The following is a 115,343-nucleotide window of genomic DNA, read 5'->3' as shown; positions in this document are numbered from 1 at the left end:
ACCTGCACCTTGTAGCTGCCCTGCGTAAAAGTCTTGCCCAGGCCGCGGCAGGAAAGCACGGCAGAATCGGCGGAAGCGCCATTGGAGGCAGGTTTGTTCAGATCGGTCATGGTCGTAGTCAGTGGTTTATTCATAGCGCAGGGCTTCCGCAGGTTTGACGCGGGCAGCCCACCAGCTTGGGTACAGGGTCGCCAAAAAGGCGAGGATCACGGCCAGCACGCCGATCTTGGTGACGTCGGGCCAGCGCAGGTCGGACGGCACGGTGCTGATGAAATAGATGTCCTTGGAGAGGAACTGCACCCCCAGCAGATGCTCGATGAAGGGCACGATGACGTCGATGTTCATGGCCACCAGCACGCCGCCGCCCACGCCCAGAATCGTGCCCAGGATGCCCACCAGCGCGCCCTGGATCATGAAGATCTTCATGATGGAACGGGGAGAAGCGCCCAGGGTGCGCAGAATCGCGATATCGGCCTGCTTGTCCGTCACCGTCATCACCAGGGTCGAGACCAGGTTGAAGGCGGCCACCGCGATGATCAGGGTCAGGATGATGAACATCATGCGCTTTTCCGTCTGCACGGCAGCGAACCAGTTGGCATTGAGCTTGGACCAGTCGCGCAGCCACAGGTCGCCCGGCATGGTTTTTTTCAGTTCCGCCGCCACTTGCGGCGCCTGGTTCATGTCGGCCAGGCGCAAACGCAGGCCGGACGGGCCATCGAGGCGAAGCAGGCGCTGGCCGTCTTCGATATTGATGAAGGCCAGACCGGCGTCGAATTCATTGTGGCCCGCCTGGAAGATGCCGCTGACGGTAAAGCTGCGCATGCGCGGCAGCACGCCGGCCGGCGTGACCTGGCCTTGCGCCAGCATCAGCGTCACTTTTTCGCCGAGGTTGACGCGCAGGGCGCGCGCCAGCTCGATGCCCAGCACGATATTGAAGGTGCCAGGCTGCAGGGCCTTGAAGCTGCCCATGCGCGTCTGGCCGGCCACGTCGGAAACGTTCGGCTCTTCCTCGGGCAGCACGCCACGCACGATGGCGGGACGCAGCGCATCGTCGCGCAGCAGCATGCCCTGCGTTTCCACGAACGGCGCGGCGCCCTTCACGGCCGGGTTTTTTTTTTAAAAGCTTGCGCCGCTTCCGCGCGCCAGTCCGGCATGCTGCCGCTATTATCGAACACTTCCACGTGGGCCAGCACGGACAGCATGCGGTCCGTCACTTCCTTCTGGAAACCGTTCATCACGGACAGCACGACGATCAGCGCCGCCACGCCCAGGCCGATGCCTGCCATGGAAATGAGGGAGATGAAGGAGATAAAACTGTTACGGCCACTGCGCTTGCCGGCCCGCGTGTAGCGCAGGCCGACCAGCCATTCGAAGGGCAGATTCTTGAAAATACTCATTGTTCAGGCGGTCTTTATCGTTTCTTGATGTGTTATTCGTAGCGCAATGCCTCGGCCGGCTTGACACGCGCGGCGCGCCAGCTCGGGTAGATGGTCGCCACCAGCGCCAGGCCAAAGGCGATCAGGCCGATCTGCGCCACGTCCAGCCAATGCACGTCGGACGGCACGGCGCTGATCTGGTAGATTTCCTTCGAGATGAAGTGCAGGCCGAAGATGCCTTCGATGAAGGGCACGATGACGCCCACGTTCAGCGCCAGCACGACGCCGCCGAGCACGCCCAAAGCACTCCCCAGCAGGCCCACCAGCGCGCCCTGGATCATGAAAATCTTCATGATGGAGAACGGCGAGGCGCCCAGGGTGCGCAGAATGGCGATGTCGGCCTGCTTGTCGGTGACCGACATCACCAGGGTCGAGACGAGGTTGAACGCGGCCACGGCAATGATCATGCTGAGGATGATGAACATCATGTTCTTCTGGCTTTGCACCAGCGCATACCAGCTGGCACTGGCGCGCGACCAGTCGCGCATCCACAGCTGGCCCGGCATCGAAGCTTTCAGTTCGCGCGCCACCTGCGGCGCCTGGTTCATGTCGTGCAGGCGCAAGCGCAGGCCGGACGGGCCATCGAGCTGCAGCAGCTGCTCGGCGTCCTGCATGTTCACGAAGGCCAGGCTGCCATCGAGTTCATTGTGACCGGCCTCGAAGATGCCGGCGACTTTGAGCGCGCGCATGCGCGGCATGACGATGCCATTGGCCGGGTCGCCCGCCCTTGGCTCACGTTCCAGCATCAGGGTGACGTTCTGCCCCACTTTCACATCGAGGGCCTTGGCCAGGTCGATGCCCAGCACGATGTTATAGGAACCTGGCGTGAGATCCTTGAAACTGCCCTGCTTCATCTGGGAGGCCACGCTGGAGACGGTGGCTTCCTGCTGCGGCAGCACGCCGCGCACGACGGACGGGCGCATGGTTTCGTCGTTCAGCAGCATGCCCTGGGTTTCCACGAACGGCGACACGGCTTTCACTTGCGGGTTGGCGTAGGCGGCGCGCTCCTGCGCCTGCCAGTTCGGCATGGAGCCGCTGGTATCGAACACCTCGACATGGGCCAGCACCGACATCAGGCGGTCCGTGACTTCCTTCTGGAAGCCGTTCATGACGGACAGGACGACGATCAGGGCGGCCACGCCCAGGCCGATGCCGGCCACGGAAATGAGGGAGATGAAGGAAATGAAGCTGTTGCGGCCACTGCGTTTCCCGGCGCGCGTATAGCGCACGCCGACCTGCCACTCGAAGGGAAATTGTTTGATGATGCTCATGCGCTCCCGCGACAACGATGATATGCGAGCGCGCAGTGTGCCACACAATGGGCATTTCATGCATCAAGTCTGCGTGAAACAGCGCACGCCGGCCCTATTTTGCCTCCTGCGCCAGGCCGAACACGGCCAGCAGCTGCCCCGCCAGCGCATATTGGCGCATCTGCGCCAGGGTCAGACGGTGCAGCTGGTCGATGCGCCGCTGCTGCACCGTGAAATAGCTGTCGCGCGTCTGGATGACCTGCTGCAGGTTGCGCCGTCCCGCCTCGTACTGGATGGTGCCGCCGCGCACGACGAAGGCCAACTTCCTTTCCTGCTCGTCGAGCAGGGCCAGGGTGCGCTGCGCATTGGCGATGCGCGGCAGCATGCTGGCCAGGTCGGCGCGCGTGCCCTGCTCGGCGCGCGCCACGTCCGCATCGGCCGCCTGGGCGCGGCTGATGCTCTCGTCGCGCTGCGCCAGGCTGCCGCCGCCGAGCGGGAATTCCCAGCTCACGCCCACCGACCAGCCCCGCTGCTGGATGGTCGAGGGCGGCGGCGTGGTCTTGTTATTGAGCAGATGGCTGACGTTCAGATCCACTTTCGGCGCCAGGGTGGCCGCCACGCCGCGCACGCGCAGCTGGGCCGCCGCTGCCCGCTCGCGCGCGGCGCGCAACTGCGCCTGCTGCGTATCGGCGTTTTCCAGGGCCTGCGCCGGCAGCGGCGCAAAGGCGAAATCGGCAAACTGCGCCACCGGCTCGAAGGCCAGCGCCTCGAGCTTGATGCGCGCCGCCTGCTGGTCCGTCAGCAAGCCGTCGTGCACCAGTTCCGCGTCCAGCTGCGAACTTTGCGCCAGTTCGCGGTCCACTTCCGACGATTTGCCCAGTTCCGCCTGGCGCGTCACCTGCCGCACCAGCTGCGTCACGTCGCGCAGGCGTTCCTGCGATTGCATCAGGCTGCGTTCCAGGCGCTGCATGTCGAAATACGCTTCGGCCAGTTTTTCCGCGCTTTCCGCGCGTGCCCGCTCCACGTCGAAGGCGGCGCCCGCCATTTCGCGCTCGGCCGCATCGAGTTCGGCGCGGTCGGCGCCGCCGTTGTACACATTCCAGCGCATGCTCGCTTCCACCTGGTGCGTGCGCCGTTCCACGTCCAGCGCGCCATCGAGGTCATTGCTGCGCCCCCGCGTCGCCTGCAGCGCCGCAGTCGGGAACAGCCGCGAGCGGGCCTGCTTGTAGCGCGCTTCGGTGGTGGCCAGCGCCGCCTGCGCCGCGATCACCTGCGGGTCGCGCGGCACGGCGCGCGCCAGCAAGGCGGGCAAGCCGCGCGTGGACTGCGCCTGGAAAGTGGCCGGCGGCGCCGGTTGGGCCACCGCGTTTGCGCAGGCGAATGCCATGCAAAGTAAAAACGCACGCATCACCGCTCCTGCAGGGAAGACTGCAAGCCGCGCAGCACGGGCTTGAACACATATTGCAGCACCGAGCGGCGCCCCGTCAGGATGCCCACGTCGACGGGCATGCCAGGCGTAATCGGCAGCACCTTGCCGTGCGCCGTCAACTGGCTGCGGTCGGTACTCAGCTGCACCTCGAAATACGGCTCGTTGCGTTCATCGGGAATCGCATCGGCGCCCACGCGCACCACCTGCGCCTGCATGCGTCCATAGGTGGTGGCGTCATACGCCAGCACATTGGCCGAAGCGCGCTGCCCCACGTGGATAAAACCGATGTCCGACGGTTTCACGCGCACGGAAATCAGCATTTCCGAATCGGCGGGCACGATTTCCAGGATAGGTTTGCCCGGCTGCGCCACGCCGCCGACCGTCGCCACCAGCACGCGGTTGACGACACCGTCGACGGGCGCCGTCACATCGCGCCTGCTCACCTGGTCCTGCTGGCCTTTCACGGTGCTGGCCAGGGCTCCCGCCTTGGTTTCATATTCGCTGCGCTGGGCGCCCCACTGGCCGCGCATGCGCGCTTCCACTTCGCCGGCCTGCGCCTGCGCCTCGGCCAGGGTGGCTGCCAGGCGCGGCACGGAAGCGCGCAGGCTGTCGAGTTCCGTGCGCTGCTGCTGCACGCGCTGCTGCGCATTCAGGTAGTCGCCGCGCGAACCGGCGCCCTCCTTGAACAGGCGTTCCTCGATCGACAGGCTTTCCAGCGCGATCTTCAAGCCCGTATCGAGTTGCGCGATGCGGCTGTGCGCCTCGGCCAGCTCGCCGCGCCGCCGCGTCACGCCTTCGCGCGCGGCCGCCGTGGCCGACGCGAACTCGCGCTGGCCATCGCGCCACAACTGCGTTTCCTTGGCGATCAGCTCGGGCGCCTCTTTCTGCCATTCCGGCGCAAACCGTGGAGTACCACCGGACAGCAGCGCATCGAGGCGCGCCCTGCCCGCCAGCGCGGCCAGGCGATTCTGCACGCTGGCGCCCAGGTTGGCCTCGTACTGGGCCGTGTCAAGGCGCAGCAGCAAGTCGCCGCGGCGCACGCGCTGGCCCGGCTTCACCAGCATTTCGCGCACGATGCCCCCCTCCAGGCTTTGCACTTCCTGCAGGTGCGACGGCGGCGTGATGGCGCCGCGTCCATTCACGGACACGTCGAGCTGGGCGAAGGTGGCCCAGGCCAGCACCAGCACCAGCAATACGGCGATCAGCGCCAGCATGCGCATGACGATGCGCTGCGGTTCGCGTTCCGGGTCCGGGTGGGCCGCCGGCAGCGGACGGGCGTTCAGGGCGCTCATGCCGTGGCTCCCTGTTCCACCGCAGGCTTGGCTGCCTGGCTATTGAGCACGCGCATGACCTCATCGCGCGGGCCGTCGGCCACGATGCGCCCCTTGTCGAAGACGATCAGCCGGTCCACCAGCGCCAGCATGGCCATGCGGTGCGTGACGAGCACGATGGTCGTATCCTTTAAGGTACGCAGGCGGGCGATCAGGCGCTGCTCGGTGGCCGGGTCGAACATGCTGCTCGGCTCATCGAGCAGCAGCATGGGCGGTTTCACGAGCAAGGCGCGGGCCATGGCCACGGCTTGGCGCTGGCCGCCGGACAGGCGTTCGCCCCGTTCGCCCACTTCCGTCGCCACGCCGTTGGGCAGCTGGGTGATGATGTCGTCGAGGCAGGCCAGTCGGATGGCATCGAGCAGGGCAGCATCGTCGGGCTGGCTGCGTCCCAGTTCGATGTTTTCGCGCAGGGTGCCGTGGAACAGGGTCACGTCCTGCGGCACGTAGCCGATCTGGCGGCGCAGGCTCAAAGGCTCCAGCTGGGTGCTGGACAGGTCGTCGAACAGTACGCTGCCGCTTTGCGGACCGTACTGGTTCAGCAGCAAGCGCAGCAGGGTGCTCTTGCCGGAACCGAGCTTGCCGATCACGCCGACCCGTTCGCCGGGACGGATGTGCAGGTTCAGTTTATCCAGCAGCGGCGGCGAATTCGGGTAGGCAAAGCCCACGTCGCGGAACTCGATGCGCCCGGACAGCGGGGGCGCCTGCAGGCTGGCCACGTCGTCATCGGTCGGCGCTTCCATGATCTTGTTCAGCGCGTGATAGGACAGCTTGGTCTGTTCCCAGCGGATGATCAGGCCCGCGATCTGGCTCACGGGCGCCAGGGCGCGTCCCGTCAGCATGCTCACGGCGATGATCTGGCCCAGGGTCAGCAGGTGTTCGCCCATCAGCAAGGCGCCCGTGGCCACCACGGCCACGCCGGACAGGGCCAGCACGGCCGTGTTGATGTAGTTGACGCGACTGACGATTTCGCGCGTCTCGACGCTGTTGGCGGCGATGGCCACCGTCAGGCTTTCCCATTTGCGCCGGCTCCACGCTTCGGCGCCCAGCGCCTTGATGGTGTCGAGGCCATTCATGGTTTCAAACAGGTGTGCCGTGCGCTGCGCGCTTTCCTGCATCGAGGCGGCCACGTGGCGCGCCAGGGCGGCGCGCGAGGCAAAGGCCACCAGCAGCAGGATCGGGATGACGGCCAGCGGCACGAGCACCAGCCAGCCGCCGACAAAGGCGATGACCAGCAGGAACAGCAGCAAAAACGGCAAGTCGCCCAGGGTCGTCAGGGTGGTCGAGGCAAAGAATTCGCGCACGGATTCGAAATCGCGCACGGTATTGGCCAAAGTCCCCCCGGAAGCGGGACGGCTGGCCGCGCGCAGGCGCAGACACTGGGCGAAGATGTTCGACGACAGCGCCACGTCCATGCGGCGCGACGCCGTTTCCACCAGTTCGCCGCGCAGCAGGCGCAGAGCCAGTTCGAAGCCCGTCAGCACCACCACGGCAATGGTCAGCACCCACAGGCTGGACGTGGCATTGTTCGGGATCACGCGGTCGTACACGGCCATCGCATAGAATGGCACCAGCGCGCCGATGACGTTCAGCACCAGCGTGCCCAGCAGGGCCCAGCGAAATACCCAGCGGTTGCGGTTGAAGACATCCCAGAACCAGCGTCCCGCCACGGGCATGCTGTAGAGCAAGCTGCGCTGGTCGAAGAACATCACGGGCCGCACGGCCACCCAGCGCCCGGCGGGCACTTCCAGGGCCAGCGCGGCCGCATCGAGCCAGGAGGTGCCGGCGATGCCGGGCACGTGGCATTCATATTTACCATCTGCAATGCTCAGCACCACCAGCGCCTGCCCTTCCCCATTGAGCAGCAAGGCCGGCATTTCCGTCGGACGGCGCGGCTTGTCCATGGGCAGCGCGGTGCCGGCCAGGCTGGCATGGCTGAGCGCCTGGTCGAGAAAATCGGCGGCGGCCGGGTCGCCATGCGCGGTCACGCTGGCGCGCAGGCGCTCGGCCTGCACGCCGGTGCCAAGAAGGCAGGCCAGGAAGACGATGGCGTCGGCAAGCGTGTCAGCGCAGGCGGTGGATGGGGAAGCGTCGACGGCGGCGTGCGCGGCAGAAGGTGGCGTCATGATGAGCTCAAATCCGATCTCAGACAGGTGCAATGAACAGTGAGGAACTATTGTCAAGGTCGCGCAGTGGTGGTTTGCAGAAACATTGTGCCATAGTAATAACAGCTATTCAGAATGATGTTATGAAAAAATAAAAACTGCGGTGCGTCTTGACGGACGCACCGCAGCAGAAACTACCAAGTCAATACCACTGCTGCCGGTTTATACTGCGCCAGCCTTGCGACGGCGCGCCATGAAGCCCAGCAGGCCCAGGCCTGCGACCAGCATGGCCCAGGTTTGCGCTTCCGGCACCGGCGACACGCTGAGCAAGGTTTGCGAAGCCGGGTTGACGCTCGTCAAGCTCGTGTAGCTGTACAGGTTCTGGATGGCGCCATTGCCCGTGGCCACGCCCAGCATGGCGTTGGCCTGGCTGACGACGGCATTGCTCAGGTTTTTGAAGCGCAGGTCGCCCGTCAGCAGGTTCGTGTTGTCGTTATTCAATTCCCACAGGGCCAGCTGGAAGGCGGCGGCGCTGTTGGCGCTGGTCGACACATTCGCGATGGACGAGGCGTAATACCCTTCATACAGGCGCTTGACGGAATCGCTGGCGGCAAAGGCGCCGCTGCTGTAGCTGTTCGAACTATTGCTCACTGCGACATGGGGATCGAGGCAAAACGCCAGGAAAGTGTTGCTGTCGTATTTGACTTCCCACAAGGTCGGCGAGATGGCGTTGCCCGAGCCGAAGGCGCCGCCGGCAGCCGTAAACAGGCTGACGCTGTGCGAATCGACGACTTGCAGGTTGGAGGCGGCCAGGGCGCTGCCGCTGGCGAGGGCGAACGTGGCTGCGGCGATGGCGCCGCGAACGAGCAGGTGCATGGATTGTTTCATGGTGGTTTCCCTATTTCTGTTATGTAAGATGTAAGTGTGGAAAGCGCCGGCGCCCCGTGACGGGTGCGCCGGTGCGGCATTGCCGGGCAGGATTACGGCCCGGCAAGGGACATCAGGCAGCCATTTCCTGGGGCTGGGCATTCGCATGGGCCATGGCGCGGCGCAAGGCTTCGGCCATCTCGCACTGGGCCTGGGCTTCGGCGGCCGGAGCCGCCGGGGCGGCAGCGACCGTGTTGACCGTGCCGTCCTGGCCCAGCACCACGTCGAGCGTGCTGTCGTCGCGCAGCAGGTCGGCCATGCTCGGCAAGGTGATGCCGGCCTTGGCCGCATCCTTGGCGTCGACGTTGAAATACACGTCCGTCATGTCGACCGTCTTGCCGTCGGCCAGGGTGGCGCTGCTGCGCTCGAGGTGCAGATTACTGTTGGCGTCGAGGAACGGCAGTTCCGTGTAGCTCACCGTCAGGCTGGCCACGCCGGCGTCGTGCAGCGACATCAGCTCGCCATCGTCCGTCACGCCATTGCTGTTGGCGTCGCGCCAGATGCGCAATTCGGCAAACTTGTCATCGTGCGCATCGACCACGCCGTCGCCGTTCGAGTCATAGCTGGACAGCTTGGCAAAGCCCGTGCCCTTCTCGTTGCCGCCGAACAGTTCCGAGATATTGTCGATCTTGCCATTGCCATTGCTGTCGATGGCCAGCAAGCCGTCCTGGGCCGAGACCCAGCCCGTCTGGATGGCGCTGCCCGTGCCCAGCAAGTCGAAGCTGCCGTGGAAGTCGGCGCGGGCGATCGTGTGCACGCCGTCACCGTTGAGGTCGATGACGATGGGCGTGATGGCCGCATCCCAGCTCATGTCGTTCTGGCCCGATGCCAGCTTCAGGATGTCCGTGTAGACCACGTTGGCCAGGGTGCCGTTGCTGTTGACGTCGGAATCGATGTTGTCATTGCTGCCCACGTTCTTCACGCCCCAGCGCCAGCTGTCCATGGCGTAGCCGGCGTGGTACACGCCCGACTTGTCGAACTTGAGCGAATAGCTGCCCGGATCGAGGTTGCTGAACAGATAGTTGCCGCTGGCATTCGTGTAGGTGGTGGCCAGCAAAGCGCCGCTGCCGGAGTACAACTGCACCTTGATGTTGGCGATGCCTGCCTCGTTGTAGTCCTGCACGCCATCATGGTCGGCGTCGCGCCATACCTTGTCGCCCAGGCTGGCCTTGCGGTAGATGCCCGCATCCCAGCTCATGTCGTTCTGGCCGGCGGCCAGGTTGATCAGGCCGGAACGCCCCGTGCTCGTATCGACGTCGGAATCGGCCGTGTCGCTGCCCACATTGGCCTTGGTGTAATAGAAACCCGATGGACGGACGACTTCCACCTTGTAGCCGCCGGCGACCAGCTTGTCGAACAGATAATTGCCACTGGCATTCGTCGTTGTCGTGGCGATGATCTGGTTACTGGCATTGAGCAGGTTGACCTTCACGCCCGCCACGCCCAGTTCGCCCGCATCCTGCACGCCGTTGTAGTTATTGTCTTCCCACACGCGGTCGCCGATGCTGCCGGTGACAGGCGCGCATTTGACCAGGCCGGCATCCCACTCCAGCTGGACGTCGCCCGATTTCAGCGCGATCCAGGTAGTCGTAAGGCCGGTGGCCGGATTGACATCCGAATCGGTGGCGTAGCCGCCCACATCCGCCTTGGTGAAGGTATAGCCGGCCGGTGGCACGAAGCCCAGATAGTAATTGCCGGGGACCAGATTGCTGAACAGGTAGTTGCCACTGGCATCCGTGGTGGCGCTGGCCACCACGGCACCCGAGGCGTTGTACAGATTGACTTTCACGCCGCCGACACCCGCTTCGCCCGCATCCTGCGTGCCGTTGCCGTTGGCGTCAAACCACACGCGGTCGCCAATGGCAGCCGTTTTGTACAAGCCCGCATCCAGATCCTTGTAGTTCTGGCCGGCGGCAACCGTCACCAGGCCGCTCTGGCCTGCGGCATTGATGTCGCTGTCGAGCGCATCATTGCCGCCCGCGTCCTTGACCGTGGTCAAATAGCCTGGCGGCGCGACGACGGCGATCGAATACGTACCCGGATCGACATTGAAGTTGTAATAGCCGGTGGCGTCCGTCAAGGTCGAGCCGATCACGCTGCCGGCCGCGTTTTTCAGCTGCACCGTGACGCCGCCGATGCCGGCTTCGCCCGCATCCTGCACGCCGTTCAAGTTGGCATCATGCCAGACGCGGTCGCCCAGGGAGGCCGGCAGCGCAACGATGCCCGCATCCAGGCTATGGTTGCTGTCACCGGAAGCAAGCAGCACTTGCGCCGTCTTGCCATCGATGGCGCTGGCATCGGAATCGCGCTGGTCGTCGCCGCCCTGGTCCTGGCCCGTAAAAGCGTAGCCGGCTGGCAAGGTGGTTTTATCGAACTGCACGCTGTAGGCGCCCGGCTTCAGATTCGTGAACAAATAGTTGCCATTCGCATCCGTGACGAGCGGGCTGCCGACGGCGTTGCCCGACGCATCGAGCAAGGTTACTTTCACACCTGCGGCGCCCGCTTCACCCGCATCCTGCACGCCATTCTTGTTGGTATCGAACCAGACCCGGTCGCCCAGCTCGGCCGTGCGGTACAGGCCCGCATCGAGGGTCAGGTTGGTCTCGCCCGGCGCCAGGGTGACGGGCGCCATCTTGCCGCTGGCATCGATATTGCTGTCCTTGCCCGTATCGCCGCCCTGGTTCGCTGCCGTCGGCACATAGCCGGCGGGCGCCACCACGGTCACCGAATAGGTGCCCGGATTGACGTCGAAGTGGTAGCCGCCGGTCGCGTCCGTCGTGGTGGAGGCCACCACATTGCCGGCCGTATCCTTGAGTTGCACGACTACATTGGCGATGCCGGCCTCGCCCGCGTCCTGCACGCCGTTGGCATTCTTGTCTTCCCACACGAAATCGCCCAGGTGGGCCATCGGCACCTTGAAGGTCAGGTAATGGGGCGCCAGGCTCAGGTCTTGCGCATTGCAGCCTTCCGTGCCGCCATCATCGCGCACCTTGAAACCGAGGTCGAAGTCGCCGGCGACGGTCTGGCTCGGCACGAAGACCAGGTGGCCCGCGCGGATATCGTCGATGGAAATTTCCGTGCCCACCGCGACGGCCACGCCATTCAGCAAGACCTGGCCCGCCGTGGTGGTATTGGTGATGACGACGGACTTGAAGCCGTTGTTCTCGACGTCGTCGTGGAAGCCGAAATCGCTTTCGCTCAGCACGACGCTGGCGCCGTCGACCAGGGTGAAGGTCTTGTCGGCCGCATCGGGCGCGTCATTGACGGGATCGATGATGACTTGCAGGCTCAGCTGGACGATGTCGCCATTGCCCTTGTCGATCGTTACCTGGATGGTCGAGAAGCTGCCGTTGTAGTTGGCGGCCCAGTCGCCGGGGCGCACGTACACGGTGTCCGCGTCGAGCATGCCGAACAGCGGCGTGTTCTCCGTCGATTCCGTATCGTCCGGCAACAAAACCGTAAAATTCTTGATATTCAGTTCGCCTTGCACCGAGTAGCCGGCCTGGATCAGCAGGTCGCGGATATCGAAATTCTTGTTGATGTCTTCGCAGACGTGGACCGTGGTCGACAGATTGTACGTAGTCATGCGGCCTCCTGACGGCATGCCACGGCGGCGGCAGGAGCGGAAATACGGGCGGCCAGGGCGCAATCAGCCTGGCCGCGCAAAGCGGCGAATGTATACATAGGTGGGCTTCCAAGAAAGAACTTGTTTAAAAAATGAAGCCGGCAGATCTTGTATACAGTTTCGAGGGACACAGGAGCCAGACGACGCAACCACGCAGCAGGGGGTGATTGTATTTCTGATATTTAAGTTGTCGCAATTATATCCAATATATTTTCAAAAGCAAATTAATTTCCATCAACGCAAATAAAATTTTTATAATTTTTGTGCATTTCCAGCGCCGCCGCTGCTGCCGGAACAAGCCTGAAAATACATACGCCTTCTCGGCCCGCACCACAATCGCCTACAATCTCGGGATGAATCAACTTACCCTCGTCTTGCCCTTCGCCTTGCCCAATGCCGAACTGGCTGCCGACCTGCTCAAGGTCTTGCAGGCGCCCGCGCTGGCGGCGCTGCTGTCGCGCACCTCCGATTGCAATTTAGAAACCTTTGACAATGCCAACCGCCTGCTGCCGCACGAAGCGTGGCTGGCGCATGCCTTGGCCCTGTCGCCCGCGCCCAATGGCGAGGCGGCGCAAGCGGCCTTTGCGGCCCAGGCCATGCGCGGCTACGGCCTCGTGCCGGAACCGGGCGCGCGCTACTTCCTGCTGCATCCGGCCCACCTGGCCATCGCCCGCAGCCATATCAGCCTGGAAGACTTGCGCCAGCTCAAGCTAAGCGAGGCCGATGGCCGCACCTTGTTCGACACGGCGCGCCCGTATTTCGACGAAATCGGCCAGCCCCTGTCATACGGCGACGCGGGCACCTGGTTCATGCGCGCCGATGGCTGGACCGATTTGCAGTGCGCCACGCCGGATGCCGCCACCACGCAAGACCTGTCCGTGTGGATGCCGGAAGGCGAGCATGCGCGCGCGGCGCGCCGCCTGCAGAATGAAGTGCAGATGCTGTGGCATGAACATCCCGTCAACGCGACGCGCGAAGAACGGGGCTTGAAAGCCATCAACTCGTTCTGGATCTGGGGCGGCAGCCTGGCTGCACCTGCGCGCTGCGCGGCCAGCCTGCATACGAAGGACGCGCCGGGCTGGCTGGCCGCGCTGGCGGAACCGGCGCAGCGCGATGCCAGTCCAAACAGTGTGCTGGCAAGCCAACAGGACGCGATTGTCGTGCTGGGCGGATTGACCGAAGCGGCGCAGGCGCAGGAATGGGGCATGTGGCTGCAGCAGTTGCAAGCGCTGGAAACAGACTGGTTCGCACCCCTGCTGGCGGCCCTCAAGGATGGCCGCCTGGGCCAGCTGCGCCTGCTGCTGAGCCACCGCGACGCCTGGCTAGCCTGTACCACCAGCAAGCATGCGCAGCGCAAATTCTGGCGCGCGATTACCCTGAACAAGTTGAAAGCATCATGACCCGTACCCGCATCGCCACCCGTCCCTGCCCTTACCGCGAATCCGAATTGCTGCGCCAGGGTGGCATCCACCCCGTGCTGGCCCGCTTGTACGCGTCGCGCGGCCTGTCCGACGCGAAAGAACTGTCGATTGAGGCAAAGGACTTGATACCGCCGTCCGGCTTGCTGCACATCGGCGCGGCCGGCGTCTTCCTGGCCGACGCAATTGCTGCCAAGAAACGCATGGTCATCGTGGCCGATTACGATTGCGACGGCGCCACCGCCTGCGCCGTCGCCATCCGCGGCTTGCGCGCCATGGGCGCCAACGTCGATTTCATCGTGCCCAACCGTTTTGAATACGGCTATGGCCTGACGCCGGAAATCGTCGAGCTCACTGCCCGCGAAAAGTCGCCCGACATTATCATCACCGTCGACAACGGCATCGCCAGCATCGACGGCGTGGCCGAGGCGAACCGGCGCGGCATCCAGGTGGTCGTCACCGACCACCATTTGCCGGCCGACATCCTGCCCGATGCGGCCGTCATCGTCAACCCGAACCAGCCCGCCTGCGGTTTTCCGTCGAAACACCTGGCCGGCGTGGGCGTCGTGTTCTACGTGCTGCTGGCCCTGCGCGCCGAAATGCGCCGGCGCGGCATCTTCGATGCGCAAACGCAACCCAAGCTCGACAACCTGCTCGACCTGGTGGCGCTGGGCACGGTGGCCGACGTGGTGCGCCTCGATACGAACAACCGCATCCTCGTCGCGCAAGGTCTCAAACGCATGCGCAAGGGCAATATGCACGCGGGCGTGGCGGCGCTCTTTCGCGTGGCGGGCCGCGAAGCGCGCAGCGCCACGCCGTTCGACCTCGGTTTTGCCCTGGGACCGCGCCTGAATGCGGCCGGCCGCCTGCAGGACATGTCCCTGGGCATCGAATGCCTGGTCACGGACGACGAAGGCCGCGCCTGGGCGCTGGCCCAGCAACTCAACGACATCAACCTGAAACGCCGTGAAATCGAGGCGGAAATGCAGGATACGGCCCTGCTGCACCTCGATGCTTTCGAACCGGCCAACAGCAGCACCATCAGCGTCTTCGACGAATCCTGGCACCAGGGCGTGATCGGCATCGTCGCCTCGCGCCTGAAGGAAAAATTCTATCGCCCGACCATCACGTTTGCACCCGGCGCGGACGGCTGGATCAAGGGTTCGGGCCGCTCGATCCCCGGCTTCCACTTGCGCGACGCGCTCGACCTCGTGTCGAAACGGGCGCCCAGCCTGATCGACAAGTTCGGCGGCCACGCCATGGCGGCTGGACTCACCATCCGCGCCGACGCCTTCGACGCCTTTTCCCAGGCCTTCGAAGCCGTCGGCCAGGCCTGGCTCAGCCAGCAACAGCTGGAGCGGGTCGTGGAAACGGACGGCCCGCTGGAAGACGCCTACTACACGACGGCCTTCATCGAACTGATGGATGGCCAGGTGTGGGGCCAGGGCTTCGCCCCGCCCGTCTTTTGCGATGAATTCCGCGTCGTCAGCCAACGCATCTTGAAAGAGCGCCATTTGAAACTGCTGCTGGAAAAGAACGGCGTGCGTTTTGATGCCATCTGGTTCGGGCATACGGACGCACTGGGCGAACGCACGCGGGTCGCGTTCAGGCTCGATGCGAATGAATACAATGGCACGACCAAAGTACAACTTATGGTGGAGCACGCCGAGCCTGTCTGATGGCACCGGCCCAAACCTACTGCGCGTCGCGCTTTGCGGCCGGCGATGCTCACCGTACTGGAAGTACGGTTGCGCTTCTCGGCCACAAATCACCGCCGCTCGCTACGGTTTGGTCAGGTGCCGTGAGGTTTGTGGCCTTATTGCTGTATCTCAAACTTCTGTGGAACAAAGTGATATCAAATCACGGCGATAACCGACACATGCCTTCCCCATCGGAAAGCTATCCAGCCCCATGTTGACCGGCCTGAACCACCTCACCCTGTCCGTGCGCGACCTGGCGCGCAGCATCGTCTTTTACCGCAACACCTTGGGTCTGCGCCTGCATGCGCGCTGGGACAGGGGCGCGTATCTGTCGGCCGGGGATTTGTGGCTGTGCCTGTCGCTGGATGGACAGGATACGGCCGCGCTGGCCAGCCCGGCCTATACGCACTACGCGTTTTCCATCGAGCCCACCGACTTCGCTCCGTTTGCCGCCCGCCTGCGCGCCGCCGGCGTGCCCGAATGGCAGCAAAACCGCAGCGCCGGCGAATCCCTGTATTTTCTCGACCCGGACGGCCACCGGCTGGAAGCCCATGCTGGCAACCTTGCGCAGCGGCTGGCGGCCTGCCGCGCAGCGCCGTATCAGGGCATGGTGTTCGAGGATTGAGAGCGGCAAGATCGTATATTCATTAAATTTGTTAAATTCATTATTGCGCAAAAAAATCAAGCACCGTGATTGCAAAAAAACACCGTCACGCCTCGATACACCCGTGATAATCTTGCTTTTAAGACTTAATCAGGCTGACAAGATTCCATCGATCCATAGGCAAATTTGCCACATTTTATTGCATAAATAAAAATATTGATTTAAAATAGTTAACATTTATTTGGCAAATTCACTAAAATCGATGACGCATCAGGAAATTCCCAATGATGCATGATCAGTTTTGAGGGCAAACCCGTCGAAAGGCGGGGACGCAAAGCCACCGGCCTACCGCGCGCAAGCGCCACGGCAGCGGGGCTGCCAATGCAGGGCCGGGACCGCCAGCGCGCAGCGCCAGCCTGGAAGCATTGTCGAGATGTGGCCCTCGCCCAACTCGGAGAGTTTCGCCATGAAAAAAAACATTCCCCCGCATCACCGTCACGGGCGCCTGCTGCTGGGCGCCACAGCCGCCCTGCTGCTGGCCGCTTGCGGTCCCGGCCAGGAAACATCGACACCGCCTGCCGCCATCGCCACGGCCGCGACACAGTTCACTGTCGAGGTGCCAGTCATCCCTCCCGCCGTCGGCGCGCTGGTGGTGCAACCGATGTTCCATGCGGCCCCGGCCCTGCTCGATGCGCCTGACGGGCGCGACAGCGCCAACAGCAGCGGCTCGGCCCACTGGCGGCCGCACTTGCAAAACGTGCCCGGCGCCATGCGGGAAATGACCACGCGCCGCCTGACGGCGCAAAAAATCGCCGCCTCGGAACAGGCGGCACAGGATATAGCCCCCTTGCTGGACGGCGGCGGCGCGAGCGACATCGCCGCGCCCATGGCCGGCAGCAGCGTGGTGGCGACCTATTCTCCCGCGCAAATCCGCGCCGCCTACGACTTGCCCGCCCTGCCGGCGGCCGGCACGGCGCTGACGCCAGCCCAGGCGGCCCAGCTGGGCGCGGGACAGACGATCTACATCGTCGACGCCATGCACAACCCGAACGCGGCGGCCGAACTGGCCATCTTCAACCAGAAATTCGGTTTGCCCGGCTGCACCACCAAGGCTATCGCCACGAATGCCACCCTGCCCCTGCCGCCCGCCCCGGCCAGCGGCTGTGAATTTTCTGTTGTCTACAACACGCCATCGAGCACCATGACGGCCACTGCGCCCGCCTATAACTCGGGCTGGGCCATGGAAATCGCGCTCGACGTGCAGTGGGCGCATGCCACGGCGCCGCTGGCGCGCATCGTGCTGATCGAGGCGCCCGACGCCTCCATCAACAGCCTGCTGGGCGCCGTGCGCCTGGCCAACCAGATGGGGCCTGGCGTCGTGTCGATGAGCTTTGGCGCCGCCGAAGGCAACTGGACAGCTTCCGTCGACAGCGCCTTCACGGGCAAGAACATGAGCTACCTGGCCGCCACGGGCGATTCGGGCAGCGGCGTGTCCTGGCCATCCGTGTCGTCCAACGTGCTGGCCGTGGGCGGCACCACGCTCAGCTACAGCGGCAGCGGCGTGCGCAGCGAAACGGCCTGGTCCGGCACGGGCGGCGGCATCAGCGCCTATACGGCACTGCCCACCTACCAGACGGCCAGCGTGCCCGGCCTGACCAACTTGCTGCGCCGCAACGTGGCCGACGTGGCCTTCAATGCCGACCCCGCCACGGGCCAGTACACGGCCGTGATGACACCCGGCAGCAGCACCGCCAGCTGGCTCAGCATCGGCGGCACCAGCCTGTCCACGCCGCAATGGGCCGGCCTGGTCGCCATCGCCAACGCCAGCCGCGCGCTGCAAGCGAAGACGGCGCTCGGCTTGCCGCACAGCATCTTGTACGGCCAGATCGCCAGCGTGCCCGGCACCTTCGCCAGCAGCTTTGCCGACATCACGCGCGGCAGGAACGGCACGTGCAGCGTGTGCACGGCCAGGGTCGGCTATGACCCGCTGGGCGGCCTGGGCACGCCGAACGTGAAAAGCCTGCTGGCCGGCCTGTCGGGCATGCAGACGGCACCGTCCGCGCCCGTGGTGGCGCCGGCCAGCATCAGCGGCGCGGCCGGCAAGCCGCTGTCGTTCACCGTCTCGGCCAGCGCAGCCAATCCCCTCAGCTACACCATGCTGGGCGCGCCGGCCGGCATGAGCATCGCCGCCACGGGCGTGGTCAGCTGGGCCGCCCCCGTCGCGGGCACGTATGCCGTGACCATGGTGGCCAGGGATACCGTCAGCGGCCTCAGTGGCCAGGGCGTGTACAGCATCGTCATTACCCCCGTCGCGCCGCCCGTCGTGGGCGCCGGCGCCATCACGGGCAAGGTTGGCACGGCCCTGGCGTTCAATGTCAGCGTCTCCGCCCCCAATCCCGTCAGCTACACGCTGGGCGGCGCGCCGGCCGGCATGACCATCAGCAGCGCCGGACTGGTGAGCTGGGCCGCGCCCGTGGCCGGTACCTACGCCGTCACCGTGACCGCCACGGACAGCAAGACTGGCCTGAGCGGCAAAGGCATCTATACGGTGGCCATCGCCGCCCCGCTGCCCCCCGTCGTGACCGTGGCCAGCGTGAGCGGCAAGCCGGGCGTGGCCCTGTCGTTCGCCGCCACGACGGTGGCACCCAACCCCGTCACCTACAGCCTGTCGGGCGCGCCATCCGGCATGGCCATCAGCACCGCCGGCGTCGTCAGCTGGGCCAGCCCCGTGCTGGGCAGCTACAGCGTGACCATCATCGCCAAAGATACCAGGACGGGCTTGACGGGCCAGGCCGTGGCCGCAGTGAAAATCGCCGCCGCAGGTCCCACGATCAGCGCCGCCGCCATGACGGGCGTGGCCGGCAAGGCCATGAGCGGCAGCATCGTGCTGACGGCGCCGGGCGCGAACGCCCTGTGGATCTCCATCCTCGGTGCGCCGCTGGGCATGCAGTTTTCCATGAGCGGCATGACCATCACGGCCCGCTGGCCCCTGCCGGTGACCGGCAGCTATATGCTGAAGGTCGTGGCGCTGGACAGTAACGGCTTGACGGCGCAGCTCAACGTCCCCATCACCGTCACGGCAAAATAAGCGAACGCGGCCCGCCAACGGGGCGCACCGGGACACCTGTCCTGGCGCGCCCCGTTTTGCATGCGCGCGGCCGTTGCAGAAAATCCGGAAAAGGAGTATAAATAGTCCACATACAGAGTTTTAACGAAGGACATGCCATGAATCTCGCCTACGCCTACCCGAAAAGCCGCTTCGAGCCGGCCGTGCTCGTCGACCTGAATGCCAAAGCCGAGCGCGAGCGATTGTCGCAGGCGGCATTGAAGGGTTTTTTCAAGCTGACCGCCGCCTGGAAACTGCGCGACGACGATGCACGCGAATTGCTGGGCGGCCTGTCCAGCAGCGCCTATTACGAGTGGAAGAAGCAGCCGGACCGCGTACTGGAAGTGGACCGCATCACGCGCATTTCCTACTTGTTGGGCATCTACAAGGCCTTGCACATCCTGTATGGCGACAAGCTGGCCGACGAATGGGTGAGTTTGCCCAACAAGAATCCCGTGTTTGGCGGCCGCACACCCCTGTCGCAGATGCTGGCCGGCGGCTTGCTGGCCATGCAGACGGTGCGCAAGCTGCTCGATGCGCGCCGCGGAGGGTTGTAATGGTGGCGACCGTCCCGCATGCACAGCTGCCGCCGCTGGCCGCCTTGCGCCAGATCGACACTTGCCGTTTGATCCCCTCGCGCTTCGCCGACATGGAAGACTCCGTGCTGGCGCCCCTGGCCGAGGACGACGAGCACCTGCGCGAGCTGTTCGAGCTCGATAATGCGACCAACGCGCGCCTGGTGGCCGAGTACGGCGGCGCGCCAGGAATTGGCGTGGACGAGCTGGTTTTTGGCGTGCCGCACTTTCGCATCATCAACGCCGCCTACACCTATGCCCGGCCGGAAGGGGCGCGTTTCAACGATGGCGAACGGGGCGCCTGGTATTGTGCCTTCGACATGAAAACGGCGCTGGCCGAGATCATTTTCCACAAGACCGTGGAATACCAGGAAATCGACTATTTCGACGACAGCGTCAATTACCAGTCGCTGCTGGCCGATTTTTCCGCCAGCTTCCACGACTTGCGCGGCCAGGAGCGCTATGCGGCCTGCCTCGATCCGGCCAGCTACATCGCTTCGCAAGACCTGGCCGCCATCCTGCTCGAGGCCGGTTCCATGGGCGTCATCTTCCCCAGCACCCGGCTGGCGGGCGGCACCAACCTGGCCTGCTTCCGCCCTGCCCTCGTGGGCAATGTTCGCAAAGGCGCCGCCTATCGGTTAACATGGCGGGGTACGCCGACGCCGCAGGTGGAAGCCTTGTAAGGCAACGCAAGCGCGCAACGGCCCCCGACTCACCGCAACCTGATATTTCGCATGCAAACCAATCCTGAAAAAGACACCGAACTGCGCCTCAAAGTGAACAGCGAAACGGCCCGCCTGGCCTGGAGCGAGCTGGAAAAGCACTTCGCCCAGGGCAACGTCGTCTGGGTCGCCAATGAGCTGGACCTGGTCGAAGTGGCCGTGCGCATCTCGCACGACGACAAGGCCACCATCACGCAATGGATGGCCGATGGCAAGGTCGCCAAGGTGTCGGACCAGCAGGCGCTGGACTGGCAGGCCGCCGACGCCGCGCTATGGGCCGTTGTCGTCAGCCCCTTCATTCTGGTGCAGCAGGAAAAGCCGACCAGACATTGATGCTTGCACGCTGCGCTCGGGCATCGGGCGCAGCGTGATAAGTTTGATAATGCGCCAGCCCGTGTCAGTGCCCGCCGCCCAGGTAAGCGGCAATCACCTTCGGATCGTTCTTCAGGCTTTCCGCCGGCCCATGCACGGAAATGCTGCCGTTTTCCAGCACGTAGCCGTAATCGGCCACGTTCAGCGCGGCGGCTGCGAATTGCTCGACAAGCAGCATGGTCACGCCTTCCGCCTTCAATCGCGTGATGATGCGGAAGACTTCTTCCACCAGAATCGGCGCCAGGCCCATCGACGGCTCGTCCAGCAGGATCACTTCCGGATTCAGCATCACGGCGCGGGCCATGGCCAGCATCTGCTGTTCGCCACCCGACAAGGTGCCGGCCAGCTGGTCGCGCCGCTCCTTCAGGCGGGGGAACAGTTCCAGCGCCTTGTCCAGGTCGCCCTTGATGTCGCCTTTCGGGCGCGAGCGCGTAAAGCGGGGGAAAGCGCCCAGCAGCAGGTTGTCCGTCACCGACATGGAAGCGAACACGCGCCGGCCTTCCGGCGAATGGGCCAGTCCGGCACGGGCGATGCGGTGCGAATCGAGGCCCGTGACATCCTTGCCGCCCAGGGTGACGGTGCCGGATTTCGGTTTCAGCATGCCGGAAATGGCGCGCATGGTGGTGGTCTTGCCGGCCCCGTTCGAGCCGATCAGGGTCACCAGCTTGCCCTTCGGGACGTCGAGCGAAATGCCGTGCAGGACTTCGACTTTGCCGTAGGCGGCGTGCAGATTGTTAATGGTCAGCATGGTCTTCCTCTCAGTGCGCCGCTGGCGCCAGGGTTTCGGCGCTGCCGCCCAAATAGGCTTCGATCACTTTCGGATCGCTCTGGACAAGCGCGGGCGCGCCTTCGGCGATCTTCTGGCCGAAGTCCAGCACCGTCACCACGTCCGACAGGGCCATCACCACGTCCATGTGGTGCTCGATCAGGATGATGGTGATGCCGTGCTCGCGGATCTTGCGGATGATGGCCATCAGCTCCTTGATGTCGGGCGCCGTCAGGCCCGCCGCCGGCTCGTCGAGCAGCAGCAGACGCGGGTTGAGGCCCAGCGCACGGCCAATTTCCAGCAGCCGCTGCTTGCCATACGGCAGATTGCGCGCCTCTTCGTTGGCCAGGTCCGCCAAACCCACGAACTCGAGGATGCTGGCGGCCCGCTCGCGCGCGGCCGTCTCTTCGCGCTTGTAGCGGGGCGTATGCAGCATCACGTCCAGCACGTTCGATTTGAAGGTGTTGTGCAAGCCCACCAGCACGTTCTCGGTGGCCGTCATCTCGCCGAACAGCTGCACGTTCTGGAAGGTGCGCGCCACGCCGCCCAGGGCGATCTCGGACGGCGTACGGCCGGAGATCACGGCGCCGGCAAATTCCACCCTGCCCGCCGTCGGCTTGTAGATCCCCGTCAGCACATTCATCATCGTGCTCTTGCCCGAGCCGTTCGGCCCGATCAAGCCGTGCACGGAACCTTGCGTGACGTTCAAGTCCACCTGGTTCAGGGCTTTCAGGCCGCCGAACTGCATCAGGGCCTGGTCCACGCGCAGCAGGGTCGCGCCCTGTTGGCCGCCCTGGGCGTGGTCAAACGGCGCCACGCCGTGCGAAGCGACGGCTTGCACATGGCGCCGGCCCTTGCCGATAAAGCTCATCAGGAAGCCGACGATGCCGTCCTGCAGGTAGTACACGACAAATAAGGTCATCAGGCCGAAGATGGTCAAACGCCAGTCGACCATGTTTTCCAGCTTGTACGAATACGCAGCCAGGCCGATGGTGGCCACCAGGGGTACGAGCACGCCGCGCACGGTGGAACGCTTTTTCGCCAGCATGAAGGCGGAACCGATCACGCCCAGCACGGCGGCGGCCACGGCGATCTTGCGGAACAGTTCGATGTCCGACAGCAGGCTGGGCAGCATGACGACGATCAGGGCGCCGATCAGCGCGCCCGAACGCGTCTTGCGCCCGCCCATGATGACGGCCAGCAGGAACAATATCGTCAGCTCGAAGTTGTAGGTATTGGGCGAGATGTATTCTTCCGAATACGCGTACAGGCTGCCGGCCAGGCCCGCGAAACCGGCGCTGATGACGAAGGCATATACCTTGTAGCGGTACACGGAGACGCCCATGCAGTCCGAGGCGATGGGACTGTCGCGCAAGGCTTCGAACGCGCGGCCCAGGTTTGATTTCAGGATGCGGTGCACCACCACCAGCGAGATCACCAGCAGCGCGGCGACCATGTAGTAGTACTCCACTTCCGTCAGTTTGTGGCCGAACAGGACGGGCTTGTGGATCTTGATGCCCATCGGCCCTTCCGTCAGGAAGCTCATTTCATTGATCAGGATTTGCACGATGGTGCCGAAGGCCAGGGTCACCATGGCCAGGTAGGGTCCCGTCACGCGCAGGGCCGGCAAGGCCAGGATGGCGCCAAACACGGCCGCGCCAAGGATGCTGGCGGGGATGGCCAGCCAGAACGACACGCCCAGTTTGAACACCAGCACGCCCGTGACGTACGAACCGATGCCGAACAGGCCCGCATGGCCCAGCGACACCTGCCCCGTGTAGCCAACGACGATATCGAGGCCGAACAGCAGGATGGCGTAGATCAGGATGGTCTCGGCCAGGTGAATATAGTAGGGATTCGGGATGACGATGGGGAATAGCGCGAGCACGGCCAGGCCCGCCGCGCTCAATGCCAGCATGGTGATTTTCTTGTTCATGTCGTCCTCAGACTTTCTTGATCGCGGCTTTGCCGAACAGGCCGGACGGCTTGATGGCCAGTACCAGCAGCAGGAGCAGCAGGCCGGGCACTTCCTTGTAGCCGGTGGAGATGTAATAGCCGGTGGTGGTCTCGGCGATGCCCAGTATCAGCCCGCCGACGATGGCGCCCACGCCCGACGTCAAGCCGCCGATGATGGCCACGGCAAAGGCTTTCAAGCCCAGCGACGCGCCCATGGTGGCCCCCGTCAGTGTCAGCGGCGCCACCAGCACGCCGGCAAAGGCGGCCGTGGCCGACGACAGCGCGTAGGAAAACGTGATGACCATGCCCGTGTTGATGCCCATCAGGCCGGCCGCGTCGCGGTCGTTGGCCGTCGCCACGACGGCCTTGCCGTAGATCGATTTGCGGTTGAACACTTCGACGGCCAGCATGATCGCCAGCGCGCCGACGATGACGGCCACCTGCATCTGCTGCACGTTGGCGCCAAACACCTGGAACGGCGCGGCCGACAGCGGCGACGGGAACATCAGGTCATCCTTGCCCCAGATATTTTCCGCCACGTTCTTGAAGATGATGGCCAGCGCGATGGTCGACATGATCCAGCCGAATTCGGACTTGATCTTGATGGCGGGCCGCACGCCTATCCATTCGACAAACACGCCCTGCAAGGCGCCGAAGACGATGACGATGGGGATCATCAACAGATAGCTCATGTAAGGGCCGCCGTGGATGGTGCCCACCAGGGAGAGGCCCACGAGCGCGCCCAGCATCAGGGATTCGCCCTGGCCGAAATTGAGGGTGCCGGAAGTGGCAAAGGTCAGCTGGTAGCCGAAGGCGATGACGGCATAGATCATGCCCAGCGCGATGCCGCTGAAGACGAGCTGCAGGAAGATTTCCATGGTATTCCCCGGAAGACGAAAGATGAAAAAATGGCCAGTCCTGATTCCTCAAGGCTGGCCACTGCGCGGCGAATGTCTGCCAGGCTTATTTCGCGAGGACGACTTTGCCGTCCTTGACTTCACCGAAGACTGTCAGGTCGGCCGTGATCGCCTCATGGTTGGTTTTGCTGAACGGCTTGTTGTAGGTGGTGACGGCGCCTTCCACTTTTTCATTCAGGTTTTCCAGCGCGGCGCGTACTTTCGGACCATCCGTGCCGCCTGCCTGCTTGAAGGCCGCGGCCAGCAGGTAGATGGAATCGTAGCCTTGCGCGGCCGAGACAGCCGACGGCATGCGTCCGCCCGATGGCTTGTAGGCGGCCACGTAAGCGTCGATGAAGGCCTTGCGCTTCGGCGTGCTGGCATCCTGGATGAAGGTTTGCGGCATGCGCGTGCCATTGCCGTTCTTGCCCGCGTTGTCGATGAAGTTACCCATGGCCAGGGTCCAGCTGCCGATCAGCGGCACTTTCCAGCCCAGTTTTTCCATGCCATTGGCGATCTGCGCCAGTTCCGGACCGATGCCGTAGGTCAGCACGACTTCCGCGCCCGCCTGCTTGGCTTTCAGCAGCTGGGCCGTCATGTCGACGTCCTTGATGTTGTATTTTTCCACAACGACGGGCTTGATACCCTTCTTGTCGAGTGCCTTTTCCAGGTCTTCGCGGCCCAGCTGGCCATAATTGGTGGAGTCGGCCAGGATCGCCACTTTCTTGAACTTGCGGTTCTCGACCGCCTCATGCACGATCATGCCGGACTGGATGGTGTCATTGGCCGCATTGCGGAAAATGTAGTTTTCCGGCTGGTCGGCGAACTGTTTGGTGACGATGGAGCCCGTCGCCACATTGTTCATGACGGGAATTTTCGCTTCCTGGTAGAAGCGCTGCGAAGCCAGGGCCACGCCCGTGTTGATGTAGCCGACGGTGGCGGCGACCTTTTCCTTGTTGATGAGCTCCTGCGCGATCTGCACGCCGCGTTCGTTCTTCGCTTCGTCATCGCGCTCGATCAGCAGCAGGGAACGGCCCAGTACACCGCCCTTGGCATTGATTTCGGCAACAGCCAGCTTGACGCCGTCGCGCATCGACACGCCCATCGGCGCGGAACCGCCCGTAAACGGACCGGACACACCGATCTTGATGGGGTCGGCTGCGACTGCCGCCTGCGAGAAACCCAAAACCAAACTTGCCACGAGCAATTTCTGTTTCAAATTCATTGTCATCTCCTCTGATACAACGTTTTTAATGCCACTTATTTTTATAGTCGTACGCTGGATAACCGCCCCATCGATAAATCATTGTAGGTGAGTAAACATGCACCAGCAACAACTACATATGACGCGTCGCAACATGCGGAAAAGCCGCAATTGCAGGCCTGTTGTCAGTCTTTTGTAAGGAAAATATGACGCAAATTGGCGCACCTTGCGCCATCGGGCAACAGTCCTGTGGCAAAACGCGACAGGCAAGCAGACGAGCCCGGCGATTCCTCTGGACGCTGATCTGGCGCAATACTGCTACGCCTCAGAATGCTAACGTCGGCCATGCCAGCGCGTGCGCGCCGGTCCAATCAGCCACTGCTACCGCATGGAGGCCATATGCCGCGCCCGTCGAACTCATTCATTTCCCCCCCGCTACTTGGCATCATCGCCAGCCTGCTGCTGGGCGGCTGCGCCACCGACCTGGCGCCCGTGCGCACCTTCGCCGAACAGACGCAAAAGATGTCGCTGCACTTCGAACCCATGCTGGCGGGCGGCGTCCACAGCTGCATGGACAAGGCCATGCGCAAGCGCCTGATCCTGGCAGAACGTTTCGATGCGCAAGCCAGCGAACAGGCGGCGCGCGCCGATTGCGCCGCCGTCGCACAAGCCACAGCGTCGGTCGCCAGCCTGAACGACCTCCTGCTGCGCTATGCCCACACCCTGGCGGCGCTGGCCGATGACAAGCTGCCCGTCTACCAGGAAGAGCTTGGCGGACTCGGCGATGCGCTGGGCGGCCTGGAGCAGCCGGGCGGCGGCGCGCCCCTGCTCGATGCGGAAAAGCTGTCGAAAGTCGTCAAATTGAGCCAGCACCTGAGCCGCCTGGCCACGCAGCGCCTGCAGAAATCGGCCTTGCGCGAATTGCTCGACGAGCAGGAGGCCGTCGATATCGTCAGCAATGCGCTCAAGGAATATGCCCAGCGCAGCTACCGCGCAAGCTTGCAGGATGAATTGCGCGACCTGGCCCTGCTGCGCGGCGCCGTCGATAACGCCGCGCCGCGCGAACCGCTGGCCGCCAACTACATTCGCACGCGCTTGCATCTGGAAGGCCGGCAATTGCAGGAACGGGAAAAGATCGTCGCCGCGTATGTCGCCGCCGTCGACGCGCTGCAAGCCAGCGTGGCCGCGCTGCGGGCCAATCTCGACCGCCTGCAGGCGCCCGAACTGGAACGGCAGCTGGCGCAGTTTTCACGCGACGTCGAAGCGCTGCAGCGGCAAGCGGCGTTCTATGCCCCCGCCCGCTGGTAAGCGGCGCGCACACAGGAGTATCCCATGGCCCAACTGACCGAACTGACGAAAGACCAAAGCTACGCCATCGCCGACAGCCTGGCGCAAGCGTCAAGCCTGGTACTGGAATTGCGCATCCGCGAACGCGAGGCACTGGCGCCGGACGAGCGGGCGCTGCTGGAACAATATGAAAACCACCTGGACCAGATGGTGGCCTTGTTTCGCGCGTATGGCATTTATCTGACGGCCGAAGGCGCGGAGCAGGCGCGCGGCGATATCGAGGGTGCCATCGCCAAGGGCAAGTCACAGCTCAAGCGCATCGCCGACGTAAAGGCCGCCATAGTCGCCGCGGCCAGGCTGGTCGACCTGGGCGCAGCCATCCTGTCGCGCGACCCGTTCGCCATCGGCGAGGCGGCGGCCAGTCTGCGGGCCAAGCCGAAGAAGGAAGAAACGGCCGGGCAGACTGCCTGAGTCCGCCGGCCAGTGCCGCGCTTAATCGACGCTGAGCACACCCTGGTCCGAACTCAGATGCGTGGCTGCGCCATCTGCCGCTTCGGCCAGGCTCCAGGCGTAGCCGCCGGCTGCCGGCGCAGACGTCAACGCGTAATGCACGCCCGGCTTCAGTCCTGTCGCCAGGATGGCGCCGCCGGCCAGCGGGGAGACCCAGTCCAGGCGGGCCGCGGGAGCCACTTCGCGGTTGAACAAGGCGTGCAACTGTCCGCCCAGCAGCAGGGCCTCCGTGTTGACCGCCGCGGGCAGGCGCGTCGCGCTCGGCGCAGCGCCCGGCCCCGTGCCGCCATCATTGTCGGCAACGGCCAGCACATGCAGGAAGTACTCGGGCGCGTTCAGGGCAGGCGCCGCAGGAGCCGCCACTTCCAGACGCCAGGCGCCGACATCGCTGGTCAACGATTGCTGTTTGCTGACCAGCGGCGTCTGATTGCGCCACAGGTAACTGCCATCAGCCTGGCGCCGGCGCACGGTGAAACGGCAATCGGCGCCGTTGCCGGCAACCTCGCCAGTGTCGAGATTGGTCTGCGCGCAGCCATTTCCCCCTTCCTGCGCGCCACCCACCTTGCGCACGCTGGCATCGAGCGGCAGGATCGTCTGCGCCGTCAGCATGCCGCCGCCATTGCGAATGGTAACGATGCGCTCCTGGCCTGCGCTGTAGCCCAGCTGGTACTGGCCATTGCCCAGCGCCGTCAGGCCCGGTGCAGCGGATACGGGATCATTTGCCATATGCAGCAGGAAGGTGGCCGGCAAGGCCTGCTTGCTGCGCACGCTATCGAAGACGACAGTGACCGGCTTGCCCCAGAACGATGGCGAGCGCAAGAACAGCACATTGCGCACAAAACCGTTGGCCATATCAAGCTTGCTGGAAGCATAGGCCTTGCTTGCGTTGCCGCTGGTGTAAGTGTACTGCGGCGTATTTTCGTAGCGGATAATGCCGTCGAGCGCATTGGGGCCCGCAGGGCTGATTTCCTCGATCGTCGGATAGCCCTGTCTCGGCGCATAGAACCATTGACCGCCGTCATTGCTGAATTCTCTATCGGCGCGCGTAAAACGCTCGTTCTTGTCGAATATCAGCAGCGTATTATGGGCAATGCTGCGCGTGTAGTAATTCCACCAGTGGCTGCTGCCATATTCTTCATACAAACCGGTGTCGAGCAGCAGCGGAGCCTTGTAATTGAGCGAGAAACTGTTCTGGTCGAAGTGCTGGTGATTTTCCGCAATAAAGGACGTCGATTTGAATTCCAGTAACGTGGCATTCGCATAGTCCCAGGTATCGCGCATCAGCACCTGGCCCGACGTCCTGAAATGGCGCGACAATTCCAGCGATTCCAGGGGCGCTGCAGGCAGTGGAACGGGCCACAACAGCCGTTCCAGTATCAAGGCATCGTGCGAGCTGCGCGATGCCACGACATGCTCGCGATAAAACTTCCCGGCCACGCCATCGGCCGTATCCGTGACCGCGCCCAGCGCCAGCTGTCCTATCAGTGTGCTGCCGAGCGGCGTCGTGAAATTATCGCCGCTGGCGGGAAAGCTTCCGTCATGGCGCAAGCCGTAGATGTACGGATAAATCAGCCTGGCTTGCCAGTCGGCCTGCAACAGGGGCGCCGTCCCCGTGCTTTCCAGCGCGCTGCGCCACAGGAGCAGGCGCTCGGGGATGCTCGATACGCCATAGGCAAAGCCCATATGGTGGCCGCCATCGACTGAAATCAGGGCGCGTGCCGCAAGAAAGCCCTTTTCATAGTGCGCATATGACGTTTCGATCATCGGCAACACTTCCGGATGCTCGTCAACGATGGCCAGCAAGCCAACAGTGACATTGTTGACGGCGCTGAACGGGTGGCCGCTGATATAGAAATTGGCGATGGAAGGCTTTGATTCGCTGCGGTCCCACTGTTCATACACGGGCTTTTTCTTGCAATCAAAACTGGTGCTGGTGATATACAACTGCTGATAGCCGCACATCGAGACAAACAGATTCTCGTACCCCTTGCCCGTATCCGCGGCTATCGTTTCCTTGATTCTCTGCGCCGTCAGGTCGCGGTAGGTGCCAAAGCCCACGGCATCGGGAACGGCGCGGGCGCCCGTTTCGGCAAACAGCCAGTCGTACAGAATGCCCATGGCCCCCACCCGTCCGCCCATCGACCACTCGCCGCCGGCAACGGGCGCTGTCACCAGCAGCTTGTCGAGATAATTCAGGGCGCCGTCCAGATACTTCGCATTGCCCGTCAGGCGGTATGCCATGGCCAGCATCTGCGCACTTTCATAAATCGTGCCGCGGCTGCCGGTGGCCACGTTGCACAGGTCAGGCACGCCGCCGGCAGGGGGAAGCAGCGGGCAAGCCTGAATCGTGGCCACCCGGCCATTGACACGCTCCATGAAGCTGTACCAGGCCTTGTTGAGCGAGGCATCCATCGCCGGTGCCTGCCACAATTCCTGACCGCCGCCATCGAGCAAGCGGAAATTGCGCATGGTTTCGTTGCGCCGCATGCCTATCCTGCTTATCTGTCCATCCGCCTGCCATTCCATCGGTGGCGTGGCGCCGGTGCCGTCGACCGTTCTCCAGCCCGTGGGTACGACAACGCCATTGACTCTCAGGTCAATTTTATGGGTCTGGCTATTCCATGACAATTGGATGCTCGACCAGACATCGGGTTTTAAATCGATCCTGGCGACAGACAGGTACTGGGCCAGTCCATTGGCCTGGAAACCGACCTGGAAACCGATGCTTTCCCCCACCGCACCGGCCGGGCTATCGTAGGAATCAACGTGACGGATAAAGAAGCCATTGCGGCTCGAATTGAATTCGCCAAAAATCGACTGGTTGACGCTATCGAGAGTATCCTTGCGCCTGGCGAACAGCTCCAGGCTGATGCTGCCGCCTGCCGCGGGAAATGAGGCTGGCAGATTCGGTAATTGCGGTTTCAGCGCATCGAAGCTGGCCTGATTAAGGAATAAGCGTGGATGGCCCTGCTTAATGGGAGCGGGCAATTGCGCCATCGCGGAAGTGGCCAGCAGGCAAAAAGCGCCCAGCATGGCATGCGCCATTTTCCTGGGCAAGAACGGCACACCGCTTCGGCGGTGCTTAAACATTGTTTTCTGTTGGCGTATCATTTGACTGTGCACACGGGCTCCCGGAACTACCAAGTTAATAAAAAAACCATATGGCAAATATTGCCATACAATTTTTCAAAAAAACCAATAAGTACCGTCAAATGACAAACTATTGAAAGAAAATATAAGGAATAGCAATTATCACAAAGAATTAATGTTTCTGATCAAAAACAAATAATTCCTTCAATACATTCACCCCCCGGGTAGCCAGCGATGCTCTCAGGGCTCGGGCGCGCGGTGCCCCATCGCGTGCGTCGCCATCTTCAGGTACAAGTTCGCCTGCTCCTCGTTGTGCGCATAACCCATGCGGCCCTCCGCCAGGGCGACGGACTTCTGCTGCAGCGCTTCCGGGTATGCGAGGTCGCAGGCAGCGTCGAGCCAGTAGCGCGCCCTGGCTTCGTCGCTGTCCTGCAGCAGGTTCGCCACGATGAACATGGCCGGCGCCACGCCGCGTTGCGCGGCCAGTTCCAGCCAGCGCAGCGCGGCGGCACTGTCTTGCGGGCCGCCCATGCCGTTCTTCAGCATCAAGCCCAGGTAGTACGCGGCAGGCCCGCTGCCCTGCCCCGCGTCCTGTTCGAACAGGACGCGCGCCTGGGGCTGGGTCGCCTCGCCCGCGCGCATCAAGACCTTGGCCTGGGCCGTGGCATCGGGCGCCGCGGCTGCCACGGGGGACGCCAGCGCGGCGGCCAGCAGCAAGTTTGCCAGCATCATTTCGACAAATCGAGCTGGTACAGCGCAAAGCCCTTGCCCGCACCATCATCAGGCTTCAGCTGCGTGACGTTATCGATGCCCGCCGCTTTCGCCAGCTCGATCACGTTCGGCGCCGAATGGAAGACCACCGGGCCTTGCGTGGCAACCTTGGCAAAGCGCCAGCTGCGCGCCGAGCCGTTTTTCGCGCGCGTCAGGTTTTTCTGCTGCGTGACGTAGGCGATCAGCAGTTCGCGGTTGTTGTCGGGCGAGGCCACCACCGTCTTGCTGCCATCGAGGCCAGGGAAATTGCCGCCACCGCTGGCGCGGTAGTTATTCGTCGCAATCAAAAATTCCTGGCCTGCGTCCACCGGCTTGCCCTGGTACGTCAGGCCCTGGATGCGCTGGCCCGGCGGCTGCGTGACGTCGATCTGGTAGCGCACGTCAGCGCTGGTGATGGCGTCGAAGTTGTAGCTCGGATGGGCCGTATTGACCAGTTCCTGCGCTTCCAGCTTGTTCGGATCGATGGTGTTGAAGCGCTGCGCCGACTGTTCCAGCCAGGCTTTCAGCTCCGCGCCATTCATCTTCACGCCGTACAGCGCGTTCGGATACAAATACAGGTCGGCCGCGTTGTTCAGCGCCACATTGCCCGCCTTGACGTCCGTGTAGTCGGACACGCCGGCCGAGCCGCTCTTGAACGGGGACGACATCGACAGCACCGGCAGGTTGGCATACTGCGGCAAGTTCGCCTTGACGTAGGCGGCCAGATAACCCGCCTGCGCCTGGTTCACCACTTCGATGGCGCTGACGTCGCCCACGTCGGCAAAATACGTCGACATGCGGAAGTCCGTGGCGCCGACGGGCGTCTGCACGTAGGCGATCGTCGCTGCGTGTTCTTCCGCCACCAGCCTGGCGATGGCCGGGTCAGGCTGGACGTAGCTCTTGTCCGCGTTCTGGATGCCGCGCGCTTCCACCGTGGTGGCGCTCTTGTCGACGACCCACTGCTTGCCGTCGTGGCGCAGGCGCAAACCGATCACGCCCAGGTGCTTGCCCCACAAATTGGCCATCACGGTGGGCACGCCATTGACCAGGCCCTTGACCTTGTCGACGCCGGGCAGATTGAACTGCGGCACCGTGCTGGCCGCGTTCGGGAACAGCTGGTGCGAGTGGCCGATCAGCATGGCGTCCACGCCCGGCACTTGCGACAGGTAGTAATTGCCGTTTTCCATGGTGGGAAAATACGGGCTGTCATCGAGGCCGCCGTGCGAGATCGCCACCACCAGCTCGGCGCCCTTGGCGCGCATCTCGGGAATGAATTTTTCCGCCGTCTCGCGCACGCCCTGCGTGTAGACGCGCCCTTCGAGCCAGCGCTTGTCCCAGGCCATGATGGTGGGTGGCGCAAAGCTGATGATGCCGACCTTCACGCTGCTCGTGATTGGCTGCCCATCGGGGCCGGTGGCCGTGATCTGCTTGGCGATGATGTGGTACGGCGCAAACAGGGGCTTGCCCGTCTTGACGCTGTAGACGTTGGCCAGCACTTGCGGGAACGCGGGACCGGCGCAGCGCGGCTTGCCGGCGTCGACACTGTCGACGTCGAATTGGCTGCCCGTCACCTGGCTCAGGAACGCCAGGCCGTAGTTGAATTCGTGGTTGCCGATGCCGCCGCCATCGACCTTCAGCAGATTCATGGCCTTGTAGATGGCCAGGGTCTGGTCGCAGGCCAGCGGTTTGACCAATGCCTGGTAGTCGGCCAGGGCCGTGCCCTGGATGGTGTCGCCGTTGTCGAGCAAAAGGTTGTTCGGATACTGCGCGCGCGCCTGCGCGATCAGCGCCGCCGTGCGTTCCAGGCCGATCGACGGTTCCGCCTGCAGCTTGTAGTAATCATAACTGAGCACATTCGCGTGCAAGTCCGTCGTCTCCAGCAGGGCCAGGGTGGCGCTGCTGCCGGCCGGCGCGGCGGCCGGCGGCTGGGCGGGTCCGTGGGCGGCGGGCGGCAAGGCGCCACAGCCGGCCAGCAGCAGCGGTAACAGGGCGAGACGGGGAGATTGAAGCATGATGTATTCCTGTGGAAAGACAATATCGCCAGCATCATACGCAGCACGGTAGCCATCATCAAGGCAAAAATATTGTCGCAAATACAGCAAAATCGTCATTTTATTGCCCCGTGCGGCATCGATTCGGCGCCGCCGGCATCAGAAACCGGCCGCGCTCGCGTATAATTCAAGGTTTGATTTCACCATAGAAGACCAGAACATTATGGAAGCCGAACGCATCAATATCATCTCCGCCCTGCTCAACGACCTGACGGTCCGCGAAGCCGAACTTCGGAGGTATCTTTGACTTCACTGTCAAGTCGGAGAAACTAGAGCAAGTCAACGAAGAACTGGAAGACCCCACGGTCTGGAACGATCCCAAGCGCGCCCAGGACCTCGGTAAAGAGAAGAAGGCGCTGGAAGCCATCGTCTTCACCCTGGCCAAGGCCGATGCCGACCTGCGCGACACCCGCGACCTGTTCGACATGGCCCGCGAAGAAGGCGACGACGACACGCTCGAAGCGATCGAGCAGGACGTGCAGGAAATCCGCAAGGTCATCGAAAGCATGGAATTCCGCCGGATGTTCAACAATCCGATGGACCCGAACAACTGCTTCATCGACATCCAGGCCGGCGCCGGCGGCACGGAAGCCCAGGACTGGGCCTCGATGCTGCTGCGCCAGTACCTGCGCTATTGCGAACGCAAGGGCTTCAAGGTCGAAATCCTGGAGCAGTCCGACGGCGAGGTAGCCGGCATCAAGACGGCCACCCTGAAGGTCGAGGGCGATCATGCCTACGGCTTCCTGCGCACGGAAACGGGCGTGCACCGCCTGGTGCGCAAGTCGCCATTCGACTCGGCCAACGGCCGCCACACCTCGTTTACGTCGCTGTTCGTGTATCCGGAAGTCGACGATTCGATCGAGATCGACGTCAACCCGGCCGATATCCGCGTCGATACCTACCGCGCGTCGGGCGCCGGTGGTCAGCACATTAATAAAACCGACTCCGCCGTCCGCATGACCCATGCTCCGACCGGCATCGTGGTGCAGTGTCAGAACGACCGTTCGCAGCACCGCAACCGCGCCGAAGCGATGGAAATGCTGAAAGCGAAACTGTACGAGCATGAACTGCGCAAGCGCATGAGCGAGCAGCAAAAGCTGGAAGATTCGAAAACGGACGTGGGCTGGGGTCACCAGATCCGCTCCTACGTGCTGGACCAGTCCCGCATCAAGGACTTGCGCACCGGTTTCGAGACGGGTAATACCAAGGGCGTGCTCGATGGCGACATCGACGAGTTCATTTCCGCCTCGCTCAAGCAAGGCGTATAAGGATGAACGCATCCGCTCCGGCGCAGCGCGCCTTCCTGTTCGACATGGATGGCACGATCGTCGACAACATGGCCTTCCACACGACATCGTGGCTGGCGTTCTTTGAACGCCACGGCCATGCGCTGGACGCGGACGCCTTTTTCCGCGACACGGCAGGACGGCAGGGACACGAAATCATCGCCAAGTACCTGGGCGAGGAAGCCGACCACGTCACCCTGCTGGCTGAAAAGGAAGTCGTCTACCGCGAACTGTATGGCCCGCACCTGGCCACGGTGCTTGGCTTCGACCGGCTGATCGCCAGCGCGCGCCAGGCTGGCGTGGGACTGGTGGTGGGCACGGCCGCGCCGAACGAGAACATCGCGTTCACGCTCGACGGCCTGGACCTGCGCCACCGCTTCGACGCCATCGTCGGCGCCGCCGACGTGGAACGGGGCAAGCCGCACCCGGACGTTTTCCTGAAAGGCGCGCTGCTGGCCGGCGCGCTGCCTGAGAACTGCATCGTCTTCGAAGACGCGCCCCTGGGCGTGGAAGCGGCGCGCCGTGCCGGCATGCGGGTCGTGGTGCTCACCACCACCCTGCCGGCCGAAGCGTTTGCCGCCTTTGACAACGTCATTGCCATCGTGCCGGATTTCTCCTCGCTCGACGTCGACGCACTGTTTGCCAGCGTGGCGCCAGCGCTGGCACCACATCATCAATAATCACCAACGAAGAACACCATGACTACGGATATCCAAGAACAAGCCGCCGCCCCCGATGAAAACAAGATCATCGCCGAGCGCCGCGTCAAGCTGGCAGCACTGCGCGAACAAGGCGTCGCCTTCCCGAACGATTTCCGCCCCGAGCACAAGGCGGCAGATCTGCATGCGCAATACGGCAGCAAGACGCGCGAAGAGCTGGAAGCCGAACCTGTCACCGTGGTGCTGGCCGGCCGCATGATGCTCAAGCGCGAAGCGGGCAAGAAAGCCGCTTTCGCCACCCTGCAGGACGCCTCCGGCCCGAAAGCCGACGGCCGCATCCAGATCTACGCCACGCTGGATCTCACCGGCGAAGCGGCCATGGCCGCCCTGCACCACTATGACCTGGGCGATATCCTGGGCGTGACGGGCACGCTGTTCAAGACCAAGACGGACGAACTGACCATCAAGGTCACGGAACTGCGTTTGATCACCAAGTCGCTGCGCCCGCTGCCGGACAAATTCCACGGCCTGGCCGACCAGGAAACGAAGTACCGCCAGCGCTACGTCGACCTGATCATGAACGAAGAGACGCGCCGCACCTTCAAGGCGCGTACCGCCGCCATCTCGTCGATCCGCCGCTTCATGGAAAAGAACGAGTTCATGGAAGTGGAAACGCCGATGCTGCACACGATCCCGGGCGGCGCGGCGGCAAAGCCGTTCATCACGCACCACAATGCGCTGGACATGCAGATGTTCCTGCGCATCGCACCCGAGCTGTACCTGAAGCGCCTGGTCGTGGGCGGCTTCGACCGCGTGTTCGAGATCAACCGCAACTTCCGCAACGAAGGCGTGTCGATCCGTCACAACCCTGAATTCACGATGATGGAATTCTACGCGGCCTACACCGACTACAAATGGCTGATGGACTTCACGGAAGCCGTCATCCGCCAGGCAGCCATCGACGCGCACGGCACCGCCACCCTGACCTACGGCGGCCGCGAGCTGGACCTGGCCAAGCCGTTCCACCGCCTGACCATCGTCGAAGCGATCAACAAGTATGCTCCAGGCTACACCGCCGAGCAGTTGAACGATGCGGAATTCATCAAGGAAGAGCTGAAGAAATTCGGTGTCAAGCCGTTCGCCACGGCCGGCCTGGGCGCGCTGCAACTGGCACTGTTCGAAGAAACGGCTGAAGCGCAGCTGTGGGAACCGACCTACATCATCGACTACCCGGTCGAAGTGTCGCCACTGGCGCGCGCTTCCGACACGGTGGCCGGCATCACCGAGCGCTTCGAGCTGTTCATGGTCGGCCGCGAAATCGCCAACGGCTTCTCCGAGTTGAACGACGCGGAAGACCAGTCGGCCCGCTTCCTGGCGCAAGTGGCCGCCAAGGACGCCGGCGATGAAGAGGCGATGTTCTATGACGCCGACTACATCCGCGCGCTGGAATACGGCATGCCGCCAGCCGGCGGCTGCGGCATCGGCATCGACCGCCTGATGATGATCATCACGGATTCGCCGAACATCCGCGACGTCCTGCTGTTCCCGCACCTCCGCCGCGAAGAGTGATGAACACCTGAAAAATCTACTGCGCGTCGCGATTTGCGGCCTGCGATGCTCACTGTGCTATAGCACAGTTGCGCTTCTTAGCCGCAACTCCCATCCGCTCGCTACGATTTTTCAGGCGTTCGATGCTTCAAAGCAAAAAAAAGCCGCCTGGTCTTGCGATCAGGCGGCTTTTTTATTTGTGCGGCCGGCCGTCAGCCGGCCAGGGTCACGCGCTGGTGGCTGCGGCTGGCCTGCTGCGCCGCCAATGCCGTGGCCAGCGCGCGCATGCCGTCGTCGCCGGTGGCGGCAGGCTGCCCTTCGCCGCGCATGGCGCGCTGGAAGGCGCGCACCGAGCGCACGTACAGGTTTTCATGCTCAACGGGGATGTCGACGCTGCCGCCGTCGCGCGTCAGGGTAATGCTGCCGACGGGGCGCTGCGTCATCACGCCGGCGGCGAAGATGGTGCCCTTGCTGCCGATGATTTCCACGCCGGACAGCGAATGCGGCGCGTTGAACGCGTCGTGCACCTGCACCAGGGTGCCGTTGTCGAACTCGATGACGGCCATCAGGCCCTCTTCCAGCCCGGCCACCGTCATGCCGCCGCTGGTGGCGCAGGCCGTCACATGGCGCGGCTCCGAGTCCAGCAGGAAGCGCAGGGTGTCGACGTCGTGCACGAACATGTCGAGCGTGACGCCGCCCGACTCCGGCGCGTCCAGGCGCCAGCCGCGCAGGTGCTGCGGCAGGTTGTTCGCGTGCAGCACGCGGCAATACAGGGGCTGGCCGATCTCGCCCGCGCGTATCAGCTCGCGCACCTTGCCGTGGCTGGCGGCGTTGCGCAGGTGGTGGTTAATCCCCAGCACCACGCCCGCTTCAACGCAGCCGTCGACCATGCGGCGGGCGTCGTCCAGGTTCAGCGCCAGCGGCTTCTCGCACAGCACGTGCTTGCCGGCGCGCGCCGCCTGCAAGGTTTGCGCCATGTGCAACTCGTTGGTGGTGCTGATGTACACGGCGTCCGCGCCCGGATGGGCCAGTGCCGCATCCAGGTCCGTGTAGCTGGCACCGATGCCGAACTGCGCGGCAAAGGCGGCGCCGCGTGCGGCGTCCCTGCTGACCACGGCCAGCACTTCGGCATCGCCCTGCTGGCGGATCGCGTCGACCATCCATTCGCGCGCCACGGTGCTGGCGCCGACCAGTATCCATCCGATTTTCTTCATTAGATTCTCCCGTTAAAAAGTGTGGCGCAGGCCGAGGTTCCAGGCCTGGTTGCCGGTGCCGTTGTCAGTGGCGTTGCCCACCACATAGGCGGCGCCGTTGCGGTTGTCGATATGCGCGTAGGCGGCATACAAGGTGCTGCGCTTCGACAGCGCATAGGTGTAGCCGATGCCGACCTGGGAAGCGTCGCCGTTGGCGGCGCGCCGGTCGTCGCGCCGCACGTACGAGAACAGGACGCGGTGCGGGCCAAAAGGCACGGTGGCGCCCAGCATCAGGTCCGCGCTGTCGACCGTGGTGGCGGCGCCCGCCGTGCTCTTGCTGACGGCGACGGCGCCATGCGCCTTGACCACGCCGAAGTCCCAGGTGGCGCCAAGCACCGTGTTGCGCGCCCTGCCCGCCACCAGCGCGTTTGACAGGGTGTTGGCATCCTGGTGCGCCAGGCGCAGATACAGCGGCCCGCTGGCATAGGTGGCCGCCGCGCCCGTGTAGCGCCTGGCAGAAGCGTCGCCGGGCACTTCGCCGAAGCCGTACGCCAGTTCGCCGGAAAGCCCGCCGCGCACGGGCGAGCTGTAGGTGATGCTGTTGTCGACCCGGCTGATATAGCCGGCCGTGAAGACGTTGCTCATCCTGCCTGCAAAACCCAGGTAGAACGGGTCCAGCGCTCCCAGGCTGCTGTCGATGAAGGTGTACTGGCGGCCCAGCCGCAGCGTGCCCGCCGCGCCACCCAGGCCGACGAAGGCCTGGCGCCCGAACAGCAGGCCGCCCTGGGCCGAAGCGCCCGTGTCGGCCAGAATGCCCGCATCCATCGTAAACAGCGCCGTCATGCCGCCGCCCAGGTCTTCGCTGCCCTTGAAACCGAGCCGCGAGCCATTGGCGATGCCGCTCGTCACCTTGAGCACCCTTCCCCCGGGGCCGCCGCTCTCGGACACCACGCCCATGTCCATGATGCCGTACACGGCCACGTTCGACTGCGCGCAACACAGGCCGCTGCCGGCGCCAATGATCATTGCCCCTACTACCTTCTTCTTCATGTCTTGCCCTGTCTATCTTCTTGTGAAAACTGTTCCTAGCCCACCAGGTGGCGCGGACGCTCGCCGCGCAAGCCTGCCAGCAGGTTGTCCACGGCCTGCTGCGCCATGGCGTAGCGCGTTTCGTGCGTGGCCGAGCCGATGTGCGGCAGCGCCACCACGTTGGCCATGCCCGGCAGCGGATTGTCCGGCGCCAGCGGTTCGCGCTCGAACACGTCGAGACCGGCGCCGTGGATGGTGCCCTGCTGCAGCGCCTTGATCAGCGCCGCCTCGTCGACGATGCGCCCGCGCGAACCGTTGATGAAGATGGCGCCGGGGCGCATCAGCGCGAACTCGCGCCTGCCCATCATGCGTTCCGTCTGCGCCGTCAGCGGCAGCACCACGCAGACGAAATCGGAGCCGGCCAGCAAGTCGTCGAGCGCCACCTGGCGCGCGCCCAGCGCTGCCTCCACCTCGGGCACCGCTTCGCCGTTCACGTACAGCACCTGCATGCCGAAGCCCAGCGCGGCGCGGCGTGCGACGGCGCGGCCGATGCGGCCCATGCCCAGCATGCCGATGGTCTTGCCATGCACGTTGACGCCGTACTGGCTTTCGCCCACGCTGCGCGTCCAGCGTCCGGCCTTGACGAATTCGGCCAGTTCGACGACGCGCCGCGCGCTGGCGAGGATCAGCGCGAAGATCGTGTCTGCCGTCGTTTCCGTCAGCACGTCGGGCGTATTGGCCAGCAAGATGCCCCGTTCGCGCAGGTAATCCACGTCGAACTGGTCGACGCCCACGGAAATGGTGGAAATGATGCGCAGCTCTTCCGCCGGGTCCAGCAGTTCGCGGTCCAGGCGCACGCTGGCGCCCAGCAAGCCGTGCGCGCCGCGGATGGCGGCCGCGAACGCGGCGCGGTTGCCCGCATCGATCGCCTCAAAATACGTCACCTCGCATTCGGCGCGCAGGCGCGCCAGCAGCGGCTCGGCCAGCTTTTTATACACAATCACATGTTTTTTCACGAGTTTTCCCCTGTTCGGTTCAAGATGGGACCAGCGCGTCGAGCTGGGCGCGGGTCGGCAAGCCTTCCATGTCGCCGGCCACCTGGATGGCGAAGGCGCCGACCCGGTTGCCGCGCCTGACCGCCTGCGCCAGCGGCAAGCCTTCCAGCAAGGCGCTGACCAGGCCGGCCGCGAAGCCGTCGCCGGCGCCCACCGTGTCGACCACGTTGGCCACGCGCTCGCCCGGCACCATGCCGCTGTCGCCATCGGCCGTGCGGTAATAGGCACCCTCGGCGCCCAGCTTGATGACCACCAGCCGCGTGCCCTGCTGCAGATAAAAGCCGGCGACGTCGTGCGGCAGGTCGTGGCCGGTGAGGATTTTCCCCTCCCCCAGGCCGGGCAGCACCCAGTCCGCCTTGGCGGCGAGGCGGTTGATCTGTTCGACCATCACGGCTTGCGACGGCCACAGCGAGGGCCGCAGATTCGGGTCGAACGATACGCTCCGGCCGTTGGCGCGCATGAAGTCAAGGGCCTGGCCGGCGAACGCCAGGCTGGTCTCGGACAGCGCGGCGGCCACGCCCGTGGCGTGCAGGTGGCGCGCGGACAGGAAATAGGCGGGGTCGAAGTGCTCGGGCGCCAGCCGGCTGGCAGCGGACCCCTTGCGGAAGTATTCGACCAGCGGATCGGCGCCGTTCTCGGCCTTCTCCTTGAGCAGGAAGGCGCTGGACTGGCCGGCGACGGTGGCGACCCGGCTGCAATCGACGCCTTCCGCCTGCACGCTGGCGCGGATGAAGCGGCCGAACGAGTCGTCGCCCACCCGGCTCAGCCAGCCGACGCGCAAGCCCAGGCGCGCCAGGCCGATGGCGACATTCGTCTCGGCGCCGGCCAGGCGGCGCGTGAAATGCGCCACGGCCGCCAGGTCGCCCGTTTCCTCGGCAACGAACATCGCCATCGCCTCGCCGTAGGTGACGACATCGAGCGCGTGCTCCCCATGCAGCATTTCGTGTTTGATCATGCGGCCTCCAGGATTTGAATGTAGCGGCCCGTTTCGGCCACCAGGTCGGCGCCCTCGAGCGGGAATTCGATGGCCCGCTGCACGCCCGGCGCAAAGTGTGCGAAGACGGCGCGCCAGGCCGGATCGGCGTCGGAAACGGCGCAGGCGGATAACCGCCCCCCGTCATCGATGACAGCCTTGCAGTGCACATAGCGCACGTACGGCGCCAGCAGGCGCGCCGCCTGCTGCGCGTCCTCACCCACCCAGCGCCAGTTGCCGATGTCGAAGGTCAGCCCCACCGGCAGCCCGCCTTCGCGCGCCGCCGCCAGGAAGCGCGCCATCGTCGCCAGCTTGCCGCCATGGGCCGTCTGGTCGTTTTCCACCAGCAGCGCCACGGGCGCGGCCGCCAACAAAGCGTTCAAGGCCTGCAGCTCCGGCGCGGCCGGGTAATGGCCAAGCGACACCTTCAGGTAGCGCGCGCCCAGGCGCGCCGCCTCGTCCAGCATCTGCTTCAGCAGCTCGTGCTGCAGCAATCCGTCCGCGCCCCACAATTCGACGGGCGTGGAATACACGCAGTACAGGCCGCGCGCGTCCACCGCCGCGCCCATGCGCGCCAGGTCCGGCAAGTCGGAAGTAAAAAGTTCGCGGCGGATCTCGATGCCGGCGCCGCCCGCATCGGCCACCACGTCGATGAAATGGCTTTGCCCCAATTGCCGTACCCTGCTTGCGCCATAGGCCGACGCCGCCACCAGAACGGGGCTCACTTGATCGCTCCCGCGCCGACGAACTGGCGCGCTTCGGGCGTTTGCGGGTTGCTGAAGAAGGCCTCCGAAGGCCCGCTCTCCCACACCGTCCCCTGGTGCATGAAGACGGTGAGGTCGGCCATGCGCCGCGCGAACTCCATCTCGTGCGTCACCAGCAGCATCGTCATGCCGGCCTGCGCCAGCTCTTCCATCACCTTCAGCACTTCCTGCGTCAGCTCGGGGTCGAGCGCCGACGTCACTTCGTCGAACAGCATCACTTGCGGCTCCATCGCCAGCGAACGGGCGATCGCCACGCGCTGCTGCTGGCCGCCCGACAGCTGCTCGGGATAGGCTTCGCGCTTGTGGTCCAGGCCTACCTGCTTGAGCACGCGCAGCGCCGTGGCGCGGCCCTGGGCGTCGGGCACTTTCTTCACGATGCGCGGCGCCAGCATGACGTTTTCTTCCACGGTCAGGTGGGGGAACAGGTTGTAGCTCTGGAAGACCATGCCGACATCCTTGCGCAAGTCGAGCAGATGCTCCTGGCGCGCCGTCAGCGTATGGCCGGCCACGACGATGCTGCCGCTGTCGATGGTTTCCAGGCCATTGATACAGCGCAGCATGGTGCTCTTGCCGGAGCCGCTGCGGCCGATCACGGCGATCACCTGGCCCCGCTCGACGGCGAACGACACGCCCTTGAGCACATGGTTGGCGCCGAAGCTCTTGCTGATATGGTCGATTTCAACGATGGGCATGGAATTTCCTTTCCAGTGAATGGCTGTAGCGCGACAGCGGATAGCACAGCGCGAAGTAGATCAGGGCGACGACGGGGAAGACGATGAAAGGCAGGAAGGTCGCGTTGCTGACCAGTTGCCCTGCCCGCGTCAGTTCCACCACGCCGATGATCGAGGTGATCGAAGTGTTCTTGATGATCTGCACCATGAAGCCCACCGTCGGCGGCAGCGAATGGCGCAGCGCCTGCGGCAGGATGACGTAGCGCAGCTGCTGGTAGCGGTTCAGCGCCAGCGCGGCCGATGCTTCCCACTGCTGCCGCTGCACGCCTTCGATGCAGCCGCGCCAGATCTCGCCCAGGTAGGCGCTGGCAAAGATCGTCATCGCCGCCCCCGCCGCGATGATCGGCGACAGCTTGTAGCCGAACAGGGCCAGGCCGTAATAGGTGAGGAACAGCACGATCAGCACGGGCGTGCCCTGGATCAGCTGGATGTACAGGGCGCTGATGCAACGCAGGACCGGACTGCGCGCCGTGCGCAGCAGCGCCACGGCGAAGCCGGCGATGCCGCCCGTGATGAAGACGATCAGCGACAGGCCGATGGTCCAGCGCGTGGCCTCGAGCAGGAATTGCAGGTTATCCCAGGAAAAGTCACTGATCATGTCATGCTCCCATGCGCACCGCGCCCAGATGGCGGCGGCGTTTGAAGACGATCTGGCCCAGCACCCAGAAACCGAAGCGGAACAGCAGGGCCAGCAGGATGTACAGCACCATCACGACGATGTAGATCTCGAAGCTGCGGAAGGTTTCCGCGTCGAGCAGGTGGGCCGCGGCGGTCAGCTCTTCGGCGGAAATGGCCGACACGACGCTCGAGGCAAGCATCATCAGCGTGAACTGGCTGGCCAGCGCCGGATACACTTTTTCCAGCGCCGGCAGCAGCACCACGTGGCGCATCACCTGCCAGCGCGTCATGCCCAGCGCCTGTGCCGCTTCCAGCTGCGACGGATGCACGGCGCCGATACCGGCGCGCACGATTTCCGCCGCATAGGCGCCCAGGTTGACCGTCATGGCGACCAGCGCGGCGCCGTTCGCGTCGAGCTGCAGGCCCAGCGACGGCAAGCCGAAGTAAATGATGAACAGCTGCACCAGGAACGGCGTGCTGCGGATGATCTCGACATAGGCGCGCACCACCGCGCGGGCATAGGCGGGACCATTCTTCAGGATGACGGCGGCGCAGACGCCCACCGCCAGCCCCAGCACCATAGCCAAGGCGCTCAGGCGTATCGTCAGCGCCGCACCCCACAACAGGCGGTCCAGCGATTGCATGACGAGTTCGAAATGAAATTCATACGGCATACTCAACTCCTTGTCTACGTGCGCATCCCCGGCGACGCCACCATGGCGGCGCGCCGTGCGGACAAACACTCTCCCTGTGCGGGTGGCGGTATCAGAAGGTCGGCAGCGCTGGCAGCGGCGCGCCGCTCCACTTGCGCGCGATGGCGTCGAGTTCGCCGTTCAGCTTGACGTAGTAGATGAAGTTGTTGAGCCACTGGTGCAGCTCGAAGTCGCCGCGGCGGACCGCCATCGAGTTGGGCTGCAACGAGTAGGCGAAGCGGACCTCGATCTTGCCCGCGCCGCGCGTCTTGATGATGTCGAGCGCCATCGTGCTGGGGATCGAGACGGCATCGACCTGCTTGCTGAGCAAGGCCTGGGTAACGGTGGCATCATCCTCGAAGCGCACGATGCTGGTGCCGGCCGGCGCCATGCGGCTCAGCGCCGTGTCATTCGTGGTGCCGCGCGTCACGCCCACCTTCTTGCCTTTCAGGTCAGCCAGGGCCTTGAGTTTGCCGCCGACCGGCGCGACGATCGCCAACTCAAACGCGCTGTAGGGCATGGTAAACATCAGTGTCTTGGCCCGCTCCGGCGTGGGCGCCAGGGTCGCCACGAGAAAATCGACCTTGCCCGATTCCAGCGACGGCACGCGCGACGGCGCCGTCAGGGGCACCACTTCCACGGGCAGGTTCAGGTATTTGCCGATCAGGTTGGCGACGTCGACGTCATAGCCGACCGGCACGCCCTTGGCGTCGATGCTGCCGAACGGCGGCGTGCCGCTGACCACGCCGATGGTCAGCTTGCCTTTCTTGATCAGGTTGCCAAGCGTCTGCGCGCCGGCGTCGGCGGCCGCGCCCAGGGCGCACGTGGCTGCCAGTGCGCAAGCCAGTATTTTCGAATAAAACAGTGTGGTCATCTTCATGTTTCCGTCTCCTGTGATCCCGGTACCGGCCTCGTCGAGGCGCTTCCGGGAATATTGTCAAATGGACGATTCAGATCGTCTCTTGCCGTGTTGTACCAACCTCCTGCCATTGCCCTGCCTTGCCGATTCATGCCCCTTTCCAGTGAGAACACCTTTTATGAAACCGGTTCCATTACTTACCCAAAAAAAAGGGCAAACGCCCTCTTCCCGTCAATCGCCGTCCTTGCGCACTTCGCTACCCTGGGTAGAATTGCGCACAATCAGCTTGCCTGGCAACAGCACCTCGCGCGGCGGGCACTGATCGCCCTGCAGGCGCGACAGCATGCACGTCATCGCCGAAAAGCCAATTTCATAGGTCTGCTGCTCGATCGTGCTCAGGCCAGCCAGCGGCGACCATGGCAATTCGTCAAAGCCCAGCAAGCCCACGTCTTGCGGCATGCGCAATGCAAGGCGTTGCAGCATCAGCGCCAGTTCCAGCGCGACCATGCCGTTCGATGCCAGCAGCGCCACGCGGCGGCCGCGCCACCGTGCCAGGCATAGACGCACCTGCGCGTCGATGGAAGGCCGGTCGTCCAGGTCCACCGCCAGCACTTCGCCCACGCAGCCCGGATGCTCGGCCATCACGGACTGGAAACCGTCGGCGCGCATGAGGCGCGAACTGACCCCGGTCAAGGGCGGCGCGACAAAGGCGATGGCGTCGAAACCCTGCCCGATCAGATGCGCCGTGGCCAGCCGGCCAGCCTGCACATTGTCCAGGCCCACCAGGTCGAAATCGACGCCTTCGATGCGGCGGTCGACCAGCACGATGGGCATGCCCGCCTGCTGCAAGTCGGACGACTCGATATTGCGCCCCTGCGTGTTGACGATCAGCCCTTCCACGCTGTACGAGCGCAGCGCGGCAAGCGACTGGCGCTCGCGCAGTTCGTCATTGCCGGTATTACACAGAATCAAGGTATAGCCATGCTGCTGGCAAGCCGCCTCCACGCCTTGCAGCACGGCCACCGTGTAGGGATTGAGCATGTCCGCCACGACCATGCCGATCAGGCGCGTGCGTCCGCGCTTGAGGCCGCGCGCCATCTGGTTCGGCTGGTAGCCGAGGCGCGCGATGGTGCTGGTGATCTGCTGGCGGATGTTCTCGGACAGGGCATCGAGTTCGCCGCCGAGAAAGCGCGACACGCTCGTCTTCGACACGCCCGCCTCGCGCGCCACCTGGGCGATGGTCACGGGCCGGGCCGGCTCGCCGGAGACTGTTTTTTTGCTGCCGCGTACTGAATCCAAGGTTGCTCTCCACTACCTGTTGATATGCATATTTTTATTTTGGAACCGGTTCCAAAGATAGCACCCACGAATCGATGACGCAAGCGATTTGATTGCCTGTGGCGACGAAGGAACACGATGGGGGCATGGCCGGGAACGCGGATGAAAGGCGCCGCCCTGCCCTTGAACACGCAGGGGGCGGGCGGCGCTGCTTGAAAAACGACTTACTGGACCACGGTATAGCAAGGCACGTATGCCGTGCCCGCCAGTTTCATGCGGTGCTGCGCCACGAAGGAAGCGAGCAGCGCGTCCATCGGGCCGGCGATGGATTTGTCGCCGTGGATCTCGAAGTTGCCGTGCTCTTCGATCGAGCGGATGCCGTCATCCTTGACGTTGCCCGCCACCACGCCGGAAAACGCGCGTCGCAGCTGAGCCGCCAGCAAGTGCGTGGGCTGGTTCTTGTGCAGGCTCAGGTTGCGCATGTTTTCATGCGTGGGCTGGAACGGCTTCTGGAATTCATGGTCGATCTTCAGCAGCCAATTGAAGTAATACGCGTCGCTGTGCGCCTTGCGGAATTCGCGCACCTGGCGTATGCCTTCGAGCATTTCGCGCGCCACCAGTTCCGGGTCGTCGATGATGATCTTGTAGCGCTGCTGCGCTTCCGGGCCCAGGGTGTCGCTGATGAACTGGTTGATCTGCACGAAGTACTCGCGCGAGGTTTCCGGGCCCGTGAAGATCAGCGGGAAAGGAATCTCGGCATTGTCCGGGTGCAACAAAATACCGAGAATGTACAGAATTTCTTCGGCCGTGCCGGCGCCGCCGGGGAACACGACGATGCCGTGGCCCGCGCGCACGAACGCTTCCAGGCGCTTCTCGATGTCCGGCATGATGACGAGGTCGTTGACGATGGGGTTCGGCGATTCGGCCGCGATGATGCCCGGCTCGGTGATGCCAAGGTAACGGCCATTGTGCAGGCGCTGCTTGGCGTGGCCGATGGTGGCGCCCTTCATCGGGCCCTTCATGGCGCCGGGGCCGCAACCGGTGCAGATATCGAGGCCGCGCAAGCCCAGCTGGTAGCCCACTTCCTTCGAATAATTGTATTCGGCGCGGTTGATCGAGTGGCCGCCCCAGCACACCACCAGGTTCGGGTTGAGCTGGGTTTGCAGCACGTTGGCGTTGCGCAGGATGTGGAAGACGGCGTCCGTCACGCCTTCCGTGCTCTGCAAGTCGAATTTCGGGTTACCCGTCACTTCATCGCTGACGAAGATGATGTCGCGCAGCACGGCAAACAGGTGCTCGTGGATGCCCTTGATCATCTTGCCGTCGACAAAGGCGATGGCCGGCGCGCCCTTGATGTCGAGCTTGATGCCGCGCTCGCGCTGGATGATGGAGATTTCAAACGATTGGTAGCGCTCCAGCAGGGCGCGGCCATCGTCGATGGTGCTGCCGCAATTGAGCACTGCCAGCGCGCAGCGGCGGAAAGTGTTGTACAGGCCGCCCTGGCTGGTGTCGAGCAGTTTGTTGACTTCAGTCTTGGAGAGCACGTCCAGGCGGCCTTCCGGTGAAACCAGAGTATCGATAACGTCGTGTTCCATAATGCGAAAAATCCCTTTAAAAATCGATGCTCGAAGGTCTTGCAGCCTTAATATACGACAAGTCAGGCAAGTTGTGCTGTGCCGCCGCAAAATCGCCCGGGCCGCCCTTGCCTGCAAACCGGTTTGACTAATATGAAACAGTCATTCTTGCTAATGCGAATCGAAATCTTCGCTCAGCGCAATTTGTAGATTAGAATGCCAGCCTATTGGAATTCCCGTGCGTGAGGTTCTTCATGAGAGTCCCCGCCGCCCGCAGGCTTCCATAAGTTCGTTGTATCGATTGACTATAATAATTTTTCAGGAGGAACCGCATGAGCGGTGCGACTACGCCCAACAAGGAAGCCGTTATTCCCGAGTTCAAGCAGATTATGGGCCATCCAAGCCCATTGTGGATGTTGTTCATGACTGAATTCTGGGAACGCTTCGCGTTCTACGGAGTTCGCTGGGCGCTGGTACTGTACATCGTTGCCCAGTTCCACGGCGGCGACGGTTCGGGACAGGCTGCGGCCAACCTTACCTATGGTTCCTTCCTCGCGCTGGTGTACGCCGGCGCCCTGTTCGGCGGCTACATCGCCGACCGGGTCATCGGTTACCAGCGCTCCATCCTGCTGGGCGCCGTCTTCATGGCTGCCGGCCTGTTCTGCATCTCGGTACCGAACCAGGACATCTTCAACCTGGGCCTGGCCACCATGATCGTCGGTAACGGCATGTTCAAACCGAACATCTCGACCATGGTCGGCAAGCTGTACACGACAGCCGATCCGCGTCGCGACAGTGGCTTCACGATCTTCTACATGGGTATCAACATGGGCGCCATGGTTGCCCCTGTCTTCACCCAGTGGCTGGCCGAGTCGATCTTCGGCACCAGCACCATGCCTTCGTACAAGATGGTCTTCATGGCGTCCGGTTTCGGCATGCTGATCAGCCTGGTATGGTTCGCCATCGGCCGCCGCGCCCTGAAGGGCATCGGCGCTCCGGAAGCCGGCGCAAGCAACCCGATGCGCGTCATCTGGGTGGCCGTCGGCTCCCTGTGCGTGATCCCGCTCGTGTACTTCCTGCTGACCGTCGGCGCTGAAAAACTGCAAATCGTCCTGACCGCGCTGTTCGTCGGCCTGGCCGTGATGCTGATGATCGAAGGCATACGCAACGGTAAAGTGGCGCGTGACCGCGTCATCGCCATGCTGCTGATCTTTGTCTTCAACATCCTGTTCTGGATGTTCTTCGAACAGGCAGGCAGCTCGTTTACCTTCCTGGCTGACAAGATCGTCAACCGCGACCTGGGCTTCTGGATCTTCCCGACCGCCTACTTCCAGACCGTCAACTCGGTCGCCATCATCGTCTTCGCGCCGATCATCGCCGCCGTCTGGGTCTTCCTGGCGCGCCACAACGTCAATCCTTCGATCCCGCGCAAATTCGGCCTGGGCTTGCTGGGCAATGCCCTGGCCTTCGGTTTGCTGATCTTCGCTCTGTCGAGCCTGGTTGGCGCCGATAACAAGATCCCGTTCTGGACCCTGGCCACCGTGTACGTGCTGCAATCGATCGGCGAGCTGTGCCTGTCGCCTATCGGCCTGTCGATGGTCACCAAGCTGGCGCCAGTGCGCCTGGTCGGCCTGGGCATGGGCGGCTGGTTCCTGTCGACCGGTATCGGCAACAACCTGTCGGGCATCTTCGCCAGCCACGTCAGCGGCGAAAGCGGCATGTCGGTGCAATCGGCACTGTCCGGCTACACCTTCGGCTTCTGGTCCCTGCTGGGCGCCGGTGTCGTGCTGTTCCTGATCGCACCGCTGATCAACAAACTGATGCACGGCGTGAAGTAAGTTTTCTGCCATAGCTGACAACGGCGGCCTGCGGGCCGCCGTTTTTCATTCCGGCGCCGTTTTTCCCATTGCCTGGCGGTACAATACCGCCAGGGCCAGCGGCCATCCACCTACATTACTGAAAAATCCCATGTCCAGCATCTCCACCACCTCGCCCCTCTCCGACGACGAATACGCCGAACTCGACACCCTGCTGGCCGCGCCCGCCCTGGCCAGCCGCGCCATGGACGTGTCGATGCTGGAAGGTTTTCTCACGGCTGTCGCCCTGAGCCCGAAACAGATCACGCCGGAACAATGGCTGCCCTGGGTCTGGGACAAGGCTGCCGGCAGCGCCTTGCCGGCACAGGACGAAGCCAGCGAACGGGCGGCCAGCCTGGCGCAGCGCCACCATGCCTACATGGTCGAATGGCTGGCGAAAGACCCGGACAGTTTCGAGCCCATCTATGTGTGCGGCCCCGAATGGAGCGTGCCCGCCTGGTGCGCCGGTTTTGTCCTTGGCACCAGCCTGGACAAGCCGCAGTGGGCGGCCCTGGCCGTCAGCCACCCGGAATACCTGGCGCCGTTCCAGCACCTGGCCACGGCCGGCGAACTCGATGACGATGCGGCCGAAACGGCCATGGATGGCGTGATTCCTTCCGTGATCGCCATCAACGCGGCCTGGGCGCGCCAGCGCCACCTGAAAAGCCAGGCACACAGCCAGCCCGGCGCCACCGTCCTGCGCGAAGTGCCGAAGACGGGCCGCAACGACCCGTGCCACTGCGGCAGCGGCAAAAAGTACAAGAAATGCTGCGCCGACGCCGATAGCGCGGCCAGCCAAGGCTAAGGCGACGCCAGCTTGCGCCAGCTGCTGACGGCCATCCTGCGCTTCCTGCTGCGCCACGCGCTGCAGTTCGCGCTGTTCATCGTCATCCTGCTGGCCGGACGCCTGCTGCTGGCCGAATGGCGCGCCTACAGCGCCAGCAGCGAAACCATCGCCGCGCTCAGGCTGGCCGCCGACGGCGCCGACAAGCATGGCGCTGGCCTGGCCGCTGCGGCCACGGCGCGCGTCAACGCCCTGCAAAAGACCTCACACACGGCCATCACGGCCCGCCTGGCGCAAGTCCAGGCGCAATTGGCGGCCTTGCGCGCGCGGCAGCAGCCATCGCTGTTTACCCTGCCCCTGCCCGATACGGACACCCTGGCCCTGCACGCGCAGGAGGAAGCCGCGCGCCGCGTGGAGATCGAAGTGCTGGTGCAGGAAGCCCGTTATCTGACCGCCCTGCAAGCGGCCCTGAGCGGCGAGGATGCGCGGCACACGCTGGCGCGCCTGCACGCGGAACACGTGAGCGCGTATGCGGCGCTGCAGCACAACCTGCGCCAGCGCCGGGAACTGGAAGCGCGGCACCCCGTGACGGCCCGCCTGCCCGGCAGCGACGCTTACGCGCAGCTGTCGCTGCTTGAAGCACAAGGCCAGCGCCTGCGCGAGATCAACCTGCAAGCCTACCAGGCTTGGGCGACGCAGCGCGCGCGCACCGGCAACGCCGCTAGCGCCGCCCGCCCCGCCCCATTTGCCATTGACGAGCCAGCGCTGGCCGGCGCGCTGGCGCCCGTGCAAAAGGCCATCGCGGCGGGCGAAGGACAACTGGCGCGCAACTGGATCGCCCGCTGGCGCGCCCCCGTCATGGACGTGGCGCCCACGGCCGCCCTGCTGGTGCTGTCGGCCATCCTGCTGCCCGTCGCCATCAAGGCTTTCTTTTACTTCGTGCTGGCGCCTGTCGCTTCCCGTTTGCCGCCGCTGTCGATCGCGCGCGAACTGCAGCTGAATGGCAGCTCCCTGCCCCTGCCGCCGCATGGCGAATCGCGCATCTCCGCCGTGTCGCAGGCATTGCAGCTAAAACCTGGGCAGCAGATGCTGATCCATCCCGAATACCTGCAATCGTCGCCCGTCAGCAGCACCAAGCGCACGCAGTGGCTGCTGGACTGGCGCTTCCCGTTCACCAGCCTGGCCGCCGGCATGGTGGCGCTGACGCGGCTGGAAAGCGAAACGACAGCATCCGTGACGATTTCCGCCAGCGACGACCCGCTGCTGGAAGTGGCCGTCGTCCACCTGCCGGCCGGCAGCGCTCTCGTGTTCCAGCCACGGGGACTGGTCGGCTTGATCACCGATGCGTATCAGCCTTTGGCGATCAGCAGCCATTGGCGCCTGGGCAGCCTGCACGCCTGGCTCACCCTGCAGCTGCGCTTCATCGTCTTTCGCGGCCCCGTCACCCTGATCGTGCGCGGCTGCCGCGGCGTGCGCCTGGAACGGGCCGGCCAGGGCCGCTCCATCAGCCAGTCCGCCACCCTGGGTTTTACCACCGACGTGCTGTATTCGACCCTGCGCAGCGAAACCTTCATCCCCTACCTGCGCGGCCAGCAGGCGTTGCTCAACGACCGCTTCGACGGCGACAACGGCGTCTACCTGTACGAAGAAACCCCGCGCCACGGCAAGCAGCCGGGCAAGGTGGGCAGCTGGTTCGAGGGTTTTACGGACGCCATATTGAAAGTGTTCGGCATCTAGCCGAGGAAACCATATGAACGACTTCCTGTTTGCCGATTTTCTCGAGGACCAGGCCGCGTATGCGGCGGCAGAGGCCTGGTGGCAGGCACGCCTGGCCTTCCTCGACGGGCAGTGCACGGCGTATCTGCGCACCGCGTTTGCCAATGGCCAGCCCTTTTATGACGGCAATCCCATCGTCAACCTGGCGGACAGGAACGCCGGCAAGGCGGCGCGCATCGTGCAGCAATGCCCGCATGAATGCGGCCACGGCTACACGAGCTTCGAGCAAGCCATCGAGCTGGCCGGCAGCGATGGGCACCGCCCGGCGCAGGAAAAGATCATCGTGCTGACCTTGACGCGGGAGACGGCGCAGCGCGCCGAGGATGAATTGCGCGCCTGGTTTGCGCCAGCGTAGGGCTGACGGCTACGCCGCAATCGAATGCGACACCGTCAGCCACTCGCCCGGCTGCAGATTCGCCGCCGCCTCGCGCGTGGCCAGCACGCTGTCCGGGTCCAGGTCGGAGCGTTTCAGCTTGTAGGAATAGGCGAAATCGTCGGCATCGAATGCCTGTCCCGCCTTGACGTAGTACTTGAAGCCGACAAAGGAGTCGGGATTGGTGACGACCGAGTACTCAAGCGTGACATTGTTCATGGCGGGCCTCGTCAACGGTGGTGAGGCATCCATTATGCGTCAATTCCGGCCGCAGCGATGCGACGACAAAACCTTGCGGCAAGTCAATCGGCATAGCAGCTGCCAGCGCTACAGTAGCCGGAGCCAACCACCACGCCATCGCTGCCATGCGCACCTTGCTCACGAAGATCCGGAATACATTGGCGCCGCAGGCGAGCCTGCCGGCAGCGGCGCGCATGGAGCGCCTGTCGGACCGTCGCGGCTTGCCTGCCTTTGACCCCGGCCCGCAAGCCGTCGTCAAGGCCTGCACGGCCTGGCTATGCGCGGCGCAGGACAATTCCAGATCAAACGACGGCGGCGTCGCGCGCGACTACAGCCTGCTGACAGGCTGGTCGAGCTCCTACCCGGAGACCACCGGCTACATCATCCCCACCCTCATCGCCCTGGCGCAGCGCACGGGCGACGAGGGTGGGGATGATGCGCTGCACGGACGCGCGCGGCGCATGCTCGACTGGTGCGTGGCTATCCAGTTCCCGGAAGGCGGTTACCAGGGCGGGAAGATCGATTCCACGCCGCGCGTGCCCGTCACCTTCAACACGGGCCAGATCCTGCTTGGCCTGGCCGCCGGCGTGCAGGCGTACGGCGCGGCATACCAGGACGCCATGCACCGCGCGGCAAGGTGGCTGCGCGACAGCCAGGATGCCGATGGCTGCTGGCGCAGGCATCCGACCCCGTTCGCCAGCGCCGGCGACAAGGCCTATGAAACGCACGTGGCGTGGGGACTGTTCGAAGCGGACCGCGTCGCGCCGGGCCACGGCTATGGCGTGGCCGGCCTGCGCCAGGTCGACTGGGCGCTGACCAAACAGCGTCCCAACGGCTGGTTCGCCTCGAATTGCCTGGACAACCCGCTGCAGCCCCTGACCCATACCATCGGCTACGCCTTGCGCGGCCTGCTCGAAGCGCACCGCTTTTCGGCGCGCGCCGACCTGCTGGACGCCGCCGCGCGCACCGGAACGGGCATCGCCAGGGCCGTGGCGGCCGACGGCTACCTGGCAGGCCGCCTCGGTCCCGACTTCCAGCCAGGGGCTAGCTACGCCTGCCTCACGGGTTCCGCGCAAAACGCGCATTGTCTGTTCCTGCTGTACCAGATCACTGGCGAACGGCGCTACCTCGATGCGGCGCACCGCCTGAATAGTTTCGTGCGGCGCTCGGTCAGCATCGACGGTCCCGCGCACGCGCGCGGCGGCGTCAAGGGCTCGTTTCCCGTCGATGGCGATTACGGCACCTGGGCTTACCTGAACTGGGCCGCCAAATTCTGCATCGATGCCAACCTGCTGGAAATGGACATCGGCGATGCTTGAACATGCAAGAAACGCCATCCACGCCACACTGGACGCATGGCGCCGCGCCGCCAGCGCCCGGCACATGCGCCACAGCGCGCCCCACGTGACGCGCGCCGGGTTGGCCGCCGGCCTGGCGCGGCTCGGCGTGGCGCCAGGCGATACGCTGTTCGTGCATTCATCGCTGAAAAGCCTCGGCTACGTGGAAGGCGGCGCGCTGGCCGTGATAGGCGCCCTGCAGGAGGCCGTCGGCCCGCAAGGCACCTTGCTGCTGCCGACCTACTATCTGCCGGGCGGCACGCTGCGCGCCACCTGCGCCATGCCAGGCTATGTGTTCGACCCGCGCCGCCATGGCACGCACATGGGGCGCTTGCCGGAAGCCTTCCTGGCCAGCGATGCGATCCATCGCAGCATCCACCCGACCCACTCCGTGTCCGCGTGGGGCCGCCATGCAGCATATCTCACCGAGGCGCACCACCGCGCGCCCTCGATCTTCGGCATCGACTCGCCCTGGCAGCGTTTCATCGGCTGCGACCACGCGAAGGTGCTGGGCCTCGGCATTTCCATGGGACCGGTGACGTTCTATCACGCGCTGGAAGACGCCATGGGCGACGCCTTTCCCGTGCCCGTATGGGAAGACGATACAAAGCTGCTGGCTTGCCTGGACCACGTCGGCCGTCGCTGGGAAGTGCCCGTGCGCCCTTTCGAGCCGGCAGTCGCGCAGCGCCGCATCGACCAGCCCGGCCGCGGCGACCTGCGCGATTACTTTCACCGGGAATTCGATGCCGCCGGGCTGCGCGTCAACGGGCAAGTGGGCGATGCGGCGGCGTGGTGCATTCCGGCGCAGGCGTTCTATGACCACCTGCACCGGCTGGCCATTGAGCACGTGACGATCTACGCGAGCGCGGCGCAACTGGCGGCGCGGCCCATCGGGCGCGCATAAAAAAACCGCCCGGATCGTCATGACGCCGGGCGGTTTTCCTTGGGTTGGCTACAACATCAAGCCTGCGAACTGCCCGCTTTCTTCTCGCGCGCCACGATATACAGCAGCACGATGATGGCCGCATACGGCAGCAGGGACAACGCGTCCGAGTGCAGGCCCGCGTAGAACGGGTTGCCGTGCTCGGCCCAGTCGGCCATCATCTGGTCGAAGTGCGTCAGCACGCCAGCCGTGATCGCGATGATGATGCCAGCCAGCGCGCCACCGGCGATGTAGCCGGAAGCGAGCAGCACGCCCGAACTGCGGTCGCCCGCCAGCTGGCGCTCTTCCTCGTTCAGTTTCGCGTTGTGTTCCAGCTTGTTGTTGCGGCGGTCCGCCAGCCAGCGCACCAGGCCGCCGACGAAGATCGGCAAGGTGGACGACAGCGGCAGGTACACGCCGACGGAAAACGCCAGCGACGGAATGCCGGCCATTTCCAGCACCACGGCGATCATCACGCCGAACAGTACCAGGGTCCACGGCAGCTGCTGGTCGAGGATGCCCTTGATGATGTAGGACATCAGCACGGCCTTAGGCGCATCGTATTTCTTCACTTCCGAACCGTCCGGACGCTTGCTGTAATGGCCATTGATGCCAGGATCGACCAGGTAAGCCAGCTGGCCGTCTTCCTTGACGAAATACTTGCCGGCCGGGCCGCCCACGGTATCCGTCTTTTGCCAGACTTTATACGTGTTGTGGTCCGTCTCGGCTTGCGGGCCATGCAGTTCGCCCGTCACCGTCAGCTTCGACGCATCGACCGTCAGGCCAGGCGCCACTTGCGCGGCCGGCACGTAGACGGTGCTCGCTTCGTTCAGTTTCAGCAAAATCGGTCCGAGGATCAGGGCCGACGACAGCGCGCCCGCCAGAATCGCGTACTGCTGCAGGCGCGGCGTGGCGCCCACCAGGTAGCCCGTTTTCAAGTCTTGCGACGTGGTGCCCGCATTGCTGGCGGCGATGCAGACGATGGCGCCCACCGACAGGGCCGTCACATAGTAACGCCCGCCCGTCCAGCCCATGATCAGGAAGATCAGGCAGGTGAACAGCAAGGTGGCCACGGCCATGCCGGAGATCGGGTTCGACGACGAACCGATTTCGCCCGTCAGGCGCGACGACACGGTGGCGAACAGGAAGCCGAAGACGAGAATCAGCAGCGCGCCAAGGAAATTCATGTGCAGCGGCGTGGCGAAAGTGATCACGGCGATGATGGACAGGCAGCCGATGATGACCCATTTCAGGGGGATATCCTGGTCCGTGCGCAAGGTGGAATTGGTCTTGACGCCCTTGCCGATGCCCTTCAGGCCGGCCGACAGGCTGCGCCAGATCATGGGCATGGCGCGCACCAGCGAAATCAGGCCGCCGGCGGCCACGGCGCCCGCGCCGATGTACAGCACGTAGGCGCTGCGCACGTCGTCGGCGCCCATTTCGCTGATCAACTTGGTGCCTGGCGAAAGCACGGTGGTCAGGCTGTCGCCGAAGAACTTGATCATCGGGATCAGGAGCAGGTACGACAGCACGCCGCCAGCCGCCATGGTGGCGGCGATGCGCGGGCCGATGATATAGCCCACGCCCAGCAACTCAGGCGAGATCTCGGCGCCGATCGAGCCACCCTTCAGCGGCGCGGCAAATTCCACGCCCGGCGTATCCTTCCAGCCCTTGAACGAGATATTGAAGACTTTATACAGCAAGCCGACGGCAAAACCGCCGAAGATGATCTTGGCGCGGCGCTTGGCGTCCAGCGCGGCAGCCGAATCCTTCTCGATGCTTTCGCCGGCGGCGATGCGCGATTCTTCCGTGGCGGCCGCCTTCAGCACCTCGGCGCACGCCGTGCCTTCGGGGAATTTGAGTTCCTTGTGCTGGTCGACGATCATGGTGCGGCGCATGGGGATCATCATCAGGATGCCCAGCAGGCCGCCGAGGATACCGACCAGCATGACGCGCGAGATTTCCAGGTCGAAGCCGAGGATCAGGATGGCGGGCATGGTCACGCCCAGGCCGAAGGCCAGCGATTCGCCGGCCGAACCGGCCGTTTGCGTGATGCTGTTTTCCAGGATCGACGAATCCTTGCCGCCCACCTTCTTGGCCAGGCCGAACAGGGTGATGGCGATCACGGCGACGGGAATCGAGGCGCTGACGGTCAGGCCCACTTTCAGCACCAGGTACAGCGAGGAGGCGCCGAAGACCATCCCCAGGATGACGCCCATGAACAGCGCTCGGAAGGTCATCTCGGGCAGCTTCGCATCGGCCGGGATGTAGGGCTTCACGACGCTCGGTGTTGCATCTTTTGCCATGGATATTTCCTTAATTTTTAAAAATAAACAGCCCGGATCGACGTCCGGGCTATTTTCTTGAAGCCGAGACTATCGCACAGCCGCGTTTCGATGAAAAGGTTTTTTGCGGCCGGCCCCGCCGCCACGCCCGCACAGGAAGCGCTGGCGCATTGGTCTATAATCGCTGCCACCGTGCCTTGCACGCTCACGTGAGACTGCCTTGACTGCCAAACGAACCGGATTCCCCTGGCCTTCCCGCCGCGCCGCCGTGCGCGGCTTCATCATCGCCGGCTGCGCCGCGCTGGCCGCAGCCGTGCTGCTGGCCGCCTGGCTGTTCCTGTACGTGCGCCCCCGCCTGCCCGAACTGGACGTCATCACGGACTACCAGCCGAAGATACCGCTGCGCGTGTACACGGCCGACAATGTGCTGATCGGCGAATTCGGCGAGGAACACCGCGACTTCGTGCCGATCGCGCAAGTGCCGGAAATGATGAAAAAGGCCCTGCTGGCCATCGAGGATGGCCGCTTCTACGAACACCACGGCATCGACTTCGTGCGCGCCGGCGGCGCCGTGCTGTCGAACCTGCGCCACGGCTTCGGCCACGGCGGCGGCTCCACCATCACCATGCAGGTGGCGCGCAACTTCTTCCTGACGCGTGAAAAAGTCGCCTCGCGCAAGCTCAATGAAATCATGCTGGCCCTGAAAATCGAGGCTGCCCTGTCGAAAGACCAGATTCTCGAGCTGTACATGAACCAGATGTACCTGGGCCAGCGCTCGTTTGGCTTCGGCAGCGCGGCGCAGACGTATTTCGGCAAGCCCCTGTCGGAACTGACGATCGCGGAAATGGCCATGCTGGCCGGCTTGCCGCAAAACCCCTCGCGCCACAACCCGATCAGCAATCCGAAAAAGGCGCACGCACGCCAGCAGCTGGTATTGAAACGCATGCGCGAACTCGATTACATCAGCGAAGGCCAGTACCGGCAGGCGCTGGCCCAGCCGCTGCATATCAATACCCGCGGCAAGCAGGGTTTCGACACGCACGCCGAATACGTGGCCGAACTGGCGCGCCAGGCCGTGTATGCCCAATACAAGGAAGACAGCTACACCAAGGGCATCAGCGTCTACACGACGATATTGAAAGCCGACCAGGACGCGGCCTACGCCTCGACGCGCCGCAACGTCATCGCCTACGACCAGCGCCACGGCTACCGCGGCCCGGAAACCTTCATCGACATGCCGGCCGACCCCGAGCAGCGCGACGACGCCATCGATGCGGCACTGCAAAAACGCCCGGACAGCGACGGCCTGATCGCCGCCGTCGTCACGGAAGTGGTGAGCGGCAAAGTGATCGCCGACACGGGCGATGGCGACGCCAAGGCCATCACGGGCGACGGCTTGCGCTTTGCCGCCCCGGCGCTATCGGCCAAGGCGAGCGCCGGCATCAAGCTGCGCCCGGGCGCCGTGATCCGCATCACCCAGGACGCCAAGGGCAACTGGGCCATCACGCAAGTGCCGCTGGTGGCCGCCGCCTTCGTCTCGCTGGACGCGGAGACGGGCGCCTACCACGCCATGGTGGGCGGTTTCGACTACAACCTGCAAAAGTTCAACCACGTGACGCAGGCGTGGCGCCAGCCCGGTTCGGCCATGAAACCGTTCGTGTATTCGGCGGCGCTGGAAAAAGGCTTTTCGCCGGCCACCCTGATCAACGACGCGCCGCTGGAAATGCAGGCGGGCGGCAAGGTCTGGGCGCCGCAGAATGACGACTTCAAGTTCGACGGCCCCATCACCATGCGCTACGCGCTGGCGCAGTCGAAGAACGTGGCCTCGGTACGCATCCTGCGCGCGCTGGGCGTGTCGTACACGCACGACTTCATGGAAAAATTCGGCTTCGACCCGGCCCGCCAGCCAAGCAATCTGACCATGGCGCTTGGCACGGGTTCCGTCACGCCCGTGCAGATGGCGGGCGCCTACGCCCTGTTCGCCAATGGCGGCCACCAGGTGGAACCGTATTTGATCGACCGCATCGTCGACGCCAAGGGCACGGTGCTGATGCAGACCAAGCCGCCCGCTCCGAACGACGACAAGACCTTGGCGCTGGACCCGCGCAACGCCTTCGTGATGGACAGCATGCTGCGCGAAGTGGCGCGCACCGGCACGGGCGCGGCGGCGACGAAAAAACTGGGACGCAGCGACATCGCCGGCAAGACGGGCACCACCAGCGACGCCGTCGATGGCTGGTTCGCCGGCTATGGCGGCGGTATCGTGGCCGTGGCGTGGATGGGCTATGACGAGCCCAAGTCCCTGGGCGGACGCGAATTCGGCTCGACCCTGGCCATGCCGATCTGGATCGACTACATGCGCACGGCCCTGTCGACGCGCCCGCAAATCACGCGCGCCGTGCCGGCGGGCCTGAGCCAGGTCGATGGCGAATGGCTGTACGACGAATTCATCGACATGAACGGCGTGAAAACGCTGGATATGGATGTGGAGACGCCGACCGACCCGGCCGCCCTGCCGGAAACGGTGCCGGTGGAAACGAACTAGTGAAAAAGCCAGGAGATATCCTGGCTTTTTTTCGATGGCGTCCTTACGGCGCCTTGACCATGCTCAAATACCCGCGCACCGTACTGACGACGCTATCGGCGAAATCGTCGACATTGACCTTCGCCGCGCGGTATTTCCAGCGTTTCACGTACCAGTCCTGGAACAGTGCCAGGCAGTGCGCGGCCAGCAAGGTGGGATCGCCCTGCGGCTTCGGTTCGATTTCCCCGATGGTGGCGGCGATCAGGGTCTGCACATACAGTTCCGAATTCTTCGCCATGCTGCGCTGCTCCACCTGCAGCACGCGCGAATCCATGAAGACAAAATAAAACCACGGCTGCAGCACTTCGGACAGGTAGATCGACGAGCGTATCATCGCCTCCAGGCGGTCCAGCGGCGACTTCACGTCGGCGAACAGCAAGGGCAAGGCTTGCGTGGCGTGGCGCACCACGTCCTCGATCATTTCAGCCAGTTGGTCCTTGCTGGTGATGTAGCCATACAGGCCGCCCATCGACAGCCCCGTCTCGCGGCACAGGTCACGCAAGCTCATGGCGCGGAAGCCCACGTCATTGGCCAGGCGGAAGGTGGCGACGAAGATGCGTTCAAGATTTTCCAGCGCCGGCTTGCGGCGCTTGACGCCGATACGTTCCGCGTGGCGGTCAAGAATATATTCCCAGATGTTTTCGCCATTCAAAGGCGTCATCTGCTGAAACTGTTCAAAATTAAAATGGGTCGACAAGTGCATTCCCAAGTAACGGTGTAGGAGCGATATCCATGCCATGCCTGGACGCGGCATGGCAAGACGGCGGGACGGCTGATGCCGGGCCGATTATAGCTCAGGAAAACAACTATTTGACTTTTCAACTATGCAATGGGCACATAAGCAACGTCAACTTCCCACAGTTATTGCGCTGCATCATGCAATTCAAATGCAATTTAAATCCAACAGTGCTACATTCAAAAAACCGAGCGCTCGCTATTTTTAATACATCGAGAATGTACAGGAGCGCGCGGTTCATCGCTACAGCATCGACATTTCCACTCATTTCCACTATTAATAATACATAACGGAGACAAAATGAAGACTCGCTTTTGGCAACTGCTATCCACCCTTCTGCTTTCCCTCGCCATCCTGCCCGGCAGCGCCAGCGCCGCCGGCTACACGCAGACGAAGTACCCGATCGTGCTGGTGCACGGCCTGTTCGGCTTCGACAAGCTCGGTCCCGTCGAATATTTTTACGGCGTCCCCGCCGCCCTGCGCAGCGGCGGCGCGCAAGTGTATGTAACCACCGTGTCGGCCGCCAACAGCACGGAAGTGCGCGGCGAACAGCTGCTGTCGCAGGTGCGGCAAATCCTCGCCGCCACCGGCGCGGCCAAGGTCAATTTGATCGGGCATAGCCACGGCGGCCCCACGGCCCGCTATGTCGCCTCCGTGCGCCCCGACCTGGTGGCGTCCGTCACCAGCGTGGCCGGCGTCAACAAGGGCTCCAAGGTGGCCGATATCCTCAGCGGCGCCATTCCCAACACCAGCGGCGCGCTGGGCAACGCGCTCGCCTCCCTGATCGGCATTTTGTCGGGCAACAAGGGTTTGCCGCAAAACGCGGGCGCCTCGCTGGCGTCGCTGTCGACGGCCGGCTCGCTGGCTTTCAACAGCCGCCACCCGCAAGGCGTGCCCACCTCCGCCTGCGGCGAAGGCGCCTACCAGGTACAAGGCGTGCACTACTTTTCGTGGAGCGGCGCGCAACCGTACACGAATGTGCTCGACGTGGGCGACCCGCTGCTGGCCGCCATCAGCCTGGCCTTCGGCGGCGTCAAGAACGATGGCCTGGTCAGCAGCTGCTCCAGCCACCTGGGCAAGGTGATCCGCGACGACTACGCCATGAACCATCTCGATGAAGTCAACCAGTTCGTCGGCATCGTCAACCTGTTCGAGACGAACCCCGTCACGGTCTTCCGCCAGCAAGCCAACCGCCTGCAAGGCCTGGGACTGTAAGGAGCCTACGATGCGCACGAACGCGAAATGGATCATCGGCGGCAGCCTGGCGGCCCTGGCCCTGTATCTGGTGCTGCGCCCCGGGGAGCCGCCCGCCCCGCCGCCGGAAAAGGAGGAACCGGACCTGTTCGCGTTCGTGCGCTCGATGGAAGGCACGCGGCCCGACGGCAACGTCACGGTGGCCGCCGGCGACAAGCTGGTGGTCGATGCGGAACTGGGCCACCTGTTCGACTACTACCTGGCGGGCCTCGGCGAAAAGCCGCTGGCCGCCATCCGCAGCCAGATCGAGGCGGAACTGGACCGCCGCCTGGCGCCCGCCCCCGCCCGCGAAGCCAGGCGCCTGCTGGGCGCGTACCTGGCCTACAAGCAGGCGCTGGCCGGCGCGGAACAGGCCTTGCCGGCGCAAGCCGATGCGGCCCTGGCGGCGCGCGCGCGCCTGCAAGCCATGCGCGCCTTGCGCGGCAACTATTTTACAGCCGAGGAAAGCGCGGGCCTGTTCGGCGCCAGCGACGCGTATGACGACGACGCCGTGGCGCGCATGGCCATACTCGGCGACGCCTCGCTCGACGAAGCGCAGCGCCAGGCGCAACTGGCCGCGCTGGACCAGAAAATGTCGCCAGCCCAGCGCGCCGCGCGCGACGCGCCGCTGCAGGTGGCGCAGCTGGACGCCTCCGTCAAGACCTTGCGGGCACAGGGCGGCGGCGAGAATGAAGTCTACCGCCTGCGCGCCAGCACGTTCACGCCGGCAGCGGCGGCGCGCCTGGCGGAACTGGACCGCGAGGAATCGCAGTGGCAGCAGCGCATCATCGCCTACCAGGCGCAAAAAAACAGCCTGCCCGGCGGCGCGCAGGATGCGGCAGCCCTGCAGCGGCTACGCGACGCCAGTTTCTCGCCGGAGGAACAGCGCCGGCTGGGCGCCTACGAATAGCCATCAGGCCAGCTGCGCCAGCAAGGCTGCCGCCGCCATCACGTCCGTCGTGTCGCGCCCCTGCCGGTAGCCCGCATGGACAGGAGCCAGCACGGCATGCGCGGCGGCGCCGCGGCCTTGCGCCTGCAGCACGGCCGCCAGGCTGGTGGCGCAGCGCAGTTCCCAGCCCGGCGCCTGCTGGCCCCTGGCCAGCAGCAGCGCTTCTTCCAGCTGCGCCCGCACCGCTTCCAGGCCGGCCGCATCGTCTTGCGCCAGCGCCCGCCAGCGGTGGTGCGCGTCGCGGCGCAGTACCTCCGGTGCGCTCCACGGCGCCAGGCCCATGCGCGCGCGCCGCAGCGCCTGGCTATCGGCGGCCGCGTCGTGCAGAGTGGCCATCAAATCGACCTGTATCGGCCAGCTGCGCACCGACGGCCAGGGGAATGGCGCCATCGCCTCGCCCCCGTCGAGCAGGCGCTGGTAGGCGGCGCCCCAGGCGCTCCAGTACAGCAAGCCATAGCGGGCCGCATGTTCGCACAGCAGGCAAATCCACGCATGCGCCAGTTCCCGCTGCCCGCACCACAGGGCGACGGGAATGGCATTGATGGCCAGCGCCACGCACAGCGTGACGCCATTGTGCTCGAAGCCCACCGCCACCGCCTCGCGCGCCAGGATCAGGGCATCGTCGGGGCGGCCCTGCATCCACAGGCAGCGCGCCAGCGTGCCGCGCAGGCACACCTGGTGATCGGCCAGCAAGGCATTGTTGAAACCGAGCTGCGCCGCGCCCTCGGGATGCGCCAGCACCATGCGCGCCAGCGCAGCCGACTGCGCGTAGCGTCCCTGCACATATTCGCCCACGGAGCGCATGCGCGCCAGCACCAGGCGCATCGCCGTGTCGTCGCGCGTTGCGCACAGGACGGCCAGTTCGGTGACGTAGTTGTCGGCGCGCTGGAAATCGGCCAGCTTCAGGCTGCAGATCCACATGCCGCAAATGGCTTCGGCGCGGCGGCTGCCATCGTCCGTGCGCATGGCCAGCGCATAGCCGCGCTGGAACGAACGCAGCATGGTGCCGGTGATGCCCTGCGTATGCAGCAGCAGGTGCGCCTGCGAGGCATGCAGCTGCATCTCGCTGTCGGGATCGTCCACCGCATGCGCGGCCATGCGCTCGAGCGCCCGCTCGACGCGTACGCGGTATTCATCCATCAGCGACAGCTGGTAGAACAGGGTTTGCGCGGCCAAGGTCAGCGCCACGCCCAGCGCCACGTCGCCCTCCTCGCCGAAAGCCCAGTCGATGGCGGCGCGCAAGTCATCGACATGGCGGCCATAGCACGCGCTCCAGCGGGCCGGCGGCATGCTTGCCCAGTCGGCGGCGATGCGCCCGGCCAGTCCCAGGCAATGGCGCGCATGGCGCAGCAGCACGGCACCCTCGCCCCCGCCCGCCGACAGCTGCGCGCCAGCATAGGCGCGCGTGGTGTCGAGCAGCCGGTAATACACATGCTGGCAGCAAAACTCGATGCTGACGAGGGACTTGGCGGCCAGGTCGGCCAGCGTGTCGAACACGTCGCATCCCGCCACGGCGCTGGCCGACTCCAGCCGGAAGCGGCTCCTGAACACGCTCAGCGCCTGCAGCACCTGGCGCTCTTGCGCGTCGAGCAGGCCGTAGCTCCAGTCCAGGGTGGCGCGCAAGGTCTGGTGGCGCAAGGGCATGTTGCGCGCGCCGCGCGTGAGCAGGCGAAAGCGGTCGTCGAGCTGGCGGCGCAATTCGTGCAAGCCGAAATGGCCGATGCGCCCGGCCGCCAGCTCCAGCGCCAGCGGAATGCCATCGAGGCGCCGGCAGATATCCACCACCACGGGCACGTCGGCGTCGGCCAGCACGAAAGTATCGTCGACGGCCGCGCAGCGTTCGCAAAACAGCTGCACCGCGGCGAAGTGCCGGGCCGCCGCCGCATCGGGCACGGCATCGGCCGGCGGCAATTCCAGCGCGGGCAGGCGCTGCAGCTGTTCGCTGGTGAGGCGCAGCGGCTCGCGGCTGGTGGCCAGTACGTGCAGCAGCGGCGCGCCCTTGAGCAAGGCGTCGGCCAGGGTGGCGGCCGCGCCGATCACGTGTTCGCAGTTGTCGAGCACGAGCAGCATGTGGCGCGGGCGCAGGTAGGCCAGCAGGACCGGCATGGCGTCGCCCGCCGGCACCGCCACCCCGAGCGCCGTGGCCAGCGCCAGCGGCACCAGGCGGCCGTCGTCCAGCGGCGACAGGTCGACGAAACATACGCCGTCGGCATAGCGGCGCAGCACGCGCGTGGCCAGGACGACTGCCAGGGTGGTCTTGCCGATGCCGCCCGGACCGGCAATGCACAGCAGGCGCAATTGCAGCAGCTGGTTGGCCATCGTTTGCAGCACCTCGGCGCGGCCCAGCATGCGCGTCAGCATGACGGGCAGGTTATGCCGCGGTTCGGCGCCCGCCGCACCGGACGCCGGCCCGCCCGTGTGGGCCAGCGGCGCCAGGAAGCCATAGCCGCGCCCGGGGATGGTGGTGATGTAGCGCTGGCCATCGCGGCCATCGCCAAGCGCCTTGCGCAGCGCCGCCAGGTGCACGCGCAAGGTCGCGTCGTCGACCACGGCATTGGGCCAGACGATGGCCACCAGTTCATGCTTGTCGACGATGTCGCCGGCGCGCTCCAGCAGGGCCAGCAGCAAGTCCATGGCCCTGCTGCCCAGGCGCAGCGCGCGATCGCCCTCGAACAGCAGGCGTTCTAGCGGCAAAAGGCGAAACGGGCCAAAGACATAGGCCGGGACAGGACTGTTTATCATTCTTGCGTGGAGGAGAAGGTGTTAAAGCACGCGGCTTGCAGTGGCCATATTCTACTGAGCATCCGCGCCATGCCGCATGGCGCCATGTTTCGGCACTGTTACAAGGCCGGCCGGCGCGCCAGCGGACAGCAGCGCGGCCACCTCGGCCGCAGGCGCCGGGCGGTGCAGATAAAAACCCTGCACTTGCGGGCAGCCCAGCCGCCGCAACTGCGCCAGCTGTTCCCCGTTTTCCACGCCCTCGGCCAGCGCCTGCAAGCCCAGGCCATGCGCCAGCGCAATGGTCGAGGCGACGATGACGGCGTCACTGGCTGCGCTGCCATCCAGGTCGAGGATAAAGGAGCGGTCGATCTTGATGGTGTGAATCGGCAGCATCCTGACATGGCTCAAGCCCGAATGGCCGGTGCCGTAATCGTCAAGCGAAATGCTCAGGCCCAGCGCGCGCAGCTGGCGCAATCCCTGCGCCGCCTGCGCCATGTCGTCGATGCAGCAGCTTTCCGTCACTTCCAGCTCCAGCAGGCCGGGAGGAATGGCGTGGCGCTGCAGGCAACCCAGCACGAAGTCAGGCAAGTGCGGCTGGCACAGCTGGCGCGCCGAGACATTCACCGCGACCGGCACCAAAGGCAGGCCAGCCGCGCGCCACTGCACCAGCTGGCGGCAAGCCGCATCGATGCCCCAGTTGCCCAGCGCGGCGATGGCCTGCGTCTGTTCGGCCAGGCCGATGAATTCGTTCGGGTAGATCAGGCCATGGCGCGGATGCTCCCAGCGCAGCAGTGCTTCCAGGCCGACCAGGCGCAGTTGCGCCGTATCGAACTTGCCCTGGTAGTGAAAGCGGAACTCGCCATCGACGATGGCCCTGTCCAGGCGCGCCTGCAGCTCCCGGCTGCGCGCCGACGCCACCGGTTTGCCTGCCGGCCCAACCCGCGTCTGGCGCCGCGCCCGCCACAGCATGACGCAGCCGAGCCAGAACCTTGCCAGGCGCGCCACTAGGCCAGCAGGCGCGGCGCGGCCGGCACACTGCGGCGCGGCAAGGTGTGCGCCGGCCCCTGCTGCAGGCGAAACACGCTGACCACCTGCAGCAGCTTCGCCGCCTCGCCTTCCAGCGATTGCGACGCGGCCGCCGCCTCTTCCACCAGGGCCGCATTCTGCTGCGTCACTTCATCCATCTGCAGCACCGCCTGGCTGACCTGGCCGATGCCCGCGCTTTGCTCCGCGCTGGCAGCCGTGATGTCGGCCACCATCTGGCTGACACGGCCCACGGCCGCCACCACTTCCTGCATCGTGGCGCCAGCCTGCGCCACGAGGGCCGCGCCCGCGTCCACCTGCTGCGTGGAATTGGCGATCAGGGCGCGGATATCGCGCGCCGCCGCCGCGCTGCGCTGCGCCAGGTTGCGCACTTCCGTCGCCACGACGGCAAAGCCGCGCCCCTGCTCGCCCGCGCGCGCCGCTTCCACGGCCGCGTTCAGGGCCAGGATATTCGTCTGGAAGGCCAGCATGTCGATCACGCCGATGATCTCGGCGATCTGCGCCGAAGAAGCGCTGATGGCGTCCATGGTATGGATCACCTGCCCCACGGCTTGCCCGCCAGCGCCGGCGATATTCGCCGCCTCGACGGCCAGCACGCTGGCGTGGCGGGCATTGTCCGCGTTCTGCTGCACGGTGGAGCTGAGTTCCTCCATGGCCGACGCCGTCTGTTCGAGCGAGCTGGCCTGCTCCTCGGTGCGCGACGACAGGTCGATATTGCCGGCCGCGATCTGCGACGACGCCGTGGCGATGGTGTCGGTGCCGCTGCGCACCTGCTGCACGATGTCGAGCAGGTTGCCGTTCATGATGCACAGCGCGTCGAGCAGCTTGCCCGTTTCATCGCCGCCGTGGCGGCCGAAGGTCGATGTCAGGTCGCCGGCGGCCACGGTCTGCGCCACGGTCAGGGCATGGCGCAGCGGATTGACGATGCTGCGCGTGACCAGCCAGGCCGTGACGAGCGAAAAGAGCACGGCCAGCGCGCTCAGTGCCAGCATCATGTTGAGCGCCGTGGCGTATTCGTGGCGCACCTGGCCGCCCGCCTCCTCCATCAGGTCATGCTGGTGCGCGATGAGGCTTTCCAGCGCCGCCATGTAGCGCAGCTGGTCGCCGCGCACGGTGCCGAGCAGCAAACTGGTCGCTTCGTCGCGCGCCCCTTCTTCCAGCAGGGCCAGTACCTTGTCGCGCCCGCCATTGAACGTGGCGCGCGCCTGCATCACGGCCGCCATCTGCTGGCGGCCCTGCGGCGACAGCACCACTTTTTCCAGCTGCGCCAGGCCCTTTTCCGTTTCGCCGCCCGCCTTGGCGATGGTGGCGCGTTCCTGCGCCAGCTGCTGCGGCTCCGTCATCAGCAGCAGGTTGCGCGAGGAGCGCGCGATGATGTTGACATTCTTGATGATGTCGTTGGCCAGCACGGTTTTCGGATATTTGTCATCGATCACGTCGCGCATGCGCAGTTCCAGACTGGACAGGCGCAGCATGCCCAGCACGGCGGTCGCCAGCAGCAGCAAGGTCAACAACGCAAAGGAGCAGCGCAGGCGCGTGCCGATTTTCATATTTGCCATCTTTATTCGCATCCTTCAGTGTGGTGCATCGGTCATCGCGCCGGGCTCGCATGCAAGGCTGACGGCAATGGCTGCCGCCTGCCACGAATGGCTGGACGCAGCAGGCGGAGGGGTCAGCCGGGATGTGGCCGAGGCGGGAACAAGGGTGGTACGGCAGGCAGTGTGAGTTATCTCACAAGCAATGTCGCGTTAAGTTTTGAAAAGATTTGCTTAGATGGCAAAACAGCTATTCTTATAACGCTGTTTTTTTAGTAAGTAGTAACCGCAGTGCGAACCTGTGCGCGCATGTGGAAACGGCCGCGCAAGGCGGCCGTCCGGAAGCGCATGCTGGCGCCGTCAATCCGTCAGAACACTTCCCACTCGTCGTCGCGCGGCGCGCTCTGGCGCTGGGATGGCACGGCGTGCAAGGCCGGGCGGCCTGCGGTGGGGCGTGATGCGGGACGCGATGCAGGACGCTTCGGCGCGGCGCTGGCTACCATAGCGCGCGGCGCGGCCGGCCTTGCGCTCGCGCTTGCGCGCGCGGCAGGCGCCTGGGCGCCATCGATCTTGAAGACGCTGACCACGTCGGCCAGCTGGCCCGATTGCTCCTGCAGCGATTCGGCCGCGGCGGCCGCCTCTTCCACCAGGGCCGCGTTCTGCTGCGTCACCTGGTCCATCTGGCCGATGGCCTGGTTGATCTGGTCGATGCCCGAGCTTTGCTCCTGCGTGGCCAGGCTGATTTCCGCCATGATGTCCGTCACGCGCTGCACGCTGGAGACGATTTCGGCCATCGTGCTGCCCGCCTCGGCCACCAGCTTGCTGCCCGCGTCGACCGCCACCACGGAGTCGCCGATCAGGGTCTTGATCTCTTTCGCCGCGCCAGCGGATCTTTGGGCAAGATTACGCACTTCCGTCGCCACGACGGCGAAACCGCGTCCCTGCTCGCCCGCGCGCGCCGCTTCCACGGCGGCATTCAAGGCCAGGATATTCGTCTGGAAGGCGATGCCGTCGATGACGGAAATGATGTCGACGATCTTGCGCGACGAGTCGTTGATGGCGTCCATGGTCTGCACCACCTTGCCTACCACTTCACCGCCTTTCACGGCCACGCCCGAGGCGCTCAGCGCCAGCTGGTTGGCCTGCTGGGCATTGTCGGCATTCTGCCGCACGGTGGACGTCAGCTCTTCCATCGACGACGCCGTCTCTTCCAGCGAACTGGCTTGCTCTTCCGTGCGCGAGGACAGGTCCAGGTTGCCGCTGGCAATTTCCGACGAGGCCGTGGCGATGGTCTCCGTGCCGCTGCGCACCTGGCCGACAATGCTGACCAGGCTGGAATTCATGTCCTTGAGCGCCTGCAGCAGCTGGCCCGTTTCTTCCGTCGTCTTCACCTCGATGTGGCTGGTCAGGTCGCCCGAGGCCACCGTCTGCGCCACTTTCACGGCCGAGTTGATCGGCTGCGTGATGGCGCGCGTGATGTAGGCGGCGCAACCGATGCCCAGCGCGGAGGCCAGCAAGCCGAGGATGACCATCAGGCTTTCCGAGCGGATGACGGCCGCGCTGCCGTCCTTGACGCTGGCGTCGGCCACGCCGTTATTGAGCTTGATGATGTCGTTGAGCGTGCCTTCGGCCTTGCCGAACAGCGCACGCGAATCCTGGTACTGCTTGTAGAACGCCACGAACAACTCTTTCTGCCGCGGCTCGTCGCGGTTGTCGGCCAGTTGGCGCAAGATGGCGCGCACCTTGTCGTCGTCCGCCTTCCAGGCCGTCCACTCGTTCTGGAAACGCTGCCACAGCACGGCCTCCTCGGGCGTTTGCGGCAGCGGTTCGTACAGCTTGCGGCCCGCCTCGATATTGTTCCAGGCGCGCGTGCGCAGCTGCAGCGCTTCCGCGAACTTGTCCTGTGCCTGGTAATTGTTTTCATAGATGGCGGCCGTCAGGGTGGCGGCGGCAACGGCCGTCTGGCCTTCGCTGATCATCATCAAGCCCTGGATCGACGGCAGGCGCACCACGCCGATTTCATTGACGGCGCGGCCCACGGTGGCGATGCCCGTGTAGCCGCTGATGCCCACCACCAGCAAGGCCACCATCATCACGGCGACAAGCGTCGCCAACTTCCATTTGATCAGTAAATTCTTAAACATGGCGAGGTCCTTTATAAAGTCACGAAGACTGCTGGCGAAGTCGGGGCTGGCATGTTCGAGTAAAACAGCTGACACTTGTATAAAGGCGGCGGGGATGGGGCGTACGCTTCGTTACAATTGGCGAGATTTTATAAGTGGAAGCATAGTGGAAAACGGACGCGCTGACAGCTACATACTTGATACAAATCAATATTTCTTTCCTTACTGTGGTGCGCCTTGCACAGTGGCATCGAAAAGCCGTCCCATGCCCTGCTTTGGTGCAAAAAATCCCCGCGTGTCGCTATTGGCTACGCAGTTGATAGTCGTATAAGATGAGCAACAAGCAAACAACAGGCAGACCATGGCTTATCCTATCGAACACAAACTGGTGATCGGGGTCGCTTCCAGCGCCCTGTTCGACCTGGCCGAATCACACCAGGTCTACCTCGACAACGGCCCCGAGGAATACCGCAAATACCAGGAAACGCATATCGACACGGTCTTGCCGCGCGGCGTGGCCTTTCCCTTCATCCGCCGCTTCCTGAACATCAACAAACACTATCCGCGCCAGTCGCCCGTGGAAGTGGTGCTGTTTTCGCGCAATTCGCCGGAAACGGGCTTGCGCGTCATGCACAGCATCGCTCACTACGGCCTGGACATTTCGCGCGCCGCCTTCATGACGGGCAAGTCGCCGTATCCATACCTGCCCGCCTTCAACGCGTCGCTGTTCCTCAGCGCGAATGAAGACGACGTGCGCAGCGCCCTGGCCTGCGACTATCCGGCCGGCCTGGTGCTGCCGTCGCGCACGGAAGACGACGAAAACGACGAGGAACTGCGCGTGGCCTTCGATTTCGATGGCGTGATCGCTGACGACGAAGCGGAAACCGTATTCAAGCGCAATAACGACGTCGATGAATTCCACGCCCATGAAACCCTGAACGTGGGCACGCCGCACCGCCCCGGCCCGCTGGCCGGCCTGTTCCAGAAGCTGGCCACCATGCAGCGCCTGGAAGAAAGGGCCCAGCGGCGCGACCCCGGCTATAAAAAGATCCTGCGCATCGCCATCATCACGGCGCGCAACGCGCCCTCGCACGAGCGGGTCGTGACGACCCTGAAAAGCTGGGGCGTGGCGGCCGACGAAACGTTTTTCCTCGGCGGCATGGACAAGTCCCGCGTGCTGGCCGTGTTCAAGCCGCATATCTTCTTCGATGACCAGTTGAGCCACCTCAAATCGGCGGGCGGCACCATCCCGATGGTGCATGTCCCGTTCGGCATTGCGAATGTCCGCGCAGGATAAAACCTGCTGCGCGTCGTGCTTTGCGGCCTGCGATGCTCACCGTACTAAAGTACGGTTGCGCTTCTTAGCCACAAATCACTGCCGCTCACGACGGTTTTCTCAAGCGCGGAGATATAAGTGATGGTCTATAATCTCGCCTGTCGGCGCCGTCACTGGCGGCGCTGCGCGCACCACAGCTGTCCCATTCAACTGCCTCTGCCACTAGTGTCATCGCCTGCATGTCCTTAGACTTAACAAAAGCCCTCCCCAAGCCCGGCAACCGCTATGCGCTGCCCGCCCTGTATGGTTCATCCGACGCCTATGCCCTGGCGCTGGCCGCGCTGGAATTGAAAGCGCGGGGCCAGATGCTGGCCGTGGTGGTGGCGCAGGCCAGCGATGGCCAGCGCCTGCTCGATGAAATCCCGTGGTTTGGCGGCAAGGACCTGCGCTGCCATTTGCTGCCGGATTGGGAAACCCTGCCCTACGACGCGTTTTCGCCGCACCAGGACCTGGTCTCCGAGCGCCTGGCCACCCTGCATGAAATCCAGACGCGCCAGTGCGACGTGCTGATTGTGCCGGCCACCACGGCCCTCGTGCGCCTGGCGCCGCCGTCCTTTTTGGCCGCCTACACCTTCTTCTTCAAGAAGGGCGAAAAGCTCGACGAAGCGCGCCTGAAGTCGCAGCTGACCCTGGCCGGCTACAGCCATGTCTCGCAAGTGATGTCGCCCGGCGAATACTCGGTGCGCGGCGGCCTGCTCGACCTGTTCCCCATGGGTTCGGCCCTGCCCTACCGGCTCGACCTGTTCGGCGACACCATCGAGACCATCCGCACCTTCGACGCCGACACCCAGCGCTCGCTGTATCCCGTGCATGAAGTGCGCCTGCTGCCGGGCCGCGAATTCCCCATGGATGAAGCGGCGCGCACCACCTTCCGCAACCGCTGGCGCGAGCAGTTCGAGGGCGACCCATCGCGCTCGGTCGTCTACAAGGACATCAGCAGCGGCATCGCCTCGGCCGGCATCGAATACTATCTGCCCCTGTTTTTTGAACAAACGGCCACCCTGTTCGACTACCTGCCGCCCGACGCCTCGCTGGCCCTGGTAGGCGAGATCGACGCGGCCATTGGCCGCTTCTGGACCGATACCCAGTCGCGCTACCGCTTTTTGAAGGCGGACCGCGAACGCCCGATCCTGCCGCCCGAATCGCTGTTCCTGTCCGACGAGCAGTTCTTCGGCCTGGCCAAGCCGTATCCGCGCCTGGCGATCGCCAAATCGAACGATGCGCTGGCCTCCGAACTGTCGGCGCCCGTGCCGAACATCGCCGTCAACCGCCGCGCCGACGACCCGCTGGCCAACCTGCGCAGCTACCTGCTGCAATCGGGCCGCCGCGTGATGATCTGCGCCGAATCGAACGGCCGCCGCGAAACCCTGCAGCAGTACTTCACCGAATACGATCTGCACCTGACGCCGGTGGAAGGCAGCGACGGCTTCCTGCAATCAAGCGCCAAGCTGATGCTGGGCGTGGCGCCGCTGCATGCGGGCTTCGAGCTGTTTACGCCGGAAGGAAATTTATCCTTCATCACCGAGACGGAGCTGTATGCCGGTTCCGGCCGCCGGGTCGGCACCAAGAAGCAGGAAGGCGTGACGCAGGTCGAGTCGATGGTGCGCGACCTGTCGGAGCTGAAGATCGGCGACCCCGTCGTGCACATCAGCCACGGCATCGGGCGCTACATGGGCCTGACCAGCATGGACCTGGGCGAAGGCGAGACGGAATTTTTGCACCTCGAATACGCCAAGGACACCAAGCTGTACGTGCCCGTGTCGCAGCTGCACGTCATTTCCCGCTATTCGGGCGCTTCGCCGGAAGACGCGCCGCTGCATTCGCTCGGCTCGGGACAGTGGGAAAAGGCGAAAAAGCGCGCCGCCGAACAGGTGCGCGACACGGCCGCCGAGCTGCTCAACCTGTATGCCCGCCGCGCGCTGCGCCAGGGCCACTCGTTCGAATTCTCGTCGCACGACTACCAGCGCTTCGCCGACAGCTTCGGCTTCGACGAAACGCCGGACCAGGCCGAGGCCATCCACAACGTCATCAAGGACATGACTTCCGGCAAACCGATGGACCGCCTCGTGTGCGGCGACGTCGGCTTCGGCAAGACGGAAGTGGCGCTGCGCGCCGCCTTCATCGCCGTCATGGGCGGCAAGCAGGTGGCCATCCTGGCGCCCACCACCCTGCTGGCGGAACAGCATGCGCAAACCTTCGCCGACCGCTTTGCCGACTGGCCCGTGCGCATCGCGGAATTGTCGCGCTTCCGCAGCGGCAAGGAGATCACGCAGGCGTTCAAGGGCATGGCCGACGGCACCATCGACATCGTCATCGGCACGCACAAGCTGCTGTCCGACGACGTCAAGTTTACGCGCCTGGGCCTGGTCATCATCGACGAGGAACACCGGTTCGGCGTGCGCCAGAAGGAAGCCTTGAAGGCGCTGCGCGCGGAAGTGGACGTGCTGACCCTGACGGCCACGCCGATCCCCCGCACCCTGGGCATGGCGCTGGAAGGCTTGCGCGACTTTTCCATCATTGCCACGGCGCCGCAAAAGCGCCTGGCCATCAAGACTTTTGTCCGCAGCGAGGGCGAAGCCATCATCCGCGAAGCATGCTTGCGCGAGCTCAAACGGGGCGGCCAGATCTACTTCCTGCACAACGAGGTGGAAACCATCCAGAACCGCCTGGCCATGCTGACGGAACTGCTGCCCGAGGCGCGCATCGCCGTGGCGCACGGCCAGATGCATGAACGCGACCTGGAAAAGGTCATGCGCGACTTCGTCGCCCAGCGTTTCAACATCCTGCTGTGCACGACCATCATCGAGACGGGCATCGACGTGCCGACGGCGAACACCATCATCATGCACCGCGCCGACAAGTTCGGCCTGGCGCAGCTGCACCAGCTGCGCGGCCGGGTGGGACGCTCGCATCACCAGGCCTACGCCTACCTGCTGGTGCACGACGTGCAAGGCCTGACCAAACTGGCGCAGCGCCGCCTGGACGCAATCCAGCAGATGGAAGAACTGGGCAGCGGCTTTTACCTGGCGATGCACGACCTGGAAATCCGCGGCGCCGGCGAGGTGCTGGGCGAGAGCCAGTCGGGCGAGATGACGGAAATCGGCTTCCAGCTGTATTCGGACATGCTCAACGAAGCCGTGCGCTCGCTGAAAGCGGGCAAGGAACCCGACCTGGCGGCGCCGCTGGCCTCGACGACGGAGATCAACCTGCACGTGCCGGCCCTGCTGCCGGCCGACTTCTGCGGCGACGTGCACGAGCGCCTGTCGATCTACAAGCGCCTGGCCAACTGCGCCACGCAGGACAAGATCGACGATATCCAGGAAGAGCTGATCGACCGCTTCGGCAAGCTGCCCGACGCCGTCAAGGCCCTGGTCGAGACGCACCGCCTGCGCATCGCGGCGAAAACCGTGGGCATCGTCAAGATCGACGTGCATGGCGAGGCGGCCACCCTGCAATTCATGGCCAAGCCGCCGATCGACCCGATGCGCATCATCGACTTGATCCAGAACAACCGCCATATCAAGCTGCATGGCCAGGACAAGCTGAAAATCACGGCCGCCATGCCGGATCTGGCCGCGCGCGTGACGCAGATCAAGACCACCATCAAGCAATTGACGGTGTAGACCATTTCGACAATCTATGCAGGACTGCCCCATGACCAATACCAAGACCATCACCATGAATCTGATCCTGCAGGGCCTGGACGGCGATAGCGCCCGCCTCGAGCGCATCGCCGCGCTGGCCGCGCCCACGTCCATCACGCGCCTGGGACCGAACGCCGTGCGCTGCGAGCAGATCGCCTATTCGCCGGCGCTGCGCCCCACCATCGAAGTGGCGGCCCAGGCGGCGCAGCTGGACGCCACCTACATGATGGGCCAGCGCGAACTGAGTGAATTCAAGCTGGTGGCAATGGACATGGATTCGACCCTGATCACCATCGAGTGCATCGATGAAATCGCCGACATGCAGGGATTGAAACCGCAAGTGGCGGCCATCACGGAAGCGGCCATGCGCGGCGAACTCGATTTTAGCGCCAGCCTGAAGCAGCGCGTGGCCCTGCTCGAAGGCCTCGATGCATCGGCCCTGCAGCGCGTCTACGACGAGCGCCTGAAACTGTCGCCGGGCGCGCAAGCCATGCTGGCGGCCGTGCAGAAGGCCGGCCTGAAAACCCTGCTGGTGTCGGGCGGCTTCACCTTCTTCACCGAACGCCTGAAAGAGCGCCTGGGCCTCGACTACACGCACGCGAACGAACTGGAAATCGTCGACGGCAAGCTGACGGGCAAAGTCCTCGGCGGGATCGTCGACGCGGAAGAAAAGCAGCGCACGGTGGAGCGCGTGTGCAAGGAGATGGGCATTTCGCCGTCTGAAGCCATCGTCATGGGCGACGGCGCCAACGACTTGAAAATGATGGGCATCGCCGGCCTGTCCGTGGCCTTCCGCGCCAAGCCCGTGGTGCGCTCGCAGGCCGACGTGGCGCTGAACTTCGTGGGACTCGATGGCTTGCTCAACGTATTGACCTGAGTTGGCATATCTGGCGGACGATGCGCGCACGATGTTATAAGTTTGCTATATTGCAAACTTATACTCATCCCGCCAACCCATCGTGAAAGTACACCGCATGCCGCCACCGCTGCCAGAAGAGATACAACGCCACCTGGATGTGTTTGTCGCCGCCGCGCACAGCGCGTTTGGTGACGACCTTGCCGCCGCCGTGCTGTTTGGCTCGGCCGCCGATGGCCAGGTGCGCGCCACCTCCGACGTCAACCTGCTGTTGCTGCTCAAGCGCTTTACGCCGCAGGCGGCCGATACATTGCGCGGGCCCTTGCGCCTGGCGCACGCCGCCATCGATTTGCAGGTGATGTTCCTGCTCGAGGGCGAATTGACGCAGGCCGCCGACGCCTTCGCCGTCAAGTTCGCCGACATCATCGCGCGCCACAAGGTGCTGCACGGCCTAGACCCTTTCGCCAGCCTGCACACCAGCCGCGACGCCGTGCTGCGCCGGCTGCGGCAAGTGCTGCTCAACCAGCAGGTGCGCATGCGCGAACGGTATATGCTATTGAGCCTGAATGAGGAACAGCTGGCCGGCGCCATCGCCGACGCAGCCGGTCCGCTGCGTGTGGCGGCGGTCTCGCTGGCACAGCTGGAGGGCAAGTCCGCGCTGTCCGGCAAGCAGGCGCTCGAAGCGTTTGTCGACCAGCTGGGCGACCCTGCCCTGCACTCCGCCTTGCAAGCCATGTCGGCGGCGCGCGAAACGGCGCGCCTGGCGCCGGGGCAAGCCCTGCCCGCCTTTACAGGCTTGATGACGATTACCGGACACTTGCGCGAACACGCGGAGCACATGCGGTGAACGGCTTCAATCCCTTTGACTGGAGCGGGCCATGGTTCCTGCTGGCCTACCTGATCTTCGGCGTGCTCGTGTACTACCTCGCGCGCGAGCTGCTGATACGCCAGGAGCTGCGCAATCCGCATGCCAAGCTGTCGCTGGCCGATGATCCCTACCGCATCGCCTTCTTGCGCGGTGGCGCCCTCGAAGCCGTGAAAATTGCCGCCATCGTGCTAGTCGACCGCGGCTTGCTGCGCGCCGATGGCCCGCTGCTGGAAACGGCCAGCGCCGACAGCCTGCGCTTCGCCAATCACGACATCGAACGCGACGTGCTGCGGCTGTACCTCGGCCGCCAGGGCCACAGCAGGGAACTGGCCGAGCAGGCAGACATGCTGCCATCGTGCCGCGCCTACCTGGACTCCTTGAAATGGCAGGAATTGCTGGTCGGCCCGCGGCTGCTGCGCCGGCGCGAACGCATCACCGGGGCCGCGCGCTACCTGCTGCTGACGGTGGCCGCCGTCAAGGCCGTCATCGCCATCAGCCGCCAGCACTACAACCTGCTGTTCCTGGCCCTGCTGCTGGTGATATTCCTGCTCATGCTGCGCGGCTTGCGCACCCAGGCGACCAGCTGGAGCGCACAGCGGCTGCTGACCGACTTGCGCATGCTGTTTGGCCGCCTGAACATGCGCTCGTCGCGCCTGAACCCAGGCAGCAGCAGCGCCGACATGGCACTGCTGGCCGCCATCTTCGGCCTCGGCGCCCTGCCCTTGTCCGTGTACGCCTATGTCGCCGAGCTGTTCCCTGTACCCCGGCAAAACACGGGCGGCGACTCCTCGTCCAGCAGCTCGGGCGACTCGTCATCGGGCGGTGGCGACGGCGGCGGCGACGGTGGCGGCTCTTCCGGCGGCTGTGGCGGTTGCGGCGGTGGCGGCGGCTGTGGCAGCTGACAAGGGGCCGGCACGCGACCGCGTCGGCCTGGGCTGGCGCGGCGAACTGGCTTCCGGCATCCTGTCCAACCTGGCGCACATCGACGTGCTGGAAGTGATCGCCGACGACTATTACCGCGCTTCGCGCGCCGGCATCGCCGCCTTGCGCAGCCTGGCGCGCCAAGTGCCGGTCAGCCTGCACGGCGTGGGAATGGGGCTGGCGTCGACGCTACCGGCCGACCCGCGCCGCCTGCATGCGATGGCGCGCCTGATGCACGAGGTGCAAGCCGAGTCGTGGTCAGAGCACCTGAGTTTTGTGCGCGCCGGCGGCGTGGAAATCGGCCACCTGGCAGCGCCGCCGCGCACGCCGCACAGCGCCGCCGGCGCCATCGCCAACATCGCGCTGGCCACGCGCATCGTCGGCAGCGCGCCGCTGATGGAAAACATCGCCACCCTGGTCCAGCCGCCCGCCAGCACGCTGGACGAAGCCGCATGGCTGGCGCAGATCATCCACGGCGCGCAAGTGCCGCTGCTGCTCGACCTGCACAACCTGTATGCGAATGCCGTCAATTTTGGCGAGGCACCGGAGGAACTGCTGCTGCGCTTGCCGCTGGACAGGGTCGGCGCCGTGCACCTGAGCGGCGGCCACTGGATCGACGCGCCGGGCGGCGGCCAGCGCCTGCTGGACGACCATCTGCACGACGTACCGCCCGCCGTCTTCGCCCTGTTGACCGTGCTGGCGCGCCAGGCGCCCCAGCCCCTGACGGTGATCGTCGAACGCGACGGCAATTACCCGTCGTTCGAGCATGTACTGGACCAGCTGGAACTGGCGCGCGCTGCCTTGCGCGCGGGGCGAAACGCATGAGTTCCCCCGCACTGGAAACCTATTTGGCAAGGCTGTACACGGACGACGCCCTGCGTGCCGCCTTCCTGCTGGAACCCCGTGCGCAAGCCTTGCTGCAGGGCTTGTCGCCGCAGGAAGTCGATGCCATGGCATCGATGGACCGCATCGGCCTGCAGATGGCGGCGGCCAGCTATCGTGCCAAACGGGCCGGACGCGCCGAACAGGGCGGCCAGCCCAGGCCGGCGCAGCGCTGGTGGCGCCGGCTGCTGGCTGCCTGGACCTGACGGCCTACAAGTGCCACAGCCGCAGCGGCAGCAGCCCCCACCAGGCCAGCACCAGCAGCAGCTGCAAGGCCGCCAGCAAGGCCACCCAATCCCATTTCGCCCACGAACCCGCCTCGGCCGCCGTGCCGCGGCTGCGCCAGCAGCGCGCCAGGCCGAACGCCGTCGCCAGTGGCAGCGCGCCTGTCGCCAGTGCCAGCAGCACGCTGGCGATGGTGACGTCACCCAGGCGCAGGTAGGACTGGAAATAGAAAAACGGCAGCGGCAAGAGCAGCGCCAGCAGCGACAGCAAGGGCGCGAACAGATGGTCGCCCCGCCCCAGGCTGCGCCGCGCAGCGCGCCACACGCCCACCACCAGCACATACAGCAAGCCGGCAGCACCCAGGGCCAGGCTGCCCCACAGCACCAGCATGCGCAGCATCGATGCGCGCTCATAGCTGCGCAAGCCGTCACTGAGCACATGCTTGCCATCCTCTTGCATCAGCACGTGCGACGGCGTGCTGCGGTCGCTGGCGCGGAACAGCAAGCCGCCCACCGGTTCCAGTTCCTTCGGCTCCCCCTGGAACGGGATCAGGAACAGCGACTCGCCATCCCATTTCACGCGAGTAAAGCCAAAGACGGCATCGACCCAGGCCATGCTGGCCATGGGGCTGGGCGACGGCACGTACACGCCCTGCCAGTTTTCCACCGTGGGCGCGGGCGTGCCGCGCGGGGCCGGCGCGCGCAGCGGCAGCTCCAGATCGCGCAGCAGCAGGCGGTTGAAGCGTTCATAGTCGGCCTGCTCCGCATCCGTATTGAAGGCCACGAAGAAGGCGCTGTCCTGCTCCGGATAGATGCACAGCATGGCGCGGAAACCCACGGCCGTGCCAGGATGGCAGGCGCCCACCACATTGTGGCGGTCGCGCACGGCAAGCGCCAGGCCGTGGCCCGTTGCCAGGCCCGCCTGCGCCGCGTCCGTGCCGGCCGGTTCGGACAAGGCGCCCATCAGCGCCATGTCGATGAATTGCTTGTCCTGCAGCTTGCCGTCGCCCATGAGGAATTGCGCCAGCTTGCCCATGTCGGCCGCCGTGGTGGTAAATTGCGCGGCCGGACGCAGGTATTGGGGCACGGCCGGCTGCGCCACGCCATGCTCGAAGTGGCCCATGGCCAGGCGCGGGTCGGCATGCGCTCCCGCCTGCGTGCTCATTTGCGTGACGAAGGCAAACGTGCTGTCCGCCATGCCCAGCGGCTGCAGCAACTGCGCATCGAGGTAATGCTCGTACGGCTGGCCCGTGACTTTCTCGATCACCATGCCCAGCAAGCCATAGCCCATGTTCGAATACGCATAGCGGCTGCCGGGCCGCGCGCGCACGCGCAGCAGATTGCGGCCGCCGTCAAACGCCTCGGCCAGCGGCATGTCCGGCGCCGGGTTCAGGCTGAACGCCTGCCAGAAGCGCACGTTATCGAGGCCGGACGTATGCGCCAGCAGGTGGCGGATGCGCACGGGATCGCTGGCTTGCCACGGGTTTTTCAGCGCCAGTTCCGGCAGCACCTGCTGCAAGGGCGTGTCGAGCGTGAGCCGGTCTTCGCTGACCAGGCGCAAGATACCCAGCGCCAGCGCCACCTTGCCCACGGAGCCCACCTGCATGCGCGTGTCCGCCTGCATGGGTATTTGCTTGGCAGCATCGCGCAAGCCGGACGCGCCAACTTTGACTGTTCCGTCGGGCAAGACTTCACTCCAGACAGCGCCCGCCAGGCCCTCTTCCTTCAAGCCGGCGGCAAACTCCGCTTCCAGGGGAGCGGCGGCGTGGGCCACGCTGGCGCACAGCAGCAAGGCCGGCAAGGCCTGGCGCAGCCATGACCTGGCGCGCGCGGCCAGGGTGGGATAGCGATCTCGTTTCAACAATGTATTCTGCCTTTTTCCATGGACTGCGCTCCCGTGCCGCTTTGCTTGTTACAATTAAAAATTGAGCAACGACGGGAGCTTTCATGTCACAAGATATTATTTTGGATACCCAACTCCAGCAGACCAAGAACCTGGCCTGGTGGTTGTACCTGATACATGGCGCCAGCTTTGTGTTTTCGCTGGGCGCGTTTTCCTTCATTCCGCTCATCATCAATTATGTGAAGCGGGACGAGGCGGCCGGGACCTTCGTGCACAGCCATCACAGCTGGATGATCCGTTCCTTCTGGTGGTACGCGGCCTGGATCGTCGTCGGCGCCATCCTGTGGATCACGCTGATCGGCATTCCGCTGGCACTCATCGTGTGGGGCGTGGCCTGGCTGTGGAAAGCCTACCGCTTGCTGCGCGGCTTCCTCGACCTGAACAACAACAAGCCCGTGCCCATGTAAAAGGTGCTTCGCGGCAAGCCAACGGCTTGCCGCTGCCTACATCGCCGCGAACGCCCGTTCGATATCGGCGATCAGATCCTGCGGATCTTCCAGTCCCACGTTCAGGCGCACCAACTGGCCCGGCAACTTCCAGCCCTTGCGCATGGCCGCGATGCGGTACGGCATCACCAGACTGTTCGCTCCACCCCAGCTGTAGCCAATCTTAAACAACTGCAAGGCATCGACGAAGCGGTCCGTCTGCGCCTCCGTGTAGCGGGCATCGAACAGCACGGAAAACAGGCCGCCCGCGCCCGTGAAATCGCGCTGCCAGATGGCGTGACCGGGGCAATCCTCGAAAGCCGGATGCAGCACCGTGGCAATTTCGCTGCGTCCCTTGAGCCAGGCGGCCACCGTGCGCGCGCCCGCATCGTGGGCGTCAAAGCGCAGTTTCATGGTGGGCAAGCCGCGCAGTAGCAGGTAGGCGTCGTCCGCCCCCACGCCCATACCCAGACGCATGTGCGCCTGCGCCAGGCGGTCGTGCAGCGCCCGCTCGCGCGTGATGAGCGCTCCCATCAGCACATCCGAGCCGCCCGACTGGTATTTCGTCAGCGCCTGCATGATGATATCCACGCCCAGCTCAAAGCCGCGCAGGGCCAAGCCGGCCGACCAGGTGTTGTCCAACGCTACCAGCACGCCGCGCGCGTGGGCGGCCGCGCAGATGGCGGGCAAGTCCGGCACTTCCATCGTCACGGAACCGGGCGCTTCCGTCCAGATGAGCTTGGTATTCTCCTGGATCAAGGCGGCGATGCCGGCGCCGATGAGCGGATCGTAATAGCGGGCCGTGATGCCAAAGTCCTGCGACAGCCAGCGTCCCAGTTCGCGGTTCGGGTTGTAGATATTTTCCGGCAACAAGACGTCGTCGCCCGTTTTCAGCAGGGCAAAGTCCGCCATGGCGATGGCCGCCAGGCCCGACGGTGCCAGCAGGCAATATTTGCCCCCTTCGATCTCGGCCAGACGCGCTTCCAGCGTGAAGGTGGTGGGCGTGCCGTGCAAGCCGTAGGTATAGGCATTCTTCTCTTTCCAGTCGCCCGAGCGCATGGCCGCCACATCCTTGAACAGCACGGTCGATGCGTGATGTATGGCGTTGGGAAACGCGGCAAAGCCTTGCGGCGCCTGGTAATCGCTGTGGATCAGCGCGGTTTGCGGAGATTTGGGTGTGGTCATGGCGTCGGCAAATAAAAAAGGCGGATCAGCAATTGCTGTTCCGCCTTGATTGTAAGGGCTTATGCCCTTGCCTGCCGTACGTCTGACAGAGTGTTACACCTGCGAAAAAACGTTCAGGCCAATGCGCGCTGCCGAGGACAGTACTTTACTGTACGGCAAGGCAAGGCAAGGCAACGCAACGCAGGCATGGACGTTTTTTACTCGGCCGCGCCCCACAGGTCATGCGCATCGGCTGATGTAATCGTCACATCGACGAACTGGCCGACCGCCAGCTTGCGGTGCGGCTCGAATGGCGGCTTCACATACACGACGCCATCGATTTCCGGCGCGTCGGCGGACGAGCGGCCCACGCCGCCGGAGCGGGTGACTTCATCGATCAGCACGCGCACGGTCTTGCCGACCTTGGCTTGCAAGCGTTTCTTGGAAATTTCTTCCTGCAGCAGCATCACGCGGCCGCGGCGCTCTTCGCGCAGCTCTTCCGGCACGGGGTTGGCAATGGCATTGGCTGTCGCACCTTCGACAGGCGAATACGCGAAGCAGCCGAGACGGTCGATCTGCGCTTCCTTGAGGAAGTCGAGCAAGTATTCGAATTCCGCTTCCGTTTCGCCAGGGAAACCGGCGATGAAGGTCGAGCGTATCGTCAGGTCCGGGTTGATGGCGCGCCAGGCCTGGATGCGGTCGAGGTTTTTCTCGCCGCTGGCCGGGCGCTTCATGCGCTTGAGCACGTCAGGATGCGCATGCTGCATCGGAATGTCGAGGTAAGGCAGGATGTGGCCGCCGCTCATCATCGGGATGATCTGGTCCACGTGCGGGTATGGATACACATAGTGCAGGCGCACCCAGGCGCCGTAGGTCTTGGCCAGTTCGCCCAGCGCTTCCGTCAGCTGCGTCATGTGGGTTTTCACGGGACGGCCGTTCCAGAAGCCGGAACGGAATTTCACGTCCACACCATACGCCGAGGTGTCTTGCGAAATGACCAGCAATTCCTTGACGCCGGCCTTGAACAGGTTTTCCGCTTCGATCATCAGTTCGCCGATCGGACGCGAGACCAGGTCGCCGCGCATCGATGGGATGATGCAGAAACTGCAACGGTGATTGCAGCCTTCGGAAATTTTCAGGTAGGCATAGTGCTTCGGCGTCAGCTTGACACCTTGCGGCGGCACCAGGTCGAGGAACGGCGCATGCGGTTTCGGCAGGTGAAAGTGGACGGAATCCATCACTTCGGCCAGCGCGTGCGGGCCCGTGACGGACAGCACTTTCGGGTGCACCTTCATGATGATGTCGTCGCCGGCAGCATCTTTCTTGGCGCCCAGGCAACCGGTCACGATCACTTTGCCGTTTTCAGCCAGCGCTTCGCCGATGGCGTCGAGCGACTCTTGCACGGCAGCATCGATAAAACCGCAGGTATTGACGATCACCAGATCGGCGCCAGCGTAGGATTTCGCCGTTTCGTAGCCTTCGGCGCGCAGTTGGGTCAGGATTTGTTCGGAGTCGACCAGCGCTTTCGGGCAGCCGAGCGAGACAAAGCCCACTTTCGGCGCCGCACCTGGCATGGCCAGCATGGCCTCGGGCTGGGCGGAAGGAACGGGAATACGGTGAATTTCAGACATAGTTGGCAGCTAGTAAAATGGTGAGGCGAATCGGCTATTGTACCCCGAGCCGCCCTTAGCTGTCAGTGGCGGTCTGGTTTTGCTGCGTGATATGCAACGGTGGGAGCCACGGGCGACCTGCCCTGAGCATATTCTTTCACGCATTCCTCCATATCTGGCTGCAGCCCATACTTGACTAATGTACTTGTTATTTCATACACAGTCTCGCTATAATGATATTTTATTGCACTGTGGAAATAAAATGTTCATCAAAAATTTCGTTGCCAACGTTTTTGCAGGAGCCGTGTCTGCGCTGATGCTCGGTGGCTGTGTCACAACGCATGTGCAGCGCCCTCTCAGCGTCGGCGTGCCCTCCGAAGGTACAGCCGTTACTGTCAGCATTACTGCCAACACTGATGAGGTGAACGGATTGGGCCAGATCACCTTGGGCCGCCTGAGTAGCGGAGACGCAGTGTCCAGCTTGGTCCTGCAGCGATATATCCTGAACCAGGTTGCCAAGGATATGGCGCGCGACACGACTCTTTTCATGGGGACCCTGCCACCGGGGAAATACTACTTCAGTCAACTGGCCGACGCCGGCAAATCAAACCGCTACATCAAAATGGGCAGCGGCCTGGGCTTATTTACTGTGGAGGAAGGCAAGCCGGTCGATCTGGGCCGCCTGATCGTCACTCCTCTTTATGACGAGCGTGTACTGGTCGGCCGCAGCGTGCGGGTGCGAGACAACCGCACCCTGCTCGAACGCTATTCTCCCGAGCACTTGAAGCTGTTTGCACCCGAAAAGACAGTCAGCTGGTCCGGATCGCGCAGTGATACGGATCGCGCTGAGGAAGTCGCCATGGCCCGCCCCACCGGCGCCGAATGCGTGACGGAGCTACCAGACGGCAGCGTGGCGGCCGCAACCCGCATGGGCACAGTGCTGTGGCGCAGCCCTGAGGGAACATGGAAACAACTGGCCAGCGACAAAATAGAGACGCTGAACTGCGTGCAGCCGGTGCAAATGCCGGATGCAGACTTGCTGGCCTTCGGCGAGTTCGGCACCCTGCTGCGCCATGCGCCGGGACAGAACAAGCTTGAACCGATTGACACTGGCAACCTTCCCTATGGCAATCTGGTCGGACTGGCTGGCAATATGGACGCTGGCTGGTATGTCGCCGTCCAGCGTAACAATGAAGTCACGATTTATCATTCCGCCCGTCTCGAGCGCGGCGAGTGGAGTCAGGTACGCAGTGAGAAGCTGGGGAAGTGGCTCCTGAACCAGGACACCTGGTTCTGGCTGCGCGATATCGGCACAGGCTTTGCCTACACGTCGACGAAAGGAACGCTGCACCTCTACGACTACGCCAGTGGCCAGTGGTCAGAACGGGCAATGCCCGATCGCCGTGTGGATGCGATGCGCATCAGCGGCAGCGGCATGTGGAGCCTCATAACACAAGGTTACGGGCCATTTGCGATCACCTCCAGAGATGCTTTCGTTTCAGTGAATCAAGGTCAAACCTGGCAAGAGGTCACCGCTAGCCACATTCCGCTGGTTCAGCGTACCGATGGCACCCTGCTGCGTTTTGAAAGCAGTCTGATGAGCGATACGACCTTACATGCCAGTAGCGACATGGGCAAAACGTGGACACTGGTGGACGCCAAACCGAAATCACGCGAGTTGACTCCGCTTAAATCGGGTGCGATTCTGGGAAAAATAATGCGCTGGAGCGTGCCGGCGCAATTTGAAATATCGAACGACGGCGGTAAAAGCTGGACTGCCGAAAGCATGAAGTGAAAGTTCTGACCGTCAGTCGACAATGCCATGACCACCCGATGTGAACGATGACTACCAGGCGGCATCCGTGCCGTCTGCCTGGATCGACTTGCAGAGCAAGAGCCGGCTGGCGGACGCGCCTGAATATGTAGTGGAAGGCACGTCGATTGAAACCCTGATTGAGCAGATCTTTGGCAATCAGGAAGTCAGCTATATCCACGCCCACAACGCCAGACGCGGTTGCTACGCGGTCCGGGTTGACCGGGCATAGGTAGCAATGGATTGCATGTGCGATTCTCAGGCTCCTGCATCGCTTATCATCAAATGCAGGCTATGAGCTTGCTCAGTCCGGTTCCAAAGCGCGGCAGGAAGCAGCACCTGGGAATTCAATATGTAGCTTGGGCCAGGTAGCTTGCCAATTCTTGCCACGCACGCGGCCTGCGTAGACCGATTGCTTCGCTGTCAGAAATCGCTCTGTCGGCCGGACCACCAGATCAAAAAGATCATGCAGGCCGAAAGGAGCCGCTGTATCGATGTCTGCAAGGTCATTGAGTCGCACACCCACGGCAGTGGCGGTTTCCGGCCAGTATCTCATGGTATCGGAAGCGGTCAGGTAAGGCAGGTCCGCATTGCGTTCATGCATACGCGCCTGATTCTTTACCGACCATCCCAGCGTGCCGTCCCGTGCTCTTAAACTCGACTCAAGCATGGCGTCATGCGCCTGTGTCGCCTTGCTTGGGTCGTACCAGATGACGTCGATATCGTGAGGCAGTGGCGAAGGCGAACGTTGGTGCAAATGATCCCAGACACAGCATCGCACAAATCCCGCAGCAACCCAGCAATCGGGCAGATCAAGTTCCCTGACAAGACGTAGGACATGCATACGCTCATTATCGGCTGCAATCATTGCCTGCAATTGCCCAAGCAGCGCCATATATACTCCTCGTGGACCTGCAGTTGCATATCAAACGAACGCTGCGATGTCATCCTTGCCGGACAGCGTCTGCCCATCAAGGAAAAATGGTTGCACCATGCTCCGATCAAAACCCTGCACACCGAGGCGATATGGCGCCTGAATGCACAACGGCACAGGAATTCCTGTGCCGTTGTGTGGCCCGCATTGGCTGCGGCTTACTTTTTGTCCGTCGGCGGCACTGGCGGCACGAACGGGAACGTGCCGAACAGATTCTTGCTCTGGCTTTGCATCTGTTCCTGCATCTGCACGAACAGGCTCTTGCTCTGGTCGATGTAGTTGTTCATCATGCCTTGCATCATCGGGCCCTGGACATTCATGAACTGGGTCCACATTTCCGGGCTGAATGGCTTGCCTTCGAAACTGCCGGCCGACGTGCCCGTGAATTTGTGCTGGATATCGGTGAACGCTTGCACGTTCTTTTCCAGGTAGGATCCCATCATGCCCTGCATGGCGTGGCCATAGTAGCGGATGATCTGCGACAGCACGCTGCTCGAGAACATGGGCGCGCCGTTCGCTTCCTCTTCCAAAATGATTTGCAACAAGATGCTGCGCGTCAAATCTTCATTGGACTTGGCATCGACGACGGTAAACACCTCATTGTCCAACACCAGCTGCTTGACGTCCGTCAAGGTGATGTAGGAACTGGTTTGCGTGTCATACAGACGGCGGTTGGGATATTTTTTAATCAGGCGGTCTATACTTTTTTTTGCACTACTCATCACAAGTTCCACTTATTGCGCCGCAGCGCGTACAGAGTTAATCCGAAAAAAAAGCGAACGTGGGTCCGCTTTCGCACCTGCCTACTTTTTCCATTATAGAGTGGAAAACGGCTCCATTGCACATCAGGGTAGTAGATTCCCGCATTTATTGCAACGCAACTAAAAGTAGATTCTTGACAAGACCGGAGATTACGCCGGTCTTGTCAGGCCAGAAGCTTTTGTAAACTAGTCCGCCCTGACTTTAACATACCGCCCCGGAGCCGGCTCGATTGCCGTGTGGCGTTTGTTGCCCGGCTTGCCTGGCGCCTTGACCTGCGCGCCGCCGTGTTCGGCCAGGAAAGCCGCCCATTCAGGCCACCAGCTGCCCACGTGCTCGGTCGCGCCTTCCATCCACTGCTCGGCGCTCAAGGGCTTGGCTTTCGCCGTGCGTGGCTGGTCATTGCTCCAGTAACTGCGTTTTTTCTTCGACGCCGGGTTGATCACGCCGGCAATATGGCCCGAAGCGCCGAGGATGAAGCGGTTGGTTTTCGGTTTTTTCGGGTTCAGCAAGGCCGTGCTGGCGTAAGCCGCGCCCCAGGGCACGATATGGTCTTCGCGCGAACCGTAGATGAAAGCGGGCGCGTCGATGCTGCTCAGGTCGACCTGCTCCCCGGCCACCGTCAGCTTGCCGGGCACTTTCAGGCTGTTTTCCAGGTAAGTGTTGCGCAGATACCAGCAGAACATGGGGCCTGGCAAGCCGGTGCCATCGCCATTCCAGTACAGCAAGTCAAACGCGGGGGGTTCCTTGCCTTTCAGGTAATTCGACTGCACGTAGTTCCACACGAGGTCGTTCGGTCGCAGGCTGGAGAAAGTGCTGCCCAGGTCGCGGCCCGACATCAGGCCACCCTTGGCCAGGGTTTGCTCGCGCAGCGCCACCTGCGGCTCGTCAATAAAGACGTCGAGCGCGCCCGTGTCGCAGAAATCGAGGAAGGTGGTCAACAGGGTCAGGCTGGCGGCCGGATTCTCGCCCCGTGCCTTAAGCACGGCCAGCGCCGTCGAGACGATGGTGCCGCCCACGCAAAAGCCGAACATATTGAGCTTGTCCTGGCCGCTGATTTCCTGCGTGACCTTGATGGCTTCGATCACGCCTTGCTCGACGTAATCGTCCCACGTCAGGTGCTGCATGCTCATGTCCGGATTGCGCCAGGACATCAGGAACACGGTATTGCCCTGCTCTACCGCATAACGCACGAGCGAGTTTTCCGGCTGCAAGTCAAGGATATAGAATTTATTGATACATGGCGGCACCATCAGCAGCGGCCGCTGGTGTACCGTGGGGGTGCTTGGCGTGTACTGGATCAGCTGGAACAAGGCATTTTCAAACACCACCGTGCCCGGCGTGGTGGCCACGTTGCGACCCACTTCGAAGGCCGATTCGTCGGACTGCGAAATGCGGCCCTTGCCCATATCGGCCAGCATATTGCTCAAGCCCTTGGCCAGGCTTTCACCCTTGGTCTCGATCAGGGTTTGCTGGGCGTCAGGATTGGTGGCGAGAAAGTTGGCGGGCGACATGGCGTCGACGATTTGCTGCACGGCAAACGCAATCTTTTGCTTCTGGTGCGGCGTCGCTTCCACGGCATCGGCCATGGCGCTGAGAAACTCGGCGTTCAGCAAATAGGCAGCCGCATTGAAGGCCGACAGGGGACTGGCGTGCCAGGCGGGCGCGGAGAAACGGCGGTCTTTCAGCTCCGGCGCCTTGCCGGCCATAAAGTCAGCCCACAAGCCCGTCAGCTTGGCCACGTAGGCATTTTTCAGTTGCTCGATCGCTTCCGGCTTGATGCTGGCGCCCGCATCCTGCAAAATGCCGGCAATCGGATTGCCCTGGGGCTGCGGTACCATGTTGAACCACGTCTTCCACTGTTCAGGATTGCTGATCTGCGCCATCCATTCCTTGGTCATCATTTGAGGATCGGGCATGTTCATAGCTATATAAATCCATTCAAGAATTGATAAATAATTACTTCCGGGCCACCTGCATGCAAACTCTTACTGACTGCCAATACCAATGATGCTCATGACCGCTGTTGCCTGGATCTATGTCGTCGGCCTCATGGCGCTGACGGAACCGTCCATCGTCGCCGGGGTGATGACCTTCGTGCTGTACTGCGTCATCCCGCTGTCCATCCTATTCTATCTGACGGGCTCAAGGAGACGCAAACGCAAGGCGGCGCGCATCGCGGAACTGCATGCCCGCGCGCGGGCCTCAGCAGACGATAAAACAAAAACGGCAGACACATAAGTGTCTGCCGTGCAGATTATTTGCGCCAGATCAAGCTGGCCTGTCGTCCCGTGACGCCATCGCGCCGGTACGAGTAAAACTGCGCCGCATCGCTGACGGTGCAATATTCCCCGCCCGCCACTTGCGCCACGCCATCGCGCAGCAGCATGGTGCGCGCCAGCGCATAGATGTCGGCCAGGTACTTGCCCGGCTTGCCAGCGATGGCGGCGAAGGCGGAGCTCAATACTTGCCGTTCGACATCATCGCGCGCGCCGTCGCGGAACGCTTGCAGCACGTCGTGTCCCACCTCGAATTGCTGCGGACCAATCGCCGGCCCCAGCCAGGCAAGGATATCCGTCGCGCCCTGCGCCCGCATGCTGTCCACCGTGCGCTGCAAGACGCCGTTGGCCAGGCCGCGCCAGCCCGCATGGGCCGCACCGACGACGAGGCCATCCGTCGAGCAGAACAGCACCGGCAGGCAATCGGCCGTCATCACGACGCACACGGCGCCAGGCTGCGTGGCGATGCTGGCGTCGGCATCGGGCACGCAACCGTCCAGCTTCCCGGCATCGGCCACGGCCACGCCATGCACCTGCGACAGCCAGGCCGGCTGCGCTGGCAAGACGGTCGCCAGCCGCGCGCGGTTGGCCTGCACGTGCGCAGGATCATCGCCCACGTGCGTGCCCAGGTTCAAGCCACCGCCGCCCTGCCCGTCACCATACGGACCCTGGCTGACGCCGCCCGCGCGCACGGTCGCCAGCGCGCCCACGTTCGCAGGCAAGCCTGGCCAATGGGGAGTGATATAAGGCAAGGCAGCCGTCATCAGACCTGTTCCGGCTCGGGAATGCCGGCGGTGGCGATCAGCTGAGCGAAATCATCGGCCAGCGGCACGATCCACTCGCACGCTTCCAGGGTACCCGGATGCACGAGGCCCAGGCGGCGCGCCTGCAGTGCCTGGCGCGAGAAGACGGACACCAGGTGCTGCTTGCCGTACACGTAGTCACCGACCAGCGCAAAGCCCAGGTGCTGCATGTGCACGCGGATCTGGTGCGTGCGGCCTGTTTCCAGGCGGCATTGCATCAGGCTCACGGGACGGCGATCGAGTTCGCCGCTGCCGATCAATTCATAGTGCGTGATGGCAGGCTTGGCGGTGAAGTTTTCCGAGACAGCCATCTTGACGCGGTCGCGCGGGTGGCGCGCGATGGAGGCATCGATGGTGCCCGCCATTTTCGGCGTGCCCCACACGAGCGCGAAATACTCGCGCTTGACGGTGCGCGCCTGCAACTGGCGCACCAGGTCCGTTTGCGAAGCGAGGGTCTTGCCGACGACCATCAGGCCGCTCGTATCCTTGTCCAGGCGGTGCACGATGCCGGCGCGCGGCACGCCTGCCAGCTGCGGACAGTGGTGCAGCAAGCCGTTGAGCAAGGTGCCCGACCAGTTGCCGGGACCCGGATGCACGACCAGTCCGGCCGGTTTGTTGATGACGATGATATGCTCATCTTCGTGCACGATGTTCAATTCCATCGCTTCCGGCTTAAAAGCCTCGTCTTCCGGCGCGCTTTGCGGCAGAATGACGATCTTCTCGTCGCCATAGGCGGTCATGTTGCGTTTGGCAACTTTTCCATCGACGGTCACGAAACCGGCTTCCAGCCACAATTGCAAGCGGCTGCGCGAGTATTGCGGCACCAGCTGGGCGATGACTTTATCGAGGCGGTGGCCGCAGGCGTCCGGCGTCAGTTCCAATGTAATCGGGGCCATTTCCTCGAAGACGTCGTCGGCGGCAAAATCGCCGTCAAACGCCTCTTCGGCAGCATGGTCAGAAAGGGAGTCAAACGCGGGGTCAGCCAAATTAGGCTTCGGAGTTAATATCACAGCATTCCCATCGGCTATAATCAGCCTATTGTAAAATCTTGGTTAAAACCTTCTTGCAAAACGTCATGCAAAAAAAATTATCGTTGGTAGTCGCTTCAGTCGTTCTGCTCGGCATGTCCGCTTGCAGCTTGTTGCCTGAAAAAGTGGATGAGACCAAAAACTGGTCCGTTACGAAATTATACTCGGAGGCGCGTGAAGAAATGGCCGGGCAGCACTATGAAGCTGCAATCGGCCTGTTCCAGAAGCTGGAGGCTAACTATCCTTTCGGCAACTATGCTCTGCAAGCGCAGATGGAGATCGCTTACGCGTATTATAAGTCGGGAGACCAGGCGCAGGCACTGGCTGCCGTCGAACGCTTCATCAAGTTGCATCCGAACCACGCCAATGTAGACTATATGTACTACTTGCGTGGCCTGATCAGCTTTAACGACCAGATCAGCTTCCTGAACTTCCTGTACGAGCAAGACCCGACCGAGCGCGACCCGAAAGCTACGCGCGAAGCGTTTGCGGCCTTCAAGCAACTGGTCGACAAGTTCCCAAATAGTAAATATGCGCCCGATTCGCTGGCCCGCATGAACTATTTGATCGATGCCATGGCGAAATACGAAGTGCACGTGGCGCGCTATTACTACCGCCGCGGCGCCTACCTGGCCGCCGCCAACCGCGCGCAAACGACGGTCAGCGACTTCCGTGCCTCGCCGGCCATCGAAGAAGCGCTGTTCATCATGTACCGCTCGTATGACAAGCTGGGCTTGACCGACTTGCGCGACGATGCCTTGCGCGTGCTGACCAAGAACTACCCGAACACGGCATTCCTCAGCCCGGAAGGGGTGAACAAGGAACGCAAGTGGTGGAAATTCTGGCAGTAAGCTGCAATAAAAAACCGGGCTAGCCCGGTTTTTTACTTATTCGCCAACCTTGCGCCGGAACACCCAGCTCGTATCGTTCGACGCTTCCGGCACGAAACCATAGCCATCGACATCGAATTGCTTCAGTTGCTGCGGGTCGCGGATCTGGTTGACTGCCGCATAGCGGGCCAGCATGCCGCGCGCGCGCTTGGCGTAGAACGAAATGATTTTATATTTGCCATTCTTCCAGTCCTCGAACACGGGCGCGATGACAGGCACGTCCAGCTGGCGCGGCTTGACGGATTTGAAATATTCTTCGGAAGCGAGATTGACCAGCACTTTCGCCCCCTGCTCCCTGGCCGTGCGGTTCAGTCCATTGGTGATGGTGTCGCCCCAGAACGCGTACAAATCCTTGCCGCGCGCGGTCGACAGGCGCGTGCCCATTTCCAGGCGGTGCGGGTGGATCAGGTCCAGCGGGCGCAGCAAGCCGTACAGGCCCGACAGGATGCGCACGCGCGACTGGGCATAGTCGAGCTGGGCCGGCTGCAGGCTGCGGGCCTCGAAACCGGCATACACATCGCCATTGAAAGCCATGATGGCCTGGCGCGCTTCCGCCAGCTTGGGCGTCCAGGAAGCGTAGCGGGCCACGTTGAGGGCCGACAAGGCGTCGGAAATGCCCATCAGGCTGCCCACTTCGGCAGGCGAGAACTGGCGCATGCGCTCGATCAGCTGGGCGGAATGGTCGAGAAAATCGGGGGTGCTGTGCAACGAGGTTGTTGGCGGCGTCTCCAGGTCGAGACTCTTGGCGGGCGAAAGCACGATCAACATAAATTATCACTACAGAATAGAATTGCCGACATGATACCTGCTCCACAAAAACTCGTCCTCGACACCAACGTTTGCCTCGACCTGTTCGTCTTCAACGACCCGCGCTGGGCGCCCCTGCTGGCGGCCATGGAAAGCGGCGCCGTGCACGCCATCACGCGCGAAGATTGCCGCGCGGAATATCTGGTCGTGTTGCATTACAAACATCTGCCGCTCGACGAAGCCAGCCGCGCCGTCGCCGCCGCCCGCTTCGACGCGCATATCACCGTCGTGGCGCCGCCCGTCTCCGGCGTGCGCCTGCCCGTCTGCACGGACAAGGATGACCAGAAATTCCTCGAACTGGCGCGCGACGCCAACGCCGACATCCTCATCACCAAGGACAAGGCCCTGCTGAAATTGGCCCGCAAGACGGCCAAGGCCGGCATGTTCAAGATCATGGTGCCGGAAGGCTGGGCATTGCCAGGCTGAGACGCCAAAGCCCCACACGCAACGGGGCGCGCTGCGCTAGAATGGGAAACGATTCCACTTTCCGCACCGCGACCCTACCGTTCATGAACAGCCCGTCCCTGCCCTACCCGACTCCCGCCCTGACCACCCGCCTGCCTCTCGTGGGTACCACCGTGTTTACCCGCATGTCCAGCCTGGCGGCCCAGCATGGCGCCGTCAACCTGGGCCAGGGCTTCCCTGACTTCGATTGCGCCCCAGAACTGGTCGACCTCGTCAGCGAGGCCATGCGCGCCGGCCACAACCAGTATCCGATGATGACGGGCGCCGCGCCCCTGCGCGAAACCATTGCCGCGAAGATCGCCAGCTTGTACGGCCACAGCTATGACGCAGGCACGGAAATCACCGTCACGGCCGGCGCCACGCAGGCGCTCACCACAGCCATCCTGTGCTGCGTGCACCCGGGCGATGAAGTCATCGTCATCGAACCGGCCTACGACAGCTATCTGCCCGCCATCGCGCTGGCCGGCGGCGTGCCCGTGCTGGTCTCCATGCAGGTGGGCGAAGAGGGCTACAGCGTGCCGTGGGACAAGCTGGCCGCCGCCGTCAGCAGCAAGACGCGTTTGATCATCATCAACACGCCGCACAATCCGACGGGCACCATCCTGCGCCCTGCCGATGTGGCCGCGCTGGCCGACATCGTGCGCGGCACGCAAATTTTGATTCTGTCCGACGAAGTCTACGAGCACATGGTGTACGACGGCGTGCCGCACGCGTCGCTTTCACGCAACCCGGAACTGGCGGCGCGCAGCTTCATCGTTTCCAGCTTTGGCAAGACGTATCACGTGACGGGCTGGAAGGTCGGCTATGTGGCGGCCCCGGCCGCCTTGACGGCGGAGTTTCGCAAGGTGCACCAGTACAACGTCTTTACCGTCAACACGCCGATGCAGCACGGCTTGGCCGCCTACATGGCGGACCCGCAGCCCTACCTGGACTTGCCCGCGTTTTACCAGCGCAAGCGCGACCTGTTCCGCGATGGCCTGGCGGGCAGCCGCTTTACCTTGCTGCCGGCCGACGGCACGTATTTCCAGTGCGTGCGCTACGATGCTATTTCGCAAGAGACCGAAGCGCAGTTCGCCGAATGGCTGACGGCGGAAATCAAGGTGGCCGCCATTCCCGTGTCCGCGTTTTATGCGCAGGGCAAGGAATCGGGCATCGTGCGCTTCTGCTTTGCCAAGAAAGACGAGACCTTGCGCCTGGCGCTGGAGCGCCTGCGCAGCATTTAATGTAAATACGGCACTGCTGCGCTGCGGCGCAGAGAATGACTGAGGAACAACAACATGGTACAGCGTCGCATCGGCCCGGCCGACCTGGTTCCCGGCGAACCCCTGCCCTGGGATCTGTTTCTCGCCGACCATAGTGCCGGCCCGCAACTGCGCAAGGGGCAGATCATCACGGATGGCGCACAGCTGGGGCGGCTAATGCAGCTGGGTCTGTATGTGGGCACGCCGGATCAGCCGTCCGTCTTGCGCCTGCTCAACGAGGCGGCGCAGCGCCTGGAACGCTTGCTGTTGGCCTTGCGCAGCGAAAACAATGCCGAGCGCGACGTGCGCGACATCGCCCGCGAACTGCTGCGCGCGCTGGAGCACGATGCCGATATCGCCCTGGCCAGCATCCTCCTCAACCAGATCGCCGGCAGCTACGCCGTGCGCCACTGCATCGAAACGGCCTTGCTGGCCATGCTGGTGGGCCGCAGCATGCACAAGTCCCACGATGAACTGCTGTTGATCGGCGCGGCCGCGCTGACGATGAACGTGGGCATGCTGCGCCACCACGACAGTTTCCAGGACCGGCGCGGCCCCCTGAATGACGACGAAATGCGCATCGTGCGCCAGCATCCGCAGGAAAGCGCGGAATTGCTGCGCTGCGCGGGCGTCGATGACGAGGAATGGCTGAGCTGCGTGCTCCTGCACCATGAAAACGACGATGGCAGCGGCTACCCACAGGGGCGCACGGCCGATGAAATCCTGCAAAATGCCAAGCTGATCGGCCTGGCCGACCGCTATTGCGCCCGCGTTTCCGCGCGCAACTACCGCCGCTCCATCGTGCCCGACCAGGCGCTGCAGCATATCTTCCTCGACCAGGGCGTGCCCATCGACGCGCTGCTGGGCGAACAGTTCGTCAACTTGCTGGGCAAGTATCCGCCCGGCACCCTGGTGCGGCTGCGCAGCGGCGAGCTGGGAGTGGTGACGCAACGGGGCGCCGGCCACGTGCATCCGCTCAGCGACCCGCTGGGCGCGCCGCTGGCCCCCGCCGAGCTGGCACAACTGTCTCCCCGCGACACGGCCGACAGCCGCTACGCCATCGTGTCATCACTGCACGAGGACGATGCCGGCCTGCATTTCAGCATGCGGCATGTGTGGGGGGACGAGGCGAGGTTGTAGGCTGGCCGGGCAACGCCGGGCGCCAGGCACGGGGCACTTCACGGTTTCGGCGGGCGGATGCCCGTGTACTGTGCGCTGACCAGCAGCCATTGCTTGTCGACAAGCCGAGCGACATAACCGGCGCGCAGGGCGAAGCTGCGGGCTGCCCCATCCTGGTTGAGACGGTAGGACAGGCGCGCCGAGATGAGCGCCGTATCGCCAAACAGGCGCACCACCGGTTCATCGACCTGGAGCTGGGGACTCGGCCGCTTCTGCTCCGGCGCATAGAAGGCGAGCATTTTTTCACGCCCGTCCACCTCGCCTACCGGCGATATTTCCACATAATTCTCCGCCGTGATGGCGTTCAAGGCCACTTGATCAAAGTTACTCTGCGCCTGCGCATGGCGCTGCACCAAGGCGACCAGTTCGGCATCGGCGGGAGCCGCGTGCGCGCTGCCGATCACGCCCAAGGCGCCCAGCAAACAAGTAGAGAGGACATGTGGAAGGGTCAATTTCATGCGTATTCATCCTGATCGAGGTCATTGAGAAGCATCCGTTGCCTGCCGCGGCAATATCGGACACTCGCTGGCGGGCGGCGCATCGCGAGAAAGCCCACTGTATGCTATCCCCTTGCCCTTTTCTCGCGCCGGCCATTGCGACAAAGCGCTTGAATCGGGGGTTGAAACGCCATTTCGCCGGCCCGGGATGCGCATGGCGATGCCCTCAGATACGCCCGCAAGCCATGCCTCAGTTCGCGCCCGCAGGAGCGTCCAGCAACTTCTGTTGCAGATCAAGGTTAAGCGCCCACTGCTCTTCCACCGGAATGGCGCGCCGCGAGCTGGTCTTGAGGGAACCTTCTTGCGTCCACAGAAACGGATAAAAATTCAGGCAGAGTTCGCCGGGCAAGGGCAATTCGTCAAAGTCCGGCGCATCGCCGGGCTGCCGGCCGTAAAACTGCCGCAACTGGCGAGTAAAAGCCCATTCGATGAACGCCGTGTAGCCGATCTCCAGCGCTTCCCACGCCAGTGTCTCGGGCGCGAGGTAATACAGCTTGCCCTGGTCGGCCCCGAGTGCGCCGCCGTTGATGGCAAAAAAACCGCCGAGCACGTCATCGGCCACCAACAGAAAGCCCTCGGCCTTTCCTTCGTTCCACGTAACAATGTTCCGGCCCAGCTTGTCATGGCCGGACCCCAATATCCGTAGCCAGCCGTCATCCACCAGGATGCCGCCGGTTTCGTAGGCGATCGCACCGAGGGGTGAACGCGTGGTGACTTGCAGGCTCAGCAGCACATCCTCCCTGCCGGCCGAGGGCGGCAGCAATTCCACCGGGATGTCGGCCTCGTTGGCCCATTGCCTGATCAGCGGAAACGCCGGGTCTTCACTATCCAATAATTCATTCAATGTACGCATGTCAGCTGACCTTATCGATGACCGCTTCCGGCGGTCGGAGTATGCATGGCGACGCTGGCACTGTCTGGCGGGCGGCGCCCGGCATTCCAGCGGCTCGCCCCTGGCGCGATCCAGTATCGATGGCGACATCTGGACGCTCCGTAAATTTTACACATAGCCGCCCCGGCACCCCTGCACGCCTGCCAGCAGCCACGCAAAACCGGCCTGAGCCGCCGTCCCACATCCCGTGCATTCCCCCGATTCGACCGTTCATCCTGCGCCTGGCGCCATTCGTCGTCCCGCGCTCGCCCGTCAGGGCGGCCGCACATACCATGTCGATATGACCACTCCACTCCAGTTCAAGTCCGGCCAATTCTATGGCGACGTGCATCACGGCGCGCGCGGCAGCATCTTCGATATCCGCCGCCTGAAGGCCACGCGTGGCGAGGATGAAGTCGCAACGCACCGGCATGACGATGCCCACTTCGTCTTCGTTCTGTCCGGCACGTATATTTCCAGCGCCCTGCACGCCCCGCCGCGCGCGCCTTCGCCCACCCTCGTCTTCAATCCTGCCGGCACGACGCACCGCGACCGCTTCGTCGATGGCAAGGGCAGTTTCATGACGGTATCGCTCGACCCTGCCCTGCTGTCGGGCGCCGAGGAATTGCACGCGGCCCAGGAGTGCGCCACCGTGTTGCGCGATACGGCCAGCGCGGCCGCCGCGTTCCGGCTCGCGCGCGAAATCGGCCGCGGCGGCGATGGCGCCCTGCTCGAAGCGGGCGCGTGGGAAATGCTGGCCAGCCTGCACAAGGCGCCCCGGCAGGCACGCCCCGCCCTGCCCGGCTGGGTCCACCAGGCGTATGAAGCCGTGATGGACCTGGCCAATGACACGCATCTGCGCATCGCCGACGTGGCCGCCGCGCTGGGCGTGCATCCCGTGCACCTGGCCCGCGTGTTTCGCCAGGCCTGGGGCTGCTCGCCGGGCGACCTGCTGCGCTGGCGCCGCGTCGACCAGGCCAGCGGCTTGCTGCGCCGTCCTGAACTGAGCATGGCCGACGTGGCGCTGAGCGTGGGCTTTGCCGACCAGAGCCACATGAGCCGCGCCTTCCAGGCCCGCTACGGCATGACGCCCAGCAACTATCGCCGCCAAATGTTTCAAACGTCCAAGACAATGCCCAATTTGCAAGACTAGACTGCACTTTTCCAACTCAGGAGTACACTATGTTGCGATACCTACCCCTTCTTCTCGCCTTCGGCAGCAGCGTCCACGCAGGCGAACTGGAAGGCGTCACCACCGCCATCGAAGCGGGCGACTTCAAGCAGGTCACCAGCGTCGTGGTGGCGCAGCATGGCAAGCTGCTTTACGAACACTACTTCGACAAGGATGGCGCCGAAAGCCTGCGCAACACGCGTTCGGTGGGCAAGACAGTGGCCGGCATGCTGGTCGGCCTGGCCATCGAGCGCAAGCTCGTGCGCACCGACACCCCCGTCCTGCCCTACTTTCCGGAACTGCGCCCGCTGGCCCATGCCGACCCGCGCAAGGACAAGATCACGGTCGAGGATTTCCTGACCATGAGCTCACTGCTCGAGTGCGACGACGACAACCAGCATTCGCGCGGCAACGAAGAGCGCATGTATCTGGTGGAAGACTGGAGCCGCTTCGTGGCGGACCTGCCGATCCGCGGCTTTCCCGAATGGCAGCCCCGCCCCGAGCAATCGCCGTATGGCCGCGCCTGGAGTTATTGCACGGCCGGCGTAACCCTACTGGGACCGCTGCTTGAAAAGGTGAGCGGCCAGGGCGTGCCGGACTTCGCCGCCGCCAATCTGTTCAATCCGCTTGGCATCGAGAAGGTGAAATGGCAATTCCAGCCCAAGGGTAGCGCCATGACGGGCGGCGGCTTGCAGCTGCGCAGCGTGGATCTGATGAAGCTTGGCCAGCTCTACCTCGACGGCGGGCGCTGGCATGGCAAGCAGGTGATGCCGGCCGAGTGGGTCAAGCGCTCGATCGCGCCCCACGCCAACGCGCGCGAAGGCATGGACTACGGTTATCTGTGGTGGCTGCAACCGTTCACGGCCAATGGCCGCACGGTGCAAAGCTATGGGATGGCGGGTTCCGGCGGCAATAAAGTACTCGTCCTGCCGGAACTCGATGCCGTGGTCGTCATCACCACGACCAACTTCCAGGTGCGCGACGCCCATGGCATCAGCGAAAAATTGCTGACCAAGCTGATCCTGCCGGCATTGATGCGCCCGTAAGCGCCCATCATTTTGCGGACGTCAAATACGCCCGCAATCCATGCGTGAGCACGAAAGGAAACACGCTCGCGTGATCTTCATCCGCGAAGACGCGCAAGCGCGTCTTCAGGCCGGGATACTTGTGCGATGTCAACTTCCCGTCGAACTCGCGCAAGTCGGCCACCATGTCAGCGTCCTCTTCCGAACGCGAACGCTTCTTGCCCGCCGCCAGCTTTTCCAGGCCGCCGATGCCAAAGAATACGGACGCAGGCAAGTCCTTGTGGCTGGCGGCATACGCCTGTTCGCGGTCGAACATGACGCCGGCGTCGTACCACAGCGACGGACTGCCGAGGATGTAGTGCTCGAAGGTGCGCGGTTCCGTCAGCAGGAATTGCAGGCCCAGCAGGCTGCCGTAGGAGTGGCCGATGAAGACCTTGCGCTGCATGTTGACGCGATAGTTGCTGGCGATGAAGGGAAATACTTCGCCCGAGATGAACTGGCCATACGCCTTCGCTTCGCCGAACGCCGGTTGCCGCCCCGGCATGTCCGAGCGGTAATCATGCTTGCGCGGCGTGGTCGGCGTGTAGTCGCGGCGGCGGCTGTACACCCCGCCATCGCCGTTGGCGTACGACAAGCCAACCACGATGACTTCTTCCATCCCCGCATGCTTGTTCAGGCGCTGCGCGATATTGCGCACGATGGCAAACGAATAATTGGCATCGACGACAAACAGCACCGGATAGCGTTTATTCCCCTGCCGATAGGAATCGGGCAAGGCGACATACAGCTGATAATCGCGTTTCAGGGCTTGCGCACGGATATCGCGCACTTCCGTATTCTCCAGAACGTAGCTGGCAGGCGCGGCAAGTGCGCTGCTGGCAAGGCAGCAAAGGACGATGAGCAGATGGAGAGGCTTCAATCTAGTTTCTTTCTTTGAGGTAAAAGTTACTTCGCCGTCGCGGCCGTCAGCTGCACCAGCTTGCGCTCGACAAACGCCTGCAACTGGGGAGATAAAGTTTGCAAGCCCTTGGCGCGCTCGAATGCCTGGCGCGCCTGGGCCGGGTGGTTGTCGGCTTGCAAGGCGATGCCGAGACCCATCCACCAGACGCTGTTGTCGGGCGCCGTCTGCAGGGCCAGCTGGTAGTGTTCGGCCGCTTCGCGGTAACGCTGCTCGCGCTGCAGCACGCCGGCCAGGAAGGCGCGGTACTCGCCGCTGTCGCTGGCGTACGGCAGGCTGCGCGTCAAGGTATCGAGGGCCGCCGCGCCGCCGCTCGTCTTGTCCAGCTGCAAACGGGCCAGCATCATGGCTTGCGCCGGCTGTTTCGGATCCAGCGCCAGGCTCAGCTGTAGCTGGCGGGCCGCCTCGTCCGGGCGCTGCGCTTCGAGCAGCAGGCGCACCAGGGTTTCGCGCGCGCCCTGGTGGCGCGGGTCCATCTGCAGGGTCTGCTGCAAGGCCAGCATGGCGTCGGAAACGCGGCCATCCTGCAACTGGGCCAGCGCGCGCCGGTATTCATTCTCCACGCGCTGCTGCGCAGTGACTTGCTTGCCGTCGATGATGCGTTCGCTGGCAGCGGGCAATGCCGTCCTTACCATGGGCGCGGCGGCGGGCTTGGCGGCTTTTTCCATGACGCGGCGCGATTCGGCGGGCCGCGCCTTGCTCGGTGCGGGGGCGGCCTCCTCGGCCAGGAACACGGGCTCGGGTTCCGCCGCCGCGACGGGCACGGGCGCGGGAACAACGGCGGCCGGCGCCGGCACGGGAGCCGACACAGGAGCCGAAACAGGCGTGCTGGCCACGCTGACCAGCACGGGCGGCACGGCCGGACGCTTCAGGTAAACCCAGCCCAGGGCGATGGCGGCGGCCGTCAGGCCGGCAGCGCCGCCGAAGACCAGCGCGCGCGACACGCCCCGCTCGCGTTCGGGCACGGAGCGGATGCCGGTCGCGTCGCCGCGTCCATCGGGAGTGCCGCGGGCATCGAGGTCTTGCAACATCTTGTTAATCAGGCTCATCTACAGGCTCATCTTCGTCATCGGTTCAATAAAGTCCAGCTCACGCCGCAGGCGGCGGCCAGCACGCCGGCGCCTGCCAGCCATGGCCACGGCTTGCGCCAAAAGCGGCGCGGCTTGCTGGCCAGGGTATCGCTGGCGGCCAGCGCCACGTGGCGGCCGCTCACCTGCTGCCGCCCTTCGCCATACGCCACCATCAGCGCCTTGTGCGCCATGATGTTGATCAGGCGCGGGATGCCGCCGGACGCCTGGTACAGCTTGCCCACGCCGCCACGGCTGAACAGGCGCGCGCCATCGAAACCGGCCACGCGCAGGCGGTGCGCCACATAGAAATCCACGTCGTCGCGCGACAACGGACCCAGGTGGTAGTGAAAGGTGATGCGCTGCGCCAGCTGGCGGATTTCCGGCAGGGCCAGCTTGACGTCCAGTTCCGGCTGGCCGAACAGCACGATCTGCAGCAGCTTGCGCTTTTCCGTTTCCAAATTCGTCAGCAATCGCAGCGCTTCGAGGCTGTCGACGGGTATCGCCTGCGCTTCGTCCAGGCACAGCAGCACGCGCTTGCCTTGCGCCGCCAGGTTGAGCAAGCGCAAGTTGAGGGATTTGAGCAATTGATGCTGATCAGCATCTTTCTCCAGCAATACATCGAGGTCGTCGGCCAGCGCCAGGATCAGCGAACGGGGCGGCAAGTTCGGATTCGGGATGTAGGCCGTGACGAAGTCTGGCCCCAACGATTGCATGAACTTGCGACACAAAAAGGTTTTACCAGTCCCCACTTCGCCAGTGATCTTGATGAAGCCCTCGCCGTTGCGCGCCGCCACCAGCAGGGTGTTGAGCGCCTTTTGCGACTGCGGGCCATTGAAAAAGAAACTGGTATCGGGCGTGAGGCCGAACGGCGCCTCGCGCAAGCCGAAATGGGCCTGGTACATTTAGCGCCGCTCCGACGGACGGCGCGGGTCGAGCGCCTCGATGCGCTTGCCCGAATCGAGCAAGTCCTCGTTCCAGCTATTGGCGCCATCGACGATGGTCGGCTTGATCAACACCACCAGTTCGCGCTTCTGGATCACCTGTCCCGTGTTGCGGAACAGCGCGCCCAGCACGGGAATATCGCCAGCGCCCGGCACTTGCGAGCGATCCGCCGTGGTGGCCTGGCGCATCAGGCCGCCGATGGCGACGATGCGCCCATCCTGGCTGCGCACCATGCTGTCCATCTCGGACGTGCTCGATGCGGCCAGCGGCAGTTTCAGCGAACCGGCGCTGCCCAGGTCGATTTCCTTGCTGATGGTCGACACCTGGCTGACGGATGGGTGCACGTGCAGGATGATGTTGCCATCCGCATCGATCTGCGGCGTCACGTCCAGCACCACGCCGGAAAAGAACGGTTGCAAGGTCACATTGGGGCTGGTCGTCGCGCCGCTGGCCGTCGTATTCGTGGTGGTCGACACGCCCGTCACGTAAAACTCGTCCGTGCCGATCTTCAGCACGGCCTTCTGGTTATTCATGGTGGCGATGCGCGGGCTCGACAGCACATGCACGGAGCCTTGCGATTCCAGGAAGGAAATCATGGCCGCAAAATTGGCTGTCTGGAAAGCCAGGCCAAACATGGAACCGGCCGAATTCGCCGCCGAACTGAGGCCAAAGCCGCTGCTGGCCGTCAAGCCGCTGCCATTCGTCATGTTCGGCGGCTGGCCGCCATTGAACGGCAGCGGCGCCAGGGTGCCGCCCGGCTGGATGAAACCCGTCGAGATGCGGTTCGTGTGGCCGCTCTTGATCGAGGCAAACGAGGCCCAGTTGATGCCCGTCTGCGTGTTGTCGTTGAGTTCGACTTCGAGGATTTTCGCTTCCAGGATCACCTGGCGGTCGACGGACAGTTGCGTGGCCTTCAAATACATGTCGACATTGCGCAGCTCTTCCGGCATGGCGCGGATGACGATCACGCCCGACTGCGGGCTGAGCACCACTTGCCGCCCGCCTTCGGCGCTGCCGACGATGGCTTCCAGCGCCGCCTTCAATTCCGGCCAGAAATCTGCCGTGGACGAAGTCGTCAGGTTGCTGCTGTCCAGGGTACGGCCGCCCTGGCCGCCATTCGTTTGCTGGTTCTGCTCGTTGTTGTTGCCCTGATTGTTATTGCCGCTATTTCCGCTGTTGCCCGAGCCGCCGGAATTGGTCGAACCGACCGAACCCACCGACGTCGACGAGACGCGCAGGTTGGAACTGCCGCGGCGCGCGCCCGTCAGGTAATTGACGTGGAACAAACGCGTCTGCATGGTCAGGGGCTTGATGTAGATCTGCGTGCCCTCGACCTTGTAGTCGTAGCCATACAGTTCGCGCACGGCGTCGAGCGCCTGGAACAGGGTCACGTCCTTCAGATTGGCGGAAATCGTGCCGCCGATGTCGGGATGGACCAGCATGTTGTAGCGCGTGCCGGCCACGATGGAAGTGAAGAACTGGCGCGCCGGCACATTGTTGAAAGCCACGTTGAAGCGCTCGTCGAGCGCCGCGCGGGCCTTCGGCAATTGCTGGGCCAGGGCCGCCACGGGCGGCAGCAGCGCCGCTTCCACGGCGTCCGGCTGGGCCGTTGGCGCCGTGGTGGCCGCCGCGCCCTTGACGGCATCGGTGATCGCATTGTAGGTGTCGCGCTTGACGGGCGCGACATTGCAGCCGCCCAGGCCCAGGCTGACGCTGATGACAGCCGCCATCGTACTGATCTTGAACATGCTCGCCTTGTGTTGATTGAGTTGCTTGGCCACTTCTTCTACTCCTGCTTGCGGTCGGTCTTGCGACCGGTCTTATTGTCGGTCTTGCTGCTCGGATACAGCTTGAAGGTTTCCAGTGATTTTCCACGCCGCAACACGACGGCCGTGTCGTGGATTTCCGTCACCACGGCATCGCCCACCTTGCCGCCCACCTTGACCGTCTGGCCATCGATGACGGCCAGGCGGCGTCCGCCCGGCTGGGTGGAGATGAGCACCGATTGCAGCTGCGGCCGGGCCGCGACGACGGGCGCGGCACTGGCCGGCGCCCACAGGGCCGCCGGCGGGCGCGTCGGGTCGTCCAGCGCCTGTGCCTGCGCGCCCGGCCATGCCAGGCTCAGTGCCAGGAAAGGCGCCAGCAGTGCGGGAGCTAAGGTCAAAGTGCGATCCATGTATCGTCCATGCTGAGGGTATGTAAGGTCAGGGTCAGGGTGGCGCTCGGGTAGCTGGCAGAATCGAGGTGGGCGGCGCCCCAGAAGACGCGCGTCGGCATCGCTTGCAGCGCCTGCATGTATTGCACCATGTCGGCATAACTGCCTTGCAGCACCACTTCCACGCCATGCTGGTGCAGCAAGGGTGCCGGGCTCGCTGCCTTGGCAGCAGCATCGCCGTTCGCGGCATCGGCCTGGCGCACGCCCACGGCGCTGGCGGGCAAGGTTTTCAGCGACACCACGCGCAATCCGGCATGCCGGCGCAGCAAGTGCTCAAGCAAGGTGACCATGCGCTCGGGCGCCACCAGGCCATGCTGCTGCTCGCGCAGCGCCTGCGCCAGCGACGCCGTTTCCGCCTGCAAAGCCACCAGGCGCGTGCGCGCTTCCTGGTCGGGATCGGTGGCGTGGGCGAGCATGGTCAACTCGATTTCCTTGTTCGTCGCGGTCAACAGGCTTTGTTTTTGCACAATGCTCGCTTCCAGCGCGGCGCGTTTCGCCAACAGGGGATTGAAGCTCATGAAATAAAACACGAACAGGACGGCAGCCGCAGCGGCGCCAAACACCATCAGCCGCTCGCGCAGACTGAGGGCGTCGAAGGCGGTGGCCCATTTCTTCAGCAAGGGCAGCATCAGTGTGTTCCTCCGGCAACAGGTTTTGCCGGCGTGGCGGCACGATCCGCAGATTGCAGGCTGAACGCGATGTAAGGCAGGCCAGGCGTCTTGCCCTCGGCCACGGCCGGCTGCTCGGGCTGGCCGATGTCGAGGCTGGCGAAGGTCTTGCCTTTCAGTACCTCCTGCTGGCCCAGACGCGTGATGTAGGCGGGCAGCAGCGACGCATGCAAGGCGCGGCCCTGCAAGCCGAAATCATTGCCGGCGCCGGCGATATCCACGCCCGTCAGCCATACGCCCTCGACCCTGGCCTGCGCCAGCGCGCGGAAATAGCCGGCATAGCCGCGGGTATTGCCCAGCTTGCCGCTTTCCAGCACGTTTGACGCATCCTGCAGCAACTGGCGCTGCGCCTCGACGGCCGCCAGTTCCTGCGCCAGGGCCGGGTCTTTCTTGCGTGGAGGATAATCGCGCAGAATCTGGTCGCGCTTCGCCTCGCCTTGCGCCAGCGCCGCCTTGACGCCCGCTTCGCGCTGCTCCAGGCCGGTCAAAGCTTGCTGGGCCAGCACGCCCACGGCCAGCAGCGCCAGCGCCAGGCCGCCCAGGCCCAGGCTGGCCGTGCGCGCCGACATATGGTGTTTTTTCAGTTCAAACTGGGGATTGAACAGATTGATCTGCTGGCTCATGCGCCCTTCCCTTCGTGCTTGCCCGGGTGCAAGCCAACCTCGCGCAAGGCTGCGCCGATGGCCAGGAAATAGCGCGCCTGCATGGCGGGGTCGCGCAGCTCGGGGGCCTGCGACAAGTCCAGCACCGTGGCCAGGTCCAGCTGCTCGACGGGCATGTAGAGATTGTCGGCAAGATATGCGTGCAAGCCATCGGCCGCGCCCGTCATCAGCATCAATCGGGACAGCGAAATGAAATGGAACTGGCGGTCGAAGTGGTCGAAGGAGCGCTGCAGTTCCAGGGTGACGCGGTCGTAGTACTGGCTGGCATCGGGCGACTGCAATTGCGTCACAGTCACGTCGATGCGGCGCGCCTGGTACAGTTCGCCATTGAAACTCATGGTCAGCAAGCCGCCGTCGCCATCGAAAGACAGCACGGCGATGCCGCGTCCCGGCGTTTCCAGCAAGGTGGCGATATTACGCTGCGCCATCTCGGGGATATCGATCACGGACAGGCCGATCTTGCATTCCGCGTATAGCGCCTGGCGGCGCGATACGGCGCTGTTGCGCGCGGCGACGGCAAACACGCTGCTGCCCCGCTGGGTGCCGTTCGGGTCGCCGGGGATGTCGAACACGTCGATGGTGGCCTCGGCCAGGGGAAAGTCCAGCATGTCTTTCAAACGCCAGCCCACGGCCGTCTTCAGCTCCTCGCGCGGCACGGCCGGCGCTTCCAGCGACAGCAGCTGGTACTCGCCACCGGCCAGCACGCTGGTGCAGTGGCGCGCTGCCGCCTGCAGCTCCTTGCCCAGTTTTTCCAGCACCTCGGCCGGCGCAGGCCGCGCGGCCGCCTGGTAACTGGCACCCCGCACGCGCGGCATGCCGCCGGCGGGACGTTCGACAACGACAGCGCTGACGCCTTCGCGGCCAAACGCCGTGGCCAGCCAGCCATCGTACTTCTTTGCTCTTGCGAATAAACCCATGCGAACTATCCAGTGTAAGTGCCTGCCCGATCTTGTCGCGCAGATAATGCATCCAGCCAATTTTAATTCATGAAGCCAACTTTATTGTGTAAAAACAATAAATTAGCGATCTTTTTTTCACCTAGTTGACCTTACTGCGACAACACGGCTTGCAGGCGGCGCTGGACATAATCGGCGTTATTGCCCGCATTCGGACAGCCGGCGGCTCCTGGCTGGTTGCAAGCCGTGGCCGTAATGGTCCAGCTGGTCAAGGTGCCGGGCCCCGTGGCCGTGCTGCATTGCACGGTGACGCTGAAGGCCGACAGCGTCGTGCCGGCCGGCAAGCTGAACGTGCTGGCGCCGAGACATGCCGCGCCAGTGGTCAGGCCCGCGCTGATCTGCCGCTGCAGCCCCCATTCGAGACCGGCGCGCGCGGCCTGTTCGGCGCGCACGCCCTGCACGTCCATGGCCGACTCCGTCTGCTGGAAGGTGGAGATATTCACCATCACGGCCGCCAGCGCGGCCAGCACCACCAGCAGGAAAATGGCCGTGACGAGGCTGAAACCGCGCATGCGGCGCGCGCGGTGGCGCAGCAAATGCGTCATGGCGTATTCCTCGCCTGCACCTGTTGCACCAGGCGCAGCACGCCCGTATTGCTGTTCGCCGCGCCCAGGCTCAGGCTGATATTCACCAGGCCCCGCTGCACATTGGCCAGCACGGTATAGCTGAAGGCGCACGCCGTTACCTGGCGCGCCAGCAGTGCGCCATCCTTCAAGTCCGCCGCAACCGGCTGGGTGGCCTGGATGGCATAGCCCGCGTAACGGGTCAAGGTGCCGGTCGCCAGATCGCACGCATAGGTCACGGGCGTCGACACCACCTGGAAACGGTTCGACGGCGACGGCAGCGGCGCCGGCGCCGTCGCGAAAGGATAGCTGCCAAGCGTGACGACATTGCCGGTCACGCCCGTCACTGCCGCGCGGTTGCAGCCGGTCGCCGCGCTGCAGGAATAGGCGTCGTTCGGCGTGTAAGCTCCCCCCAGGTTGTAGACGACGATCTGGTCGCCCACGCCGATCGCCTGGCGCGCGCCCAGCGCATTGGCGGGCATGGCGCCGACGACGCTAAAGCTGCCCGGAACGCCAGGGGCGGGAGGGGTCTCGAAGCTCAGCACACTGCCCAGGCCGGCCGGGTCGCTGTCGCTCAGGTAGCGTCCGCCCGTCTTGGTCAGCAGCAATTCCAGGAACAGGCCGTTGTTCGACACGCGCACGCTGTTGGGCAGAGCCAGGCGCACGTCGCGCGTCAGGCGGCGCGCCGCCGTATCGGCCGTGTCGGCCAATGCCGCGCGCGCCGCGACATCCATATAGCCCTGCACGGGCACGCGGATGAAGACGGCGACCATGGTGCCGATGATGCCCGTGATGACGATCACGATGACCATCTCGATGAGGGTAAAGCCGCGCGGACGGCGCCTGGCGTTAAGGAAATTTTTCATGGGATACTGTTCGGCGCATAGCGCACGCGATAGCCGTCGAGCACGATCTGCTGGTCGGCATACGGCACCGTCACCTGGATACGCAGACCTTCCGTGGCGGGCAAGCCGTTCAGGGCTGCCTGGGTGATCACCACAGAGGCAACGTATTCCTGGGGGGAACCTGCAGCCCAGACGGCGCCCTGCGCATCCGTCTTGTAATTCGTGGCCGTGCCATACGCGCTCACGTAATCGTTGACGTTGTCGAAAGGCCGCGTCACGCCGCCCGCCTCTTGTCCGGCCACTTCCGGGATGGCGCAGCCGGCCGGGCTGGTGGCCGTTTGCGCGGCAGGGTCTTGCGGATCGCAATACGTGAAACGCGCCAGCTGGATTTCTTCCAGCATGCCTTCGGCAATCGCCAGCGCCTGCTTGCGCAGCTGCGGATCGGCGCTGTGCTTTGTCGTCAGGCTCATCACGCCGAGGATGGCGGCCGAGGCCAGGCCGACGATGACGATGAACAGCACCAGTTCGATCAGGGTCACGCCGCGTTCACGCCGGCGCCGCTGGCTAATGGACATAGCCCGTCTCCCCTTCGACCGTGACGACGCGCTCCGTGCCGTCGCCCCGGATGCTGATTTTCAGCCGCGCCGGGAAGGTCGATGCGGCAGGAAACACATCGCCCTGCGCATATGGCTGGCCCAGCGCATCGAAATAAAAGCTGGGCTCGCCTGTCACATCGGTGGACAGGGCAACGCCGGACGGACGGCCTTCGCACAGCCAATTGCTCCCCGGGCAATACTGCTGCGTCTCCTTGCTGCCGCTGTTCCTGCCCGTGGGCGGCACCACCTTCTGGTCATCGCTGCAACCAGCATCGAAGCACAGCGCCACGCTGTTGGCATCGATGTGCACAAACACGGCACGGTTTTGCGCCACCGCCAGCTTTTGCCCGTAGCGCACGATATTCGTCACCTGGTCGGCAAAACTGCGCGCGTCAAAAGTGTCGCGCTGGAAAAACCGGTTGACGGCAAACGTCGCCAGCAAGCCCGCCAGCACCAGCACGGCCACCAGCTCGATCAAGGTGAAGCCGCGCGCAGCCGTACGCCGCAGGGAGCCTGGCGGCCCTGCTTGGCGATGCGGATGCGGAAAGTCTGTCGGTGGCTGCTGCAATGGATGGCCCGTAAAAAAGCCCAACGGGCTGGCGCCTGGGGTTGGGCTGGTGGTGCGCAAGGAAGGCCGGATGTTGATTAGCGCTCCTTGTTGCGTACTTATATGTTTAGCCGCAATTTTCGGGTTTTGCATTGACCGTGATAACAGGTGCTCCGCCTGCAGCGGCAGGTGCCGTGTACACCACCGAGCAGCTGGTGCGTGTCGTGGCCTTGTCTACCGCGACGGTCATGACGGAGCCGGCAAAGGTGACATTGTAGTCATCAATCGACAAGCCAGCAGCTTCTTGTATGCCGTCAGCACTGGCCGCAGGATAGCCAAACGCATCCTTGATGGTCTTGCCTTCCATCACGACCGCTTTAGTGGAGTCGCCGTTGACCAGGTATTGCGCATGGTACAGCGCCGCGCCCGCCTTGACGGCGCCAGCAGCCGCCTGCATCTTGGCCACGCGTGCATCGGTCGACATGTCGATAAATTTAGGAATCGCCGTGGCGGCCAGGATGCCGAGGATGACGATGACGACGATCAATTCGATCAGGGTAAAACCTGCCTGGGCGCCGCTTTTCATACTACGTAAAGACTTGTTCATTCTTGCTTTCTCCAAAATCAAATAAAAAAACTTCAAAACCAACGCCATGAAACTGTCGCTGCACCGGACCAGGAAGCGCGTCAGTTTGCTGCCGATTCCGGCGCTTTCCACACCACGATATCGGGCTCCTGGGCGAGCTTGTCAAGATCGGCGTCTGCACCCGGCAAGGTTACCTTAAATTTCACTGCATCAACCCCTGTAGTGGGAAAAATATTGCCTTTACTAAACAAATAGATGATTTTTTGTTCTTTTTTGTCGTACAACCAATTCCCTGTTGGTAATTTCGCAAGGTCCGCCTGCACGAACTCGCCCAGGTAGTTGGCCGGCTTGTCGGCCAGCCAGTCGAACGGGTTTTGCCGCGCCAGCGCCGGCATCCTGTCGCGCCGGTCCGCCAGGTACAAGTGCAGCACCTGTACCCGCAAACTGGTGCGCAAGACGCCGAGCATCTGCGCCACGGCCACCTGCTGCGCCTGCTGCTGGTAATAGCTGACCCGGTTCAGGAACACGGCCATCAGGATGGCGAACACGCCCGCCACCACCGCCAGTTCGAACAGGGTGAAACCGCGCTGGCGGAGCGGTTTTCTCATCAGTGCAGGGCCGCCCGGCCCAGGTCCCAGATCGGCAGGAAGATGCCCAGCGCCAGCACCAGCACCATGGCGCCGAGGAAGACGATCAGTATCGGCTCGATCTGCGCCGACAGGGTCTTCAGCTCGTAATCGACCTCGCGCTCGTACATATCGGCGATCTCGTCCATCAGGTCGTCCAGCGAACCGGATTCCTCGCCCACGGCGATCATCTGCAGCACCACGGGCGTAAACACGCCGGCCGCCACCGAGGTGCGCAGGATGCTTTCGCCCCGCTCGACGCCGTCGCGCATCTGCTCCACGCGCGCGCTCAGATACGTGTTGTCGACCGTTTGCGACACCACCGTCAGGGCCTGCACGATAGGCACGCCGCTGGTGCTCGACAGGGCAAAACTGCGCGCGAAGCGGGCCATCGTGCCCTTCAGGATGATCTTGCCGGCGATCGGCAGGCGCAGCTTGGCGCGGTCCCATTTATAGAGCCCCTCTTTCGTGCGCAGCCAGGCGCGCCAGCCGAAAAAGCCGCCCACGCCCAGCATCAGCAAGATGGGCCAGTACGTCACCGTAAAGCGCGAGGTGCCGATCAGGATGCGCGTCATCAAGGGCAGTTCCGCATGGAAACTGGCAAACACCTTCTCGAACTGGGGAATGACGAAGATATTCACCACCACCATGGCGGCGAGCATGGCGAAGACGACGAAGGTCGGGTAGCGCGTCGCCGTTTTCACGCGCGCGCGCATGTCGCGGTCGAATTCCAGGTGGTCGAACAGGCGCAGGAATACTTCATCGAGGCGCCCCGTCATTTCGCCCACGCGCACCATCGACAGATAAAACGGCGTGAAGATGGCGGGATGGCGCGCCATGGCGGCCGACAATTCGCGGCCTGCGTCGAGCGACTCGCGCACATCCTTGATGATGCGCCCGAACGCGGGACTGATGGCGGACTCCTGCAAGCCGGCCAGGCCGCGCATGATGGGCACACCCGCCTTGAGCAGGGTGTACAGCTGGCGGCTGAACAGCTGCACATCCATGGGCGTGACTTTTTTCTCGGTCAGCCTGGCCCACCAGCCCAGCTGGTTGGCGCCGGCCTTCGTCACCGTCTGCCTGGTGGCGCTGATGTCGACGGGCGTGCTGCCGCCCGCCATCAACTGGTCGGCCACGGCGCCGCTGTCGGCGCCTTCCATCACGCCGGTCAGCAGTTCGCCACTGGCGCTGCGCGCCTTGTAGGAGAAAAACGGCACCTCAATCCTCGCTCTGGTTGCTGATGCGCATCGCTTCCATCACCGTCGTACGTCCCTGCACCACCAGCTGCACGGCGTGGCGGCGCAGGGTTTCGCCCGCCATCTGCGCCGTCGCCACCTTCATGAAGTGGGAAGGATCGGCATGGTTGGCGGCGTCGGCCACGGCGCGCGTGATTTCCAGCAATTCGTACACGCCCGTGCGGCCCCGGTACCCCATGCCGTTGCAATGCGAACAGCCCTTGCCGTGGAAATACTGGTTGCGCTCGACCAGCTCGCCCAGTTCCAGGCGCAGCCATTCGTATTCGTTCGGCGTGGGCGCGTACGGCGTGCTGCAGCTTTCGCAGATCACGCGCACCAGGCGCTGCGCCAGCACGGCTTGCAGCGAGCTGCCCACCATGTAGCGGGGCACGCCCATGTCCATCAGGCGCAGCGGCGTGCTGATGGCGTCGTTCGTATGCAGGGTCGACAGCACCAAGTGACCCGTCATGGCGGCGCGCAGGCCGATTTGCGCCGTCTCCTGGTCGCGCATCTCGCCCACCAGCACGATGTCGGGATCCTGCCGCAAGGCCGAGCGCAGCACGCGCGCGAAGTTCAGTTCGATCTTCTCGTTGACTTGCACCTGGTTAATGCCGGGCAAGCGGTACTCGACGGGGTCTTCCACCGTGATGAGCTTTTTTTCCACGGAATTGAGCTCGGACAAGGCGCAGTACAAAGTCGTCGTCTTGCCGCTGCCGGTCGGCCCCGTCACCAGCACGAGGCCGTTCGGACGGCTGACGATGGCGCGAAATTGCGCCACCAGCGCGGGCGGCATGCCGATGGCGTCCAGGCGCAAGGTCGTGCCGCCCTGGTTCAGCAAGCGCATCACCACCGATTCGCCGTACTGCGTCGGCATGGTGGAAATACGCACGTCGATGCGCTGGTTTTTCACGCGGATGGCGAAGCGGCCATCCTGCGGCAGGCGTTTTTCGGAAATGTCGAGGTCCGACATCAGTTTCAGGCGCAGCGCCAGCGAACTGGCGATCTTGCTGTCCGCTTCGGTCTGCAGGTGCAGCACGCCGTCGATGCGGAAGCGGATCTGCAGCCGGCCTTCCTGCGGCTCGATGTGGATGTCCGAGGCGCGCACCTGCGTGGCATCCTCGAACACGGATTGCAGCAGCTTGACGATGGGCGCCTCTTCCAGGCCCGGATTGGCGGCCAGCGCGCCGAAGTCGACGGAAACGTCGCCCAGGTCCTGCTCCAGCTCGCGCGTCAGGGTGGAGATATCTTCCGTACGGCGATAGATGCGGTCGATGGCGGCCAGCACTTCCGTTTCATTGACGACAGCAAGCTCGATATGGCGCTTGACCAGACGCGAGATTTCATCGTACGCAAACAGGTCGGTCGGATCGGACATGCCGACCAGCAAGCCCTCGCGGCGGTCTTCCAGCACCAGCGCGCGGAAGCGCCGCGCCTGGGTTTCCGGCAGCAGCCGCACCAGTTCGGGATTGATGTTGAAAAACTTCAGATTGATGTAGGGAATGTCGAGCTGGCGCGCCAGCGCACCAGAAATCTGCTCTTCCGTGACGAAGCCGTGCTCGACAAAAACGCGGCCCAGCTTGCGTCCCGAACGCTTCTGTTCCGTCAAGGCTTGGCCCAACTGTTCTTCCGTCAGCAATTTCTGCTGCACCAAAATTTCACCGAGCCGGACTTTCTCTGGCCTTGCCATGCTTGCTCCTCGACAAATTCTTCAGACGCTGCACGCCAGCGGCGCGCGGGGGTATTTTATTCCAGAACCTGTTGTTTCTTAAAGAAAATATATTCCATCGTTTGATTTTTGCGCATTTCAACACTCTTCAAGGAAACACTTGCCGCCCACCTGCGCCCATGGCAATAATGGGGGTCATTCTCCGTCTTGCTGCCGACTATTACCCCTATGAACGCCTGCGCCATCGAGTTCCACAACGTGCATCTGCAGCTGGCGGGCAGCGCCGTGCTGCGCGGCGTCGATCTGCAGGTGCGCGCGGGGGAACTGCTCGGCCTGGTCGGAGTGAATGGCGCGGGCAAGACTTCCCTGCTGAAATGCCTGCTCGACTTTTGCATGCCAGAGCGGGGCGAGATCGCCATTTTCGGCCAGGCGCACCGCCACGGCGCGGCGCGCCAGCCCCTGTGTTTTCTGCCGGAACGTTTCCAGGCGCCGTATTACCTGACGGGCGGCGACTTCCTGCGCTACCTGGCGCGCCTGCATAATGTGCGTCCCGATGCGCACGCCGAGCAGCAAGCCCTGGACGTGCTGGACCTGGCGCCGGACGCCTTGCTGCGCCCCGCGCGCGACTATTCGAAAGGCATGATGCAGAAACTGGGGCTGGCCGCCTGCTTGCTGTCGGGCAAGCCGCAACTGGTGCTGGACGAACCGATGAGCGGACTCGACCCGAAGGCGCGTGCACAGTTCAAGCAAGTGCTGCGGCAAGCGCGCGCGCAGGGCCGCGGCGCGCTGCTCACCTCGCATGCGCTGGCCGATGTGGAAGAATTGTGCGACCGCATGGCCATCCTGCATGCGGGCCGCATCGTATTTACGGGCACGCCAGCCGAATGCCGCGCACGGCATGGCGGCGCGACCGACGCCAGCCTGGAACAGGCTTTCCTCAATTGCATCGCGGCATGAACGCCCCGCTCTCCGCGCCGCCCGGACGGCCTTACGCCCCCTCCCCGCACGGCATGTATCTGCGCCATTTCGGCTTGCGCACGGCGCCGTTCGGCATCACGCCGGACCCGGCCTTCTTTTATGCGGGCAATACCCGGGGCGAACTGCTCGATGCGCTGCTGTATGCCGTCACGCAAGGCGAAGGCATCATCAAGCTGACGGGCGAAGTGGGCAGCGGCAAAACCATGCTGTGCCGCATGCTGGCCGAACGCCTGCCGCCCCAGGTCGACGTGCTGTATTTGCTCAATCCCCGCCTGGAACCGGATGACGTCCTGCACGCCATCGCCGCCGAACTGGGCCTGGCGCTGGACGGATGCCGCGCCGACGCCGTGCTGCACGCCCTGCACGGCGAGCTGATCGCCCGGCATGCGGCGGGACGCCAGGTGGTGCTGCTGGCAGAGGAAGCGCAAGCCATGCCGGGCGCCACCCTGGAAGCGCTGCGCCTGCTGACGAATTTGGAAACGGCCAGCCACAAGCTGCTGCAGATCGTCCTGTTTGGCCAGCCGGAATTGCAGCAGACGCTGGACTTGCCCCAGTACCGCCAATTGAAGGAACGCATCACCCACAGTTTCACCGTACCGCGCCTGCCGAAGTCCTTGCTGGACGACTACCTGGCATGCCGCCTGGCCGCCGCCGGCCGCACGGCGCCGCTGCTCTTCACGCCAGCCGCGCTGCGCCAGCTGGCGCGCGCCGCGCAGGGCATCGTGCGCAGGGTCAATATCCTGGCCGACAAGTCCTTGCTGGCCGCGTTTG

99 protein-coding genes, 1 pseudogene and 1 riboswitch (2 of these 101 cut by a window edge) are annotated in these 115,343 nt (G+C 63.9%); of the genes and pseudogenes, 40 read left to right on the top strand and 60 right to left on the bottom strand.

Features of this window, described 5'->3' with window-relative positions; genetic code table 11:
• The 8 genes and pseudogenes from lolD to JAB1_RS23840 form a co-directional block, all read right to left on the bottom strand.
• On the bottom strand, positions 1-110 hold the beginning of the coding sequence (gene lolD / locus JAB1_RS23875) for a lipoprotein-releasing ABC transporter ATP-binding protein LolD (RefSeq protein WP_034788536.1). The gene continues 616 nt to the left of window position 1, outside the view; only the first 110 of its 726 coding nucleotides appear in the window; its start codon is at positions 108-110; the stop codon falls past the left edge of the window.
• Positions 111-126: 16 nt separating this feature from the next.
• Positions 127-1,397 (bottom strand): annotated as a pseudogene (locus JAB1_RS23870) (lipoprotein-releasing ABC transporter permease subunit).
• Positions 1,398-1,429: 32 nt separating this feature from the next.
• Positions 1,430-2,707: a lipoprotein-releasing ABC transporter permease subunit gene (locus tag JAB1_RS23865; RefSeq protein WP_070282042.1), complete on the bottom strand. Its 1,278-nt coding sequence runs from the start codon at positions 2,705-2,707 to the stop codon at positions 1,430-1,432.
• 94 nt (positions 2,708-2,801) lie between these two features.
• Positions 2,802-4,049 (bottom strand): TolC family protein, encoded by a 1,248-nt coding sequence (locus JAB1_RS23860; protein ID WP_070282067.1) that lies wholly within the window; start codon positions 4,047-4,049, stop codon positions 2,802-2,804.
• Positions 4,050-4,093: 44 nt separating this feature from the next.
• Entirely contained in the window at positions 4,094-5,407 is a 1,314-nt protein-coding gene (locus tag JAB1_RS23855; RefSeq protein WP_034788545.1) for an HlyD family type I secretion periplasmic adaptor subunit, read from the bottom strand.
• Positions 5,404-7,569 (bottom strand): type I secretion system permease/ATPase, encoded by a 2,166-nt coding sequence (locus JAB1_RS23850; protein ID WP_254672240.1) that lies wholly within the window; start codon positions 7,567-7,569, stop codon positions 5,404-5,406. The genes JAB1_RS23855 and JAB1_RS23850 overlap by 4 nt, the downstream gene beginning before the upstream one ends.
• Positions 7,570-7,770: 201 nt before the next feature.
• Entirely contained in the window at positions 7,771-8,436 is a 666-nt protein-coding gene (locus tag JAB1_RS23845; protein ID WP_034788548.1) for a PEP-CTERM sorting domain-containing protein, read from the bottom strand.
• A 112-nt stretch (positions 8,437-8,548) separates the two neighbouring features.
• Positions 8,549-12,061: an SdrD B-like domain-containing protein gene (locus JAB1_RS23840; RefSeq protein WP_070282040.1), complete on the bottom strand. Its 3,513-nt coding sequence runs from the start codon at positions 12,059-12,061 to the stop codon at positions 8,549-8,551.
• A gap of 392 nt (positions 12,062-12,453) precedes the next feature.
• Here JAB1_RS23840 and JAB1_RS23835 point away from each other — a divergent pair, with 392 nt between their 5' ends.
• The 7 genes from JAB1_RS23835 (at position 12,454) to JAB1_RS23805 (ending at position 20,558) form a co-directional block, all read left to right on the top strand.
• Complete coding sequence (locus JAB1_RS23835) at positions 12,454-13,500, top strand: hypothetical protein (RefSeq protein WP_070282066.1); 1,047 nt, start codon at positions 12,454-12,456, stop codon at positions 13,498-13,500.
• On the top strand, positions 13,497-15,197 hold the full coding sequence (recJ, locus tag JAB1_RS23830) for a single-stranded-DNA-specific exonuclease RecJ (protein WP_070282039.1): 1,701 nt from the start codon (positions 13,497-13,499) through the stop codon (positions 15,195-15,197). The genes JAB1_RS23835 and recJ overlap by 4 nt, the downstream gene beginning before the upstream one ends.
• A 232-nt stretch (positions 15,198-15,429) precedes the next feature.
• Positions 15,430-15,843 carry a fosfomycin resistance glutathione transferase gene (fos, locus tag JAB1_RS23825; RefSeq protein WP_070282038.1) on the top strand — a complete coding sequence of 138 codons (414 nt, stop codon included), beginning with the start codon at positions 15,430-15,432 and terminating at the stop codon, positions 15,841-15,843.
• A gap of 275 nt (positions 15,844-16,118) precedes the next feature.
• Positions 16,119-16,205: riboswitch (cyclic di-GMP riboswitch) on the top strand.
• Positions 16,206-16,288: 83 nt separating this feature from the next.
• On the top strand, positions 16,289-18,910 hold the full coding sequence (locus JAB1_RS23820) for a S53 family peptidase (RefSeq protein WP_070282065.1): 2,622 nt from the start codon (positions 16,289-16,291) through the stop codon (positions 18,908-18,910).
• A 137-nt stretch (positions 18,911-19,047) separates the two neighbouring features.
• The gene (locus tag JAB1_RS23815; RefSeq protein ID WP_070282037.1) at positions 19,048-19,485 is read left to right on the top strand and encodes an MbcA/ParS/Xre antitoxin family protein; all 438 of its coding nucleotides are present in this window, start codon (positions 19,048-19,050) and stop codon (positions 19,483-19,485) included.
• A complete protein-coding gene (locus JAB1_RS23810; protein ID WP_070282036.1) occupies positions 19,485-20,186 on the top strand; it encodes an RES family NAD+ phosphorylase in 702 nt (233 codons plus the stop codon). The genes JAB1_RS23815 and JAB1_RS23810 overlap by 1 nt, the downstream gene beginning before the upstream one ends.
• A gap of 51 nt (positions 20,187-20,237) precedes the next feature.
• Positions 20,238-20,558, top strand: coding sequence for a DUF2288 domain-containing protein (locus JAB1_RS23805; protein ID WP_070254191.1), 321 nt, complete (start codon positions 20,238-20,240; stop codon positions 20,556-20,558).
• A gap of 64 nt (positions 20,559-20,622) precedes the next feature.
• Here the strand turns inward: JAB1_RS23805 and JAB1_RS23800 are convergent, their stop codons facing one another.
• From JAB1_RS23800 to JAB1_RS23785, 4 genes are all read right to left on the bottom strand, one after another.
• Positions 20,623-21,345, bottom strand: coding sequence for an ABC transporter ATP-binding protein (locus JAB1_RS23800; RefSeq protein ID WP_034782920.1), 723 nt, complete (start codon positions 21,343-21,345; stop codon positions 20,623-20,625).
• Positions 21,346-21,355: 10 nt separating this feature from the next.
• The gene (locus JAB1_RS23795) at positions 21,356-23,299 is read right to left on the bottom strand and encodes a branched-chain amino acid ABC transporter ATP-binding protein/permease (RefSeq protein WP_070282035.1); all 1,944 of its coding nucleotides are present in this window, start codon (positions 23,297-23,299) and stop codon (positions 21,356-21,358) included.
• A 7-nt stretch (positions 23,300-23,306) separates the two neighbouring features.
• Positions 23,307-24,197 (bottom strand): branched-chain amino acid ABC transporter permease, encoded by an 891-nt coding sequence (locus JAB1_RS23790; RefSeq protein ID WP_034782923.1) that lies wholly within the window; start codon positions 24,195-24,197, stop codon positions 23,307-23,309.
• An 85-nt stretch (positions 24,198-24,282) separates the two neighbouring features.
• On the bottom strand, positions 24,283-25,440 hold the full coding sequence (locus tag JAB1_RS23785) for an ABC transporter substrate-binding protein (protein WP_070254187.1): 1,158 nt from the start codon (positions 25,438-25,440) through the stop codon (positions 24,283-24,285).
• A gap of 378 nt (positions 25,441-25,818) precedes the next feature.
• On the opposite strand from JAB1_RS23785, the gene JAB1_RS23780 reads away from it, so the two are divergent.
• The gene (locus JAB1_RS23780; RefSeq protein ID WP_070282034.1) at positions 25,819-26,727 is read left to right on the top strand and encodes a hypothetical protein; all 909 of its coding nucleotides are present in this window, start codon (positions 25,819-25,821) and stop codon (positions 26,725-26,727) included.
• Between the two features lie 24 nt (positions 26,728-26,751).
• Positions 26,752-27,177: a hypothetical protein gene (locus JAB1_RS23775; protein ID WP_034782927.1), complete on the top strand. Its 426-nt coding sequence runs from the start codon at positions 26,752-26,754 to the stop codon at positions 27,175-27,177.
• A gap of 21 nt (positions 27,178-27,198) precedes the next feature.
• Here JAB1_RS23775 and JAB1_RS23770 read toward each other — a convergent pair whose 3' ends face one another.
• The 3 genes from JAB1_RS23770 to JAB1_RS23760 form a co-directional block, all read right to left on the bottom strand.
• Positions 27,199-30,249 (bottom strand): heparinase II/III family protein, encoded by a 3,051-nt coding sequence (locus JAB1_RS23770; RefSeq protein ID WP_175445114.1) that lies wholly within the window; start codon positions 30,247-30,249, stop codon positions 27,199-27,201.
• A 297-nt stretch (positions 30,250-30,546) separates the two neighbouring features.
• Positions 30,547-31,038, bottom strand: coding sequence for a sel1 repeat family protein (locus tag JAB1_RS23765; protein ID WP_070282032.1), 492 nt, complete (start codon positions 31,036-31,038; stop codon positions 30,547-30,549).
• Positions 31,035-33,068, bottom strand: coding sequence for a bifunctional 2',3'-cyclic-nucleotide 2'-phosphodiesterase/3'-nucleotidase (locus JAB1_RS23760; RefSeq protein WP_070282031.1), 2,034 nt, complete (start codon positions 33,066-33,068; stop codon positions 31,035-31,037). Before JAB1_RS23760 ends, JAB1_RS23765 begins: the two co-directional genes overlap by 4 nt.
• A gap of 202 nt (positions 33,069-33,270) precedes the next feature.
• On the opposite strand from JAB1_RS23760, the gene prfB reads away from it, so the two are divergent.
• From prfB to lysS, 3 genes are all read left to right on the top strand, one after another.
• A protein-coding gene (gene prfB, locus JAB1_RS23750) for a peptide chain release factor 2 (RefSeq protein ID WP_138829122.1) occupies positions 33,271-34,375 on the top strand; the annotation gives its coding sequence in 2 pieces (ribosomal slippage) (positions 33,271-33,351 and positions 33,353-34,375; 1,104 coding nt in all).
• A 2-nt stretch (positions 34,376-34,377) separates the two neighbouring features.
• Positions 34,378-35,073, top strand: coding sequence for an HAD family phosphatase (locus JAB1_RS23745; protein WP_070282029.1), 696 nt, complete (start codon positions 34,378-34,380; stop codon positions 35,071-35,073).
• Between the two features lie 18 nt (positions 35,074-35,091).
• A complete protein-coding gene (gene lysS, locus JAB1_RS23740; protein ID WP_034782936.1) occupies positions 35,092-36,621 on the top strand; it encodes a lysine--tRNA ligase in 1,530 nt (509 codons plus the stop codon).
• A gap of 191 nt (positions 36,622-36,812) precedes the next feature.
• Here the strand turns inward: lysS and JAB1_RS23735 are convergent, their stop codons facing one another.
• The 11 genes from JAB1_RS23735 to ppnN form a co-directional block, all read right to left on the bottom strand.
• Positions 36,813-37,814, bottom strand: a complete 1,002-nt coding sequence (locus tag JAB1_RS23735) for a Gfo/Idh/MocA family oxidoreductase (RefSeq protein ID WP_070282028.1) — start codon at positions 37,812-37,814, stop codon at positions 36,813-36,815.
• A 12-nt stretch (positions 37,815-37,826) separates the two neighbouring features.
• Positions 37,827-38,843 carry a porin gene (locus tag JAB1_RS23730; RefSeq protein ID WP_070282027.1) on the bottom strand — a complete coding sequence of 339 codons (1,017 nt, stop codon included), beginning with the start codon at positions 38,841-38,843 and terminating at the stop codon, positions 37,827-37,829.
• Positions 38,844-38,878: 35 nt separating this feature from the next.
• The gene (locus JAB1_RS23725) at positions 38,879-39,838 is read right to left on the bottom strand and encodes a D-glycerate dehydrogenase (RefSeq protein WP_070282026.1); all 960 of its coding nucleotides are present in this window, start codon (positions 39,836-39,838) and stop codon (positions 38,879-38,881) included.
• Between the two features lie 19 nt (positions 39,839-39,857).
• Positions 39,858-40,832 (bottom strand): sugar kinase, encoded by a 975-nt coding sequence (locus JAB1_RS23720; protein ID WP_254672239.1) that lies wholly within the window; start codon positions 40,830-40,832, stop codon positions 39,858-39,860.
• Positions 40,829-41,575 carry a TIM barrel protein gene (locus JAB1_RS23715; RefSeq protein ID WP_070282025.1) on the bottom strand — a complete coding sequence of 249 codons (747 nt, stop codon included), beginning with the start codon at positions 41,573-41,575 and terminating at the stop codon, positions 40,829-40,831. Before JAB1_RS23715 ends, JAB1_RS23720 begins: the two co-directional genes overlap by 4 nt.
• Entirely contained in the window at positions 41,572-42,306 is a 735-nt protein-coding gene (locus tag JAB1_RS23710; RefSeq protein ID WP_070282024.1) for an amino acid ABC transporter ATP-binding protein, read from the bottom strand. The genes JAB1_RS23715 and JAB1_RS23710 overlap by 4 nt, the downstream gene beginning before the upstream one ends.
• Positions 42,293-42,943 carry an amino acid ABC transporter permease gene (locus JAB1_RS23705; protein ID WP_034782946.1) on the bottom strand — a complete coding sequence of 217 codons (651 nt, stop codon included), beginning with the start codon at positions 42,941-42,943 and terminating at the stop codon, positions 42,293-42,295. The genes JAB1_RS23710 and JAB1_RS23705 overlap by 14 nt, the downstream gene beginning before the upstream one ends.
• 1 nt (position 42,944) lies before the next feature.
• A complete protein-coding gene (locus JAB1_RS23700) occupies positions 42,945-43,637 on the bottom strand; it encodes an amino acid ABC transporter permease (protein WP_070282023.1) in 693 nt (230 codons plus the stop codon).
• Positions 43,638-43,728: 91 nt separating this feature from the next.
• Entirely contained in the window at positions 43,729-44,535 is an 807-nt protein-coding gene (locus tag JAB1_RS23695) for a transporter substrate-binding domain-containing protein (RefSeq protein WP_070282022.1), read from the bottom strand.
• 210 nt (positions 44,536-44,745) lie between these two features.
• On the bottom strand, positions 44,746-45,813 hold the full coding sequence (locus JAB1_RS23690) for a LacI family DNA-binding transcriptional regulator (RefSeq protein WP_070282021.1): 1,068 nt from the start codon (positions 45,811-45,813) through the stop codon (positions 44,746-44,748).
• A 203-nt stretch (positions 45,814-46,016) separates the two neighbouring features.
• Entirely contained in the window at positions 46,017-47,387 is a 1,371-nt protein-coding gene (gene ppnN, locus JAB1_RS23685) for a nucleotide 5'-monophosphate nucleosidase PpnN (RefSeq protein ID WP_034782951.1), read from the bottom strand.
• Positions 47,388-47,698: 311 nt separating this feature from the next.
• Here ppnN and JAB1_RS23680 point away from each other — a divergent pair, with 311 nt between their 5' ends.
• The 4 genes from JAB1_RS23680 to JAB1_RS23665 all read left to right on the top strand — a co-directional run bounded on the left by JAB1_RS23680 (position 47,699) and on the right by JAB1_RS23665 (position 52,137).
• On the top strand, positions 47,699-49,204 hold the full coding sequence (locus JAB1_RS23680; RefSeq protein ID WP_070282020.1) for an oligopeptide:H+ symporter: 1,506 nt from the start codon (positions 47,699-47,701) through the stop codon (positions 49,202-49,204).
• A 130-nt stretch (positions 49,205-49,334) separates the two neighbouring features.
• Positions 49,335-50,027: a UPF0149 family protein gene (locus JAB1_RS23675; RefSeq protein ID WP_070282019.1), complete on the top strand. Its 693-nt coding sequence runs from the start codon at positions 49,335-49,337 to the stop codon at positions 50,025-50,027.
• Positions 50,028-50,039: 12 nt separating this feature from the next.
• Positions 50,040-51,743, top strand: coding sequence for a hypothetical protein (locus tag JAB1_RS23670; RefSeq protein ID WP_070282018.1), 1,704 nt, complete (start codon positions 50,040-50,042; stop codon positions 51,741-51,743).
• Between the two features lie 13 nt (positions 51,744-51,756).
• Positions 51,757-52,137: a hypothetical protein gene (locus JAB1_RS23665; RefSeq protein ID WP_070282017.1), complete on the top strand. Its 381-nt coding sequence runs from the start codon at positions 51,757-51,759 to the stop codon at positions 52,135-52,137.
• Between the two features lie 9 nt (positions 52,138-52,146).
• Here the strand turns inward: JAB1_RS23665 and JAB1_RS23660 are convergent, their stop codons facing one another.
• Positions 52,147-52,374 (bottom strand): hypothetical protein, encoded by a 228-nt coding sequence (locus JAB1_RS23660; protein ID WP_034755374.1) that lies wholly within the window; start codon positions 52,372-52,374, stop codon positions 52,147-52,149.
• A 146-nt stretch (positions 52,375-52,520) separates the two neighbouring features.
• Here JAB1_RS23660 and JAB1_RS23655 point away from each other — a divergent pair, with 146 nt between their 5' ends.
• Together JAB1_RS23655 and JAB1_RS23650 are read left to right on the top strand one after the other, a co-directional pair.
• Positions 52,521-53,714: a terpene cyclase/mutase family protein gene (locus tag JAB1_RS23655; RefSeq protein WP_083299920.1), complete on the top strand. Its 1,194-nt coding sequence runs from the start codon at positions 52,521-52,523 to the stop codon at positions 53,712-53,714.
• Positions 53,707-54,636: an AAC(3) family N-acetyltransferase gene (locus JAB1_RS23650; protein WP_070282016.1), complete on the top strand. Its 930-nt coding sequence runs from the start codon at positions 53,707-53,709 to the stop codon at positions 54,634-54,636. Before JAB1_RS23655 ends, JAB1_RS23650 begins: the two co-directional genes overlap by 8 nt.
• Positions 54,637-54,692: 56 nt before the next feature.
• On the opposite strand, the gene JAB1_RS23645 is transcribed toward JAB1_RS23650, so the two are convergent.
• A complete protein-coding gene (locus tag JAB1_RS23645; protein WP_052140168.1) occupies positions 54,693-56,960 on the bottom strand; it encodes an oligopeptide transporter, OPT family in 2,268 nt (755 codons plus the stop codon).
• A gap of 199 nt (positions 56,961-57,159) precedes the next feature.
• Between JAB1_RS23645 and JAB1_RS23640 the strand changes: the two genes are divergently transcribed.
• Positions 57,160-59,484, top strand: coding sequence for a PBP1A family penicillin-binding protein (locus JAB1_RS23640; RefSeq protein WP_070282015.1), 2,325 nt, complete (start codon positions 57,160-57,162; stop codon positions 59,482-59,484).
• A gap of 43 nt (positions 59,485-59,527) precedes the next feature.
• Here the strand turns inward: JAB1_RS23640 and JAB1_RS23635 are convergent, their stop codons facing one another.
• Entirely contained in the window at positions 59,528-60,226 is a 699-nt protein-coding gene (locus JAB1_RS23635; protein WP_034782958.1) for a helix-turn-helix domain-containing protein, read from the bottom strand.
• A 333-nt stretch (positions 60,227-60,559) separates the two neighbouring features.
• Here JAB1_RS23635 and JAB1_RS23630 point away from each other — a divergent pair, with 333 nt between their 5' ends.
• Together JAB1_RS23630 and JAB1_RS23625 are read left to right on the top strand one after the other, a co-directional pair.
• Positions 60,560-61,474: a triacylglycerol lipase gene (locus JAB1_RS23630; protein WP_070282014.1), complete on the top strand. Its 915-nt coding sequence runs from the start codon at positions 60,560-60,562 to the stop codon at positions 61,472-61,474.
• A gap of 10 nt (positions 61,475-61,484) precedes the next feature.
• Complete coding sequence (locus JAB1_RS23625; RefSeq protein WP_070282013.1) at positions 61,485-62,402, top strand: lipase secretion chaperone; 918 nt, start codon at positions 61,485-61,487, stop codon at positions 62,400-62,402.
• 3 nt (positions 62,403-62,405) lie between these two features.
• On the opposite strand, the gene JAB1_RS23620 is transcribed toward JAB1_RS23625, so the two are convergent.
• The 4 genes from JAB1_RS23620 to JAB1_RS23605 all read right to left on the bottom strand — a co-directional run bounded on the left by JAB1_RS23620 (position 62,406) and on the right by JAB1_RS23605 (position 69,885).
• On the bottom strand, positions 62,406-65,135 hold the full coding sequence (locus tag JAB1_RS23620; protein WP_175445113.1) for a winged helix-turn-helix domain-containing protein: 2,730 nt from the start codon (positions 65,133-65,135) through the stop codon (positions 62,406-62,408).
• A 99-nt stretch (positions 65,136-65,234) separates the two neighbouring features.
• Entirely contained in the window at positions 65,235-66,131 is an 897-nt protein-coding gene (locus JAB1_RS23615; RefSeq protein WP_083299915.1) for an EAL domain-containing protein, read from the bottom strand.
• 35 nt (positions 66,132-66,166) lie between these two features.
• A complete protein-coding gene (locus JAB1_RS30600) occupies positions 66,167-67,765 on the bottom strand; it encodes a methyl-accepting chemotaxis protein (protein ID WP_275527776.1) in 1,599 nt (532 codons plus the stop codon).
• A 344-nt stretch (positions 67,766-68,109) separates the two neighbouring features.
• Entirely contained in the window at positions 68,110-69,885 is a 1,776-nt protein-coding gene (locus tag JAB1_RS23605; RefSeq protein ID WP_070282010.1) for a methyl-accepting chemotaxis protein, read from the bottom strand.
• A gap of 340 nt (positions 69,886-70,225) precedes the next feature.
• On the opposite strand from JAB1_RS23605, the gene JAB1_RS23600 reads away from it, so the two are divergent.
• The 7 genes from JAB1_RS23600 (at position 70,226) to JAB1_RS23570 (ending at position 78,577) form a co-directional block, all read left to right on the top strand.
• Entirely contained in the window at positions 70,226-71,161 is a 936-nt protein-coding gene (locus JAB1_RS23600; RefSeq protein ID WP_034782963.1) for a 5'-nucleotidase, read from the top strand.
• 218 nt (positions 71,162-71,379) lie between these two features.
• The gene (mfd, locus tag JAB1_RS23595; RefSeq protein WP_070282009.1) at positions 71,380-74,823 is read left to right on the top strand and encodes a transcription-repair coupling factor; all 3,444 of its coding nucleotides are present in this window, start codon (positions 71,380-71,382) and stop codon (positions 74,821-74,823) included.
• Between the two features lie 55 nt (positions 74,824-74,878).
• The gene (gene serB / locus JAB1_RS23590; RefSeq protein WP_070256887.1) at positions 74,879-75,721 is read left to right on the top strand and encodes a phosphoserine phosphatase SerB; all 843 of its coding nucleotides are present in this window, start codon (positions 74,879-74,881) and stop codon (positions 75,719-75,721) included.
• A gap of 97 nt (positions 75,722-75,818) precedes the next feature.
• Entirely contained in the window at positions 75,819-76,547 is a 729-nt protein-coding gene (locus tag JAB1_RS30595; RefSeq protein WP_139144659.1) for a nucleotidyltransferase domain-containing protein, read from the top strand.
• Positions 76,544-77,470, top strand: coding sequence for a TIGR04222 domain-containing membrane protein (locus JAB1_RS30030; RefSeq protein WP_070282007.1), 927 nt, complete (start codon positions 76,544-76,546; stop codon positions 77,468-77,470). Before JAB1_RS30595 ends, JAB1_RS30030 begins: the two co-directional genes overlap by 4 nt.
• Positions 77,460-78,314 carry a DUF692 family multinuclear iron-containing protein gene (locus tag JAB1_RS30025; protein WP_071653404.1) on the top strand — a complete coding sequence of 285 codons (855 nt, stop codon included), beginning with the start codon at positions 77,460-77,462 and terminating at the stop codon, positions 78,312-78,314. Before JAB1_RS30030 ends, JAB1_RS30025 begins: the two co-directional genes overlap by 11 nt.
• Positions 78,311-78,577, top strand: a complete 267-nt coding sequence (locus JAB1_RS23570) for a hypothetical protein (RefSeq protein WP_070282005.1) — start codon at positions 78,311-78,313, stop codon at positions 78,575-78,577. Before JAB1_RS30025 ends, JAB1_RS23570 begins: the two co-directional genes overlap by 4 nt.
• 4 nt (positions 78,578-78,581) lie before the next feature.
• On the opposite strand, the gene JAB1_RS23565 is transcribed toward JAB1_RS23570, so the two are convergent.
• A complete protein-coding gene (locus JAB1_RS23565; protein ID WP_175445112.1) occupies positions 78,582-80,456 on the bottom strand; it encodes a serine hydrolase domain-containing protein in 1,875 nt (624 codons plus the stop codon).
• Positions 80,457-80,542: 86 nt separating this feature from the next.
• Here JAB1_RS23565 and JAB1_RS23560 point away from each other — a divergent pair, with 86 nt between their 5' ends.
• The gene (locus tag JAB1_RS23560) at positions 80,543-80,905 is read left to right on the top strand and encodes a DUF4870 domain-containing protein (RefSeq protein ID WP_070256844.1); all 363 of its coding nucleotides are present in this window, start codon (positions 80,543-80,545) and stop codon (positions 80,903-80,905) included.
• Between the two features lie 36 nt (positions 80,906-80,941).
• On the opposite strand, the gene JAB1_RS23555 is transcribed toward JAB1_RS23560, so the two are convergent.
• On the bottom strand, positions 80,942-82,108 hold the full coding sequence (locus JAB1_RS23555) for a cystathionine beta-lyase (protein ID WP_070282004.1): 1,167 nt from the start codon (positions 82,106-82,108) through the stop codon (positions 80,942-80,944).
• A 197-nt stretch (positions 82,109-82,305) separates the two neighbouring features.
• Entirely contained in the window at positions 82,306-83,661 is a 1,356-nt protein-coding gene (gene rimO / locus JAB1_RS23550; RefSeq protein ID WP_175444794.1) for a 30S ribosomal protein S12 methylthiotransferase RimO, read from the bottom strand.
• Between the two features lie 298 nt (positions 83,662-83,959).
• Between rimO and JAB1_RS23545 the strand changes: the two genes are divergently transcribed.
• Complete coding sequence (locus JAB1_RS23545; RefSeq protein WP_034781151.1) at positions 83,960-85,492, top strand: sialidase family protein; 1,533 nt, start codon at positions 83,960-83,962, stop codon at positions 85,490-85,492.
• Positions 85,493-85,532: 40 nt separating this feature from the next.
• Positions 85,533-85,742, top strand: coding sequence for a DUF1203 domain-containing protein (locus JAB1_RS23540; RefSeq protein ID WP_070282003.1), 210 nt, complete (start codon positions 85,533-85,535; stop codon positions 85,740-85,742).
• A gap of 72 nt (positions 85,743-85,814) precedes the next feature.
• On the opposite strand, the gene JAB1_RS23535 is transcribed toward JAB1_RS23540, so the two are convergent.
• From JAB1_RS23535 to phaC, 3 genes are all read right to left on the bottom strand, one after another.
• Positions 85,815-86,405: a nucleotidyltransferase family protein gene (locus JAB1_RS23535; protein ID WP_070282002.1), complete on the bottom strand. Its 591-nt coding sequence runs from the start codon at positions 86,403-86,405 to the stop codon at positions 85,815-85,817.
• 197 nt (positions 86,406-86,602) lie between these two features.
• A complete protein-coding gene (gene phaR / locus JAB1_RS23530; RefSeq protein ID WP_010399000.1) occupies positions 86,603-87,166 on the bottom strand; it encodes a polyhydroxyalkanoate synthesis repressor PhaR in 564 nt (187 codons plus the stop codon).
• A 225-nt stretch (positions 87,167-87,391) separates the two neighbouring features.
• A complete protein-coding gene (gene phaC / locus JAB1_RS23525; RefSeq protein WP_070282001.1) occupies positions 87,392-89,128 on the bottom strand; it encodes a class I poly(R)-hydroxyalkanoic acid synthase in 1,737 nt (578 codons plus the stop codon).
• Between the two features lie 91 nt (positions 89,129-89,219).
• Between phaC and JAB1_RS23520 the strand changes: the two genes are divergently transcribed.
• Complete coding sequence (locus tag JAB1_RS23520) at positions 89,220-89,444, top strand: hypothetical protein (protein WP_231958111.1); 225 nt, start codon at positions 89,220-89,222, stop codon at positions 89,442-89,444.
• 16 nt (positions 89,445-89,460) lie between these two features.
• Here JAB1_RS23520 and pgeF read toward each other — a convergent pair whose 3' ends face one another.
• Both pgeF and JAB1_RS23510 read right to left on the bottom strand, forming a co-directional pair.
• Positions 89,461-90,246, bottom strand: a complete 786-nt coding sequence (pgeF, locus tag JAB1_RS23515) for a peptidoglycan editing factor PgeF (protein ID WP_070282000.1) — start codon at positions 90,244-90,246, stop codon at positions 89,461-89,463.
• Complete coding sequence (locus JAB1_RS23510) at positions 90,246-91,271, bottom strand: RluA family pseudouridine synthase (protein WP_034781141.1); 1,026 nt, start codon at positions 91,269-91,271, stop codon at positions 90,246-90,248. Before JAB1_RS23510 ends, pgeF begins: the two co-directional genes overlap by 1 nt.
• A gap of 89 nt (positions 91,272-91,360) precedes the next feature.
• Between JAB1_RS23510 and JAB1_RS23505 the strand changes: the two genes are divergently transcribed.
• Positions 91,361-92,164 carry an outer membrane protein assembly factor BamD gene (locus JAB1_RS23505; RefSeq protein WP_034755339.1) on the top strand — a complete coding sequence of 268 codons (804 nt, stop codon included), beginning with the start codon at positions 91,361-91,363 and terminating at the stop codon, positions 92,162-92,164.
• 36 nt (positions 92,165-92,200) lie between these two features.
• On the opposite strand, the gene yaaA is transcribed toward JAB1_RS23505, so the two are convergent.
• Entirely contained in the window at positions 92,201-92,971 is a 771-nt protein-coding gene (gene yaaA / locus JAB1_RS23500) for a peroxide stress protein YaaA (RefSeq protein WP_070281999.1), read from the bottom strand.
• 30 nt (positions 92,972-93,001) lie between these two features.
• On the opposite strand from yaaA, the gene JAB1_RS23495 reads away from it, so the two are divergent.
• The 3 genes from JAB1_RS23495 (at position 93,002) to JAB1_RS23485 (ending at position 95,856) form a co-directional block, all read left to right on the top strand.
• A complete protein-coding gene (locus JAB1_RS23495) occupies positions 93,002-93,436 on the top strand; it encodes a putative toxin-antitoxin system toxin component, PIN family (RefSeq protein WP_070281998.1) in 435 nt (144 codons plus the stop codon).
• An 83-nt stretch (positions 93,437-93,519) separates the two neighbouring features.
• Positions 93,520-94,698 (top strand): pyridoxal phosphate-dependent aminotransferase, encoded by a 1,179-nt coding sequence (locus JAB1_RS23490; protein WP_070281997.1) that lies wholly within the window; start codon positions 93,520-93,522, stop codon positions 94,696-94,698.
• Between the two features lie 54 nt (positions 94,699-94,752).
• Positions 94,753-95,856 carry an HD domain-containing phosphohydrolase gene (locus JAB1_RS23485; protein ID WP_034781130.1) on the top strand — a complete coding sequence of 368 codons (1,104 nt, stop codon included), beginning with the start codon at positions 94,753-94,755 and terminating at the stop codon, positions 95,854-95,856.
• 38 nt (positions 95,857-95,894) lie between these two features.
• On the opposite strand, the gene JAB1_RS23480 is transcribed toward JAB1_RS23485, so the two are convergent.
• Together JAB1_RS23480 and JAB1_RS23475 are read right to left on the bottom strand one after the other, a co-directional pair.
• Complete coding sequence (locus JAB1_RS23480; protein ID WP_081345643.1) at positions 95,895-96,353, bottom strand: nuclear transport factor 2 family protein; 459 nt, start codon at positions 96,351-96,353, stop codon at positions 95,895-95,897.
• Between the two features lie 229 nt (positions 96,354-96,582).
• Positions 96,583-97,245, bottom strand: a complete 663-nt coding sequence (locus tag JAB1_RS23475) for a DUF2625 family protein (protein ID WP_070281996.1) — start codon at positions 97,243-97,245, stop codon at positions 96,583-96,585.
• A 319-nt stretch (positions 97,246-97,564) separates the two neighbouring features.
• Here JAB1_RS23475 and JAB1_RS23470 point away from each other — a divergent pair, with 319 nt between their 5' ends.
• Together JAB1_RS23470 and JAB1_RS23465 are read left to right on the top strand one after the other, a co-directional pair.
• Positions 97,565-98,416, top strand: coding sequence for a helix-turn-helix transcriptional regulator (locus tag JAB1_RS23470; protein ID WP_070281995.1), 852 nt, complete (start codon positions 97,565-97,567; stop codon positions 98,414-98,416).
• Between the two features lie 29 nt (positions 98,417-98,445).
• Positions 98,446-99,480: a serine hydrolase gene (locus JAB1_RS23465; RefSeq protein ID WP_083299909.1), complete on the top strand. Its 1,035-nt coding sequence runs from the start codon at positions 98,446-98,448 to the stop codon at positions 99,478-99,480.
• A gap of 7 nt (positions 99,481-99,487) precedes the next feature.
• Here the strand turns inward: JAB1_RS23465 and JAB1_RS23460 are convergent, their stop codons facing one another.
• The 16 genes from JAB1_RS23460 to JAB1_RS23385 all read right to left on the bottom strand — a co-directional run bounded on the left by JAB1_RS23460 (position 99,488) and on the right by JAB1_RS23385 (position 113,615).
• Positions 99,488-100,378: an alpha/beta hydrolase-fold protein gene (locus JAB1_RS23460; RefSeq protein WP_070281994.1), complete on the bottom strand. Its 891-nt coding sequence runs from the start codon at positions 100,376-100,378 to the stop codon at positions 99,488-99,490.
• A gap of 26 nt (positions 100,379-100,404) precedes the next feature.
• Entirely contained in the window at positions 100,405-101,466 is a 1,062-nt protein-coding gene (locus JAB1_RS23455) for a tetratricopeptide repeat protein (RefSeq protein ID WP_070281993.1), read from the bottom strand.
• A 17-nt stretch (positions 101,467-101,483) separates the two neighbouring features.
• Complete coding sequence (locus tag JAB1_RS23450; protein WP_034781117.1) at positions 101,484-102,389, bottom strand: AAA family ATPase; 906 nt, start codon at positions 102,387-102,389, stop codon at positions 101,484-101,486.
• Positions 102,390-104,177: a pilus (MSHA type) biogenesis protein MshL gene (gene mshL, locus JAB1_RS23445; RefSeq protein ID WP_070282059.1), complete on the bottom strand. Its 1,788-nt coding sequence runs from the start codon at positions 104,175-104,177 to the stop codon at positions 102,390-102,392.
• Between the two features lie 38 nt (positions 104,178-104,215).
• Entirely contained in the window at positions 104,216-104,605 is a 390-nt protein-coding gene (locus JAB1_RS23440; protein WP_070281992.1) for a hypothetical protein, read from the bottom strand.
• Positions 104,590-105,273: a type II secretion system protein GspM gene (gene gspM, locus JAB1_RS23435; protein WP_070281991.1), complete on the bottom strand. Its 684-nt coding sequence runs from the start codon at positions 105,271-105,273 to the stop codon at positions 104,590-104,592. The genes JAB1_RS23440 and gspM overlap by 16 nt, the downstream gene beginning before the upstream one ends.
• On the bottom strand, positions 105,273-105,935 hold the full coding sequence (locus JAB1_RS23430) for a hypothetical protein (protein ID WP_070281990.1): 663 nt from the start codon (positions 105,933-105,935) through the stop codon (positions 105,273-105,275). The genes gspM and JAB1_RS23430 overlap by 1 nt, the downstream gene beginning before the upstream one ends.
• Entirely contained in the window at positions 105,932-106,891 is a 960-nt protein-coding gene (locus JAB1_RS23425) for an agglutinin biogenesis protein MshI (RefSeq protein ID WP_070281989.1), read from the bottom strand. Before JAB1_RS23425 ends, JAB1_RS23430 begins: the two co-directional genes overlap by 4 nt.
• A 131-nt stretch (positions 106,892-107,022) precedes the next feature.
• The gene (locus JAB1_RS23420) at positions 107,023-107,475 is read right to left on the bottom strand and encodes a hypothetical protein (RefSeq protein WP_070281988.1); all 453 of its coding nucleotides are present in this window, start codon (positions 107,473-107,475) and stop codon (positions 107,023-107,025) included.
• Complete coding sequence (locus tag JAB1_RS23415) at positions 107,472-108,359, bottom strand: prepilin-type N-terminal cleavage/methylation domain-containing protein (protein WP_070281987.1); 888 nt, start codon at positions 108,357-108,359, stop codon at positions 107,472-107,474. Before JAB1_RS23415 ends, JAB1_RS23420 begins: the two co-directional genes overlap by 4 nt.
• Positions 108,356-108,913 (bottom strand): type II secretion system protein, encoded by a 558-nt coding sequence (locus tag JAB1_RS23410; RefSeq protein ID WP_070281986.1) that lies wholly within the window; start codon positions 108,911-108,913, stop codon positions 108,356-108,358. Before JAB1_RS23410 ends, JAB1_RS23415 begins: the two co-directional genes overlap by 4 nt.
• On the bottom strand, positions 108,903-109,442 hold the full coding sequence (locus tag JAB1_RS23405) for a type II secretion system protein (RefSeq protein ID WP_070282058.1): 540 nt from the start codon (positions 109,440-109,442) through the stop codon (positions 108,903-108,905). Before JAB1_RS23405 ends, JAB1_RS23410 begins: the two co-directional genes overlap by 11 nt.
• 166 nt (positions 109,443-109,608) lie before the next feature.
• Positions 109,609-110,136 (bottom strand): type II secretion system protein, encoded by a 528-nt coding sequence (locus JAB1_RS30590; RefSeq protein WP_080753300.1) that lies wholly within the window; start codon positions 110,134-110,136, stop codon positions 109,609-109,611.
• 32 nt (positions 110,137-110,168) lie between these two features.
• Positions 110,169-110,675 carry a type II secretion system protein gene (locus JAB1_RS23395; RefSeq protein WP_070281985.1) on the bottom strand — a complete coding sequence of 169 codons (507 nt, stop codon included), beginning with the start codon at positions 110,673-110,675 and terminating at the stop codon, positions 110,169-110,171.
• Positions 110,675-111,910, bottom strand: coding sequence for a type II secretion system F family protein (locus JAB1_RS23390; RefSeq protein WP_034781100.1), 1,236 nt, complete (start codon positions 111,908-111,910; stop codon positions 110,675-110,677). Before JAB1_RS23390 ends, JAB1_RS23395 begins: the two co-directional genes overlap by 1 nt.
• A 1-nt stretch (position 111,911) precedes the next feature.
• Positions 111,912-113,615 (bottom strand): GspE/PulE family protein, encoded by a 1,704-nt coding sequence (locus JAB1_RS23385; protein WP_070256793.1) that lies wholly within the window; start codon positions 113,613-113,615, stop codon positions 111,912-111,914.
• A 207-nt stretch (positions 113,616-113,822) separates the two neighbouring features.
• Between JAB1_RS23385 and JAB1_RS23380 the strand changes: the two genes are divergently transcribed.
• Entirely contained in the window at positions 113,823-114,551 is a 729-nt protein-coding gene (locus tag JAB1_RS23380) for an ABC transporter ATP-binding protein (RefSeq protein WP_070281984.1), read from the top strand.
• Positions 114,548-115,343, top strand: partial view of an AAA family ATPase gene (locus tag JAB1_RS23375; RefSeq protein ID WP_254672237.1) — the 5' portion only. 626 nt of this gene lie beyond the right edge of the window; 796 of the gene's 1,422 nt are visible here — the first part of the coding sequence; it begins with the start codon at positions 114,548-114,550; its stop codon lies beyond the right edge, outside the window. The genes JAB1_RS23380 and JAB1_RS23375 overlap by 4 nt, the downstream gene beginning before the upstream one ends.

This window comes from Janthinobacterium sp. MP5059B (assembly GCF_001758645.1).
Taxonomy (GTDB): domain Bacteria; phylum Pseudomonadota; class Gammaproteobacteria; order Burkholderiales; family Burkholderiaceae_D; genus Janthinobacterium; species Janthinobacterium lividum.
This window is presented reverse-complemented; position numbering and strand designations above follow the sequence as displayed.

Coding starts and splice junctions, on each gene's coding strand:
- JAB1_RS23865 (WP_070282042.1), bottom strand. CDS start 2,707: ATGAGCATCATCAAACAATTTCCCTTCGAGTGGCAGGTCGGCGTGCGC.
- JAB1_RS23855 (WP_034788545.1), bottom strand. CDS start 5,407: ATGAGCGCCCTGAACGCCCGTCCGCTGCCGGCGGCCCACCCGGACCCG.
- JAB1_RS23850 (WP_254672240.1), bottom strand. CDS start 7,569: ATGACGCCACCTTCTGCCGCGCACGCCGCCGTCGACGCTTCCCCATCC.
- JAB1_RS23845 (WP_034788548.1), bottom strand. CDS start 8,436: ATGAAACAATCCATGCACCTGCTCGTTCGCGGCGCCATCGCCGCAGCC.
- JAB1_RS23840 (WP_070282040.1), bottom strand. CDS start 12,061: ATGACTACGTACAATCTGTCGACCACGGTCCACGTCTGCGAAGACATC.
- JAB1_RS23835 (WP_070282066.1), top strand. CDS start 12,454: ATGAATCAACTTACCCTCGTCTTGCCCTTCGCCTTGCCCAATGCCGAA.
- recJ (WP_070282039.1), top strand. CDS start 13,497: ATGACCCGTACCCGCATCGCCACCCGTCCCTGCCCTTACCGCGAATCC.
- fos (WP_070282038.1), top strand. CDS start 15,430: ATGTTGACCGGCCTGAACCACCTCACCCTGTCCGTGCGCGACCTGGCG.
- JAB1_RS23820 (WP_070282065.1), top strand. CDS start 16,289: ATGAAAAAAAACATTCCCCCGCATCACCGTCACGGGCGCCTGCTGCTG.
- JAB1_RS23815 (WP_070282037.1), top strand. CDS start 19,048: ATGAATCTCGCCTACGCCTACCCGAAAAGCCGCTTCGAGCCGGCCGTG.
- JAB1_RS23810 (WP_070282036.1), top strand. CDS start 19,485: ATGGTGGCGACCGTCCCGCATGCACAGCTGCCGCCGCTGGCCGCCTTG.
- JAB1_RS23805 (WP_070254191.1), top strand. CDS start 20,238: ATGCAAACCAATCCTGAAAAAGACACCGAACTGCGCCTCAAAGTGAAC.
- JAB1_RS23800 (WP_034782920.1), bottom strand. CDS start 21,345: ATGCTGACCATTAACAATCTGCACGCCGCCTACGGCAAAGTCGAAGTC.
- JAB1_RS23795 (WP_070282035.1), bottom strand. CDS start 23,299: ATGAACAAGAAAATCACCATGCTGGCATTGAGCGCGGCGGGCCTGGCC.
- JAB1_RS23790 (WP_034782923.1), bottom strand. CDS start 24,197: ATGGAAATCTTCCTGCAGCTCGTCTTCAGCGGCATCGCGCTGGGCATG.
- JAB1_RS23785 (WP_070254187.1), bottom strand. CDS start 25,440: ATGAATTTGAAACAGAAATTGCTCGTGGCAAGTTTGGTTTTGGGTTTC.
- JAB1_RS23780 (WP_070282034.1), top strand. CDS start 25,819: ATGCCGCGCCCGTCGAACTCATTCATTTCCCCCCCGCTACTTGGCATC.
- JAB1_RS23775 (WP_034782927.1), top strand. CDS start 26,752: ATGGCCCAACTGACCGAACTGACGAAAGACCAAAGCTACGCCATCGCC.
- JAB1_RS23770 (WP_175445114.1), bottom strand. CDS start 30,249: ATGCTGGGCGCTTTTTGCCTGCTGGCCACTTCCGCGATGGCGCAATTG.
- JAB1_RS23765 (WP_070282032.1), bottom strand. CDS start 31,038: ATGATGCTGGCAAACTTGCTGCTGGCCGCCGCGCTGGCGTCCCCCGTG.
- JAB1_RS23760 (WP_070282031.1), bottom strand. CDS start 33,068: ATGCTTCAATCTCCCCGTCTCGCCCTGTTACCGCTGCTGCTGGCCGGC.
- JAB1_RS23745 (WP_070282029.1), top strand. CDS start 34,378: ATGAACGCATCCGCTCCGGCGCAGCGCGCCTTCCTGTTCGACATGGAT.
- lysS (WP_034782936.1), top strand. CDS start 35,092: ATGACTACGGATATCCAAGAACAAGCCGCCGCCCCCGATGAAAACAAG.
- JAB1_RS23735 (WP_070282028.1), bottom strand. CDS start 37,814: ATGAAGAAAATCGGATGGATACTGGTCGGCGCCAGCACCGTGGCGCGC.
- JAB1_RS23730 (WP_070282027.1), bottom strand. CDS start 38,843: ATGAAGAAGAAGGTAGTAGGGGCAATGATCATTGGCGCCGGCAGCGGC.
- JAB1_RS23720 (WP_254672239.1), bottom strand. CDS start 40,832: ATGATCAAACACGAAATGCTGCATGGGGAGCACGCGCTCGATGTCGTC.
- JAB1_RS23710 (WP_070282024.1), bottom strand. CDS start 42,306: ATGCCCATCGTTGAAATCGACCATATCAGCAAGAGCTTCGGCGCCAAC.
- JAB1_RS23705 (WP_034782946.1), bottom strand. CDS start 42,943: ATGATCAGTGACTTTTCCTGGGATAACCTGCAATTCCTGCTCGAGGCC.
- JAB1_RS23700 (WP_070282023.1), bottom strand. CDS start 43,637: ATGCCGTATGAATTTCATTTCGAACTCGTCATGCAATCGCTGGACCGC.
- JAB1_RS23695 (WP_070282022.1), bottom strand. CDS start 44,535: ATGAAGATGACCACACTGTTTTATTCGAAAATACTGGCTTGCGCACTG.
- ppnN (WP_034782951.1), bottom strand. CDS start 47,387: ATGGAACACGACGTTATCGATACTCTGGTTTCACCGGAAGGCCGCCTG.
- JAB1_RS23680 (WP_070282020.1), top strand. CDS start 47,699: ATGAGCGGTGCGACTACGCCCAACAAGGAAGCCGTTATTCCCGAGTTC.
- JAB1_RS23675 (WP_070282019.1), top strand. CDS start 49,335: ATGTCCAGCATCTCCACCACCTCGCCCCTCTCCGACGACGAATACGCC.
- JAB1_RS23665 (WP_070282017.1), top strand. CDS start 51,757: ATGAACGACTTCCTGTTTGCCGATTTTCTCGAGGACCAGGCCGCGTAT.
- JAB1_RS23660 (WP_034755374.1), bottom strand. CDS start 52,374: ATGAACAATGTCACGCTTGAGTACTCGGTCGTCACCAATCCCGACTCC.
- JAB1_RS23655 (WP_083299920.1), top strand. CDS start 52,521: ATGCGCACCTTGCTCACGAAGATCCGGAATACATTGGCGCCGCAGGCG.
- JAB1_RS23650 (WP_070282016.1), top strand. CDS start 53,707: ATGCTTGAACATGCAAGAAACGCCATCCACGCCACACTGGACGCATGG.
- JAB1_RS23645 (WP_052140168.1), bottom strand. CDS start 56,960: ATGGCAAAAGATGCAACACCGAGCGTCGTGAAGCCCTACATCCCGGCC.
- JAB1_RS23635 (WP_034782958.1), bottom strand. CDS start 60,226: ATGCACTTGTCGACCCATTTTAATTTTGAACAGTTTCAGCAGATGACG.
- JAB1_RS23630 (WP_070282014.1), top strand. CDS start 60,560: ATGAAGACTCGCTTTTGGCAACTGCTATCCACCCTTCTGCTTTCCCTC.
- JAB1_RS23625 (WP_070282013.1), top strand. CDS start 61,485: ATGCGCACGAACGCGAAATGGATCATCGGCGGCAGCCTGGCGGCCCTG.
- JAB1_RS23615 (WP_083299915.1), bottom strand. CDS start 66,131: ATGCTGTGGCGGGCGCGGCGCCAGACGCGGGTTGGGCCGGCAGGCAAA.
- JAB1_RS30600 (WP_275527776.1), bottom strand. CDS start 67,765: ATGGCAAATATGAAAATCGGCACGCGCCTGCGCTGCTCCTTTGCGTTG.
- JAB1_RS23605 (WP_070282010.1), bottom strand. CDS start 69,885: ATGTTTAAGAATTTACTGATCAAATGGAAGTTGGCGACGCTTGTCGCC.
- JAB1_RS23600 (WP_034782963.1), top strand. CDS start 70,226: ATGGCTTATCCTATCGAACACAAACTGGTGATCGGGGTCGCTTCCAGC.
- mfd (WP_070282009.1), top strand. CDS start 71,380: ATGTCCTTAGACTTAACAAAAGCCCTCCCCAAGCCCGGCAACCGCTAT.
- serB (WP_070256887.1), top strand. CDS start 74,879: ATGAATCTGATCCTGCAGGGCCTGGACGGCGATAGCGCCCGCCTCGAG.
- JAB1_RS30595 (WP_139144659.1), top strand. CDS start 75,819: ATGCCGCCACCGCTGCCAGAAGAGATACAACGCCACCTGGATGTGTTT.
- JAB1_RS23570 (WP_070282005.1), top strand. CDS start 78,311: ATGAGTTCCCCCGCACTGGAAACCTATTTGGCAAGGCTGTACACGGAC.
- JAB1_RS23560 (WP_070256844.1), top strand. CDS start 80,543: ATGTCACAAGATATTATTTTGGATACCCAACTCCAGCAGACCAAGAAC.
- JAB1_RS23555 (WP_070282004.1), bottom strand. CDS start 82,108: ATGACCACACCCAAATCTCCGCAAACCGCGCTGATCCACAGCGATTAC.
- rimO (WP_175444794.1), bottom strand. CDS start 83,661: ATGCCAGGTGCGGCGCCGAAAGTGGGCTTTGTCTCGCTCGGCTGCCCG.
- JAB1_RS23545 (WP_034781151.1), top strand. CDS start 83,960: ATGTTCATCAAAAATTTCGTTGCCAACGTTTTTGCAGGAGCCGTGTCT.
- JAB1_RS23535 (WP_070282002.1), bottom strand. CDS start 86,405: ATGGCGCTGCTTGGGCAATTGCAGGCAATGATTGCAGCCGATAATGAG.
- phaR (WP_010399000.1), bottom strand. CDS start 87,166: ATGAGTAGTGCAAAAAAAAGTATAGACCGCCTGATTAAAAAATATCCC.
- phaC (WP_070282001.1), bottom strand. CDS start 89,128: ATGAACATGCCCGATCCTCAAATGATGACCAAGGAATGGATGGCGCAG.
- JAB1_RS23520 (WP_231958111.1), top strand. CDS start 89,220: ATGACCGCTGTTGCCTGGATCTATGTCGTCGGCCTCATGGCGCTGACG.
- pgeF (WP_070282000.1), bottom strand. CDS start 90,246: ATGACGGCTGCCTTGCCTTATATCACTCCCCATTGGCCAGGCTTGCCT.
- JAB1_RS23505 (WP_034755339.1), top strand. CDS start 91,361: ATGCAAAAAAAATTATCGTTGGTAGTCGCTTCAGTCGTTCTGCTCGGC.
- yaaA (WP_070281999.1), bottom strand. CDS start 92,971: ATGTTGATCGTGCTTTCGCCCGCCAAGAGTCTCGACCTGGAGACGCCG.
- JAB1_RS23495 (WP_070281998.1), top strand. CDS start 93,002: ATGATACCTGCTCCACAAAAACTCGTCCTCGACACCAACGTTTGCCTC.
- JAB1_RS23490 (WP_070281997.1), top strand. CDS start 93,520: ATGAACAGCCCGTCCCTGCCCTACCCGACTCCCGCCCTGACCACCCGC.
- JAB1_RS23485 (WP_034781130.1), top strand. CDS start 94,753: ATGGTACAGCGTCGCATCGGCCCGGCCGACCTGGTTCCCGGCGAACCC.
- JAB1_RS23480 (WP_081345643.1), bottom strand. CDS start 96,353: ATGAAATTGACCCTTCCACATGTCCTCTCTACTTGTTTGCTGGGCGCC.
- JAB1_RS23475 (WP_070281996.1), bottom strand. CDS start 97,245: ATGCGTACATTGAATGAATTATTGGATAGTGAAGACCCGGCGTTTCCG.
- JAB1_RS23470 (WP_070281995.1), top strand. CDS start 97,565: ATGACCACTCCACTCCAGTTCAAGTCCGGCCAATTCTATGGCGACGTG.
- JAB1_RS23465 (WP_083299909.1), top strand. CDS start 98,446: ATGTTGCGATACCTACCCCTTCTTCTCGCCTTCGGCAGCAGCGTCCAC.
- JAB1_RS23455 (WP_070281993.1), bottom strand. CDS start 101,466: ATGAGCCTGATTAACAAGATGTTGCAAGACCTCGATGCCCGCGGCACT.
- JAB1_RS23450 (WP_034781117.1), bottom strand. CDS start 102,389: ATGTACCAGGCCCATTTCGGCTTGCGCGAGGCGCCGTTCGGCCTCACG.
- mshL (WP_070282059.1), bottom strand. CDS start 104,177: ATGTTCAAGATCAGTACGATGGCGGCTGTCATCAGCGTCAGCCTGGGC.
- JAB1_RS23440 (WP_070281992.1), bottom strand. CDS start 104,605: ATGGATCGCACTTTGACCTTAGCTCCCGCACTGCTGGCGCCTTTCCTG.
- gspM (WP_070281991.1), bottom strand. CDS start 105,273: ATGCTGCCCTTGCTGAAGAAATGGGCCACCGCCTTCGACGCCCTCAGT.
- JAB1_RS23430 (WP_070281990.1), bottom strand. CDS start 105,935: ATGAGCCAGCAGATCAATCTGTTCAATCCCCAGTTTGAACTGAAAAAA.
- JAB1_RS23425 (WP_070281989.1), bottom strand. CDS start 106,891: ATGGGTTTATTCGCAAGAGCAAAGAAGTACGATGGCTGGCTGGCCACG.
- JAB1_RS23420 (WP_070281988.1), bottom strand. CDS start 107,475: ATGACGCATTTGCTGCGCCACCGCGCGCGCCGCATGCGCGGTTTCAGC.
- JAB1_RS23415 (WP_070281987.1), bottom strand. CDS start 108,359: ATGAAAAATTTCCTTAACGCCAGGCGCCGTCCGCGCGGCTTTACCCTC.
- JAB1_RS23410 (WP_070281986.1), bottom strand. CDS start 108,913: ATGTCCATTAGCCAGCGGCGCCGGCGTGAACGCGGCGTGACCCTGATC.
- JAB1_RS30590 (WP_080753300.1), bottom strand. CDS start 110,136: ATGGCGTTGGTTTTGAAGTTTTTTTATTTGATTTTGGAGAAAGCAAGA.
- JAB1_RS23395 (WP_070281985.1), bottom strand. CDS start 110,675: ATGAGAAAACCGCTCCGCCAGCGCGGTTTCACCCTGTTCGAACTGGCG.
- JAB1_RS23385 (WP_070256793.1), bottom strand. CDS start 113,615: ATGGCAAGGCCAGAGAAAGTCCGGCTCGGTGAAATTTTGGTGCAGCAG.
- JAB1_RS23380 (WP_070281984.1), top strand. CDS start 113,823: ATGAACGCCTGCGCCATCGAGTTCCACAACGTGCATCTGCAGCTGGCG.